The sequence below is a fragment of the Acidovorax sp. LjRoot118 genome (genome assembly GCF_964253575.1).
In the GTDB taxonomy this organism is placed as follows: Bacteria; Pseudomonadota; Gammaproteobacteria; order Burkholderiales; family Burkholderiaceae_C; genus Acidovorax.
This window is the reverse complement of the sequence record NZ_CAXURB020000001.1, coordinates 6,824,559-6,912,500: the sequence shown is the minus strand read 5'-3', so window position 1 is coordinate 6,912,500 and position 87,942 is coordinate 6,824,559. Positions and strand designations below refer to the sequence as shown.

Annotated in this window: 89 protein-coding genes (2 of these 89 running past the window's edge); 49 read left to right on the top strand and 40 right to left on the bottom strand. The window is 66.5% G+C overall.

All coding sequences use genetic code 11. The features are described from left to right. Nucleotides 1-569 carry the end of an ATP-binding cassette domain-containing protein gene (locus ACSQ9E_RS32500; protein ID WP_436220145.1) on the top strand. It extends 1,330 nt beyond the left edge of the window, so only the last 569 of its 1,899 coding nucleotides appear in the window; its start codon lies off the left edge, out of view; it ends in the stop codon at nucleotides 567-569. Nucleotides 570-630: 61 nt separating this feature from the next. Here ACSQ9E_RS32500 and ACSQ9E_RS32495 read toward each other — a convergent pair whose 3' ends face one another. From ACSQ9E_RS32495 to ACSQ9E_RS32465, 7 genes are all read right to left on the bottom strand, one after another. Then, nucleotides 631-1,734, bottom strand: a complete 1,104-nt coding sequence (locus tag ACSQ9E_RS32495) for a protein-glutamate methylesterase/protein-glutamine glutaminase (protein ID WP_436179881.1) — start codon at nucleotides 1,732-1,734, stop codon at nucleotides 631-633. Between the two features lie 28 nt (nucleotides 1,735-1,762). Continuing rightward, nucleotides 1,763-2,485 carry a chemoreceptor glutamine deamidase CheD gene (gene cheD / locus ACSQ9E_RS32490; RefSeq protein ID WP_082604320.1) on the bottom strand — a complete coding sequence of 241 codons (723 nt, stop codon included), beginning with the start codon at nucleotides 2,483-2,485 and terminating at the stop codon, nucleotides 1,763-1,765. 84 nt (nucleotides 2,486-2,569) lie between these two features. After that, on the bottom strand, nucleotides 2,570-3,469 hold the full coding sequence (locus ACSQ9E_RS32485; protein WP_057204151.1) for a CheR family methyltransferase: 900 nt from the start codon (nucleotides 3,467-3,469) through the stop codon (nucleotides 2,570-2,572). Between the two features lie 103 nt (nucleotides 3,470-3,572). Then, the gene (locus ACSQ9E_RS32480; protein ID WP_057204119.1) at nucleotides 3,573-4,061 is read right to left on the bottom strand and encodes a chemotaxis protein CheW; all 489 of its coding nucleotides are present in this window, start codon (nucleotides 4,059-4,061) and stop codon (nucleotides 3,573-3,575) included. A gap of 56 nt (nucleotides 4,062-4,117) precedes the next feature. Beyond that, the gene (locus tag ACSQ9E_RS32475) at nucleotides 4,118-6,244 is read right to left on the bottom strand and encodes a chemotaxis protein CheW (protein ID WP_057204118.1); all 2,127 of its coding nucleotides are present in this window, start codon (nucleotides 6,242-6,244) and stop codon (nucleotides 4,118-4,120) included. A gap of 40 nt (nucleotides 6,245-6,284) precedes the next feature. After that, nucleotides 6,285-6,647 carry a response regulator gene (locus tag ACSQ9E_RS32470; RefSeq protein WP_007853722.1) on the bottom strand — a complete coding sequence of 121 codons (363 nt, stop codon included), beginning with the start codon at nucleotides 6,645-6,647 and terminating at the stop codon, nucleotides 6,285-6,287. 49 nt (nucleotides 6,648-6,696) lie between these two features. Further along, entirely contained in the window at nucleotides 6,697-7,143 is a 447-nt protein-coding gene (locus ACSQ9E_RS32465) for a hypothetical protein (protein WP_057204117.1), read from the bottom strand. Between the two features lie 185 nt (nucleotides 7,144-7,328). Here ACSQ9E_RS32465 and ACSQ9E_RS32460 point away from each other — a divergent pair, with 185 nt between their 5' ends. Beyond that, complete coding sequence (locus ACSQ9E_RS32460; protein ID WP_428003374.1) at nucleotides 7,329-8,444, top strand: ATP-binding protein; 1,116 nt, start codon at nucleotides 7,329-7,331, stop codon at nucleotides 8,442-8,444. Further along, nucleotides 8,441-9,070 carry a response regulator gene (locus ACSQ9E_RS32455; RefSeq protein ID WP_436220144.1) on the top strand — a complete coding sequence of 210 codons (630 nt, stop codon included), beginning with the start codon at nucleotides 8,441-8,443 and terminating at the stop codon, nucleotides 9,068-9,070. Before ACSQ9E_RS32460 ends, ACSQ9E_RS32455 begins: the two co-directional genes overlap by 4 nt. 127 nt (nucleotides 9,071-9,197) lie before the next feature. Here the strand turns inward: ACSQ9E_RS32455 and fliR are convergent, their stop codons facing one another. The 13 genes from fliR to fliF form a co-directional block, all read right to left on the bottom strand. After that, nucleotides 9,198-9,968, bottom strand: a complete 771-nt coding sequence (gene fliR / locus ACSQ9E_RS32450; protein WP_057204114.1) for a flagellar biosynthetic protein FliR — start codon at nucleotides 9,966-9,968, stop codon at nucleotides 9,198-9,200. Between the two features lie 19 nt (nucleotides 9,969-9,987). Then, nucleotides 9,988-10,257, bottom strand: coding sequence for a flagellar biosynthesis protein FliQ (gene fliQ / locus ACSQ9E_RS32445; protein WP_007853732.1), 270 nt, complete (start codon nucleotides 10,255-10,257; stop codon nucleotides 9,988-9,990). Nucleotides 10,258-10,269: 12 nt separating this feature from the next. Beyond that, complete coding sequence (fliP, locus tag ACSQ9E_RS32440) at nucleotides 10,270-11,070, bottom strand: flagellar type III secretion system pore protein FliP (protein WP_057204113.1); 801 nt, start codon at nucleotides 11,068-11,070, stop codon at nucleotides 10,270-10,272. Continuing rightward, entirely contained in the window at nucleotides 11,063-11,428 is a 366-nt protein-coding gene (locus ACSQ9E_RS32435) for a FliO/MopB family protein (RefSeq protein ID WP_436220287.1), read from the bottom strand. Before ACSQ9E_RS32435 ends, fliP begins: the two co-directional genes overlap by 8 nt. 19 nt (nucleotides 11,429-11,447) lie before the next feature. Then, a complete protein-coding gene (gene fliN, locus ACSQ9E_RS32430; RefSeq protein WP_057204111.1) occupies nucleotides 11,448-11,888 on the bottom strand; it encodes a flagellar motor switch protein FliN in 441 nt (146 codons plus the stop codon). Next, nucleotides 11,878-12,882, bottom strand: a complete 1,005-nt coding sequence (fliM, locus tag ACSQ9E_RS32425) for a flagellar motor switch protein FliM (protein ID WP_007853747.1) — start codon at nucleotides 12,880-12,882, stop codon at nucleotides 11,878-11,880. Before fliM ends, fliN begins: the two co-directional genes overlap by 11 nt. An 18-nt stretch (nucleotides 12,883-12,900) precedes the next feature. After that, on the bottom strand, nucleotides 12,901-13,488 hold the full coding sequence (locus tag ACSQ9E_RS32420; RefSeq protein WP_436220143.1) for a flagellar basal body-associated FliL family protein: 588 nt from the start codon (nucleotides 13,486-13,488) through the stop codon (nucleotides 12,901-12,903). Nucleotides 13,489-13,678: 190 nt separating this feature from the next. Continuing rightward, nucleotides 13,679-15,076: a flagellar hook-length control protein FliK gene (gene fliK / locus ACSQ9E_RS32415; protein WP_436220142.1), complete on the bottom strand. Its 1,398-nt coding sequence runs from the start codon at nucleotides 15,074-15,076 to the stop codon at nucleotides 13,679-13,681. Nucleotides 15,077-15,092: 16 nt separating this feature from the next. Further along, a complete protein-coding gene (gene fliJ / locus ACSQ9E_RS32410; RefSeq protein WP_057204110.1) occupies nucleotides 15,093-15,542 on the bottom strand; it encodes a flagellar export protein FliJ in 450 nt (149 codons plus the stop codon). An 18-nt stretch (nucleotides 15,543-15,560) separates the two neighbouring features. Further along, entirely contained in the window at nucleotides 15,561-16,961 is a 1,401-nt protein-coding gene (gene fliI, locus ACSQ9E_RS32405; protein WP_436220141.1) for a flagellar protein export ATPase FliI, read from the bottom strand. Beyond that, nucleotides 16,951-17,676: a flagellar assembly protein FliH gene (locus tag ACSQ9E_RS32400; RefSeq protein ID WP_057204108.1), complete on the bottom strand. Its 726-nt coding sequence runs from the start codon at nucleotides 17,674-17,676 to the stop codon at nucleotides 16,951-16,953. The genes fliI and ACSQ9E_RS32400 overlap by 11 nt, the downstream gene beginning before the upstream one ends. After that, nucleotides 17,663-18,658 carry a flagellar motor switch protein FliG gene (gene fliG, locus ACSQ9E_RS32395; protein ID WP_057204107.1) on the bottom strand — a complete coding sequence of 332 codons (996 nt, stop codon included), beginning with the start codon at nucleotides 18,656-18,658 and terminating at the stop codon, nucleotides 17,663-17,665. The genes ACSQ9E_RS32400 and fliG overlap by 14 nt, the downstream gene beginning before the upstream one ends. Before the next feature lie 32 nt (nucleotides 18,659-18,690). Further along, nucleotides 18,691-20,385 (bottom strand): flagellar basal-body MS-ring/collar protein FliF, encoded by a 1,695-nt coding sequence (gene fliF, locus ACSQ9E_RS32390; protein ID WP_057204106.1) that lies wholly within the window; start codon nucleotides 20,383-20,385, stop codon nucleotides 18,691-18,693. 175 nt (nucleotides 20,386-20,560) lie between these two features. On the opposite strand from fliF, the gene fliE reads away from it, so the two are divergent. Continuing rightward, on the top strand, nucleotides 20,561-20,872 hold the full coding sequence (gene fliE, locus ACSQ9E_RS32385) for a flagellar hook-basal body complex protein FliE (RefSeq protein WP_057204148.1): 312 nt from the start codon (nucleotides 20,561-20,563) through the stop codon (nucleotides 20,870-20,872). Nucleotides 20,873-21,207: 335 nt separating this feature from the next. Here the strand turns inward: fliE and ACSQ9E_RS32380 are convergent, their stop codons facing one another. The 4 genes from ACSQ9E_RS32380 to ACSQ9E_RS32365 form a co-directional block, all read right to left on the bottom strand. After that, nucleotides 21,208-21,507: a flagellar protein FliT gene (locus tag ACSQ9E_RS32380; RefSeq protein WP_007860919.1), complete on the bottom strand. Its 300-nt coding sequence runs from the start codon at nucleotides 21,505-21,507 to the stop codon at nucleotides 21,208-21,210. A gap of 3 nt (nucleotides 21,508-21,510) precedes the next feature. Next, nucleotides 21,511-21,969: a flagellar export chaperone FliS gene (gene fliS / locus ACSQ9E_RS32375; RefSeq protein WP_057204105.1), complete on the bottom strand. Its 459-nt coding sequence runs from the start codon at nucleotides 21,967-21,969 to the stop codon at nucleotides 21,511-21,513. Nucleotides 21,970-22,034: 65 nt separating this feature from the next. After that, nucleotides 22,035-23,465, bottom strand: a complete 1,431-nt coding sequence (gene fliD, locus ACSQ9E_RS32370) for a flagellar filament capping protein FliD (RefSeq protein WP_057204104.1) — start codon at nucleotides 23,463-23,465, stop codon at nucleotides 22,035-22,037. 192 nt (nucleotides 23,466-23,657) lie between these two features. After that, nucleotides 23,658-25,172, bottom strand: a complete 1,515-nt coding sequence (locus tag ACSQ9E_RS32365; protein WP_436220140.1) for a flagellin — start codon at nucleotides 25,170-25,172, stop codon at nucleotides 23,658-23,660. A 324-nt stretch (nucleotides 25,173-25,496) separates the two neighbouring features. On the opposite strand from ACSQ9E_RS32365, the gene ACSQ9E_RS32360 reads away from it, so the two are divergent. Both ACSQ9E_RS32360 and ACSQ9E_RS32355 read left to right on the top strand, forming a co-directional pair. Beyond that, nucleotides 25,497-27,008, top strand: coding sequence for a flagellin (locus ACSQ9E_RS32360; RefSeq protein ID WP_436220139.1), 1,512 nt, complete (start codon nucleotides 25,497-25,499; stop codon nucleotides 27,006-27,008). 191 nt (nucleotides 27,009-27,199) lie between these two features. Next, nucleotides 27,200-29,290, top strand: a complete 2,091-nt coding sequence (locus tag ACSQ9E_RS32355) for an O-linked N-acetylglucosamine transferase family protein (RefSeq protein WP_436220138.1) — start codon at nucleotides 27,200-27,202, stop codon at nucleotides 29,288-29,290. Between the two features lie 14 nt (nucleotides 29,291-29,304). Here the strand turns inward: ACSQ9E_RS32355 and ACSQ9E_RS32350 are convergent, their stop codons facing one another. From ACSQ9E_RS32350 to rfbF, 7 genes are read right to left on the bottom strand one after another with little or no spacing between them, the layout of a single operon-like run. After that, nucleotides 29,305-30,108 (bottom strand): cephalosporin hydroxylase family protein, encoded by an 804-nt coding sequence (locus ACSQ9E_RS32350; RefSeq protein WP_157412613.1) that lies wholly within the window; start codon nucleotides 30,106-30,108, stop codon nucleotides 29,305-29,307. 47 nt (nucleotides 30,109-30,155) lie between these two features. Then, on the bottom strand, nucleotides 30,156-30,845 hold the full coding sequence (locus tag ACSQ9E_RS32345; protein WP_057204101.1) for a NeuD/PglB/VioB family sugar acetyltransferase: 690 nt from the start codon (nucleotides 30,843-30,845) through the stop codon (nucleotides 30,156-30,158). Further along, nucleotides 30,835-31,953: a DegT/DnrJ/EryC1/StrS family aminotransferase gene (locus ACSQ9E_RS32340; protein WP_057204100.1), complete on the bottom strand. Its 1,119-nt coding sequence runs from the start codon at nucleotides 31,951-31,953 to the stop codon at nucleotides 30,835-30,837. The genes ACSQ9E_RS32345 and ACSQ9E_RS32340 overlap by 11 nt, the downstream gene beginning before the upstream one ends. Beyond that, the gene (locus ACSQ9E_RS32335; protein WP_057204099.1) at nucleotides 31,950-33,176 is read right to left on the bottom strand and encodes a class I SAM-dependent methyltransferase; all 1,227 of its coding nucleotides are present in this window, start codon (nucleotides 33,174-33,176) and stop codon (nucleotides 31,950-31,952) included. The genes ACSQ9E_RS32340 and ACSQ9E_RS32335 overlap by 4 nt, the downstream gene beginning before the upstream one ends. Nucleotides 33,177-33,189: 13 nt before the next feature. Continuing rightward, entirely contained in the window at nucleotides 33,190-33,753 is a 564-nt protein-coding gene (locus ACSQ9E_RS32330; RefSeq protein ID WP_057204098.1) for a dTDP-4-dehydrorhamnose 3,5-epimerase family protein, read from the bottom strand. Further along, nucleotides 33,750-34,835 (bottom strand): CDP-glucose 4,6-dehydratase, encoded by a 1,086-nt coding sequence (gene rfbG, locus ACSQ9E_RS32325; protein WP_436220137.1) that lies wholly within the window; start codon nucleotides 34,833-34,835, stop codon nucleotides 33,750-33,752. The genes ACSQ9E_RS32330 and rfbG overlap by 4 nt, the downstream gene beginning before the upstream one ends. Nucleotides 34,836-34,840: 5 nt before the next feature. Beyond that, nucleotides 34,841-35,623: a glucose-1-phosphate cytidylyltransferase gene (gene rfbF, locus ACSQ9E_RS32320; RefSeq protein WP_057204097.1), complete on the bottom strand. Its 783-nt coding sequence runs from the start codon at nucleotides 35,621-35,623 to the stop codon at nucleotides 34,841-34,843. 330 nt (nucleotides 35,624-35,953) lie between these two features. Between rfbF and motA the strand changes: the two genes are divergently transcribed. The 9 genes from motA to ACSQ9E_RS32275 all read left to right on the top strand — a co-directional run bounded on the left by motA (nucleotide 35,954) and on the right by ACSQ9E_RS32275 (nucleotide 45,330). After that, nucleotides 35,954-36,814, top strand: a complete 861-nt coding sequence (motA, locus tag ACSQ9E_RS32315) for a flagellar motor stator protein MotA (RefSeq protein ID WP_057204096.1) — start codon at nucleotides 35,954-35,956, stop codon at nucleotides 36,812-36,814. 12 nt (nucleotides 36,815-36,826) lie between these two features. Then, the gene (gene motB / locus ACSQ9E_RS32310; RefSeq protein ID WP_057268659.1) at nucleotides 36,827-37,765 is read left to right on the top strand and encodes a flagellar motor protein MotB; all 939 of its coding nucleotides are present in this window, start codon (nucleotides 36,827-36,829) and stop codon (nucleotides 37,763-37,765) included. 72 nt (nucleotides 37,766-37,837) lie between these two features. After that, nucleotides 37,838-38,224: a chemotaxis response regulator CheY gene (gene cheY, locus ACSQ9E_RS32305; RefSeq protein WP_057204094.1), complete on the top strand. Its 387-nt coding sequence runs from the start codon at nucleotides 37,838-37,840 to the stop codon at nucleotides 38,222-38,224. A 4-nt stretch (nucleotides 38,225-38,228) separates the two neighbouring features. After that, nucleotides 38,229-38,858, top strand: a complete 630-nt coding sequence (locus ACSQ9E_RS32300) for a protein phosphatase CheZ (protein ID WP_057204093.1) — start codon at nucleotides 38,229-38,231, stop codon at nucleotides 38,856-38,858. A gap of 196 nt (nucleotides 38,859-39,054) precedes the next feature. Beyond that, nucleotides 39,055-40,215, top strand: coding sequence for an EscU/YscU/HrcU family type III secretion system export apparatus switch protein (locus ACSQ9E_RS32295; RefSeq protein WP_057204092.1), 1,161 nt, complete (start codon nucleotides 39,055-39,057; stop codon nucleotides 40,213-40,215). Then, nucleotides 40,212-42,290: a flagellar biosynthesis protein FlhA gene (gene flhA / locus ACSQ9E_RS32290; protein WP_057204091.1), complete on the top strand. Its 2,079-nt coding sequence runs from the start codon at nucleotides 40,212-40,214 to the stop codon at nucleotides 42,288-42,290. The genes ACSQ9E_RS32295 and flhA overlap by 4 nt, the downstream gene beginning before the upstream one ends. Beyond that, nucleotides 42,287-43,810 (top strand): flagellar biosynthesis protein FlhF, encoded by a 1,524-nt coding sequence (gene flhF, locus ACSQ9E_RS32285; RefSeq protein ID WP_436220136.1) that lies wholly within the window; start codon nucleotides 42,287-42,289, stop codon nucleotides 43,808-43,810. The genes flhA and flhF overlap by 4 nt, the downstream gene beginning before the upstream one ends. Further along, nucleotides 43,803-44,609, top strand: a complete 807-nt coding sequence (locus tag ACSQ9E_RS32280) for a hypothetical protein (protein WP_057204089.1) — start codon at nucleotides 43,803-43,805, stop codon at nucleotides 44,607-44,609. Before flhF ends, ACSQ9E_RS32280 begins: the two co-directional genes overlap by 8 nt. A 4-nt stretch (nucleotides 44,610-44,613) precedes the next feature. After that, on the top strand, nucleotides 44,614-45,330 hold the full coding sequence (locus tag ACSQ9E_RS32275) for an RNA polymerase sigma factor FliA (protein ID WP_057204145.1): 717 nt from the start codon (nucleotides 44,614-44,616) through the stop codon (nucleotides 45,328-45,330). A 499-nt stretch (nucleotides 45,331-45,829) separates the two neighbouring features. Here the strand turns inward: ACSQ9E_RS32275 and ACSQ9E_RS32270 are convergent, their stop codons facing one another. The 3 genes from ACSQ9E_RS32270 to flgA all read right to left on the bottom strand — a co-directional run bounded on the left by ACSQ9E_RS32270 (nucleotide 45,830) and on the right by flgA (nucleotide 47,430). After that, nucleotides 45,830-46,216, bottom strand: coding sequence for a hypothetical protein (locus tag ACSQ9E_RS32270; RefSeq protein ID WP_082604314.1), 387 nt, complete (start codon nucleotides 46,214-46,216; stop codon nucleotides 45,830-45,832). 51 nt (nucleotides 46,217-46,267) lie between these two features. Next, nucleotides 46,268-46,597, bottom strand: coding sequence for a flagellar biosynthesis anti-sigma factor FlgM (gene flgM / locus ACSQ9E_RS32265; protein WP_436220135.1), 330 nt, complete (start codon nucleotides 46,595-46,597; stop codon nucleotides 46,268-46,270). 92 nt (nucleotides 46,598-46,689) lie between these two features. After that, a complete protein-coding gene (gene flgA / locus ACSQ9E_RS32260) occupies nucleotides 46,690-47,430 on the bottom strand; it encodes a flagellar basal body P-ring formation chaperone FlgA (RefSeq protein WP_057204087.1) in 741 nt (246 codons plus the stop codon). Nucleotides 47,431-47,645: 215 nt separating this feature from the next. Here flgA and flgB point away from each other — a divergent pair, with 215 nt between their 5' ends. The 13 genes from flgB to ACSQ9E_RS32195 all read left to right on the top strand — a co-directional run bounded on the left by flgB (nucleotide 47,646) and on the right by ACSQ9E_RS32195 (nucleotide 60,388). Further along, nucleotides 47,646-48,137 carry a flagellar basal body rod protein FlgB gene (gene flgB / locus ACSQ9E_RS32255; protein WP_057204086.1) on the top strand — a complete coding sequence of 164 codons (492 nt, stop codon included), beginning with the start codon at nucleotides 47,646-47,648 and terminating at the stop codon, nucleotides 48,135-48,137. A gap of 30 nt (nucleotides 48,138-48,167) precedes the next feature. After that, nucleotides 48,168-48,572, top strand: a complete 405-nt coding sequence (gene flgC, locus ACSQ9E_RS32250; RefSeq protein ID WP_057204085.1) for a flagellar basal body rod protein FlgC — start codon at nucleotides 48,168-48,170, stop codon at nucleotides 48,570-48,572. Between the two features lie 18 nt (nucleotides 48,573-48,590). Then, nucleotides 48,591-49,244 carry a flagellar hook assembly protein FlgD gene (locus tag ACSQ9E_RS32245; protein WP_436220134.1) on the top strand — a complete coding sequence of 218 codons (654 nt, stop codon included), beginning with the start codon at nucleotides 48,591-48,593 and terminating at the stop codon, nucleotides 49,242-49,244. A 51-nt stretch (nucleotides 49,245-49,295) separates the two neighbouring features. Beyond that, the gene (gene flgE, locus ACSQ9E_RS32240) at nucleotides 49,296-50,576 is read left to right on the top strand and encodes a flagellar hook protein FlgE (protein ID WP_057204083.1); all 1,281 of its coding nucleotides are present in this window, start codon (nucleotides 49,296-49,298) and stop codon (nucleotides 50,574-50,576) included. Between the two features lie 35 nt (nucleotides 50,577-50,611). Beyond that, nucleotides 50,612-51,352 (top strand): flagellar basal body rod protein FlgF, encoded by a 741-nt coding sequence (locus tag ACSQ9E_RS32235; protein WP_057204082.1) that lies wholly within the window; start codon nucleotides 50,612-50,614, stop codon nucleotides 51,350-51,352. Between the two features lie 27 nt (nucleotides 51,353-51,379). Then, the gene (gene flgG / locus ACSQ9E_RS32230; protein ID WP_057204081.1) at nucleotides 51,380-52,162 is read left to right on the top strand and encodes a flagellar basal-body rod protein FlgG; all 783 of its coding nucleotides are present in this window, start codon (nucleotides 51,380-51,382) and stop codon (nucleotides 52,160-52,162) included. A gap of 38 nt (nucleotides 52,163-52,200) precedes the next feature. Next, nucleotides 52,201-52,914: a flagellar basal body L-ring protein FlgH gene (locus ACSQ9E_RS32225; protein ID WP_057204080.1), complete on the top strand. Its 714-nt coding sequence runs from the start codon at nucleotides 52,201-52,203 to the stop codon at nucleotides 52,912-52,914. Between the two features lie 86 nt (nucleotides 52,915-53,000). Then, nucleotides 53,001-53,630 carry a hypothetical protein gene (locus ACSQ9E_RS32220; protein ID WP_436220133.1) on the top strand — a complete coding sequence of 210 codons (630 nt, stop codon included), beginning with the start codon at nucleotides 53,001-53,003 and terminating at the stop codon, nucleotides 53,628-53,630. 128 nt (nucleotides 53,631-53,758) lie between these two features. After that, the gene (locus ACSQ9E_RS32215) at nucleotides 53,759-54,913 is read left to right on the top strand and encodes a flagellar basal body P-ring protein FlgI (RefSeq protein WP_428003357.1); all 1,155 of its coding nucleotides are present in this window, start codon (nucleotides 53,759-53,761) and stop codon (nucleotides 54,911-54,913) included. Between the two features lie 2 nt (nucleotides 54,914-54,915). Then, on the top strand, nucleotides 54,916-55,842 hold the full coding sequence (gene flgJ / locus ACSQ9E_RS32210; protein WP_057204077.1) for a flagellar assembly peptidoglycan hydrolase FlgJ: 927 nt from the start codon (nucleotides 54,916-54,918) through the stop codon (nucleotides 55,840-55,842). A 16-nt stretch (nucleotides 55,843-55,858) separates the two neighbouring features. Next, nucleotides 55,859-57,790: a flagellar hook-associated protein FlgK gene (gene flgK, locus ACSQ9E_RS32205; protein ID WP_057204076.1), complete on the top strand. Its 1,932-nt coding sequence runs from the start codon at nucleotides 55,859-55,861 to the stop codon at nucleotides 57,788-57,790. A gap of 28 nt (nucleotides 57,791-57,818) precedes the next feature. Then, nucleotides 57,819-59,078 (top strand): flagellar hook-associated protein FlgL, encoded by a 1,260-nt coding sequence (flgL, locus tag ACSQ9E_RS32200; RefSeq protein WP_057204075.1) that lies wholly within the window; start codon nucleotides 57,819-57,821, stop codon nucleotides 59,076-59,078. Nucleotides 59,079-59,155: 77 nt separating this feature from the next. Beyond that, nucleotides 59,156-60,388, top strand: coding sequence for an HDOD domain-containing protein (locus ACSQ9E_RS32195; RefSeq protein ID WP_436220132.1), 1,233 nt, complete (start codon nucleotides 59,156-59,158; stop codon nucleotides 60,386-60,388). 16 nt (nucleotides 60,389-60,404) lie between these two features. On the opposite strand, the gene cls is transcribed toward ACSQ9E_RS32195, so the two are convergent. Both cls and ACSQ9E_RS32185 read right to left on the bottom strand, forming a co-directional pair. Beyond that, nucleotides 60,405-61,856 (bottom strand): cardiolipin synthase, encoded by a 1,452-nt coding sequence (gene cls / locus ACSQ9E_RS32190; RefSeq protein ID WP_436220286.1) that lies wholly within the window; start codon nucleotides 61,854-61,856, stop codon nucleotides 60,405-60,407. A 110-nt stretch (nucleotides 61,857-61,966) separates the two neighbouring features. Next, nucleotides 61,967-63,433, bottom strand: coding sequence for a PLP-dependent aminotransferase family protein (locus ACSQ9E_RS32185; RefSeq protein WP_436220131.1), 1,467 nt, complete (start codon nucleotides 63,431-63,433; stop codon nucleotides 61,967-61,969). 148 nt (nucleotides 63,434-63,581) lie between these two features. Here ACSQ9E_RS32185 and ACSQ9E_RS32180 point away from each other — a divergent pair, with 148 nt between their 5' ends. The 11 genes from ACSQ9E_RS32180 (at nucleotide 63,582) to ACSQ9E_RS32130 (ending at nucleotide 72,439) form a co-directional block, all read left to right on the top strand. After that, on the top strand, nucleotides 63,582-64,196 hold the full coding sequence (locus ACSQ9E_RS32180) for a LysE family translocator (protein ID WP_057204071.1): 615 nt from the start codon (nucleotides 63,582-63,584) through the stop codon (nucleotides 64,194-64,196). Nucleotides 64,197-64,198: 2 nt separating this feature from the next. Then, nucleotides 64,199-65,155: a DMT family transporter gene (locus ACSQ9E_RS32175; RefSeq protein ID WP_057204143.1), complete on the top strand. Its 957-nt coding sequence runs from the start codon at nucleotides 64,199-64,201 to the stop codon at nucleotides 65,153-65,155. Between the two features lie 5 nt (nucleotides 65,156-65,160). After that, nucleotides 65,161-65,490 (top strand): DHCW motif cupin fold protein, encoded by a 330-nt coding sequence (locus tag ACSQ9E_RS32170; protein WP_057268645.1) that lies wholly within the window; start codon nucleotides 65,161-65,163, stop codon nucleotides 65,488-65,490. Between the two features lie 79 nt (nucleotides 65,491-65,569). Further along, complete coding sequence (locus ACSQ9E_RS32165; protein ID WP_200963986.1) at nucleotides 65,570-66,781, top strand: PLP-dependent aminotransferase family protein; 1,212 nt, start codon at nucleotides 65,570-65,572, stop codon at nucleotides 66,779-66,781. A gap of 5 nt (nucleotides 66,782-66,786) precedes the next feature. After that, nucleotides 66,787-67,413 (top strand): glutathione S-transferase, encoded by a 627-nt coding sequence (locus ACSQ9E_RS32160; RefSeq protein WP_436220130.1) that lies wholly within the window; start codon nucleotides 66,787-66,789, stop codon nucleotides 67,411-67,413. Nucleotides 67,414-67,441: 28 nt separating this feature from the next. Beyond that, nucleotides 67,442-68,302, top strand: coding sequence for a PhzF family phenazine biosynthesis protein (locus tag ACSQ9E_RS32155; RefSeq protein WP_057268643.1), 861 nt, complete (start codon nucleotides 67,442-67,444; stop codon nucleotides 68,300-68,302). Nucleotides 68,303-68,441: 139 nt separating this feature from the next. After that, the gene (locus ACSQ9E_RS32150; protein ID WP_436220129.1) at nucleotides 68,442-69,320 is read left to right on the top strand and encodes a PhzF family phenazine biosynthesis protein; all 879 of its coding nucleotides are present in this window, start codon (nucleotides 68,442-68,444) and stop codon (nucleotides 69,318-69,320) included. Further along, nucleotides 69,317-70,042 carry a VOC family protein gene (locus ACSQ9E_RS32145; protein ID WP_436220128.1) on the top strand — a complete coding sequence of 242 codons (726 nt, stop codon included), beginning with the start codon at nucleotides 69,317-69,319 and terminating at the stop codon, nucleotides 70,040-70,042. Before ACSQ9E_RS32150 ends, ACSQ9E_RS32145 begins: the two co-directional genes overlap by 4 nt. Nucleotides 70,043-70,048: 6 nt before the next feature. After that, on the top strand, nucleotides 70,049-70,687 hold the full coding sequence (locus ACSQ9E_RS32140) for a LysE family translocator (RefSeq protein WP_057268640.1): 639 nt from the start codon (nucleotides 70,049-70,051) through the stop codon (nucleotides 70,685-70,687). Next, complete coding sequence (locus ACSQ9E_RS32135) at nucleotides 70,684-71,670, top strand: threonine dehydratase (protein WP_436220127.1); 987 nt, start codon at nucleotides 70,684-70,686, stop codon at nucleotides 71,668-71,670. Before ACSQ9E_RS32140 ends, ACSQ9E_RS32135 begins: the two co-directional genes overlap by 4 nt. A 97-nt stretch (nucleotides 71,671-71,767) precedes the next feature. Then, complete coding sequence (locus ACSQ9E_RS32130; protein ID WP_057204064.1) at nucleotides 71,768-72,439, top strand: histidine phosphatase family protein; 672 nt, start codon at nucleotides 71,768-71,770, stop codon at nucleotides 72,437-72,439. 24 nt (nucleotides 72,440-72,463) lie between these two features. Here ACSQ9E_RS32130 and ACSQ9E_RS32125 read toward each other — a convergent pair whose 3' ends face one another. From ACSQ9E_RS32125 to ACSQ9E_RS32115, 3 genes are read right to left on the bottom strand one after another with little or no spacing between them, the layout of a single operon-like run. Continuing rightward, nucleotides 72,464-72,928, bottom strand: coding sequence for a GNAT family N-acetyltransferase (locus ACSQ9E_RS32125; protein WP_436220126.1), 465 nt, complete (start codon nucleotides 72,926-72,928; stop codon nucleotides 72,464-72,466). Nucleotides 72,929-72,969: 41 nt separating this feature from the next. Further along, a complete protein-coding gene (locus ACSQ9E_RS32120) occupies nucleotides 72,970-73,836 on the bottom strand; it encodes a creatininase family protein (protein ID WP_436220125.1) in 867 nt (288 codons plus the stop codon). Nucleotides 73,837-73,854: 18 nt separating this feature from the next. Then, nucleotides 73,855-74,367 carry a DUF1569 domain-containing protein gene (locus ACSQ9E_RS32115; RefSeq protein WP_057204061.1) on the bottom strand — a complete coding sequence of 171 codons (513 nt, stop codon included), beginning with the start codon at nucleotides 74,365-74,367 and terminating at the stop codon, nucleotides 73,855-73,857. A gap of 52 nt (nucleotides 74,368-74,419) precedes the next feature. On the opposite strand from ACSQ9E_RS32115, the gene ACSQ9E_RS32110 reads away from it, so the two are divergent. From ACSQ9E_RS32110 to ACSQ9E_RS32085, 6 genes are all read left to right on the top strand, one after another. Next, on the top strand, nucleotides 74,420-75,172 hold the full coding sequence (locus tag ACSQ9E_RS32110) for an alanyl-tRNA editing protein (RefSeq protein ID WP_436220124.1): 753 nt from the start codon (nucleotides 74,420-74,422) through the stop codon (nucleotides 75,170-75,172). A gap of 124 nt (nucleotides 75,173-75,296) precedes the next feature. Beyond that, a complete protein-coding gene (locus tag ACSQ9E_RS32105; protein WP_436220123.1) occupies nucleotides 75,297-79,043 on the top strand; it encodes a DUF748 domain-containing protein in 3,747 nt (1,248 codons plus the stop codon). A gap of 57 nt (nucleotides 79,044-79,100) precedes the next feature. Continuing rightward, nucleotides 79,101-81,302, top strand: coding sequence for a protein-disulfide reductase DsbD family protein (locus ACSQ9E_RS32100; RefSeq protein ID WP_436220122.1), 2,202 nt, complete (start codon nucleotides 79,101-79,103; stop codon nucleotides 81,300-81,302). A gap of 91 nt (nucleotides 81,303-81,393) precedes the next feature. Continuing rightward, nucleotides 81,394-82,008, top strand: coding sequence for a thioredoxin family protein (locus ACSQ9E_RS32095; protein ID WP_436179916.1), 615 nt, complete (start codon nucleotides 81,394-81,396; stop codon nucleotides 82,006-82,008). A 25-nt stretch (nucleotides 82,009-82,033) separates the two neighbouring features. After that, nucleotides 82,034-82,510 (top strand): CoA-binding protein, encoded by a 477-nt coding sequence (locus ACSQ9E_RS32090; protein ID WP_436179917.1) that lies wholly within the window; start codon nucleotides 82,034-82,036, stop codon nucleotides 82,508-82,510. Nucleotides 82,511-82,538: 28 nt separating this feature from the next. Next, nucleotides 82,539-83,837: an O-acetylhomoserine aminocarboxypropyltransferase/cysteine synthase family protein gene (locus tag ACSQ9E_RS32085; RefSeq protein WP_436179918.1), complete on the top strand. Its 1,299-nt coding sequence runs from the start codon at nucleotides 82,539-82,541 to the stop codon at nucleotides 83,835-83,837. Here ACSQ9E_RS32085 and ACSQ9E_RS32080 read toward each other — a convergent pair. Next, nucleotides 83,834-84,640, bottom strand: a complete 807-nt coding sequence (locus tag ACSQ9E_RS32080) for an IclR family transcriptional regulator (protein WP_436220285.1) — start codon at nucleotides 84,638-84,640, stop codon at nucleotides 83,834-83,836. The genes ACSQ9E_RS32085 and ACSQ9E_RS32080 overlap by 4 nt on opposite strands. 153 nt (nucleotides 84,641-84,793) lie before the next feature. Here ACSQ9E_RS32080 and ACSQ9E_RS32075 point away from each other — a divergent pair, with 153 nt between their 5' ends. From ACSQ9E_RS32075 to ACSQ9E_RS32060, 4 genes are all read left to right on the top strand, one after another. Beyond that, nucleotides 84,794-85,750: an MBL fold metallo-hydrolase gene (locus ACSQ9E_RS32075; protein WP_436220121.1), complete on the top strand. Its 957-nt coding sequence runs from the start codon at nucleotides 84,794-84,796 to the stop codon at nucleotides 85,748-85,750. Between the two features lie 21 nt (nucleotides 85,751-85,771). Further along, on the top strand, nucleotides 85,772-87,463 hold the full coding sequence (locus tag ACSQ9E_RS32070) for an FAD-dependent oxidoreductase (protein WP_436220120.1): 1,692 nt from the start codon (nucleotides 85,772-85,774) through the stop codon (nucleotides 87,461-87,463). Between the two features lie 16 nt (nucleotides 87,464-87,479). Then, on the top strand, nucleotides 87,480-87,731 hold the full coding sequence (locus ACSQ9E_RS32065) for a DUF2783 domain-containing protein (protein ID WP_200963985.1): 252 nt from the start codon (nucleotides 87,480-87,482) through the stop codon (nucleotides 87,729-87,731). Between the two features lie 121 nt (nucleotides 87,732-87,852). Then, nucleotides 87,853-87,942, top strand: the start of a protein-coding gene (locus ACSQ9E_RS32060) for a Bug family tripartite tricarboxylate transporter substrate binding protein (protein WP_057268625.1). The gene runs 876 nt beyond the window's last position; the window shows 90 of its 966 coding nt (coding positions 1-90); it begins with the start codon at nucleotides 87,853-87,855; its stop codon lies off the right edge, out of view.

The window sequence follows — 87,942 nt, the reverse complement described above, 5'->3', positions numbered from 1 at the left end:
TGGCGCGCCTGTTCGCACGCCCGGCCAATGTGCTGGTGCTCGACGAGCCTACCAACGACCTGGACATCGACACGCTGGACCTGCTGGAAGAATTGCTCGAAAACTACGATGGCACGGTGTTCCTGGTGAGCCATGACCGCACCTTCCTCGACAACGTGGTGACCAGCACCATTGCGTCTGAAGGCAATGGCCTGTGGCGCGAGTACGAGGGTGGCGTGCAGGATTGGCTGCTGCAATCGCGCCGCAGCCGTGCGGCCGCCGCGGCCGCTGCCCCGGCGGCAGGCACCAAGCCGTCGGCTGCCAAAGACGCAGCCCCTGCAGCGGCCCCCTCCAAGACCGAGCAGACCTCGCGCAAGAAACTGTCGTACAAGGAACAGCGCGAGCTGGATGCCCTGCCCGATCGCATCGGCGCCCTGGAAAAGGAGCAGGCCGAGGTACAGGCCGTGCTGGCCGATGGCAGCGTTTACGCCACCGACGGTGCCAAGGCGGCCAAGCTCACGGCACGCGCCAGCGAGATCGACGAGGAACTGATGGCAGCGCTGGAGCGCTGGACGGCGCTGTCGGCCTGACCGACCAGAAGGAATCGGTGGGGGCGCGCCCCCACTGATCGGCGCGAAGGCCGCGCCCAGGTCAGATGCGGTGATGGAGCCGGTCGGTCGCTCCACGCAAGCGCGCCACCAGGGCCGGGGCAATCTGGCCGAGCGGCAGCACTTCATCGGCCGCGCCGTGGGCGATGGCCTCGCGCGGCATGCCGAAGACGATGCAGGTGGCTTCGTCCTGCACGTAGTTGTAGCTGCCTGCGTCCTTCATCTCGCGCATGGCAGCCGCACCATCGTTGCCCATGCCGGTGAGCATGATGCCGAAGGCATTGCGTCCGACCACGGCGGCGGCCGACTTGAACAGCACCTCCACCGAGGGCTTGTGCCGATTCACCGGCGGGCCATCGTCGACCACGGCCACATAGTTCGCACCGCTGCGCGCCACATGGAATTGCGTGCCCCCGGGAGCGATGTAGGCATGGCCTGGCAGGATGCGCTCGCCATTGGAAGCCTCCTTGACCGTGATCTGGCACAGGCCGTTGAGCCGTGCCGCAAAGCTGGTGGTGAAGCCCGGAGGCATGTGCTGGGTGATCACGATGCCTGGCGAATCGGCCGGCATGTGCACCAGCACCTCCTTGATGGCTTCCGTGCCCCCGGTCGAGGCGCCGATGCAGATCAGCTTCTCGGTGGACAGCCGTCCCAGCAAGGTGGTGGGTGCCGTTGGGGCCGCCGTGCCCGCGCCGGATGCGGAATGCGCAGCCGATGCTTCGCGGGGCGCGGCCCGGCGCACCTGGGCCACGGCCGCCACGCGGATCTTGTCCACGATCTGGGTCGCCAGGTCGTTGAGGCCGCTGGCCAGGCCCACCCGGGGCTTGGCCACGAAATCGATGGCACCGAGCTCCAGCGCCTTCATGGTCACCTCGGCCCCGCGCTCGGTCAGCGTGGAGATCATCACCACCGGCATGGGCCGCAGGCGCATCAGCCGGCCCAGGAAGTCGATGCCATCCATGCGCGGCATTTCGACGTCCAGGGTGATCACGTCCGGGTTCATTTCCCGGATCATCTCGCGCGCCACCAAGGGGTCGTTGGCCGTGCCAATGCACTCCATGTCCCGTTGCCGGTTGATGATCTCCGACAGCAGACTGCGCACCAGCGCCGAATCGTCCACCACGATCACCCGGATTTTCCTGCTCATTGTTCTCTCAGGCTTTCTTCGTCTTCAATCAAAACAGATCCACGGAGCCACCCGAGGTGGTCTTTGCCACGGTCGCAGCATTCCCGCGCCTTTCCTGCTCCACCAGGGTCTCGGGATGGGCGTGCGCCAGGCGCTTGACCATGGCCTTGCCCGTCACCGGGAAGAACACCACCTTGCGGGGATAGATGTCCAGCACGTCTTCCGAGACGATGGGGATGCGCTCCGTGTGCAGGTAGTTCAGCACGAAGGTGGTGTTGCGTTCGCCCACATTCATGGTGGTGAAATTGTGCATCACCTGCGCACCGCCAAAGATCTTGGCCTGCATGGTTTCGCGCCGGGCACCGAGCTTGAGCATCTCGTTGATGAGCAACTCCATCGCGTACGAACCATAGCGCCCCGAGGCATCTGCCAGGTCGCCGTCGGGCAGCATGAAATGGTTCATGCCCCCGATGTGCGCACGGCTGTCCCACAGGCAGGCGGCGATGCACGAGCCCAGCACCGTCATGATGACCATGCTTTCGTCGGCCACGAAATACTCGCCGGGCAGCACCTTCACAGCGTTGTGCTGGAAGTGGTGGTCCAGATAGAAGAAGGATGCCTCGCCCGGCTTTCTGGCCCGGGCCTTGAGCTCATTGAGCGAGGATTCGCGCGGCGCCGAGCTGGACGAGTAGATGTCTGCACTCAGCGGTGCGATGCGCGGAGCGCGCCGGCGCTCCGACGCTCCCGGCGTCGCAGGGGCAGCACCAGGCATGAACGTGTTTGGCGCAGGGCCGGATTGGTTGTGGGTCATGGGAGCTGCTTGGAACATGTTCCTACGGGCGAACAGAGGGGCGGGTCAGCGGCGTTCATAGACCGTCTTGCCGCGCAGGGTGAAGAGATCACGGGACTCGCTGAAATTTTCAGCATGGCCCACAAACAGCATGCCACCGGGTTTGAGCACGCGGTGAATGCGCTCCAGCACCTTGCGCTGCGTGGGCGCATCAAAATAAATCATCACGTTGCGGCAGAACACCACGTCAAAAGGCTCCTTGAAGGGCCAATCGTCGCGGATGAGGTTCACGCTCATGAAGTCGATGGCACGGCGCAATTCGGGCTTGACCCGCACCATGCCATCATTGCCGCCCTTGCCCTTGAGAAAGAACTTTTGCAGCCGCTCCGGGCCCAGGCCCTTGAGGTTGTCGAGCCGATACACCCCCTGGCCGGCGGTGGCCAGCACCTTCGAGTCGATGTCACTGGCCGTGAGCTTGAAGGAGGCGTTGGCCCCCAGCGACTCGAAGGCCGTCATGACGATGGAGTACGGTTCTTCGCCGGTGGAGGCCGCGTTGCACCACACCTTCCAGGCGGTGTTGGCCGGCTTGCTGCGCAGCAGCGTTGCGAAGATCTCGAAGTGGTGCTGCTCGCGAAAGAACGCCGTGAGGTTGGTGGTGAGCGCGTTCACGAACTCCTGCCACTCGGGGCCATCGTGCGTTTCCAGCCAGCCCAGGTATTCATGGAAGCTGTTGTGCCCCGTATCGCGCAGCCGGCGCGAGAGCCGGCTGTAGACCATGGCATGCTTGCCGTCGTGCAGGCTGATGCCGGCGCGCTGGTAGATCAGCGCCTGCACCCGGGCAAAGTCGGCGTTGGTCCATACGAACTCACGCCCCTGCGCCAGCGGGCCCGACGGTGCCGGGGCACTGGCAGCGGCTGCGGCGGCAGCACGCGCGCCGGCCGAGGAAATACTGGTGGTCTGGGGCATCATTTTGATCATCCGCTCGGAAGTCCATTTCGCTCCAAAAGGCCTGCAGACCCTTGCCTGCAGTTTGGCTTGCGGCCACCCACCTGACCGACTATGGCGTTCGTTACTCCGCCGTCGTCACCAATCCCATGTCCACACTCGACATCAGCTTTTCGATGTCGAGCAGGATCAGCATGCGCTCACCCACCGACCCCAGCCCCAGAATGCAGCTGTTGTCGATGGCGCTCTCGATGTCGGGCGCCACGCGGATGCTCTCGGGCGTGAGCTCCATCACGTCGCTGACCGAGTCCACCACGATGCCGACCACGCGGTTGCGCAGGTTCAGGATGATGACCACCGTGAAGCTGTTGTAGTCCGCCTGCGCGCAGTTGAACTTCAGGCGCATGTCCACGATGGGGACGATGGTGCCGCGCAGGTTTACCACGCCCTTGATGAATTCGGGGGCGTTGGCAATGCGCGTCGGCGGCTCGTAGCCCCTGATTTCCTGGACCTTCAGGATGTCGATGCCGTACTCTTCCTGGTCCAATCGGAACGTCAGATACTCGCGCGCACCGGTCGGCGCGTTGTCGGCAGTTTTACCCATCACACTCATGGTGCGTTCTCCTTGTTAGCAGTGCTGGTGCATTCCATGAACACATCGCACCCGAATCAGTGGCGGGCCCGGCGCACCAGGCCACCCGTGTCCAGAATCAGTGCCACCGTGCCGTCACCGAGGATGGTGGCGCCCGAGACATTGGGCACCTTGCGGTAGTTGGTCTCCAGGTTCTTCACCACCACCTGGTGCTGGCCCAGGAGCTCGTCGACCAGCAGCGCCACACGGCTGCCGTCGGCCTCCACCACCACCATGATGTTGCTCGACTTGTTCAGGTCGAAGCGCGGCACCTGGAAGATCTTTTCCAGTGCAATCACCGGCATGTACTCGTCGCGCACCTTGACCAATTGCGAGCCCTGGGCCACGGTGCTGACGTCGTCGGAGTTGACCTGGAAGGACTCCACCACCGAGGACAGCGGCAGGATGTAGACCTCTTCGCCCACGCCCACCGACATGCCGTCCATGATGGCCAGCGTGAGCGGCAGGCGCACCGACACCTTCATGCCATAGCCTTCGGCGGAGTCCACCTCGACCGAGCCGTTCAGGGCGGCAATGTTGCGCTTGACCACGTCCATGCCCACGCCACGGCCCGACACGTCGGTGACCTCATCGGCGGTGGAGAAACCAGGCGCGAAGATCAGTTGCCACACGTCGGCATCGCTCATCTGGTCGGACACATCCAGGCCCCGCTCCTGCGCCTTGCGCAGGATCTTCTCGCGCGACAGGCCGCGGCCGTCGTCGCGCACCTCGATGACGATGGAGCCCCCCTGGTGCGACGCCGACAGGGTGATGGTGCCCAGCTCGGGCTTGCCCTTGGCCAGGCGCTCTGCCGGCATCTCGATACCGTGGTCGCAGCTGTTGCGCACCAGGTGGGTGAGCGGGTCGGTGATCTTCTCGACCAGGCCCTTGTCCAGTTCGGTGGCTTCGCCCAGGGTGACCAGCTCGACCTTCTTGCCCAGCTTGTTGGCCAGGTCGCGCAGCATGCGCGGGAAGCGGCTGAAGACGATGGACATGGGGATCATCCGGATCGACATCACCGATTCCTGCAGGTCTCGGGTGTTGCGGTCCAGGTCGGCTAGGCCGGCCAGCAGTTGCTGGTAGGCGCCGGCGTCCAGCCCGCGGCTGTTCTGCGCCAGCATGGCCTGGGTGATCACCAGCTCGCCCACCAGGTTGATGAGCTGGTCGACCTTGTTCACGGCCACGCGGATGGTCGTGGATTCCATCTGCGCCTGGGCTGCAGCCTTGGGCTCGGCAGCGGCCACGACCTTGGACGCCAAGGGCTTGGCGGCCGCACCGTTGGCTGGCACTGTGCTCGGGGCGCCAGGCGCGTCCGAGAAAAAGCCGTAGGACACGTCGGCGCCACCCGAAGGGGGCTCGATCTCGTGCACCGCGTGGTCGGGATCGACTTCGGCGGCTGCAGCGGGTTCTTCGTCCCCGTCGCTGAAGCGCACCTGCTCTTTGGACACATGGAAGGCGAACAGGTCCAGCAGGTCATCGGTGGACGAGGTGGTTTCCACCGCGAACACGCGCACGCCCGCCTGCACGCTGGGCAGATCGCTGATGGAGCCCAGGCCCGGAATGTCGCGGAACAGTTCCTTGATGGTGTCGGCCTGCTCGGTCTTTTCCAGCGGCCCGATGTGGATCTGCAGCTTGCGCAATTGCCCGGGCACGTGCGCCTTGATGGCAGGCGCAGGAGCGGCGGCCACCGGTGCCGGGGCGGGCGCTGGGGCCGCGGCAGGAGCGCCGTCCGGGACCACGCCTGCCGCCAGTTCGCTGATGCGCTTGACCAGGGAGGTGGTGGACACGGCCTCGCCCTGCCCGCCTGCCTGGTGGCGTGCCAGCAGGCTGCGCGAGGCATCGGCGGATTCCAGCAGCACATCGACCATGGGTGGAATGGGCTGCAGCTCGTGGCGGCGCAGCCGGTCGAGCAGGGACTCCATCTGGTGCGTCAGCTCGGCCACATCGGAGAAGCCGAACGTGGCGGCCCCACCCTTGATCGAATGCGCGCAGCGGAAGATGCCATTGAGCTCTTCGTCGTTGGCAGCGCTCAGGTCCAGGTCCAGCAGCATCTGCTCCATCTGGTCCAGGTTCTCGCCAGCCTCTTCAAAAAAGATCTGGTAGAACTGGCTCAGGTCAAAGTCAGCACCGCCGGCCCCTGATCCCTCTTGATAGCTTTCAGCCATAGTCGGCTCCTTTATACGTGGTGGCGCCCGTGCATCCGTTTCAACGGATCACCTTCTGGATGACTTCGATCAAGCGGTTGGGATCGAACGGCTTGACCAGCCAACCGGTGGCACCGGCCGACCGCCCCGCCTGCTTCATCTGGTCACTCGATTCCGTGGTCAGGATCAGGATGGGGATGGTCTTGAATTTGGGGTGCTCGCGCAGCTTGCGCGTGAGGCCTATGCCATCGAGCCGGGGCATGTTCTGGTCGGCCAGCACCAGGTGGATGTCGTGGCTCTCGGCCTTTTCCAGGGCATCTTGCCCATCCACCGCCTCCACCACGTGGTATCCGGCACCTGTGAGGGTGAAAGACACCATTTTTCGCATGGATGGTGAATCATCTACGGCAAGTATCGATTGCATTTAGGACTCCAACTGACTTGAATATATAGGTGAACCAGCGATGCCGACTTCAGAATAGATCAATAGACCCGGCATCCATCTCGCTTTGCGTGACGGGATTGGGCCGATCCGGCGCCATTTCGGCAAACGGCGCCGCCTCCTCGCCCTCATCGTGCCCCATGGCCTCGGACGCCAGCCGGAACGCGCAGCCCTGCAGGACCTTGGTGGTATGCCAGATGAGCTGCGAAGCCATGTCCTGGAACTGCAGCTCGGTGACGGCACTGCGCAAGGCCGTACGGGCGGCCGCCAACTCGGGCGAATCCGCGACGAAGGCATCGTTCAGCACGGCATTGGCCTCGCCAAAGCGCTCCAGCAGATTGTCCGTGGCATGGTTCAACAAGCCTTCCAGGCGGTGCAGGTCGTGCATGACGACCAGCAGCGAATCCTGCAGTTCTGCTGCCACCATGACCGGAACCTGAACTGCCGGCCCAGTTGACGTTGATAGCGTAGATTGCATTGTTTCTCCATAGCAACAAGCAGACCAGGGTCCTCAAGCCCCCAACTGGCGGCCCGCGCTGGCAGACCCCGCCAACCCTTGCAAAAACCCCGACATTGCGTTCTATTGGACGATAGCCTTCTCACCCACTCCACCGGGACAAACACCCTTGTTTGTTCCAATTTGTATCCTATGATAGCGCTCATATGGTCATGACAGTAGCAGGCCAGCCCTTACGCCTCCTGCACCTGGAGGATTCTCTGGCAGACCATGTTCTGGCCAAGCTCACTTTGCAGCGTGCCAAGCTGCATTGCAACGTCCAGCAGGTAGACACCCTGCAGGATTTCTGTGATCTCACCAGCAACCAACCCTTTGATTTGATCCTTGCAGACTACAGACTGCAAGGATTCACTGCGCTCGATGCATGGGAGCATGTGGCTAAATTAGCAACACCTGTGCCATTTGTGTTGCTGTCAGGGGCGATTGGCGAGGCGGCGGCGGTGGACGCCATGCGCCTGGGCTTCTCGGATTACCTGCTCAAGGACGATATTTCCCGCCTGCCGCACGTGGTCACGCGGGCCATCGAGGTGCACCAGGCCCGCCAGGACCGCGAACTTGCCGTGACCGAGCTGGCGGCCTCCCAGCAGCGCCTGGCGGAGCTCACCGAGCACCTGCAGACCTCCATCGAACAGGAGCGCGCCTCCATCGCGCGCGAGATCCATGACGATATCGGCGGTTCGCTGACCGCCGTGCGGGTAGACCTCGCCTGGATCGGCCGGCATGCGCAGGACCCGGGGACACAGGACCACCTTGCCAGCGCGTCGGACATGTTGCAACACGCCATCGGCGCCAGCCAGCGCATCATGATGAACCTGCGGCCACCCATCCTGGAGCAGGGGCTGGTGGCCGCCATCCAGTGGCTGGCGGCGGGCTTTGAGCGCCGCAGCGCGGTGCGCACGCAGGTGGTGGCCAGTGGCGAGGCGATCGATGTGCCCAGCGATATCCAGCTGGTGGCCTACCGCACGGCGCAGGAGGCGCTGACCAACATCGCCAAATACGCCCAGGCCGGCAAGGTGCATATCGACCTGTCCGACCATGAAGGGGTGCTGACCGTGGAGATCGCCGACGACGGCTGCGGCTTTGACGTGGCCCGGCTGGCCGACAAGCCCAAGGCCTTTGGGATCAAGGGCCTGCACGAGCGGGCGCGCACCGTGGGCGGCTGGCTCGATGTCAGCACGCAGCCGGGCAAAGGGACTTGCCTCACACTGTCGATACCGCTGGCCACCTCGGACCAGCCCCCCATCACAGGAGATGTCTGGTGATCAACGTCGTTTTGTGCGATGACCATGCCGTGCTCAGGCGCGGCATCCGCGATACCCTCACCGAGGCCACCGACATCAAGGTGACCGGGGAGGCCGGCGGCTACGCCGAATTGCGCGAGGTGCTGCGCAGCGCCCCCTGCGACGTGCTGCTGCTCGACCTGAACATGCCCGGGCGCGGCGGCCTGGAGGTGCTGGCCACCCTGCGCGAAACGCATTCGACCATCAAGGTGGTGGTGGTATCGATGTACCCCGAGGACCAGTACGCGCTGCGCTGCCTGAAGGCTGGCGCCCAGGGCTATGCCAACAAGGCCTCCGACCCGGCGGAATTGATCAACGCGGTGCGGGTGGTGATGCAGGGCCGCAAGTACCTGACGGCCGAGGTGGCCCAGATGCTGGCCGAGAGCCTGGCCCAGCCGGTGCTGGAAAGCCCGCATGCCACGCTGTCCGAGCGCGAACTGCAGACCTTGATCAAGATCGCCTCGGGCCGCCGGCTGGCCGACATTGCCGAAGAGCTGATGCTCAGCCCCAAGACGGTGAGCGTGTACCGCTCACGCGTGCTCGAAAAGCTCAAGCTCTCCAACAATGCCGAGCTCACCGTCTACGCCATCCGCAATGAGTTGGTATGACCCCCTGAGTCGCTTCGCGCCATCCCCCTGAAGGGGAACGCCACCCCTGGCCTGGCAAAGCCAGTTCCACGGTGGCACTGGCTTGTGCCTTGCCTGCGTTACCGGCGGAGCCTCTTAGCAGCGGCCGCTACCGCTGGCTGGAGAACAGGTCGATGGATTGCTGCATCAGCGTGAGGATGGGCTGCTCCAGCATGGGCAGGGTGGCCGTGATGCCCAGCAAGCCCACGGTGAGCGTGACCGGAAAGCCGACCGCGTAGATGTTCATCTGCGGCGCCACGCGCGAGATGATGCCCATGGCCAGGTTGACGAACAGCAGCAGCGCGATCATGGGCAGGGCGATCCACAACGCGCTGGAAAACAGGGAGGAGCCCAGCTCGTACAACCGCATCTGCCCGATGGCCTGCAGAAAGTTGCCGTCCACGGGAAAGCGGTCGAAGCTCTTGACCACGGCCATGATGACCATCAGGTGGCCGTTGATGACAATGAACAGCAGCGTGGCCATGTGCCCGAAGAAGCGCGCCACGGCGCTCACCTGGCCGTTGCTGGCGGGGTCGAAGAAGGAGGCGAAGTTCAGGCCCATCTGCAAGCCGATCATTTCACCGGCCAGCTCCACCGAGGCAAACACCAGCCGCACCGAAAAGCCGATGGCCAGGCCCACGGCCACCTGCTGGACCACGGCGCCCAGCGCCTCTCGGCCATTGATGTCGATCACCGGCTGGTTCACCAGCACGCCCTGCGCGCACAGGGCCACGAAGAAGGCCAGGCCGATCTTCACCCGCATGGGAATGGTGCGCATGGAGAACACCGGCGCCACGGAAAACATGGCCAGCACCCGGATGAACGGCCACAGGATGGGCGAGATCCAGGCCACCAGTTGGGCCTCGGTGAACGTGATCACGGGAACACGGGGCCGTGCGCTAGCCGACGACCGAGGGAATCGACTCGATGGTCCGGCGGATGTAGTCAACCAGGGTGCTGATCATCCAGGGCCCCGCGATCGCGAACACCACCATCGCAGCAATCAGCTTGGGCACGAAGGCCAGGGTGGCTTCGTGGATCTGCGTGACCGCCTGGAAGATGCTCACCACCAGGCCCACCGCCATCACCACCCCCAGCACGGGCATGGCGATCATCAGCAGCAGCGTGAGGGCGTCGCGCCCCATGGTCAGTACCATCTGTGAAGTCATGGGGTCGGTCCTCTACGTGACGAAACTGGCGGCGAGCGAGCCGATCAGCAGGTTCCAGCCATCGGCCAACACGAACAGCATGAGCTTGAACGGCAGCGCCACCAGCACCGGTGACAGCATCATCATGCCCAGGGACATGAGGATGCTGGAGACCACCATGTCGATCACCAGGAAGGGGATGAAGATCATGAAGCCGATCTGGAACGCCGACTTGAGCTCGCTGGTCACGAATGCCGGCACCAGCACGCGAAACGGTGCGGTCTCTGCGGTCACCTCGGGCGCCAGTCGGGCCAGGCGTGCGAACAGCGCAAAGTCCGACTGCCGGGTCTGCTTGAGCATGAACTCGCGCATCGGCACCTCGGCCCGCTCCACGGCCTGTTCGAAGGTGATGGCATTGGTGGTGTAGGGCACGTAGGCATCCTTGTGCACCCGGTCGAAGGTCGGTCCCATGACGAAGAAGGTCAGGAACAGCGACAGGCCGATGATCACCTGGTTGGGTGGTGCCGACTGCGTACCGATGGCCTGGCGCAACAGCGACAGGACGATGACGATGCGCGTGAACCCCGTCATCAGCAGCAGGATGGCGGGCAGGAACGACAGCGCCGTGAAGAACAGCAGCGTCTGGATCGGCACGGAATAGCTCGTGCCGCCACTGCCAGCGCCCACCAGCACGGGCAGTGTTCCCGGCGCTGCGGGAGTGGCCCCCGTCTGCGCCAATGCAGGCACCTGCCAGACCAGGAGGCCCAGCGCGGCCAGGGCCGCCACCCACGCGGCGCGGGGCAGCGATGATGCAGGTCGTGCCGAATCAGACATGCGGTTCCTTGCGCGCCTCGGCCGCCGCCATTTCGCGGGCAAAGGCGGAGTTGTCCGCCACCACCACCGGCAATGCAGCCGGTGCCGCAGGGATGGCGGATGGAGCCGCCAGCACGTGCAGGCAACTGACCTGCTGCGCCGTGACACCGAGCACCAGCCAGGTGCGTGCTCCCTCGGGGCCCACCTCCACGGTGACCACCCGCTGCTGCGGGCCCACGGCCACTGCCGACAGCACGCGCGATGCGGCCCCGGCCGGCAGGCCACCTGCGGCATGGCGCTGCTGCAGGCGCTTGATGAGCCAGGGCAGGCAGGCCATGGCTCCCACGAACAGGACGACGACGATCAGCGTCTGGGTCATCCCCATGGCAGTGCCCCCATCACCCACGGCTCACGCGCCGCAACCGCTCCGAAGGCGTCACCACGTCGGTCAGGCGGATACCGAACTTGTCGTTCACCACCACCACCTCGCCCTGGGCGATCAGGTAGCCGTTGACGAGCACGTCCATGGGTTCGCCGGCCAGCGCATCGAGTTCGACGACCGAGCCCTGCGCCAGTTGCAGGATGTACTTGATCGGCACCCGAGTGCGGCCCAGCTCCACGGACAGCTGGACGGGGATGTCCAGCACCATGTTGATGTCGTTGACCGTGCCATCGCCATTGACCGACGCAGACGGCCGCACCGAATCGCCGGACAGGGGGCCGCCCTGCTCGGCATCACCGGGCTTGTCGTCCGAGCTTTTTTGCTCTTCGAGTGCTTCGGCCCAGCCCGCAAACGGATCCTCGGCGGCGCCGTCCTTGTTGTCGTCTTCAGTTGACATCTTTTTCTCCCAGCCAGCTCATGTCCGAGTTGCGCAGGCACTCTTCGATGCGGATGGCATATTTCGAATTGTGGGTCCCATACTGGCACTCGAAGATGGGAACACCGCCGATAGACGCGCGGATGCGCGGCTCCCGGTCGAGCTCGATGAAATCGCCGGGCTTCATGGCCAGCAGCTGCTCCACCGTGGCATCGGCCTTGGCCAGCTCGGCCACCAGGACCACCTCGGCCGCCTGGATCTCGCGCGTGAGCACGCGCACCCAGCGCCGGTCCACCTCGATGGAGTCGCCCTGCGTCGAGGAGTACAGCACGTCGCGGATGGGCTCCAGCGTGGCGTAGGGCATGCAGATGTGGATGGCGCCCGACAGGTCGCCGATTTCCAGCTGGAACGCGGTGGACACCACGATCTCGCTGGGCGTTGCGATGTTGGCGAACTGCGGCTGCATTTCCGAGCGCTGGTAGTCGAGCTCCAGCGGGTAGATGCCCTGCCAGGCCTTCTTGTATTCGGCGCAGATCACATCGACCAGCCGGTTGATCACGCGCTGCTCGGTGGGCGAGAAGTCACGCCCCTCGATGCGGGTCTGGAACTTGCCCACCCCACCGTACAGCGTGTCGATGATGCCGAACACCAGGGACGGCTCGCACACGATCAGGCCACTGCCACGCAGCGGACGGATGGCCACGATGTTGAAGTTGGTAGGGACTGCGAGTTCGCGCAGGAAGGCGCTGTAGCGCTGCACCGATACGGTGCCGACCGAAATCTCGGGGCTGCGGCGGATGAAGTTGAACAGGCCGATGCGGAAGTTGCGCGCAAACCGCTCGTTGACGATTTCCATCGTCGGCATGCGGCCACGAACGATGCGCTCCTGGCTGGAGATGTCGTAGTTGCGTACGGACCCCGACTCGGCCACTTCCTCGACGGACTTCTGGCTCTCGCCAGTGACGCCTTCCAGAAGGGCATCAACCTCTTCCTGCGATAGGAATGAATCACTCATGGCAGGATTGTCCTCGCGTCACTGGATGATGAAGCTGGAGAAAAGAATGCCTTGCACCGGATTCTTCGGTGCCTTGCGCGGCGGCGGCTGCTCCTCATCGTCCTCGCCGACGGGCACCGACGCGGGTTTGGGCCGCTCGCGCGCCACGGTGAAACCCAGTGGACGGGAGACTTCGCGCAAAATGTCTTTGGCCAGTTTTTCCTTGCCTTCGCGCACCAGCAGCTCGCCGGAGGTGCGCTGGGATACCAGCAGCAGCACACTGCTGCGGATGGAGGGCAGGTAGAGCTTGATCTGCTCGGCCGTCTTGGCGTCGGCCACCTCGACTGTGATGCCGATCTGCGCAAACCGGTCGCCGCCCGGATCGGCGAGATTGACCACCATGTTCTCCAAGGGCAGGAAGGTCGGCGGTGTTTTGGCCGTCTCGTGGGCCGGCGCCGCAGCGGCCGCGCCCCCCTCCTCGTCGTCGGCGTGCTTTTTCTTGCCCAGGAAGAAAAAGGCCGCAGCGCCCGCGATGCCCAGCACGAGCACCAGAGCGACCACGATGATCAGCATCTTCTTGCTTTTGGGCTTCTCCTTGGCCGGAGCGGCAGCAGCATTGGCAGACACGTGACAGGTTCCTTAGGTGGGATTCGATGGTGGCATCTCGCCGGGAACGGCATCGGGCCGGCAGACGCTTCCCATTGTGGCGCAGCTGCCGGTCCAATAATAGCCAGAATACACCCCTTAACAGCGTGTTAACGCTGGCAATCGCTGTGCCACCGTAGTGCGGCATGCTGCGGCAGCACTGCCAGCCGCGTTACACGAAGACGTCCACGGCACTGTTGTTGCGCGTGCCGCTCCCCGCCAGCCGCTGGCTGACATCCGTGGGGCCCGTGACCAGCACCTGGCCCTGCTGCCCATCGCCAGAACGGTTGCGCTGCTGCTCGGCATCGCCCGCCATGGCGCCCTGGCCTGCCGAGGTGCCCACGGTCATGCCCGACAGGACCAGGCCCTCGCTGCGCAGCAGCTCGCTGAGCTGCGCCATGCTCTGGTCGAGCATCTCGCGGGTGTGCTCCTGGTCGCTGCGGAAGGTGACATGGGCCTCGTTGCCGGACAGGGCCACCGTCACGGCCAGGGGCTGGCCGTCGCGGTTCAGGGTGACCTCCGCACTCTGGGTTTTCTGGTTGGCCCAGTAGGTGACCTGCTCGGCCAGCAATTCTTCGGCCCCGGTCTGTGCCAGTTCTTCAAAGCCCGAGGTGCCCGACGCACCATCCACCGAGAAGGAGGGCTCGGCCCCGCCTTCGCCCAGGGCACCCGAGCCTCCGTGACGGGACGATTCGCTGCCGCCGCCCGCATCGGCGCCCCGCGCACCGGGAGCAGCCACTGCAGCCGTTGGATCCAGGTTGGCCAGCAAGGCGGCGTCCACCCCGGTGGCGCCGCTCTCGCCCGAAACACGGTGCAGGCCCGGGCCGAGCTCGCGCACGGTGGCGGCCACTGCGGTGGACATGGTCGACAGATCGCCCGTGGAGGCAGCCACCTGCTGGGCATCGCCGCCCGCAGCGCGCGCCGACACGGCGCCCACGCTACCGGCGCCGCCCAGGCCGGAATCACTGGCGCCGCGCTGCAGGGCTGCACTGTGCATGCGCGAGAACTGGCGCCCGAAGCCCAGCGTGGCCGTAGCCGGCTGCGATGCATCCGGCAAACCGCCATCCAGTGCCACGGTTTGCGACACCAGACCATCGGCGGCCGGCAGGCCCTGGCCCGCCAGAAGCTGTCCGGCAAGGGCCGGAGCACCGCCAGCAGGATCTGACAGCATATTGGCCATGGCTCCACGCGCCACTCCAGTCTGCCCCAACAGGCCGACGGCGCCCATGCCCTCCGCACCCGGCGTATTACCGCCCTGCCCCGCCACACCTCTGAGTTGCTGGGCAGCACTGTCGCCTGCGACCAGCGCCTGCCAACCGACCAGGGTGGACGGATCGACAGCGGCCAGGGTGCTGGAAGCATCCGCAGCACCCGGGACGGCGGCCAGCGGATCCCCCCCCTCGGCAAACTCCGGGTCCTGGGCGGCCAGCAGTGCCAGAAAACTGTCGGGCTGCGCGGCAGCCCCGGCGCCATCGTCCGTGATGCCCTTTTGCTGGGCGTGCGCGCGCGTGCGCGCGGCCTGCTGGGGAGACTGCGTCCCCTGGGGGGTGGATATGCGTGCCTGTTCCATGGTCAATTCTCCTGCCCTATCGATCCTGAACCCTGCGGCTGTATTGCATCGCCGCACGTTCATCGGTTTGTTTCTGTTCCATGCGGGCCTGGGCCTGCTCCAGCTCGCGCCGCCGCTGCTCGACCACCTTGCGCAGGCTGGCCAGGCGCTGCTCCGCCTCCATCAGGCCGCGCCGTGCGTTCTCGACCCGCGCCTCCTGGTCGCCCACCACGCTGGTCTGCAGGCCTGCGGCATGCCCCAGTCGGTCCATGAACTGGTAGTGGTGGTACATCACCTCGGGTTGCACGCGCGTGTCCGCCTGCATGCCCCAGCGCTGCTCGGTCTCGCGGGCATAGTCCTGCAGCTGGTGCAGCTGCGCCTGGGCCGCCTGCTGCACGGCCAGGGCCTCCTGCAGCACGCGGCGCGCCTCGTCGCGCTTGCGCGCGGCAATCTCCACGGCGACGATGAGGGCACTGAGGACGGACATGGTGGGGCCTTCCTGTCCTTACTGGTCGAGCACGGCCGCCATGGCGTTCACGCTCTGGTCCATGGTGGACGCCTCGAACATGTCCTGCTGCAGAAAGGCCGCCATCTGCGGCTGCAGGTGGATGGCTTCGTCCAGCGCGGGGTCGGATCCGCTCATGTAGGCCCCCACCTGCACCAGGTCGCGGCTCTTCTGGTAGCGCGAATACACTGCGCGAAAGCGCCGCGCCACGTCGAAATGTCCGCGCGAGACCACGTTGTGCATCACGCGCGAAGCCGATTGCTCGATGTCGATGGCCGGGAAGTGCCCCGACTCGGCCAGCGAGCGCGACAGCACGATATGCCCGTCCAGGATGGCGCGCGCAGCGTCGGCGATCGGGTCCTGCTGGTCGTCGCCCTCCGACAGCACGGTGTAGAACGCGGTGATGGAGCCCACGCCATGCAGGCCGTTGCCGCTGCGCTCGACCAGGGCGGGCAGCTTGGCAAAGCACGAGGGCGGGTAGCCCTTGGTGGCCGGTGGCTCGCCGATGGCCAGCGCGATCTCGCGCTGCGCCATGGCGTAGCGGGTCAGCGAGTCCATCAGCAGCAGCACATGCTTGCCCTTGTCACGGAAATGCTCGGCCACGGCGGTGGCATAGGCCGCCCCCTGCATGCGCAGCAGCGGGGGGGCATCGGCCGGCGCGGCCACCACGACCGAACGCGCCCGGCCGTCGTCGCCCAGGATGTCTTCCACGAATTCCTTGACCTCGCGGCCGCGCTCGCCGATAAGGCCCACCACGATCACGTCGGCCCGGGTGTAGCGGGCCATCATGCCCAGCAGCACGCTCTTGCCCACGCCCGAGCCGGCAAACAGGCCCAGGCGCTGCCCACGCCCCACGGTCAGCAGGGCATTGATGGCGCGCACGCCGGTGTCCAACGGCAGACGCACGGGGTCGCGGTCCATGGCGTTGATCTGGCGGCGGTCCATGGGCTCGGAGACCACGTCCTGCACCGGACCGCCATGGTCCAGGGGCTGGCCCTGCGGATCCACCACCCGCCCGAGCAGGCCGTCCCCCATGGGCAGGCGGAGCACGCCGGCCTTCGGGGATGGTCGGGAAGGCTCACCCAACCGCGGGCTGGCCACATAGGGCGCTGCGGGCACCACGCTGGCGCCACTGGACAGGCCGTGGATGTCGCCTGCGGGCATCAAAAAGGCGCGGTCGGCCGAAAAGCCCACCACCTCGGCCAGCACCGGCGCATGCCCCGGCATCTGCACCATGCACTGCGACCCCACCGGCACACGGATGCCCACGGCTTCCAGCACCAGGCCGGTCAGCCGGGTGAGGGTGCCGCGCGTCTCCAGCGGCGCACGCTGGCGCACGCGCTCGCGCGCATCGTCCATGAACTGCGTCCAGGCGCTGGAGGCAGGTGCATCAACGCTCATCGCCGCTCTCCTGCCAGGGCGACTCCAGCCCCAGCGAGGCGATGGCACGCTCCCAGCGCTTGGCCACGCTGCCATCGACCACGGTGCCGCCGGACTCGACCAGGCAACCCCCTGCAGGCACGGCCGCATCGGCCACCCACTGGATGCCTGCGCCCATCTCATCGCGCAAGGGTTGCTCCACCGCCCCCATGTCCGCAGGGTTCAGGCGCACCATCGCGGGGCGCCCCTCAGCCACCAGCATGCCCACGGCCTCGCGCACCACCGGCTCCAGCACATCGGGACTGACCGAGAGCTCCCGGCGCACGACTTCGCGGGCGATGTCGCAGGCCAGCGCCAGCACGTCCTGGGCCATGCGCTGCTGCATGGCGGCGAGGGACTCCTGCAAAGACTGCACCACGCCGGCAATGCTCTGGGACATTTCCAGCGCCTGGCCCGACACATAGTCGTCCATGCGCTGCTGCCACTCGAGGGCCGTGTCGGCCTGGCCCTGTGCCAGCCCTTGGGAAAAAGCCGCATCGCAGGCCTGCTGCACCAGTGCCAGCTGGGCGGCCTCCACCTCGGCCGGATCGGGCAGGGGCTCGGGCTCGGGCAGCGCCTCGGGTTCGGGCTCCACCGGTTCGGAGCCGTCCACGGCGCCGAACTTCCACTGCGTGACCAGCCCCACCTCTTCGCTGGGGATGAAGCGCGAGTACGAGCGTTGGCTAGACGAAGGCATCGTCACCACCGCCTGCCAGCACTATTTGCCCTTCATCGGACAGGCGCCGGACCGTCTTGAGAATTTCCTTCTGCTGCGCTTCCACTTCGGACAGCCGCATGGGGCCGCGCGACTCGAGGTCTTCGCGCAGCGCTTCGGACGCACGCGAGGACATGTTCGACAGGAATTTTTCGCGCAGCTCGGGCACGGCACCCTTGAGTGCAACGATGAGCGTCTCGGAGGCCACTTCCTTGAGCACGGTCTGGATGGCCTTGTCATCAAGCTTTAGCACGTCTTCAAAGACGAACATCTTGTCCATGATCTTCTGCGCCAGATCGGGGTCGTAGCCGCGGATGGACTCGATCACCACGCTGTCCATGTTGGAGCCCAGCAGGTTGATGATCTCGGCTGCCGCCTTGACGCCGCCCAGAGAGCTCTTGCGGATCTTGTCGCCACCGGCCAGCACCTTGAACAGCACTTCGTTGAGGTCCTTGAGCGCCGTGGGCTGGATGCCTTCCAGCGTGGCAACGCGCAACAGGATTTCACTGCGCTGGCGGTCGGTCAGGTGCATCAGGATGCCCGAGGCCTGCTCGCTGTCCAGGTGCACCAGGATGGCAGCAACGATCTGGGGATGCTCGTTGCGCAGCAACTCAGCCACCGACAGCGGATCCATCCACTTGAGGCTTTCGATGCCGGAGACGTCACCGCCCTGCAGGATACGGTCGATCAGCAGCGAGGCCTTGTCGTCACCCAGGGCCCGCTTGAGCACGGCGCGCACATAGTTGCCGGTGTCGGACACCAGCAGGCTCTGGGCCGCCGCGGCGTCGGCAAAGCGGTTGATGACACTGTCCACCTTGTCGCGCGACACCGATTTCATGCGCGCGATGGTCTCGCCCAGTTTCTGAACCTCTTTGGGCGAGAGGTGCTTGAACACCTCGGCCGCCTCCTCCTCGCCGAGGGACATCAGCATGATGGCGGCGTCGTTGAGACCTTGTTCATCCATGGGCTATCCAAGCAAGTTGAGCGGCGACGGGGTCAGGCATTTTCGCCGTTCACCCAGGATTTGAGAATATTGGCGACGGCCACGGGGTTGGCCTTGGCCAGCACGCGTGCCTCTTCCAGACGCAATTGCTCTGGCGTGGCCACCACATTCTCTTCCTTCCTGGAAGGGGGCGGCAGCGCAGGGCGGTCGGGCTGGTCGGCTTCCAGCGCATCGAGCTGTCCACCGGCCACCGGAATGGCCCGGGGTGCACTGCTGCCTCCCTTGAGCGCGGGACGCACCAAGCCCAGGAGCACCATGGCGCCGAACAGCAGGGCCCCCACCGGCCAGGCAAAGCTCTTGGCCACATCGAGGACCTCGGGCTGCTTCCACAGCGGCACATCGGTCGACACTGCGGCCTCTACCTGGAACGGCGTGTTCATGAGGTTCACCGAGTCACCGCGCTCACCGTTGAAGCCGATGGTTTCACGCACCAGCGCCTTCATCTGTTCCAGCTGCTCGGGGGTGAGCGCCTTGGTAACGGTCTTGCCCTTTTCTTCGGTCGATTGGTAGTTCACCACCACGGCAGCATTCAGGCGCTTGATGGCCCAGTTGTTGCCGCGCGTGACCCGCACGGTCTTGTCCACTTCGTAGTTGGTGGTGGACTCGCGCTTGGTGGACGACTCCTCGGTGCCCTGCTGGGTGCCGGCCTGGGGTGCTGGATTGGCGCCGTTGATGGGTGCAGCCGAAGGTGCGGGCGGTTGATTGGCAACGGCACCGGGCACACCGGTCGCGGTCTTCTGGGCCATGCCAGAGGTCTCCAGCATCTGCTGGCTGCGCACGGCCTTGGCATCGGGGGTCTGGTTGGGGCGGAACTGCTCGGACGTGGACTCGGTGCGGCTGAAGTCCAGCTCGGCCGAGACCTGGGCCTTGACGTTGTTGCGGCCGACCACCGGCTCCAGGATGTCCTGGATGCGGCGTGTGAGCTGCTGCTCGATCTGCTGCACATAGAGCAGTTGCTGTGCATCGACCGCATTGGCCGCCGCGTTGCCGTCAGGCGACTGCGAGAGCAGCTTGCCCGTATCGTCCAGCACGCTCACGGCCGAGGGCGCCAGCTCGGGAACGCTGGAGGCCACCAGGTGGACGATGCCGGCGAGCTGGGCCCGGTCCAGGATGCGCCCGGGGTGCAGGCTGATCAGCACCGAGGCCGAGGGTTTTTGCTGTTCGCGGAAAAAACCGTTCTGGTTGGGCAGCGCCAGGTGCACACGAGCGCTCTGCACGGAAGACAGGGCCTGGATAGAGCGGGTCAGCTCGCCCTCCAGGCCGCGCTGGAAGTTCAGGCGTTCCTGGAACTGGGTCATGCCGAAGCGGTTGGTTTCCATCAGCTCAAAGCCCGTCACGGAGCCGCGTGGCAGGCCCTGGGTGGCCAGGCGCAGGCGCACATCATGCACCTTGTCGGAGGGAATCAGGATCGCACCGCCGCCTTCGGCGTACTTGTAGGGAACGTTCATCGTGGTCAACTGCGCCACGATGGCACCGCCATCCTTGTCGTTCAGGTTGGAAAACAGAACACGGTAGTCGGGCTGGCGGCCCAGCACGATGGCAGCGATCGCGACGGCGACCAGCAGCGCCACGCCCACACCCAGGCGCATGCGCTGGGCCCGGTCGAGGCTGGACAACCGCTGCAGCCAGTTGGGACGGGCTGCGGGAGGTGCAAGCGGAGCGAGTGGGATTTCAGCAACTGCAGACATCGTGCTTTCCAATAGATGGGGCCCGGCAAGGGACCTTGGCGTGGGTTCGATTATTTCGCTCAAGTACCCGCCATGTTCTGCCGATAAGGCGCGCCTTTGGGCATCTATTCCCCATGATGACCCACGGACGCCTGGCTACTATCACCACATCCCCCATCCCCCAATGGACACTGCCATGGACCTCCGCATCACCAGCTCTACCACCCCCATGGCGGGTGCCGGCATGGCGCGCCGCGCCGCCATGCCGCAGGCCGAAGGCAACGATGTGGGCTTTTCGGGCGCACTCAAGGGCGCGCTGCAGTCGGTGAGTGCCGCACAGAACAAGTCGGCCGACCTGCAAAAGGAAGTCCAGCTGGAGAACCCCTCGGTCAGCCTGGAAGAGACCATGGTGGCGATCCAGAAGGCCCAGATCGGCTTTCAGGCCACGCTGCACGTGCGCAACCGCATGGTACAGGCCTATACCGACATCATGAACATGCAAGTGTGAAGACCCCCTGAGGCGCTTCGCGCCTTCCCCCTGAAGGGGGACGCCCCCAGCGCGGCGGGGCGGCCCTTGCGCGGGGGCGCTGGCCTGCGGTCGCGCCAGTTTCACTGGCAGTGGATTCAAATTTCGATTCAATCCAACCATCGAAACATCATTCACCGCATTGACAGCACCACGGGTCCTTGCGCAGCATTCCCCTTCGAGCGCCACCTGCAACGCCAGCAGGCAGCAAAAAGCCACCGGCCGTCTTGCGACGTGCGGTGGCTTTTTTCTTCCCGGAGGGAAGCAGGACAGACGAAAGGAGGTCGCCGGCAGCGCCCTCCTTGCCTATACCCCGTTCAATGCATCATCTGCGGCTGGCCTTCGAACAGGTGCTCGAACTGCGCCAGCCAGGGCTCGGCCAGGCAGCGGATCTGGGCATCGTTGCGCAGGATGCGCTGCATGATGCGCGTCTTTTCGCGGCGGTGCTCGGGCAGGAGTTCATGCTCCTGGGACTTGAAGCGCAGTTGCTCGATCAGCACGGCGCAGGCACCCTCATAACGCACCACACCATCCCAATCCTTGAGCTTGGCGGCCTCCAGCATCTTGGCGCTGCTGTCTTCAATGGCTTTGTAGTAATCAATCAGCATGTGGGACATGGTTCATGCCTCCACCAGCACAGGCTGGCCCGAAGCGGTGGCGTCAGCTGGAGTGGCTGCACCGTTGTTGTTTTTCTTGATCTCGTTCCAACCGAGCGCGACCGGCTCGATCAGGCGCATGACTTCCTGCATCATGGCGTCGTCATTGCGGGCATTGGCCAGGATCAGGCGGCGGATACAGTAGTCGTACAGCGCACCCAGATTCTCCGCCAATTCACCCCCATCGACCTTGTCAAGGGCTGTGCTCAGCCCTTCCTCGATGATGCGCACCGCCTTGGAGATGGCATTGCATTTGCCAACGATGTCACCGCGCGCCATGGCGCCTCGTGCGGTTGCTATGGCACCCAGCGCACCTTCATACAGCAGACTGACCAATTGGTGCTGGTCAATCGTGTGCATGCTGGTTTCCACATTGATGCGCTGGTAGGCGTTGGCTGCACGGGGATTGTGGGCGCTGAACATGGGGTGGTCCTTACGGTGTGATGCTTTATTTATCGGCTGGCGCCCATAAAACTGAAGGCTTTCCGTCAGGTCGACTTGTTCCAGGTGGTCACCTGCTGCGCGATGTAGGCATTGAGGGCATTCAGGGAGCTCATTTGCGTATCCAATGCGTTGTAGCGTGCCGTGGTGCGCTTTTCGAAGGAGTCGATTTTCGCCTGGGCGGTCACCTGGTCCTTGGAATTGCGCTTGAGCGACAGCTGCAGGGTGTCGTCCTTGGACTTGAAGAAACCGTCGGTGGACAGCAGGTTCGCCGCCAATTCCTTGACGCGCACGGCAACCCCCTTGGCCGCGCCGGCATCGGGATTGCGGAACAGGTTCTTCACGTCGTCGATGTTCTCGTTCATGGCCTTGCTGAACTTGGTGGCGTCCACTGCCAGATCGCCCGAACGCTGCAACGTGATGCCCACATCTGCCAGGCGCTGGAAGCCGGCCTTGCCGCCCGTCATCGACTGGATGGCTGAGCGAAGGGAGTTCTGCAGAGCGATGGCGGTCGAGTCCCCCTGCAACAAGCCCGCCGATTTGTTGGCGGGGTCGTACTTGGTTGCCTCGTTGAGGATCGAATTCACCTCGTTGTAGGCCTTCACGAAATCATCCACGTTCTTCTGGATGACGCTGTTGTCCTTGGCCACGCCGATCTCGATCGGCGCCGTGGTGACCTGCTCCGCCTTGAAGGTGACGCCCGAAACCGTTTCAGCGAAGGTGTTGGTGGCCGAGGTCACGGGAATGCCGTTGATGGTCGCCTTGGCATCGGACGCGACCTGTGTCACGGTGCTGCCCGCCACCAGGCGGGACAGGCCGGTGGCGTCGGTGTTGCCGGCACTGGCGATGTCCGTGTCCCCGCCTTCCATCACGCTCAGGCGAAAGCCCGATTCCAGGCCCGTGCTCTTGCTGCGCAGCATCAGGCGCTCACCGGAGGCATCCTTGAGCACCGAGGCCGTGACGCCCGCATTGGAACCGTTGATCTTGCTGGCGACGTCGTTCACGGTGTCGCTCGCCGAAATGCTGATGTCTACCGGGGTACCCGCCCCTGGGGTGAAAGAGGACGGCGACACACTCCACTGGCCCAGCTCCAGGCGCAAGGTGCCGGCGCCCAGGGCACCACCGACAGGCAGCAGGGCAGCCGATGCCGTGGCCTGCGCCTTGGCAAGCCCCTGCACTTCCACGCTGAAGCTGGTCGGAAGGGTTCCGCCGATGGCGGTGGCGCTCACGTACTTGCTGTCGGAAGACGTGGTGGAAACCGCGTTCCAGCTGGTCAGGCTGCTGAGTTTGCTCGCGGCATCGGACAGGGTGGACACCAGCGATTTGATCTGGCCAAACGCTGAAATCTTGGTGCTGACTGTGGCGGCCTGGACCTTGAGCGTGTCCAGGGGCTTCTGCTCAAGGGCAACCAACTGAGAAATGATGCTCTTGACATCCAGGCCATTGGTGGCAAGGCCGGGTGAAGAAATGGTAGCCATGAGAACCTCCTGAACTGGTCAACGGAAATTATGGCGCCGATTGGGCTCCAATAACGTCCTTATTCACACCAGGAAACCAGCCAATTCCAGCGCTCCCGGCACGCGCCGTTCAAAGGTGAAAAGGCGGCGACAGCAAAACTGTCGCCGCCGAGGCACCCAGGGCCCTCTCAGGCCCTGCCCGCCAAGCTGCGTTTAACGCAGCAGGGCCAGCACACCTTGTGGCAACTGGTTGGCCTGGGCCACCATCGCCGTACCAGCCTGCTGCAGGATCTGCGAGCGCGACAGGTTGGCCGTTTCTGCCGCGAAGTCAGCGTCCAGAATGCGCGAACGGGAAGAAGACAGATTCTCTGACGTCACTTGCAGGTTGGAAATGGACGTTTCAAAACGCGATTGCAGAGCACCGAGCTTGGCACGCTCACCGTTGATGTAGGCCAGGCCGGAATCCACTGTCTTCAGGGCTTCCGTCGCCTTCTTGAACGTGGTCACGTCCAAGTTCCCGACTTCCTTCAGGTCGGAGGCGCTGTCCGTCGCTGCCGTGGTGTTGAAGGCGTTCGTGGTGGTAGCCACTGTGGAGAAGGACTTGTCGGAGTCCAGCACCACGTAGCCGCTGACGGTGGATTCATCCGCACCCGATGCCGCGGCCAGGGTATCGACGGCACCAATGGCCGTGCCATCTGCCTGCAGCTTCTGGATGTTGATGGCACCCGAGTTCACGCCGGCAGCGGCTCCCTTGTACAGGCCGATGTCCTGGCCAGTGGCGCTGGTCAGAATCACACCGTCGTTGGTGGAGTTGAGCGATGCCGTCACGCCGGTCTTGGACGATTGCTCGTTGATGGCCGACACGGCGTTCGACAGGCCATCCGCCGTGTTCAGGGCGGTGACGTTGAACGAAATGGACTGGCCGACCGCGGTGGTTCCCGATGGCGTGTTGTCCGAACGCAGCTCGAAGGTGTAGGCACCGGTCGATTCGAACTTGATCTCGGCTTCGGTGCGCGCAGAAGCGGTGACACCCGTGTTGCCGGTCTGCAGGTTGATGTTGTCCGCCATGGCCTTGGCCGTGTCGTTGGCACCAATGGTGATTTCCTTGGAGCCCAACGCGCCATTCACGGCCAGGGTACCGGCGGTCACGCCGTTGGAGCCCCAGGCGGCTGCGCTCGCACCGCTGCCGGCGCCGTTGGCCGACGTGTTCTGGTTGTTGCCGTACACGCTGGTGCGCAGGTTGGCCGTGGCGGCCACGATGGTCTGGTTGGCGTTGGCGCCGACCTGGAACTGTTGCGTACCGAAGGAGCCATTGAGCAACTTGGCACCATTGAACTCGGTGGTTTGCGAAATGCGGTCCAGTTCGCTGACCAGTTGACCCACTTCCTGTTGCAGGGCTTGGCGATCACCAGCGCTGTTGGAGGCATTGGCCGATTGCACGGCCAGTTCACGCACCCGTTGCAGGATGTCGCCGGAGGCCTTCAGGGCGCCTTCAGCCGTTTGCGCCAGGGAGATACCGTCGTTCGCATTGCGAACAGCCTGATTCAGGCCGCGGATCTGGCTGGTAAAGCGCTCGGAAATGGCCAGGCCGGCGGCGTCGTCCTTGGCGCTGTTGATGCGCAGGCCCGACGACAGGCGTTGGATGGAGGTGTTGAGCGAGGTTTGGCTCATGCCCAGGTTGCGCTGGGCCGTCAACGAGGCGACGTTGGTGTTGATGGTGGATGCCATGGCAAATCTCCTGAAAAGAACTGACTGAAATGGCGTTGCCGCCAACCTGGTGCCAGGCAAGGCACCCGGCTATACGGTCCACAGTGCCCACATGGCCTTCTGGTGAACGGCGGAGTGCATTTGCCTTCCGTTGTGAGTCTTTTCGACGCCTGCTGGGGAAACTTTAGGGTCAAACGTGCAAGTTGGCAGGCTTTTCCGCTCTTTATCGGGCCAACGCCATGGGGGGGTCATTGCCACAATTCCCCATCGTTCCCGTATCGCCTGCCGGACGGTTGTAGTCCCCCATCAGGCACAAATGTCCATTCAGCCTCAAGGAGCATTCCCATGGCAGCCACGATCAACACCAACGTCGCCTCGTTGACGGCCCAGCGCAACCTGGGCATGAGCCAAACCTCGCTCAACACCTCCATCCAACGCCTGTCGTCGGGCCTGCGCATCAACAGCGCCAAGGACGACGCCGCCGGCCTGGCCATTTCCGAGCGCTTCACCAGCCAGATCCGCGGCCTGAACCAGGCAGCGCGCAATGCCAACGATGGTATCTCGCTGGCGCAGGTCACGGAAGGTGCCATGAAGGCGGCAGGCGACATTCTGCAGCGGGTGCGTGAACTGGCGGTGCAATCGGCCAATGCCTCCAACAGCCCCAGCGACCGCCAGGCGCTGAATCAGGAAGTGGGCCAACTGGTCAGCGAACTGGACCGCATCTCGCAGACCACCGAGTTCAACGGCGCCAAGCTGCTCAATGGCACATTTGGTACGCAACAGTTCCAGGTGGGCGCCAACGCCAACCAGACCATCGTGGCCGCCACGGCCAACCTGCGCACCACCGTGTACGGCAACAACCAGAACACATCGGCCAATGGTGCCGGCAGCGGTGCCAATGCCGCCGACTGGGGCTCCAACGGCGTGACCGCCGGTACCCTGGCAGTGAATGGCGCCCTGGGCTCCAAGGAAATCGTCATTGCAGACAATGACACGGCCAAGTCCATGGCGGACAAGGTCAATCTCCAGACGGCGAACACGGGTGTCACCGCCTCCGCGCGCACCGAAGTCGAGCTCAAATTCGAATCGGTCGGCTCCTATACCTTCGAGCTGCGCGGCGACAATACGCCAACCGCACCCGCGCTGGGCCAGTCCATTTCGTTCAACGTTTCCGCATTGAACACGTCGGATGGCCTGTCGAATGCCGTGTCGGCCATCAACGAGCAATCGTCCAAGACCGGCGTGACGGCATCGCTCAACTCCACCAGCGACGGCGTGATCCTGACCAGCGCCACCGGCCAGGACATCGGCCTGTACAAGGGGGCCACTTCGGGTGTGAACAGCGGTGGCGTCAATATCCAGAAGCTGCAGGCCGATGGCTCCGTCATTGGTGCCGTCGACACCCTGGCCGCGGCGGCTGGCGCAGACGCGTCCACCGTGAGTGGCTATGTGGTGCTGGATTCGGAAAAATCGTTTTCGACCAATGCCACCACGACCAACGCATTCAACACCACATCGGCTACCGACAGCGCCTCGGACCTGCAGGAGGTCGCCAACCTGGACGTGACCACCTTCAAGAAAGCGACCGAAGCCCTGAAGACCGTCGATTCCGCACTGGCCTATATCAACGGCGAGCGGGCCAAGCTCGGCGCCTTGCAAGCCAGGTTCGAAACCGCCATTTCCTCACTGAACATCACGTCCGAGAACCTGTCGGCATCGCGTTCGCGCATTCTTGACGCCGACTTTGCCGCAGAAACGGCCAACCTGTCGCGCTCGCAGATCCTGCAGCAGGCAGGCACGGCCATGGTGGCCCAGGCCAACCAGATCCCGCAGGGCGTCCTGAAGCTGCTGCAGTAAACAGCGCGGTTCATGGCAACGGCGCCGGCCGCTCCAGGGATGGCGGATAGACTGCCTGTGGCGTAAGTCAACAAGGACATATGGTGCAAGGCAGAAACCACGGCAAAAACAAATCCCCGGTCGATGGCCGCATCAGAACGGCCCTCGAAAGCAAGGACTGGACCTTGTTGACCCGGTTGTGCAAGCAGATCTTGCGCAAGGACTCCCGTGACCTGAATGCCACCCGCCTGCTGGGCCATTCACTCGAATCCCAGGGCAAGATCGAAGAGTCGCTCGAGGTGTACCAGCGCGGTGCCCGGATGTGGCCCGACGACGCCGAACTCCTGATCAACTATGCCAACGTCCTGCTCAGGCAGGTGCGCAATGCAGAGGCGCTGCCCCTTTTCGAGAGGGTCTGTGCGCTGCGGCCCGAGAAAGCCGTCTGCTGGCTCATGCTGTCGCAGTGCTGCTACCTGATCACCAAGAATGAACAGGGTTTCAGGGCGGCCGAAAAAGCGGCGGAGTTGGCCACGGACGTCTACGAGAAATCCGCTGCGCTCACCCAAAAGGCCATCCACCGGCGTGAAATGGGCCAGGTGAAGCAGGCCGTGCAGGACTCCATCGACGCGATTGCGCTGACGCCCAGGGAACCCTCCAACCACACCAACCGGCTACTGTTCATGCTGGCGGACCCTGATGCGGACGCTACCAGCCTGGCCACAGCCGCGCGCGAATACGCCGCGGTGTTCGAACCCCCGCTGAAACCCTCGTGGCCGAGTTTTTCCGAACGCAACCGTGATCCGTGGCGAAAGCTGCGCATAGGCTTCCTGTCGCCCGATTTTCGCGTGCACTCGGTGATGTACTTCATGGAGGGCGTGCTCGCACAGCTCGACCGCCGCCAGTTCGAGGTCTACGCGTTTTACCTATTTCCCAAGAGCGACTACATCACCACGCGCGTGGAGCGGCACGCGGACCATTTCATCCGCATCGCCGGGCTCAACGCCAAAAAGCAGGCGCAGACCATTCAAGACCACGGGATCGACATCCTGATCGACCTGGCCGGGCACACAGGCCACAACGGCTTGATGGCCATGGCCCACAAGGCAGCCCCGATACAAGCCACCTGGATCGGATTCCCGGGAACCACCGGCCTGTCGGCCATGGACTACCTGATCACCGACGACATGACGGACCCGCCAGGGGTGGAGTGGCAATACAGCGAACGCCTGTTCCGCATGCCCACCCGCCTTTGCGTGTACCGGCCGATGAGCCGCAACCCTCTGTGGCGCTATCAACCTATCTACCTGGTTCGTCCCAGCCCGGCGGTGGGAAATGGGTACATCACCTTTGGCTCGTGCAACAACCTGGGCAAGATCACCGACACCGTGTTGTCCACCTGGGCCGAAATACTGCGCCGGGTACCTGGCTCGAAGCTCCTCATCGAAGGCAAGAACCTTGACAACCCGGACTTCGCGCGCGCCTACATGGCGCGTTGCAACAGCCTGGGGCTGGATGCCGATCGGGTCGAATTGGTGGCGCTAAGCTCCAGCAACCAGTACCTGACCTACCACCGCATCGATATTGCGCTGGATCCGTTTCCCCTGAACGGGGGCACGACCTCGATGGACGTCCTCTGGATGGGTGTTCCCCTGGTGGCCCTGGCGGGAAGCAGCTTCAAGAGCCGCCTGACCGCGGGAATCCTGCTCCACCTGGGACGGCCCGAGTGGCTTGCGCAAACGCAGCGAGCCTACGTCGACATTGCGGTCCATCTTGCCCAAGACGCGAACAGCCTGAACGCAACACGCATGAACCTGCGCCAGGAACTGGAAGAATCCGTTCTCATGCGGGAAGACGTGTTCTGCAGCGCCTTTGGCGAGGGCTTGCGCACCATGTGGCTGCAATGGCTGGCCCAGGAGGTACACCCCGGTGATACCGAAGAGCAACACGCGGCGCAGATAGAGGTCATGCAGGAGTACCTGGGCAGCATGCCGCCGGAATGGGAAGCTCCACCCGTTCCGGGAGTGGGGCTGGGCCCCGGGAACCGGGTAACCCTCCACGAAGCCCACGCCCGCCTGGAGGCGTCCCTGGCCAGGGCCAAGGAGGTTCCCACGGACACCGTGACGGAAACGGGCCAGATCGAGAACAGGCGCTGGTACAACGTGACGGAGCTGGCTGAAATGGTGCTGTGCGCCGTTCCGCACGACCCCGTTGCGCTCACCTGCCTGGCAGAGGTGGAGCTGGCCCATGGCCACACCGATTTCGCGGTGACCTACCTGCGCTACGCGACGCAGGCCATGCGCTGAGCATCCGCGGCCGGCTATGGGGCCGTTTTTCGACGCAAGAAGCCCTCGGGCGCCACGGTCACCATCAGCTTGCGCGGCCAGGTGGCATCCACTTCGAACTCGGAATGGCTGGCCAGCCACTCGCGCACCGCTGTCTTTGGGTTGTTTCCGACGTCCCAGGGGCGGTCTGCAAAGAATTTCGGCGGCATGTCTTCTACGAAGGTGTCGAAGACCACGCAATAGCTGCCCTCCGACACCAGGGGCGCATAGGCCTCGAGTTCTGCAAGCACGTGCGCGTGGGTGTGCATGGAATCCAGGCACACCATGACCCGCTGGTAGCCCTTGGCAAACGCCTGCACCTGCGCGATGACGTCGGGTGCGATGGAAGACCCCTGGACCATCGCAATGCGGCTGGCCATCGGGTGGCGCTTGATCGCCTCGCGGTTGTGTGGCCGGATGTCGATGTCGATACCCAGAACCTTGCGCCGGGATTGCCGCGGGTCCAGCATGCCTCCCGCCTCGATGGCATCGCACATGTCCAGCAAGGCCAGCAGCGACGCGCTGAGCACCAGAGAGCCACCGTGGGCGATGCCGGTTTCGATGATCAGGTCCGGCCGCACACGCCAGACCAGCTCCTGCATGGCCACCATGTCCTGCGGGTACTGGATTATGGGCCGCCCCAGCCAGTCGAAGTTGTACACGTACTGGCGCTGCATGGACGCCTGCAGCCAGTCCTGGGACAGGGTCTGGAAGTGCGCATCCGTCCCGTATTGCTGCAGCCGGTCTTCACGCTCCTGCTGAAATACCTCGACGGGACCTGGGGTCTGTTTGTGCGGCATGAAATGCTCCTGCTGGACTGTTGAAACAGTGATTGAAAAGGGCCGCGTCAGCGGTGTGGCGGCGCCTGGACCACCCGGGCCGGGTTGCCGACGACCACGGCGCCCGCCGGCACGTCGCGGGTCACCACGGCCCCCGCGCCCACCATCGCTCCGGCACCGATGGACACACGCGGCAATACAGTGGCGCCAGCGCCGATGAAGACGTCACGCCCCACGTGGACGCCGCCGCACAGGGTGGCACCAGGCGCCACCGTCACGCTGTCGGCCAGCTGGCACTCATGGTCCACCGAAGCCCGGTGGTTGACGATGCAGACATCGCCAAGCACCGCACCGGCGGCAACCACCGCCTGGGCCAGCACCTGCGAGCCCTGCCCCAGCACCGCTGAAGGGCTCACGCTGGCAGTGGCGTGCACGAGCACCGGCAACGCCACGCCAGCCGAGGCGAACCGGCCCACAACGTGAAGGCGGTCCGGACCCTGCCGGCCAATGGCAATCACCCCGCATGCCTTGGAGACGTCGCCCGCCAAGGCGCCCGCCCACTCGGCAAAACCGGCGTGGCCCAGCAGCACGGGCACGCCGGCAAGCAGGGTGGGCACCGGCCGCGCATCGACGAACGCAACCACGTTCCCTCCCTGCGCGGCAATCAGGTCCAGCAGCACCCGGGCATGGCCCGAGCACCCCCACACCACGCAGGGGCGCCCACCCAGGGATTGCAGGTGCTGCCCGTCACGCGGCATGCAGCGCCTCGCGGATCACGCCGACCACCCTTGCGATGTCCGCGTCGGTCATGTCGTGGAAGCTGGGCAGATTGACCGCACGCTCGGCAATGTGCCGCGCATGGTGCCCACCGCCAGCACCCTGCATCCAGGGCAAGGTGGAGAGCGGAGAAAAGAATGGCCGCGCATCGATGTTGCTACCCACAAAACGTTGCAGCAGGGTGTCGGCTGTCAATGCAGCATCAGCCGACAGCACCACCGTAGGCATCCACGCGCCAATTTCCGTGCCGGGCAACTCGGGATTCATGCGCACGGCAGGCTCTTCGGCCAGTGCCACCTGGTAGGCATGGAAGATCGCACGCTTTCGCGCGATCAGGTCCTCGATGCGCTGCAGCTGCGCACACCCGATCGCCGCCTGCACATTGGACATCTTGTATTTGAAACCCAGTTCGTCGGGCCAGAACTGCCGCACCTGCCCCCGCGCCCGGCCATGATTGGACAAGGTAAGAACTTTTTCATAAAGGGCCGGATCGTCGGTCACGAACATTCCCCCCTCTCCGGTGGTCATCGTCTTGGATCCATGGAACGAAAATCCCCCGAACAGCCCCATGGACCCGGCCCTGCGCCCTCGGTGGCGCGAACCAATGGCCTCTGCCGCATCCTCGATGACCGGGATGCCGTGCTCGGAACCGATGGCCAGCAGCGCGCCCATGTCGCAGACGTTGCCGTACAGGTGCACCGCGAAAATGGCGCGGGTGCGGGGCGTGATGGCAGCAAGCACGGCCTCGGGATCCAGGCACCAGGTGTCCTCCAGAATATCCACCAGCACGGGCTTGGCGCCCAGGTACATCACTGGTGCAACGGTGGCGACCCAATTGGTGTCGGCCAGGATGACTTCGTCACCCTCTCCGATGCCCAATGCAGCCAGTCCCATGTGCAATGCCCCGGTACAGCTGGAAGTGGCAATGGCATGCCGCACGCCGACATGGGCGGCAAATGCTTCTTCGAACTGGCGGATGTAGTCATAGCAATGCTCGCCCCAGCCATTGCGCGCGGCGTCCTCCGCCAATGACACCTCAAGATCGGTGATCGACGGGCGGGACAACAGGATTCGGGAAGGCTTAGTCATTTGAAAGTCTCCATCCGGGGAACGGCCACGGCAAACTGGGCGCCCCAGCCGCGAGCGTATGCGAGTTGTGAAGCGATCTCCTCACGCAGGTTCCAGGGCAGGATCAGCACGCGGTCGGGCTGGTGCGCGCGCAGGTGCTCCTCGTCCACCACCGGGATGCGGCTACCTGGCAAGAACTGACCCTGCTTGGCAGGGTTGCGGTCAACCACGTAGGGCAGCAGATCCGCCCGCACGCCGGCGAAGTTGAGAAGGGTGTTGCCCTTGGCCGCTGCGCCATAGGCGCCCACCTTGAGCCCGCGCGCATGGCAGTCAAGCAGAAAGGCCAGCAATTCGCGCTTGATGCGCAGCGCCTCGCCTTGCAGCCCCCCGTAAAACGCGGCTGAGGACACACAGGCCGCCGTTTCACGAGCCAACAGTTCGCTCACCCGGCTGTGCACGATGGGCGGGGCGTCACTGCGCTGCGCGAACACGCGCAGGCTGCCGCCGTGGGTGGGCAACTCCTGCACATCGGTCACGGTGAGGCCGTTGGCGGCAAAAATGCGCTGCACTGCGGTGAGCGAAAGGTACGAGAAATGCTCGTGGTACAGGGTGTCGAACTGGCACTGTTGAACCAGCTGCAGCAGGTGCGGAAACTCGAAGGTGGCCACCCCCTGCGGCTTGAGCAGCACGGCAAAACCCGCAACGAAGTCGTTGATGTCGGGCACATGGGCCAGCACGTTGTTGGCCACCGTGAGATCGGCGGCGCGCCCGCCGGCCACCAGCGTGCGGGCCAGCGCCACACCGAAGAACTGCTCCACGACCTCGATGCCGCGCGCCCGTGCTGCAGCTGCAGTGCTGGCCGTGGGCTCCACGCCCAGGCAGGGGATGCCGCGCCCGGCCACGTACTGCAGCAGGTAGCCATCGTTGGCGGCCACTTCCACCACCTGGCTGTGGGCGCCCAGCGACAGGCGCTGGGCCATGTCCTCCACATAGGCCTGGGCATGGGCCAGCCAGCTACTGGAGAACGAGCTGAAGTACGCGTAGTCGGCATCGAACAAGGCGTCAGCGGCCGCGAAGTCTTCGGTCTGCACCAGCCAGCAGTTCTCGCAGACCAGCACCCTGAGGGGGTACCAGCGCTCGGGCGCATGCAGCGCGGGTTCGCGCAGGTAGGCGTTGGAAGGGGGCGCGGTACCCAGGTCTGCCAGAGGCAGGGTAACGGGGGCGGCGCAGTGGCGGCATTTCATCGGCAGAACTCGGTCAGGGCAGCGCCAGCCCGGTGAAGGCCGGCGCCAGGGAGGGATGTTGGGCGTCGCGCGGCGAGCGGCCTGCCAGGGGCAGCGGCCAGGCAATGGCCAAGCGCGGGTCGAGCGCGTCGAGCCCGCCTTCCGAGGCGGGCGCATAGGGTGCCGAGTGCAGGTAGAGCATCTCGCAATCATCGGCCAGCGCCTGGAAACCATGGGCGAAGCCGGGCGGGATGAGCATGGCCCAGTGGTTGGCAGCCGACAGCTCGCGTCCGAACCATTGCAGGAAGGTCGGGGAGCCGGCCCTCAGGTCCACCGCCACATCCCATACAGCGCCGCGCAGGCAGCTGACCAGCTTGGCCTCAGCCGCCGGGGGGTGCTGGAAATGCAGCCCCCGCACGGTGCCGCGCTGGGCCGTCTGGGTATGGTTGATCTGCGCGATCGGCCAGGTCCAGCCCGCAGGGGCCAGGTCAGCCGCGCAGAACATGCGCGCCAGAAAGCCCCGGCTGTCCGCCAGCGGCTGGCGCTGCACGGTCATCAGGCCCGCCAGCGGCGTGGGCTCCACGGTGAAGCGGCTCACAGGGCGGTCTCCTGCACGGCGCCGCAGGCCTGCTCATAGGCGTCCAGGTCGGCCAGGCACAAGGCGCGCGCATCGGCGCCAGCGTGGTAGCCGCGGTACCAGGCCATGGTGCGGCCCACGGCCTCGGGCAGGGCCCAGCACGGGGTGATGCCCAGCAGGCTGCGCGCGCGCGCCGTGTCCAGGGCCAGCAGCCCCGCTTCGTGCGGATGCTTCGCGTCGCTCTCGTAACGCACAGGCGCGGTGGGGTAGGCTGACCGTGCCATCTCGACCACACACCCCACCGTGGCGGCCTCCTGTGGGGCCGGTCCGAAGTTGTATGCGCCCGCGCTCCCTGGCCGCTCCCATAGCACCTGGGCCAGGCGCAGGTAGGCGGCCAGCGGCTCCAGCACATGCTGCCAGGGCCGTGTGGCATGGGGATTGCGCAGCACCAGGGTCTGGCCAGCAGACCAGGCAGCCGCAGCGTCCGGCAAAAGGCGCTCGGGCGCCCAGTCTCCGCCGCCGATCACATTGCCGGCGCGGGCAGTGGCCACGGCCACACCCTGTGCGGACAGGAAGGCATCGCGGTAGCTGGCGGTCACAATCTCGGCGGCGGCCTTGCTGGCGCTGTAGGGGTCATGCCCTCCCAACGCATCGTCTTCGCGATAGGGGTAGACCCATTCTAGGTTGCGGTAGACCTTGTCGGTCGTCACGACCAGCGCCACGCGCACGCCAGGCAGGCCGCGCAGCGCATCGAGCACATGGGCCGTGCCCATGACGTTGGTGGCATAGGTTTCGAGCGGCGCGGCATAGCTGGCGCGCACCAGGGCCTGGGCCGCCAGGTGCAGCAAGATGTCAGGCCGTGCTGCCTGGATAAGGGCCGCCGTGGCACCCGCATCGCGCACGTCGCAGGCATGGCTGTCCATGCCGCTCGCCACGCCGGCCAGTGCAAACAGGCTGGGCTCGATGGCCGGCGGCAGGGCAATGCCGGTGACCTGCGCCCCCAGACGCTGCAGCCACAGGGCCAGCCAGCTGCCCTTGAAGCCCGTGTGCCCCGTGAGCACCACGCGCTTGCCGCGCCAGAAATGGGGATCGGGCAAGGCCATGCCGCTCACCAGCACTTCCACGGCGCCTGGCCGCTCTGCCAGAGTTCTTCGAGCAGGTTTTTCTCGCGCAGCGTGTCCATGGGCTGCCAGAAGCCATGGTGCTCGAACGCCATCAACTCGCCATCGCGCGCCAGGCTCTCCATGGGCGCTGCCTCCCAGGGCGTGGCATCACCATCGATGCGGTCCAGCACCTGGGCCGACAGCACGAAGAACCCGCCGTTGATCCAGCCACCGTCGCCGCGTGGCTTCTCGACAAAGCCGCGCACGCCCTCCCCCTTGCCATCGCCATCGCGCACCAGCGCGCCATAGCGGCCGGGCGGCAGCACCGCGGTCACCGTGGCCAGCTTGCCGTGGGCGGCATGGAAGGCGAACTGCGCGGCCATGTCGAGATCGGCCACCCCATCGCCGTAGGTGAAGCAAAAGGGTTCGCCCTGCGGCAGGTACTCGCGCACGCGCTTGAGGCGCCCCCCGGTCAGCGTGGACTCGCCGGTGTCCACCAGCGTCACGCGCCAGGGCTCGGCATGGCGGTGGTGCACCTCCATGCGGTTCTCGGCCATGTCGAAGGTCACATCCGACATGTGCAGGAAGTAATTGGCGAAATACTCCTTGATGATGTAGCCCTTGTAGCCCAGGCAGATGATGAAATCATTGACCCCATGGGCGGCATAGGTCTTCATGATGTGCCACAGGATGGGGCGCCCGCCGATCTCGATCATGGGCTTGGGGCGCAGGTGCGACTCTTCGGAAATGCGGGTGCCCAGGCCACCGGCCAGCAACACGGCTTTCATGGGTGACACGCCCCTGCTGTGCGGGCATCCTCAAACCGGCCTGTCTTCATATATAGATCACCTGTGTCCATGGGGTCTTGCCAAATCTGGCGTCCTAAAGCCGTACTATTGCGCAGCATAAACACTGCGGGCGTTTCCGAAATCGGGAAAACCGACGGAAAAACCACGCAACCCGCCCAACCGAGCGAAGTGACAGGCGCTTTCCCGCTTGCTCGCAGGACTGGTTCGCGCACAATCAGATACAGTGAAACCAGCGATACGGCCCGGCGCCGTGTTTCCACCGCAACCGCCCAGCCCTGCCTGGCGCCCGCCCAATCAACCTGAATCAGCATGTTCGTCATCATTGGCTACGTCGTCAGCATGGTCTGCATCTTCGGTGTGTACATCGTGCACGGCGGGAATATCCAGGTGATCCTGAAGGCCCTGCCGTTCGAGCTCATCACCATCGGTGGCAGCGCCATGGGCGCCTTCGTGGTGAACAACCAGCCCAAGGTGCTCAAGGCCACGCTCAAGGCCGTTCCTGCCGCGCTCAAGGGATCCAAGTACACCAAGGCGCGCTACATGGAGCTGCTGGCCATGCTCTACGACATCCTGCAAAAGGCCCGCAAGGAAGGCCTGATGGCGATCGAAAAGGATGTGGAAGCCCCCCATGAGTCGGAAATCTTCAAGAAATACCCCACGGTGGGCAGTGACCACCATGTGATCGAGTTCACGACCGACTACCTGCGCATGATGGTTTCGGGCAACCTCAACTCCCACGAGATCGAGGCCCTGATGGACAACGAGATCGACACCCACCACCAGGAGGCCCACGCCCCGGTGGCGGCCATCGCCCGGCTGGCCGGCGCCCTGCCCGCCTTCGGCATCGTGGCCGCCGTGCTGGGGGTGGTGAACACCATGGGCTCGGTGGGGCAACCGCCCTCGGTGCTGGGCGGCATGATCGCCTCCGCGCTGGTGGGCACGTTCCTGGGGATCCTGCTGGCCTATGGCTTCGTGGAGCCCCTGGGCGGCCTGATGGAACAAAAGACCGAAGATGCCGCCAAGGAATTCCTGTGCATCAAGTCCACGCTGCTGGCCAGCATGCAGGGCTACAACCCCGCCACCGCCATCGAATTCGGCCGCAAGGTTTTGTTCTCCACCGACAGGCCGACCTTCGCCGAGCTTGAAGGACATGTGAAAGGCAAGAAGTAAGCCCGCACTACCATGGCAGAAAAGAAGCTCCAGCCCATCATCATCAAGCGCATCAAGAAGGGCGGCCATGCCGTCCATGGCGGCGCCTGGAAGATTGCCTATGCCGACTTCGTGACGGCGATGATGGCGTTCTTCCTGCTGATGTGGCTGCTGGGCTCTACCGCCAAGGGGGAGCTGCAGGGCATTTCTGCCTATTTCAGCTCCCCGCTCAAGGTGGCCATGACCGGTGGTGATGGCGCCGGCAACAGCTCCAGCGTGATCCCGGGCGGCGGCAACGATCTCTCGAAGGTGCACGGCCAGGTGCGCCGCTCGGACTCCGACCCCGACAAGGACCGCCGCGCCAGCATCGACAACGCACGCGCCGAGCGCGCCAAGCAGGACCAGGAGCGCATCAAGGCGCTGCAGGCCAAGATCGACGCCCTGATCACCGAAAACCCGCGCCTGAACGAATACAAGTCCCAGATCCGCATCGATGTCACGCCCGACGGGCTGCAGATCCAGATCGTGGACGACCAGAACCGCCCCATGTTCGACAGTGGCAGTGCGCTGGTGAAACCCTATATGCGCGACATCCTGCGTGAAATCGGGGCCGCGCTGGGCGGGGTGGAAAACCGCATCAGCCTGGCTGGCCACACCGATGCCGTGCCCTATGGCAACAGCGAGCGCGGCTACAGCAACTGGGAGCTTTCGGCCGACCGGGCCAATGCCTCGCGCCGCGAGCTGGTGTCTGCCGGCATGCCCGACGGCAGGTTGGGCCGCGTGGTGGGATTGGCCGCCAGCGATCTGCTCGAACCCACGAATCCGCGCGCACCCGCCAATCGCCGTATTACCATCACGGTGCTGACCCGCGAGGCCGAAGAACGCCTCATGGGCAAGGGGACTCCTGCGGCGGCAAGCCCTCCTGCAGAGCTGCCGACGGAAAAGCGCGAAAATCCAACGCCTGGCGGGTGATCGTTACGACTTGTCACCAAACCTGCCACACTTGACAATACAACCAGCCTATTTCGACCGAAAGGGTCCCACGTGACCACAGCCCTTCGCTTCTTGATCGTTGACGACTTCTCCACCATGCGGCGCATCGTCCGCAATCTGCTCAAGGAGAGCGGATTTGCCGATGCAGACGAGGCCGAAGATGGCGTCGCCGCACTGAACAAACTGCGCAACAGCAAGTTTGACTTCGTGGTGACGGACATCAACATGCCCAACATGAACGGTTTCCAGCTCCTGGCGGAAATCAAGAAAGACGACAAGCTCAAACACCTTCCGGTGCTGATGGTGACCGCCGAAGCCCGCAAGGAGGACATCGTCGCGGCCGCCCAGGGCGGGGCAGCCGGTTACATCGTCAAGCCCTTCACCAAGGCCACTCTGGAAGAAAAGGTCCTGCTGATTCTCAAGAAGATGGGGCTGTGACGCCATGGAAACCCCTGACACCCCCCCTGGTGAGCCCACGGCCGAGGTCCACCACAAGATCGGCCTGCTGACCCGCCAGCTGCACGATTCGCTCAACGAACTGGGCTACGCAGACAAGCTGCGCGGCTCCATGGGCGAGTTGCCCGACGCCCAGAGCCGCCTGTCCTACATCGCCCGCCTGACGGGCGAGGCCGCAGAAAAAGTGCTCACCCGGGTCGAACAGGCCAAGGCACAGCATGATTTCATCGCCGCCGAGACACGCCGCGTAGTGGCCTCGCTGGTCAAAGACCCTGTGGCTGCCGTGGCCAAGGGCGAGATCATGAACTTCCTGACCGACGTGGAACGCGTCACCATGGAAGCCGATACGCACCTGACCGAAATCATGATGGCGCAGGACTTCCACGACCTCACGGGCCAGGTGATTGCCCGGGTGGTCAATCTGGCTGCCACCATCGAGGAGCAACTGGTCCAGCTGCTGATCCAGACTGCCCCGCCCACCGCCAACGTGCCCGCCGCGCTGGTGGAGGTTCCGCGCGAGCACCTCGCCGGCCCCGTGGTGGACCCGGAAAACACTGCGGACATCGTGACCGACCAGTCCCAAGTGGACGACCTGCTGGCCAGCCTGGGTTTCTGACCCTCCCCTCGACTGGCGTGGCACCGCCCGGCGGCGCATCAGCGCCCGCCATGCAGCGCATGGCATGCGCTCGCGCTCTACACAGTGCGGCCCTGTAGCAAGGTACGAGGGAAAAGGGCCCCGCAGCCGCCCTTTATCCGTCTTTAGATTTCCGGGTCGCTCACGACAATGGCAGGACACAAGTTGTCACGCCATCATGGAATCCAGCCAAGAAAAAAGCCTACCGGCGTCCGAGCGAAAGCTGCAGAAGGCACGCACGGACGGACAGGGTGCGCGTTCACGCGACCTGTCCCACCTGGCCATTCTGGGTGCGGGCGGCGCCGCCATGCTGGTCCTGGCTCCAACGCTCATGGAGCACCTGCAGCAGGCGCTGGCCCACCAACTGGTGTTCAACGCCAGCATCGTGATGGCGCCCGCCACCATGGTCGATCGCATGCAGACCATGGTCATCGTGGGCCTGGTAGCCAGCACGGTGTTCGCGCTGCTCACCAGCGGCGCCGCGCTGCTCAGCGCCATCGGTGCCGGCGGCTGGATCTTCAGCATGAAGCCCATCAGCCCCCAGTTCAACCGCCTGAACCCCATCTCCGGGGTGGCGAACCTGTTTTCCAAGCAGCAGATGGCCAACGTGGCGAAGATGGTGCTGATGACGGCCATCATCTCCGCCGTGGCCTGGCACTACATGTCGGGCAGCATCGAGCGCGTGGCCATGCTGGTGCTGCAGCCCTCGCCCATGGCGATCCGCCACATGTCCGAGTGGCTCACCTCCGGCGTCAGCCTGATGCTGCTGGTGGTTTTTCTGGCAGCACTGATCGACGTGCCGCTGCAGTCTTACTTCTTCAAGGCGCGCCTGAAGATGTCGCACGAGGAAGTCAAGCAGGAACACAAGGAATCCGACGGTGACCCGCATACCAAGGGCCGCATCCGCCAGAAGCAGCGCGAGATGGCGGACGGCGCCAGCGTGGCGGCGGTTCCCAAGGCGGATTTCGTGGTGATGAACCCCACCCACTATGCCGTGGCCCTGAAGTACGACGACAAGACCATGGCCGCCCCGCAGGTGATCTCGCGCGGCACCGACCTCACGGCCATGCGCATCCGTGACCTGGCCCGCGCCCACGACGTGCCGGTGCTGCAGTCCCCCATGCTGGCCCGCGCGCTCTACGCGCATGCCGAGATCGACCAGGCCATCCCCGCCACCCTGTACGCCGCTGTGGCCCAGGTACTGGCCTATGTGTACCGCCTCAAGGCCGCTCTGCGCGGCGAAGGGCAGATGCCCGACGCGCTGGTTGAGCCTTTCGTTCCCCCTGAGCTTGATCCGCTGAACAAGACGTCTTCCACCGTGCAAGGCACCGCCCCATGAACAATTCCGTGAATTACCTTCGGCTGTGGGCGGGCAAGAACACATCGGCCCTCCAGGGCATGTCGGCACCGCTGCTGGTGGTGGCCATTCTGGCGCTGATGGTGCTGCCCATCCCGCCGTGGCTGCTGGACACCTTCTTCACGCTGAACATCGCCGTCGCCCTGATGGTGATGATGGTCTCGGCCTACATGATCCGGCCGCTGGACTTTGCCGCCTTTCCCTCGGTGCTGCTGCTTACCACGCTGATGCGCCTGTCGCTGAACGTGGCCTCCACCCGGGTCGTGTTGCTGGAAGGCCACACCGGCCCCGGTGCCGCTGGCGCCGTGATCGAGGCCTTCGGCCACTTCCTGATCGGCGGCAACTTTGCCGTGGGCCTGATCGTGTTTGCCATCCTGGTGGTGATCAACTTCGTGGTGATCACCAAGGGCGCCGAGCGCATTGCCGAAGTGTCGGCCCGCTTCACGCTGGATGCCATGCCCGGCAAGCAGATGGCGGTGGACGCCGACCTCAACGCCGGCCTGATCGACGAGAAGGAAGCCAAGCGCCGCCGCGCCGAAGTTGGCGAGGAAGCAAACTTCTTCGGCTCCATGGACGGTGCCTCCAAGTTCGTGCGCGGCGATGCCGTCGCCGGCATCCTGATCCTCTTGATCAACATCATCGGCGGCTTCGCCATCGGCGTTCTGCAGCACGACCTCACCGCCAAGCAGGCCGCCGACAGCTACATCCTGCTGGCCATCGGTGATGCGCTGGTCGCCCAGATCCCCGGCCTCTTGATCTCGGTGGCCGCTGCCATGGTGATCTCGCGCGTCGGCAAGGAACAGGACATGGGCCGCCAGATCGTGCAGCAGCTGTTCATGTCGCCCCGCGTGCTGGGCGTCACGGCCGGCATCCTGATCCTGCTCGGCCTCATCCCCGGCATGCCGCACCTGGTGTTCCTGATCACCGGAGCGCTGCTCGGCTACTGGGCGTGGACGCTCTACGAGCGCCAGCAGGTGCCCGAGGAAGTGGCCCCGCCGCCCCCCGTGGCCGCCGATGGCGAAGCCACCTGGGACGACCTGCAGCCCGTGGACCTGCTCGGCCTGGAACTGGGCTACCGCCTGATCACGCTGGTGGACAAGAGCCGCCAGGGCGACCTGCTGACCCGCATCAAGGGCGTACGCCGCAAGTTTGCGCAGGAAGTGGGCTTCCTGCCCCCTGCCGTGCATGTGCGCGACAACCTCGAACTCAAGCCCAGCGGCTACCGCATCACGCTGCGTGGCGTGGTGGTGGGCGAAGGCGAGGCCTTCCCCGGCATGTTCCTGGCCATCAACCCCGGCGGCATCACCACGCCGCTGATCGGTACCCCGACCACCGACCCGGCCTTCGGTCTGCCCGCGCACTGGATCGATGATCGCCAGAAGGAAGCGGCGCAAATGGCCGGCTTTACGGTCGTTGATTCGGAAACCGTGATGGCGACGCATTTGTCACACTTGATGCAAGTGCAGGCAGCCAAGCTGTTGAGCCGCACCGAAACGCAGCAACTCGTGGAACACGTCGCCAAACTGGCCCCCAAGCTCATCGAAGAAGTCGTCCCGAAAATGGTCTCCATCGCCACGTTCCAGAAAGTCCTCCAGTTGCTGCTGGAGGAGTCTGTGCACATCCGCGATATCCGCACCATCATCGAGACCCTGGCCGAGCACGCCGGTGGCATCTCCGACCCCGTGGAACTGGCGCGCCGCGTACGCATCGCCCTGTCGCCCGCCATCGTCCAGCAGATCTACGGCCCGACGCGCGAGCTCAACGTCATCGCCATCGAACCCGGCCTGGAGCGCCTCTTGGTGCAGGCCCTGGGCAACACCGCCAGCCCGGCGCTGGACCCTGGCGTGGCCGACATCCTGACGCAGAAGGCCGCCGAAGTGGCCCTGCGCCAGGAGGAGATGGGCCTGCCCGCCTGCCTGCTTGTTCCCGACCAGATCCGCACTGCGATCTCCCGCCTGGTGCGCCGCGTGGCGCCCCGCCTGCAGGTCCTTGCGCACAGCGAAATCCCTGAGACCCACACCATCCGCATTGGGCCCATCCTCAAAGGTGCATCATGAACATCAAACGCTTTCACGCTGCTACGTCCCGTGAAGCACTGGCCAAAGCACGCATGGCCTTTGGCGAGGGCACACTGATCCTGTCCAACCGCCCCACCGCCAACGGCGTGGAGGTGATGGCCACCGCCGAGGACACGCTCTCGTCGCTGGACAGCGCCGCGGCGGCCAGGCAATCGAGCGCGCCCTCCCCCCTGGCACAGGCCAGCCAGCGCCAGCAGCTGCAACAGCAGCCGCCCCGCGCTGCGCAGCAGCCGGCCGCTGCGGCCCACCGCAACCCGGTGGAGGAAGACACCGAGCAGTTGGCCATGAGCACCCTGTCCTTCCAGGACTATGTGCGCGAGCGCATGCTGCGCCGCCGCCACGAGGCCATCAGCGGCCCGTCCGACCCGGTTCCCATGATGGAGCGCAGCCGCGACCGTGCCGCTGAGCTGGCCCGTGAGCGCCCCGCCGCCCAGGTGGCGCGCCACAACCCGCTGCGCTCGATCCCCATGGACCTTGCAGAGCCCGCGCCCCGCAAGCAGCAGCAGCAGCGCCAGGAAGCCCCCTCGCTGTCGAACGCACAGGTGAACAACCAGCAGAACCTGATGAGCGAGCTGCACTCGATGAAGGAGCTGATCGAGGACCGCTTCAACACGCTGGCCTGGCTGGGCCAGGCGCGCCAGAATCCGATCCAGTCCAACCTGATGCTGAAGATGATCCGCGCCGGCTACTCGCCCGCCCTGGCCCGCGCCGTGCTCGAGCGCATGCCCGAGGAACTCTCGGCCGGCGAATCCGTGCGCTGGCTCATGGAGGTGCTGGAACGCAACCTCAAGACCGACACGGATGCCGCGCCCCTGTACGAGCAGGGTGGCATCTTCGCCATGGTGGGCTCCACCGGCGTCGGCAAGACCACCACCACTGCCAAGCTGGCCGCCTTGTGCGCGCGCATCCATGGCCCCGGCAGCGTGGGCCTGATCACCCTGGACACCTACCGCGTGGGCGCCCATGAACAGCTGCGCACCTATGGCCGCATGCTGGGCATCGTGGCCCACCTGGCCCACGACCGTGCAGCACTGCAGGACCTGCTGGGCCTGCTCAGCGGCAAGAAGATGGTCCTGATCGACACCACCGGCGTCGCCCCACGCGATCCACGCAAGCGCGACATGCTCGACGTGCTGGACCTGCCCCACGTCAACCGCCTGCTGGTGCTCAATGCCGGCTGCCACGGCGACACGCTGGACGATGTGCTGACCGCCTTCAGGACCAAGGGCTCGCAGCAGGCCATCCTGTCCAAGGTGGACGAGGCCGTGAAGCTGGGCCCCTCCATCGACGCCCTGATCCGCCACCAGATGGTGCTGCGCGGCGTGACCAATGGCCAGCGCGTGCCCGAGGACTGGGAAGCGGCCGATGCCCACCAGCTCATCAGCACCTCGATGCGCGCGCCGGTCAAGTCGCCGTTCGACCCCAAAGCCAGCGACCTGAATTTCTTCTTCTCGCATTCACCCGAATTGGTAACCGACAGGGGGTTGGTCGATGCTTGATACCGGCTTTCACCAGGCTGCGGGGCTGCAAAGCCTCACCCCGCAGACCGAACTGCGCGTGCTGGCCGTGGCCAGCCAGGAACAGGCCGGCAGCGGCCTCGAGACCCTGTGGCAGATCTGCGCCAGCCTGCAGCGGATGGGCTACCCGGTTGTGGTGCTCGACGCCACGGGCTACGAGACCGACGAGTCCCCGGGCCTGTACCACCTGCTGCGCCGGGCACCCTGGCACGACGGCATGGACCAGGGCGCCGCAGCCTCCTCCCTGGCGGTGATCCCCGCCGCTCGGGGCCTGTGGCAGATCAGCCGGGCCGACCGCCCGGCGCATGTCTCGCCGCTGCAGGACATCCAGCCCTACGTGCGCGCCTACAGCATCCTGGTGCTGCACGCCCCACCGCCCCTGCTGGGCCAGTTGCTCACCCACACCCGGACCATGCCGCTGATGGTGATGGAGGGCGCCGCCGCAGGCGTGCTCACCACCTACAAGAGCTTGAAGCAGATGGCCCAGCACACCGGCCTGTCCTGCACCGTGGCGGCACTGTTGCGCGGCTCGGGCACGGCCGAGCGCCGCAAGACCCTTGCCGCATTGCAGACATTGCAGGACTGCGCCGAGCGCCACCTGGGCGGTCAGGTGCACACTACCGCCGTCTCCACCCAGAATCCCCAGGACCTGCAGCGCCTGGCCTTGCAACTGCTGGAAAACGCGGGCACCATCAATGGAACGATGGCGGCTGCAGCTGCAATTGCATCCAGCAATTTTGCTGGTATACCTGCAGCTGCACATCTTCTCCGGAGCCACTGATCTGATGTACACCGCCAAAGGCCAGCTCGATCGTGATGCGATGATTCGCCAGCACGTGCCCCTGGTACGGCGGATCGCACACCACATGATCGCCAAGCTGCCTCCCAATGTAGAGCTGGACGATCTGATCCAGGTCGGCATGATGGGCCTGGCGGAAGCACTTTCGCGCTACGAGGCCGCACAGGGCGTGCAGTTCGAGACCTTTGCCACCCAGCGCATCCGCGGCGCCATGCTCGATGAGCTGCGCGAGGGCGACTGGATGTCGCGCAGTTCGCGCAAGAGCCAGAAGGACATCGAGCAGGCCGTCAACCGGCTGGAGCAGCGCCTGGGCCGCAGCCCGCTCGAATCGGAGATCGCCAGCGAGATGGGCATGGCCCTGCCCGAATACCAGAGCCTGCTGGGCCGGGTGCGGGGCACGCAGCTCGTGTACTTGGAGGACATGACCCACAGCAATGACGACGATGATGGTTTCCTCGACCGCCATGTGGGCGACGAGGCAGCCAACCCGCTCGAAATGCTGCGCGACCACCGCCTGCGCTCGGCGCTGGTCACGGCCATCGAGTCACTGCCCGAGCGCGAACAGCACATCATGGGCATGTACTACGAGCACGACATGAATCTCAAGGAGATAGCGGCCGTGCTCGGGGTCACCGAATCCCGTGTGTGCCAGCTGCACAGCCAGTCGATCGCTCGCTTGCGGGCGAAGATGCGCAGTCACTAGGGCCTGTTCACACTGATTTCGGGGTCGCGAAGGCCCTTGCCGGCGTGCCAATCTAGGCGCGCGACGCAGCGTGTGCCCTTGCACACGCAAGGAGCGCAACGACGAGTGGCGCGCCGGCAAGGGCCTTCCCTTCGGGTTGCCCGGCCTGGGGGCCGTCTGCGGCGTTGCCCGCGCTTGCAAGGTGCACCCCTTGCTGCGCACGGGCGCCTTGCATCCAGCCCCCAGGCCGGGCAACGCGATCCCCGAAATCAGTGTGAACAGGCCCTAGTACATCCCCCTGAGGCGCTGACGCGCCTTCACCCCTTCTCTCGAATTACTGCGTAATTCGGGAAGGGGGACGCAGCCAGTGCGGCGGGGCGGCCCTTGCACGGCTGCCCTGGTATGGGGCAGCGCGCTATCCACGGGTTTGCCCTGGCGCTTGCGCGCCATTCAGGGCAGCGCCTATGTACTAGTACAAAAAAGAATCGTGGCCATACAGCGCGACTTTGCCGCGCGCCGATCAGCCGGCCGAGCGGTAGATCTTGGCGATGCCGGCGGCTTGTTGCTTGCCGCCCAGGCCGTTGCCGTAGGTGGCATTGGCAGAGCTGTCCTGGGACGGGACGAGCACGGCGGTCTGGCGGTCGGTGATGGCAGCCAGGCGGGCCAGGCTTTCGCGGTGCACCACCAGGGTGGCGGCGATGGCGTCCATGCGGGCCTTGAGGGCGGGGGTGATGCTGCTCACCTGCTGGCGCGACAGGTCCAGCGCATACGAAAAACGGGCTGCAGTGTCGCGCAGCCCGGTGCTTGCTTGTTCGAGGGTGGGGGCATCGGCCTTGAGCAGGGCGGCAGACACCATCTCGATGTGCTGCTCGACGGCCTGCAAGGCGTCTTCCAGAGGCGTGGTCACGGCTTGTCCTGGTGAATGCGGACCGGTGACGCCTGGAAGAAAGGGGTCACGCTAGCCGCGCGAGCGGGAAAAAATCTCTTGGGCGTTGGCCAGCAGCTTGTCGGCAATCGCGCCGGCGCTGACCGTGAACGTGCCCTTTTCAATGGCTGCACGCACCGCCGCCACCTTCTTGGTGTCGAAATCGCCCGAGGCACGGCCCGTCTGGTCCAGGGCACGTGCTGCGGTGGAAACCGTTACAGGCACGCCAGGGGCCGGGGCAGCCGCAGTGCCCGTTGCCACTCCTTGGGGCGTAGCAGGGGCTGCAGCGGGGGCCTTGGCCTGCTTGGCCTGCCCCGTTTGCGACAGTGCGCCCGGAAGTTCCGGTTGTTGACCTATCTTCATCGCCTTCTCCAGCGCTCCGATGACACGGAGCTCGTAGCAATGTTTTCGACCCTTTGGCGCTGGACTTTAGCTATTTATGCAGGCGGGATGAATCAAAGGGTAACGTCAACCGTCCCATTTTCACCCACAATACCAGAGATGGTACGGCCATTGTCCATGCGTACACGCACAGTCTGCCCTACGGCGCCCGCAGAGAGTGCCTGCCCTGCCGAGGTTACCGCATAACCCGGCCCTTGCGCCACCACCCGCACCTGGGCGCCGGCCTTGAAAATGCTCGGTGCACGCACCATCGGCTGGCGCAAGGCCTGCCCTGCCACCAGGGGGCGTGAGGCGATCTGGCCGACCCACTGGTCGGGATTGGCCACGATGGCGGCCGCATCGGCCGCCCAGTCCACCTCGGCCTCGGTGGCGTCATTGGCGCTCAACACGGCACCGGAGGACACATTGCCCGTCAGCACCCACGCCGGACCCCAGGCCTTGACCGTGACGGGCAGGAACACGTTCCAGGCGGTCTGCCCTTCCACGCAGCGCAGGCCCAGCCGGGTGCGGCCCCACAGGCGCGAACCTGCCGGCAGATAGGGTTCGACCCGGGCGCAGGGGGCCAGGCGCAACCGGCTGTCCAGCGCACCAATGCTCACCTCCATGCGCAGCGGCAGGCCGGCAGGCTGGTTGCGCGTGATCGCATCGTCCAGCCAGCGCTGGGTCAGGGCGGGCAGGTCTGCGGCGGGGTCGGCCACTGCCTGGGCCTGGGCCATGCCAGCGGCCAGCACGCAGGCCAGTGCGGCCAGCGCGGTGCGGCCGGCCGTGAACAGGGATGGGAATGCTGATGCCATGGGGCGCCTCCTGGTACGTCAGTGCGGCCCTGCGACACGGTGCAGGGGCCATTTCACGACCATCACTGTAGGCCCCCTGGCCGCCGCCGAACCCCCGAACTGCGGCCCCAAACGCGGGCTCTTCGCGCTTTAGAAAATCCGGGCGGTTTTCATAATCGAGCCACGCCAGAAAACCGTTTTTGCTGGCGCTTTCGCAACCTGGACGTGAGGCAGACATGCTTGACAAGATGACCAACCGGCTGGACTTCCACGGCAACGCACTGATCCTGCGTGCCGAGCGCCAGCGCGCCATCGCCAGCAATATTGCGAATGCCGATACCCCCGGCTACGTCGCACGCGACTTCAAATTCTCCGACGCGCTGAGCAACGCCACGGGCGAGCGCTCCTCGTTCACCGAATCGCCACACCGCCTGTCCACAACCACGCTGGGCAGCTCCGGCTACACCAGCGAGCGGCCCACGGTCACCATCGGCACCGATCCGCGGCACATCGCCGCCTCCTCTGCCGACCCGGGCACTTCGGCCGAGCTGGGGAGCAAGGGCAAGTTGGCCTATTCCGTGCAGACCCAGCCCAGCCTGGACAACAACTCGGTGGACCTGGACCGCGAACGCGCCGCCTTCGTGGACAACGCCGTGCGCTACGAAGCCACGCTGCGCTTCATCAACGGCAACGCCAAGACCATGCTCAGCGCCATCCAGGGCCAGTAAGCCCCATAGCGATAGAAGAGGCACCCCACCATGTCCATGTTCTCCATCTTCAACGTTTCGGGCAGCGCCATCAGTGCGCAGTCCCAGCGCCTGAACGTCGTGGCCAGCAACCTGGCCAACGTCGATGCAGTGGCCGGCCCCGACGGCAAGGCCTACCAGGCCCGCCAGGTGGTCTTTCGCACCACCAACATGGGACAGGAAGGCTCAGACGGCGTGCGCGTGAGCGCCATCACCGAAAGCAATGTGCCCGGCCGCAAGATCCACGACCCCAGCCATCCTTCTGCCGATGAGCAAGGCTACGTGACCCACTCCAACGTGAACGCCGTGGAGGAGATGGTGAACATGATTTCAGCGTCGCGCTCGTACCAGAACAACGTCGAGGTGATGAACACGGCCAAGTCACTTCTGCTCAAGACCCTGCAGATGGGCCAGTAACCCCGGGAGACCCTCGCCATGATCCTCAGCGCCACCAATGCCGCCCCCACCGCCGACACCGCCAATGCCAAGGCGACCGCGGCCAACGACCCTGCGGCCTCGCAGGACCGGTTCCTCAAGCTGCTGGTTGCGCAGCTGAACAACCAGGACCCGATGAACCCGCTGGACAACGCCCAGATGACCTCGCAGATCGCACAGATCAACACCGTCACCGGCATCCAGCAGCTCAACACCACCATGCAGAGCATGGCCGCGCAGTTCAACTCGCTGCAGGTCATGCAGGGCACGACCCTGGTCGGGCGCAACGTGCTGACCGAAGGCACGGGCATGACCGTGGCCGATGGCGTGGGCAAGGCCGGTTTCGAGATTCCGTACGCCGCCACCAAGGTGCAGGTGGAAGTCGTGACGCCCGGCGGCCAGGTGGTCGATACCCTGGACCTGGGCCCCAAGGACCAGGGGCGCCACAACTTCGAATGGGATGCGAGTGCCTACAAGGGCAGCACTGCGGGCCTGCAGTTCCGCGTCAAGGCGGTCAATGGCGCCACCACGCTCGAATCCACGGCCCTCACCCTGTCCAAAGTCACGGCGGCAGGCGCCACCGACGGCCAACTGGTGCTCACGCTGGCCAACGGCAAGAACATCAACTACAGCCAGATCAAGTCGCTGGTCTGACGCCCCAACCGCCCACTCTTCACTGAACACGCCCCCTCCAAGGAGAACACCATGAGTTTCCAGCAAGGCCTCTCCGGCCTGAACGCCGCCAGCAAAAACCTCGATGTGATCGGCCACAACATCGCCAACTCCAACACCGTGGGTTTCAAGGCATCGCGTGCTGAGTTTGCCGAAATGGTGGCCAATGCCATCGGCTCGGCCGGGGGCTCCAACGCCGGCATCGGGGTGGAAACCGCCAACGTGGCGCAGCAGTTCACCCAGGGCAACCTGACCATCACCGGCAACAGCCTGGATGTGGCGATCAACGGCAACGGCTTCTTCACGCTGCAGCTGCCCGACGGCTCCTCGGCCTATACCCGCGCCGGCAATTTCAAGCTGGACAAGGTGGGCAACATGGTCACCAACGACAACGCCAAGGTGATGGGTTACCCCATTGATCCGGCCACGGGCCTGCGCACGGGCACCGACCCGATTCCCATGGTGTTCCCCACGTCCGAACCCATCCCCGCCAAGCAGACCACGAAGATCACTGCGGCCTTCAATCTGGACGCGCGCGCCACCGACGCCGCTGGCGACCCGGCCGCCACACCACCCGTGCCAGCCACCCCGCGCGCCACCTACGGCACCTCGATCAACGTGTTCGACAGCCAGGGCGTGGCCAAGCCGGTCAACCTGTACTTCCAGAAGACCGCCACGGACAACACCTGGGACGTGTACGACACCCTTGACGATCCCACGGCTGTGCCGCCCGTGGTGGGCACGGCCATCGGCCAGATCACCTTCGACAACAACGGCGTGATCACCGGCCCGGCCGCCACGCCGCCGGCCACCGGCTTCTCGCTGGCGCTCAGCGTGAACCCCACACCGCCCAACCCGAACAACCTGCCCGCCTACAACGTGGACGTGAACCTGGACGACGTCACGCAGTTCGGCCGCAAGTTCGCCGTGTCCGACCTGTCCCAGGACGGCTACACCGCAGGCGACCTGACGGGCATCAACGTCGAGAACAACGGCATGATCATGACGCGCTACTCCAACGGCGTCACCCGCGCCGAGGGCCAGATCGCGCTGTCGAGCTTTCGCAACACCCAGGGCCTGGCCTCGGTGGGCGGCAACAACTGGGTCGCCACCTTCGAATCGGGCCAGCCGGTCACCGGCACGGCCACCGACGGCAACTTCGGCGCCCTGCGCTCGGGTGCGCTGGAGGACTCCAACGTGGACCTCACGGCCGAGCTCGTGAACATGATGACCGCGCAGCGCAGCTACCAGGCCAACGCGCAGACCATCAAGACACAGGACCAGATCATGTCCACCCTGGTGAACCTGCGCTGATCCAGCGCATGACCTCCTGACCGCAGAGAAACGCCATGGACCGCATCATCTACACCTCCATGACCGGGGCCAACGCCGCTGCCCACCGGCAGGCGGTTCTGGCCAACAACCTGGCCAACGTGTCCACCAACGGCTTTCGCGCGGAGATGTCCACCTTCCGCTCCGTACCGCTGCAAGGCGACGGCTCCACCACGCGCGTGTTCGCGCTGGAGGCCACCTCGGGCCACGTGGACACGCCCGGTCCCGTGCAACGCACGGGCCGCGCCCTGGATGCCATGCCCATCGGCAAGTCCTGGTTTGCCGTGCAGGGCCTGGATGGCGTGGAGGCCTACACCCGCAACGGCGGCCTGGAGGTCTCGCCCACGGGTGCCCTGCTCACCAACACCGGCCTGCCCGTGCTGTCCGACGGCGGCGGCCCCATTGATGTGCCGCCAGGCTCGGAGGTCTCGCTGGGTTCGGACGGCACGCTCACCGCCAAGACAGCAGGGCAGCCCCCCGCTGCCATCGGCCGCCTGAAACTGGCCACGCCCACCCCCGAAGACCCGCTCAAGCGCGGCGATGACGGGCTGTTTCGCACCACCTCTGGCGACCCGCTCCCCAACGACGCCAATGCGCGCCTGCTGGCAGGGGCCATCGAGGGCTCCAACGTGAACGCGGTGGAGACCATGGTCGGCATGATCGCCGCCTCGCGCCAGTTCGAGCAGCAGATCAAGATGCTGCAGACCGCCGAAACCAATGACAAGGCCGCCAGCCAGCTGCTGAGCATCAACGGCTGACCATCCCCATAAGCGCAAGGAAACGCCATGATCAACTCCCTGTGGATTGCCAAGACCGGCATGGAAGCCCAGCAGACCCAGCTGGACGTCATCTCCCACAACCTGGCCAATGTGTCCACCACCGGGTACAAGCGCGCCAATGCGGTGTTCGAGGACCTGATCTACCAGAACCTGCGCCAGGTGGGCGCCCAGACCACCGAGCAGAACCAGTTGCCCACCGGCCTGCACCTGGGCCTGGGGGTGCGCACCGTGGCCACCGCCCGCAACTTCATGCAGGGCAGCATGCAGCAGTCCAACAACAACCTGGACGTGGCCATCAAGGGCAACGGCTTCTTCGAGGTCACGCAGCCCGACGGAACCATCGGCTACACCCGCGACGGCTCGTTCCAGCTCGACTCGCAGGGCCGCCTGGTGAACTCCAGCGGACTGCCGATTGCCAATGGCATCACCGTGCCACCGAATGCCACCAGCGTGACCATCAGCGCCGAAGGCGCCGTGTCCGCCACGGTACCGGGCAACACCGCACCGCAGCCCCTGGGCAACCTCGCCATGTCCACCTTCGTGAACCCAGGTGGCCTGGAGCCGCGCGGGCAGAACCTGTTCATCGAAACCGCCGCATCCGGCCAGCCCCAGCAGGGAACGCCCGGCACCAACGGCCTGGGCACCGTCATGCAGGGCTACCTCGAAACCTCCAACGTGAACGTGGTGCAGGAGCTGGTGACCATGATCCAGACCCAGCGCGCCTACGAAATGAATTCCAAGGCCATCCAGACCTCGGACCAGATGCTGGCCAAGCTGAGCCAGATGTAAGCAGACAGGCCACAAGCCCTTGCGCCAGGACCCTCGCCATGACATTCCTCTCCACCTTGCACCACAGCGCCCGCACCCGTCTCCTTGCATGGCCGGCCCTGGCCGCCGCCGTGCTGAGCGCAGGCTGCGCCAGCATGTCCCCGCCCCCCCCCGTGGACATCCTGCCCACCGCGCCGCCGCCCCTGGCCATGGCGCCGCGCACGCCACCGCCAGTCACCGGCGGCCTGTTCCACACCGCCAGCTACCGCCCCTCGTTCGAGGACCGGCGCGCACGCCTGGTGGGCGACAACGTCACCATCCAGATCGTGGAGAACGTGACGGCCAGCCAGAAATCCTCGTCCACCGTGGACCGCACCTCCAAGGTCAGCAGCGGCGTGACGGCACTGCCGTTCACCGGCCAGAAGTTCACCGACAAGCTGGGCGTGGGGGCCAACTCGGAAAATGCTTTTGAAGGCAAGGGCGGCACGGAGAGCGCCAACACCTTCCAGGGCTCGATCACGGCGATCGTCATCGACGTGCTGCCCAATGGCCATCTGGTCGTGGCCGGCGAAAAGCAGATCGGCGTGAACCAGAACGTGGATGTGCTGCGCTTCTCCGGCACGGTGGATCCGCGTGCCCTGCAGCCCGGCTCCATCGTGGCTTCCACCCAGGTGGCCAATGTGCGCGTGGAATCGCGCGGGCGCGGCGCCCAGGGCGAGGCCCAGGTCACCGGCTGGCTGGGCCGCTTCTTCAACACCGTGACACCGTTCTGATACAAAATGTGACCAAGCGCAGGCGACCTGCCCCGACCAGGGCAGGCGGCGCAGCGCCCCTTTCGCATTCAGACCCGAGGTTCACGATGTCTTTTTTCCGCAGCTCCCTGGCGTGCGGCCTCACGGCCCTGGCCGCTGCATTCGCGCCAGTTGCCCAGGCGCAGCCGACCACCTATGCCTACTCCGTGGCGCTGACACTGGCCGCGCCCAAGGGCTCGGCTGCCGAGGCCGCCTCCAAGAACAAGACCCTCCCTGCAGGCATCAAGTTCTCGCCCTGCGACGCCACGGCACTGGACCAGTTCGCATTCACCATCAAATACGACGCCGGCAAGGCCGCGGTGGGCACCACCCCGGGCACGCTGCAGAACGTGTATGTGATCTTCCACCGGGACGGCAGCTTCGTCTTTCCCCTGGTGCGCTCGCCGCTGATCACCACCGGCGCCATCTTCAAGGTGTACGTGGCACCCGGCAACATCCAGACGACGGACGCCTACACCGCCGTGTCCGACAACCTGGGCGGGGCGCAGACCGAGGTGATCCTGGGTGGCAACCTCACGCTGCACGGGCTGGACTCCGGCGTCTGGCTGGTCACGGCCATCATCGCGCCGGCCGCCACGGTGAACTTCGACGATCCGCGCACCTGGAGCGCCTGGGACACCCTGCCATTCATGCTGCGCAAGCCCTGGAAGGGCTTCACGAACAGCTATTGCGAGTGATTCGCAGGGGCCTGCCAAAGCCAGGCAGCGCAGGCGGACGGGTGCGAAAAATGTAACCAGGCCCCTCTTCCAAAAGGCGGGTGAATGCGCCTCTTTTTGGCCATTCCCCTGGGCGGCAGCAGCCCACAATGGAGGCCATGAAAGCCTTGCCCTCCCCCTTCCTGGCACACCCCCTGCGCGCGCTGTGGCTCTGTGCCATCGCCCTGGCGCTGGTGTGCGCGGCCTGGCCGGCCCATGCGCTGCGCATCAAGGAAATCGCGGCGGTGCAGGGCGTGCGAAGCAACCAGCTGACCGGCTATGGCCTGGTCGTGGGCCTGGACGGCACGGGTGACCAGACCACGCAGATGCCCTACACCACGCAGGCCATGTCCAACTACCTGCAGCAGATGGGCATCAGCCTGCCGCCCGGCACAGCCTCGCAGCTGCAGCTCAAGAACGTGGCCGCCGTGATCGTCACGGCCCAGTTGCCGGCCTTTGCGCAGCCCGGCCAGCAGATCGACGTCAACGTCTCGTCCATGGGCAATTCCAAGTCGCTCAAGGGCGGCCTGCTGATGGTCACACCGCTGCGCGGCGCCGACGGTGAAATCTACGCCCTGGCCCAGGGCAACCTGGTGGTGGGCGGTGCCGGCGCATCGTCCGGTGGCAGCAAGGTGCAGATCAACCACCTGGCCGCCGGCCGCATCCCCCTGGGCGCCCAGGTGGAGCGCTCTGTGCCCACGCCCCTCAACGAGGGCGACACCATCAGCCTGGGCCTCAACGCCTCCGATTTCCAGACCGCACGCCGCGTGGCCCAGGTCATCAACAGCCGCTTGGGCAATGGCCTGGCTACGGCACTCGACGGCCGTACGGTGCAGGTGCGCGCGCCCAGCGACCCTGGCGCCCGCGTAGGCTTCATCGCCGACCTGGAAGAGTTGCCGTTCGAGCTGTCCGCCCCCGCCGCCAAGGTGGTGATCAATGCCCGCACCGGCTCCATCGTGCTCAACCAGGCGGTGACCCTAGGTTCGTGTGCCATCGCGCACGGCAACCTGTCCATCACCATCAGTTCGCGCCCCGTCATCAGCCAGCCCAACCCGCTGTCGCAGGGGCAGACCGTGGTCGCGCAGCAAAGCGACATCAAGATCAACCAGGAGCCCGGCAACATCATCCAGATGCCGCCCTCGCCCCAGTTGGCCGACGTGGTGCGCGCGCTCAACTCGCTGGGCGCCACGCCCGGCGACCTGCTGGCCATTCTGCAGGCCATTAAGGCCGCCGGCGCACTGAACGCCGAGCTTGAAGTGATCTGACCATGTCCCTCACGCTGCCTTCGTCCTCCACCACCAGCACGTCCAATGCGCTGGCGGCAGACGTTCGCTCGTTGAACGCGCTCAAGTACGAGGCCGGCAACAACAACCCCCAGGCCACCAAGGAAGCGGCCAAACAGTTCGAATCGCTGTTCATGCGCGAACTGATCAAGAGCATGCGCGAGGCCACGATGAAATCCGGGCTCATGGATGGCGCCCAGGGCGACCTGGGCACCGACCTGCTCGACCAGCAGTTGTCGGTGCAGATGGCCGGCCAGTCGGGCGGCCTGTCCGAAGCCATTGCGCGCCAGCTCTCGCGCCAGATGGGTGGGCCAGACCCGTCCTTTTCCACACCCTCCACGGTGAGCCTGTCGCAGGTGCAGCGTCCGGCAGCCGCCAAGGTGAGCGCCAGCCCTGCCAGCACCGAGGCGGTAGGCCAGGCGCCCAAGGGCCGCGACGGCTTCGTGCAGCACCTGAGCGGCACGGCCGAGAAGGTGGCGCAGGAGAGTGGCATCCCCGCGAGCTTCATGCTCGGCCAGGCCGGCCACGAGACCGGCTGGGGCAAGAGCGAGATCAAGAACGCCGACGGCAGCAACTCCTTCAACCTGTTCGGCATCAAGGCCGGCAAGGGCTGGACGGGCAAGGTCGCCGAGATCACGACCACCGAATACATCAACGGCACGCCGCGCAAGGTGGTGGCCAAATTCCGGGCCTACGACTCGTACGAGGATTCGTTTCGCGACTACGCGCGCCTCATCAAGGAAAGCCCTCGCTATGAAAAGGCGCAGTCCGTGGCGCAGTCCGGCTCGGCCATGGCCTATGCCTCCGCATTGCAGAAGGCGGGCTATGCCACCGACCCCGAGTACGCCAAAAAGCTCAGCGGCGCCATCAACAGCGTGCAGCGTGCGCAGCAGCAGCGTGCGCAGGCTTGAGAACACGAGGTAAGCCATGAGTCTGCTCAACGTCGGCGCCCGCGCCCTGCTTGCCAACCAGGTGGCCCTGCAGACTGCAGGCAACAACATTGCCAATGTGAACACGCCCGGCTACTCGCGCCAGAGCGTGGTGCTGCAGACCGTGCAGGGCCAGTTCACGGGTGGCGGCTACATCGGCCAGGGTGTGGACGTGCAGACCATCCTGCGCAACCAGAGCGAGCTGCTCACGCGCCAGTCGGCAAGCGCCGGATCCGTGCAGGCCGGCGACATCGTGCGCGCCGAGCGCCTGCGCCAGCTGCAGGACGTGTTCAGCGGCGGGGCCACGGGCCTTGGCGCCGCCATCAACGACATGATGAACGCCTTCTCGGACGTGGTGAGCTCACCCACCGACATCACGGCCCGCACGCTGGCGCTCACGCGCATGGACGAGACGGCGTCCCGCATGCGCTCGGCTGGCGAGCGTGTCGACGAGATCCAGTACACGGTGAACGAGCAGCTGCAAAGCAGCATCACCGCCATCAACAGCCTGGCCGGCCAGATCGCCGCCGTGAACGAGCAGATCGCACGCGCCAAGGGCAACGGCCAGACCCCCAACGACCTGCTCGACAACCGCGACCAGTTGATCCGCGAGATGAACCAGTACGTGCAGACCACGCAGATTCCTGCGGACGACGGCACGATCGGCCTGTTCGTGGGCGGCAGCCAGCCGCTGGTGCTGGGCACCACGCCGTCGCAGGTGTCCGTGGACGATGCCACGCAGTTCCCTGGCAGCGGCCAGCTCAAGCTGTTCTTCAATCGCCCGGGATCGCCGGCCATCGAAGTGGACGAGAACACCATGGGCGGCGGGTCGGTCTCGGGGCTGCTGCGCTTCAACAACACCGACCTCGCCGAAAGCCGCAACCTGCTCGGGCGCATGGCCATGGCCATCGGCATGACCATGAACGAGCAGCACAAGCTCGGCCTCACGCTGGACGGCCAGATGGGCAAGGACCTGTTCTCTGTGCCGGCCAGCATGCCCGGCCTGACCAATGGCGTGGGCGTCGGTACGGTGGGCTTCACGGATCCGACCAAGTTCGCCGCCTCCGACTACGAGATTCGCTTCACCACCGGCACGGCCGGCCAGGTGGTGCGCCTGTCCGACGGCAAGGCCACGGCCTTCACCGACGCCGCCAACCTGGCGACGCTCACCATCGACGGCCTGCAGTTCAACCTCACCACGCCAGGCGCGCCGGGCGAGCGCATGCTGTTCCAGCCCTTCAGCACGGCGGGCTCCAACATCAAGGCGCTGGTGTACTCGCCACGCGACCTGGCGGCGGCCAACCCCATCAATGCGGCCATGGGCACCACCAATGGGGGCACGCTGCAGCTGGCAGGCCTGAAGGCCACGGCCAATGGCCTGGTGGCGCCGCCCATTCCCGGCGGCGTGACGCTGACCTTTGCCGCCGGCCCGCCCACCACCTACACCGTGACGGGATCGACCACGCCACCTTCGGGCACGGCCGGCCTGCCCTACACCTCGGGCACGCCCATCACCATCGACGGCTGGGAGATCAAGCTGCAGGGCACGCCCAAGTCCGGCGACACCGTGAAGGTGGGCAACTCCCTGGACCCCCAGTACGGCGACAACTACACGCGCAACGCCGGCAACGCCACATCGCTCATGAACCTGCGCGACGTGAAGATGTTCGACGAATCCACGCTCAGCGACGGCTATGCCGGCCTGATGGCCCAGGTGGGCACGCGCACCCAGAGCGCCACGTTCGCCGCCGAGCTGTCCACCACCATCGCCGGCAACCTGGAACGCGACCGAACGGCGGTCTCGGGCGTGAACCTCGACGAAGAAGCGGCCAAGCTGATCCAGTACCAGCAGGCCTACCAGGCATCCGCCAAAATGCTGCAGATTGCACAAAGCGTCTTCGACACCCTGATGCAGGGTCTGACGCGATGATGTTTGAGAACAGGTCCAGGAGTTCGACATGAGCAATACCCTTTACCGCCTTGGCACCGCCAACATGTACGACAACGCGCTGCGCAACCTGGGCGCGCGCCAGACCAACCTGTCCAACCTGCAGGAGAATTTGACCTCTGGCAAGCGCGTCGTGCGCGCCAGCGACGATCCGGTTTCGGCCGCGCAGGCCGAACGCGCACTCACCCGCATCACCCGCATCCAGACCGAGCAGCGCGCCCTGGAAACCCAGCGCAATGCCATCGCGCAGGCCGAGTCCTCGCTGGGCGATGCCATCGGGCTGGTGCAGAGTGCCCGCGAACTGATGGTCAGTGCCGGCAGTCCGGCCCTCACCAGCAGCGACCGCGCCACCATCGCCAACCAGTTGCAGGGCATCCGCGAGCAGCTGCAGGAAGTGGCCAATCGCAAGGACACCAACGGCATCCCCCTGCTGGGCGCACTGGGCAGCGCACTGGCGCCTTTCCTGGGCCCACAGTCCACCTCGCCGGACTATCTGTTCAACGGGCAGCCCGGACAGTCGGGCAGCACCGGTGTGTCGATCCCGAACACGCTGGACGGTGAATTCGCCTTCATGTTTGAGCCCCAGCGCGACGGGGCCTACAACGTGCAGGTGAACCCGGCAACCGTCAACAACAACCAGCAGTTGACCACCACCGGCGTCAAGCCGACCAACCTGAGCCTGGTGACCGGAGACAACTACTCCATCGCCTTCAGCGCGGTGGGCCCGGGCGCCACGGTCGGCACCAGCACGGCTACCTACACCATCACCAACACCACCACTGGCGTGGTGTCGGCCCCCGTCGTGGTGCCCGACTATCCGACCGACAAGCCCGTGACCATCTCGGTGACGGGTGTGCCGGGTCTGACCTTCGACATCACCGGTGCGCCAGCCAATGGCGACGCCATCACGCTGCAGCCCACCGCCAGCGTGTTCAGTACACTGGACAGTGCGATCCGCGACATCCGGGCAGCGCCCAACAGCAACGCCGCGACCCAGGCTGTCGGACAGGCCTTGACCAACATCGACATCGGCCTGGACCGCATCAGCAACATGCGCAGTTACTCGGGCGAGTTGCTCAACCGCGCCGACCGCATCACGGGCGACCAGGAAAAGCGCTCGGTCCAGCTCGAAGGCGACCGCTCCCGGGCAGAGGATCTGGATATGATCAAGGGCATTTCGGACTTCCAGAACCAGCAGGTGGGCTACGAGGCAGCACTCAAGTCCTATGCCACGGTCCAGAAGCTGTCCCTGTTCAATTTCATCAGTTAAAGCGGGCCTGCCCACGCCGCAATGTCCTTGCCGGACCGGGGGGGGACAGGCCCCTACGAGACAACGCCTGAGAGCCCATGGTCCAATCCGTCCTCGGCAGCCTGATCCTGGGGTACCGCCCCCTGTGGAATCGCGCCCGCAAGCTTGCAGCCATAGAGCTGTACGTCCAGAACGAATCTCCCGCCAGCATGGTGGACACCGGCCACCTGCTGCGCACGCTGCAGGAGCTGTGGTCGGCCAGCTCGCCCCCCCTGCTGCTGTCGCCCCAGACCCACCAGGTGCTGGCCGACATGCTTGAACATGCGCCCCGGGGCGCCCCGTGGATCGAGGTGCGGGGTGACTGGCTGCAGGATTCGGGCATCTATGCCCTCGTGAAAGCCGCGCACCAGCGCGGCTTGAAGCTGGTGTGGCGCGGCGACATCGGCAAGCTGCCCGAGCCTGCCGTGGCCCAGTGTTTCGACAACAGCCTGCTGAGCCTGACGCCGGCCGACGCGGTAGCCGCCCTGCAGGCCAACCCGCGGCCCGGCAGCCCGGCGGGCAAGGCGCCTGCCCGTGCCGTGAGCCCCATCCTGGCCGGCCAGATGTACGAGAACATCCCCAGCCGTGCCCTCATGGAGCACTGCCTGGACAAGCACAACGCCCTGGCCCTGGCCGGCTGGCCCACGGAAGACGTGCTCTACACCCTGCGGCACACGCCGCAGCAGCCCTCGCACGCGGTGATCGCCAAGCTGCAGAAAGCCATCGACGCCGAGCAGTCGCTGGAGACCTTCGAGGACATCATGGGCGAGGACCCGCTGCTGGCCTACCGCTTCATGGTCTACACCAACTCGGCGGCCCTCGGCCTGCGCACCGGCATCGACTCGCTGCGCCGGGGGCTGGTGATGATGGGCTATGGCTCCATCAAGCGCTGGCTGTCCGACCAGTTGCCCCACGCCAACACCGACCCCAACATGCTGCCCGTGCGCGAATCCATGGTGCTGCGCGCCAAGCTCATGACGCAGCTGCTCAACGCCGGTGTGGAGAACGACCTGCGCCGCGAGATCTACCTGTGCGGCCTGCTGTCGCAGATCGACGAGCTGATGCAGGAGCCCCTGGGCACCATCCTGCACCGCATCCCGCTGTCCGAGCGCATCTACGATGCCACCGTGCTGCGCACGGGCCCCTATGCCGTCAGCCTGCAGATGGCCTGCGCACTGGAGACGGGCGATGCGAGCGCCATCCGCCACCTGTGCGAGACGCAGGAGATGGACCTCGAAGAAGTCAACCGCGGCCTGCTGCGCGTGCTCTCCGACATCGAAGTACAACGCTAGGAGCCCCCTCGAGCCGCTACAGCAGCGGCGAGAACAGACGGGCTGCGGCATCGCCCAGGCGCGGCACGAAGGCCTGGCGGCGGCGCGCCTGCACGGCACTGGAGCTGCGCAGGTCCATCTCGAATTGCCGGGCCAGGGGCAGCGCCAGTGCCGGCCCGTACACCACGGCGCAGACCTCGAAATTGAGCCGGAAGCTGCGGTTGTCGAAATTGGCGGTGCCGATGAAGGCGCATTGGTCGTCCACCAGCATGGTCTTGGAGTGCAGCATGCCGGCCGTGTACTCCCAGACCTTGACGCCCGCAGCAATCAGCTCGTCGAAGTAGGAGCGCGCCGCCGCACTCACCACGAAGGAATCGCTGCGCCGGGGCACGAGAATGCGCACGTCCACCCCGCGCAGCGCCGCGCTGGTCAGTGCCATGAGCGCGGGCTCGCCGGGCACGAAATACGGCGTGGTGAGCCAGACCCGGTCTGCCGCCATGTGGATGGCCGCCACGTACATGCGGTGGATGGCCTCGTTGGCATTGTCCGGGCCCGAGGTGAGGATCTGCACCGGATGGTCGCCCGGCTCGGTGGCGGGCAGCAGTTGCCGGCTCTCGCGCGCCACGGCACCGGGGCCCTCGCCCGTGGTGTAGACCCAGTCTTCCATGAAGGTCATCTGCAGCAGGCGCACGGCCCCGCCCTCGATGCGCAGGTGCACGTCGTGGTAGGCATCGCGCCGGGCGCGCTGGTCCTCCTCGTCGGTGATGTTGATGCCGCCCGTGAAGCCCACGACGCCGTCGCAGACCACGATCTTGCGGTGGGTGCGGAAGTTGATCACCGGCCGCAATCGGCGCCCGATGCGTGATGCATGGAAGAAGGCCACCTGCACGCCAGCCTCCTGCAGCGGTGCCAGGAAGCGCCGATCCAGCCGCTTGGAGCCCAGCGCATCGACCAGCAGCCGCACGATCACGCCCTCTCGCGCCTTGTCCACCAGCAGGTCGCGCAGGGCCGTGCCAATGCCGTCGGGCTCGAAGATGTAGTACTCCAGGTGCACATGGTGGCGCGCGGCACGGATGGCGTCGAAGATAGCGCCAAAGGTCTCGACCCCGTCGACCAGCAGGTCCACCTGGGTGGCGGTGGAGACGCGCAGGTCACAGCTGGCCTCGCCCAGCAGCACCAGTTGCCGCAGGGCCTGGGGTGCGGCGGCCGCCGTGCCGCGCAGGCTGGCAAAGTCGGCATGGGCATACAGCGCCGACTGGCTGCGCATGCGCTTCAGACGCTGCTTGCGCAGCCGCTGCGGGCCGAAGAAGTAATAGACCACGTAGCCCGCGAAGGGCAGCAGCGCCATCGACAGGATCCAGCTCAGCGTGGAGACCGGGGCGCGCTTTTGCAGAATGATCCACACCGCCAGCACGGCGATGTACAGGCTCCAGGCCACGGAGATGGTGGTCAGCAGCCCCTCATGCCCACCGGGAAAGAACTGCACCATGGACTGCAGGCCATCGGTCATTGCGGCCCAGCGTCCTTGTAGGTCCATGGTTCCCTTGCGATCAGATCAAAAGGCCATTGTAGGCAGCGAAGGTGACGGCGCCCGCGCGGTCAGCGGGTTTGCCGGACGATGCGCTCGAAGGTGCGCCAGAACGTGGCGTCCTGCGTGGTCGCGAAGTTGATGCGCATGAGCGTGCTGGGCTTGCGCTCGGCGTGGAACAACGCGCCCGGTGCCAGCAGATAGCCCTCGTCCAGCATGCGCTGCGACAGCGCATCGGTGTCCACCCCGGTATCCACCCAGCCGAACAGGCCCGCCGGGTCGGCCGCGAAGGTGCAACCTGCACTGAGCGCCAGCTTGACACTGCGCGAGCGCGCGGCATCGAGCCGGGTGCGGATGCGCTCGGCATGGCGGCGCAGTTGCCCCTGCTCGATGCACAGCGCCAGGGCCTTCTCCAGCAGCGCGGGCGTGGTCAGGGTGGCCAGCAGCTTGGTATCGAGCAGTTGCTCGACCAGGGCCGGCGGCGCGGCCAGGAAGCCGATGCGCCAGTTGGGCGCAAGAATCTTGGCAAAGCCGCTCACGTAGATGGTGCGCTGCAGGCCGTCGAGCGCCGTCAGGCGCGTGGCATGTTCGGGCGCGATATGGCTGTAGGTGTCGTCCTCGACGATGTGGAAATTGTGCTGGTTGGCCAGCTGCAGGATGCGGTGCGCGCTGCCCGGCGAGAGGCAGTAGCCCGTGGGGTTGTGGAACACGCTCACGCTCACGTAGAGCTTGGGCTTGTGCACCTCGCAGTAGCGGGCCATCACCTCCAGGTCGGGCCCGTCGGCGCGGCGCGGCACCGGCAGGATGTGCATGCCCAGGGCCGCCAGGCGCGCGAACTCCACGGCCCAGCCGGGCTCCTCCACCATCACTGGATCGCCCGGGCGCAGCAGCGTGCGGCTCACGATGTCGAGCGCATGCGTGGCACCCACGGTGGTGATGATGTTCTCGGGCGCGGTGTGCACGCTCAGCTGGGCCAGCTTCTTGACGAGTTGGCGACGCAGCCCGCTGTCGCCCAGCGGCTCGCCGTACTGCAGCGAGTATTCCTGCAGCGCCCGGGTGCTGGTGACCTTGCGCACCGCCGCGGGCATGAAGGTGGATTCGAGCCACTGCGGCGGCAGCACCCCCATGCCGGGCTGGGGCTTGTCGCTGATCTTGTGGAACATGCCCCGGATCAGCGCCGTGGCGTTCACCGGCGGCGAACCACGCCCCGCGCCCCGCGCCGCAAACCAGTGGGCCGTGGTCCAGTTGCCACCCGCAGCCTCCATGGCCACCGCATCCACGGTGGCCGGCGCATCGGCCCCCACGGGGGCCAGCTCGCGCACGAAGAAGCCCCGGTTCTTGCGCGCCTCCACCAGACCCTGGGCCAGCAACTGGTCGTAGGCGGCCACCACGGTGGAGGGGCTCACGCTGTGCTGCAGCGCGCACTGGCGCACCGAGGGCAGGCGCGCGCCCGGCGCCAGCAGCCGGTTGCGGATGCGCTCACCAAAGCGCGCCGAAAGCTGCTCAGTGAGCGACTGGGTGGTGGTCTTCATCAGCATGCGGGAATCCTCACAGGGCCTGTGTACTGCCATAACAACCAATACAGATCACCAACTGCGCTGCTGTACTGTACTGGTTGTGTATTGGTGCAGAAGATTACAGTGAAGGCCAGACGCTGACAAGCCCACGATTCCAAAGCCCCCACCCATGACCGCCGCCGAACTCACTGCCCTGCTGGTCTTCTGCACCGCGATGAGTTTTTCGCCGGGGCCCAACACCACCCTGTCCACCGCGCTGGCGGCCAATCTGGGTCTGCGCCGGGCACTCAACTTCTGCCTGGCCGTGCCCACGGGCTGGACCTTGCTGATGCTGGTGAGCGGCCTGGGCCTGGGCGCCCTGATCACCGGCGTGCCGGCCCTGCGCATGGCCGTGACCTTGCTCGGCGTGGCATACATGCTCTGGCTGGCCTGGAAGCTCAGCCGCGCCGGCCAGCTCTCGGACGTGGACAGCTCCCGCCTGTCCGTCACCTTCTGGCAGGGCGTGGGCCTGCAGTTCGTGAACATCAAGGCCTGGATGCTGGCGCTCACGCTCAGCGCGGGCTGGGTGGTGAATGCCGCCGGCCAGCCCTCGGCCAACCCCGGTGAGCGCCTGGCCATCATCTGCGGGGTGATGATGGTGTTCGCCTTCACGAGCAATTTCGTCTATGCCCTGGTCGGCTCGCTGCTGCGCCAGTGGCTGGCGCAGGGTTCGCGCCTGCTCTGGTTCAACCGCGCGCTGGCCGGGGTGCTGGTGGCCACGGCTGCCTGGATGGTGACGCTATGACCATGAACCACGCTCAGGAACGCGAAGCCCTGGTCTGGGGCCTGGTGGGCGTCACCTTGTTCGCCGCCACGCTGCCGATGACGCGCCTGGCCGTCGGCCCGGTCGATGCACCGCAGCTGTCGCCCTGGTTCGTCACCTTCGGCCGTGCGGCCGTGGCGGGGCTGCTGTCGTTGGCCTACCTGGGCTGGCAGCACGCCCAGGGGCGCCTGCGGGTTCCCGTGCGGTCGCAGTGGCCCGTGCTGGGCGTCACTGCGTTCGGTGTCATCGTCGGCTTTCCGCTGTTCCTCGCGCTGGCGCTGCGGCATGTGCCCAGCACGCACGGGGCCGTGGTCACCGCGCTGCTGCCGCTGTCCACGGCCGTGCTCGGTGCCCTGTGGTTCCGGCAACGCCCGTCGGCCGGCTTCTGGGCCTGCGCCGTGCTGGGCAGCGGCCTGGTGCTGGCTTTCATGGCCTGGCGCGCCGGCGGCTTCTACCTGGGCGCAGCCAACATCTACCTGATCATCGCCATGACCACCGGCGCCCTGGGCTACATCGGTGGCGCGCGCTTGACCCCCAGTCTGGGCGCCGAGCAGGTGATCTGCTGGGTGCTGGCCTGCGCCCTGCCGCTGACCTTGCCCGTGACCTGGTGGTTCGCACCCGCCGTGCCATCGTCCATCGGCACCATGAGCTGGGTCGGGTTTGCCTATGTGGCCCTGTTCTCGATGTGGATCGGCTTTTTCGCCTGGTACCGCGCGCTGGCGCTGGGTGCCGTGCGGGTGAGCCAGATCCAGCTGATCCAGCCGTTTCTGAGCCTGCTGTTCGCGGTGCCGCTGCTGGGCGAGCACCTGGACCTCACCACGGTCGGGTTTGCCCTGGCCGTGATCGCCACGGTGTTCCTGGGCAAGCGCATGCCCGTGCACCAGGCGGCACCGCACGCCCCCGCGACACCGCCCGGCCCCCTTGCGCCCGTGAAGGACTGAGCCCAATGCAGATGAACGACATCCCCTTCGCCGCCACCGACTGGAGCCAGGTCGAGCGCGTCGAGAAGAGCGCCCAGGCCGGCCAGGCCTTCTGGCAGACGCTGCAGTACGGCGAGTTGCGCGTGCGCAAGGTGGAGTACACGCCCGGCTATGTGTCCGACCACTGGTGCACCAAAGGCCATGTGCTGCTGTGCCTGGCCGGCGAGCTGCACACCGAGTTGCAGGACGGCCGACAGTTCACGTTGACTCCCGGCATGAGCTACCAGGTGGCGGACAATGCGGAACCGCACCGCTCCACCGCCCCTTTGGGTGCCACGCTGTTCATCGTGGACTGAAAGTACCAGGGCGCCGTGAAATACCCTTTTTTCTGATGACTTTGCAACAGGTTCTTAGGACCACCGCAGGAGACCGAGAGTGAAACTGAACGACCTTCCCCACACCAGCCCCTGGACCCTGGCGCGCCGCGCCGAGCGCATGAACCCCTCGGTCATCCGCGAAATCCTCAAGGTCACGGAAAAGCCCGGCATCATCAGCCTGGCCGGCGGCCTGCCCTCGCCCAAGACCTTCCCGGTCGAAGCCTTCGCGGCCGCCTCGGCCGCCGTGCTGGCCAACGACGGCCCTTCGGCGCTGCAGTACGCGTCGAGCGAGGGCTTTGCCCCGCTGCGCGAAGCCATCGCCGCCTTCCTGCCCTGGGATGTGGACCCGGAGCAAGTGCTGATCACCACCGGCTCGCAGCAGGGGCTGGACCTGATCGCCAAAGTGCTGATCGACACCGACAGCCGCGTGCTGGTGGAAACGCCGACCTACCTGGGTGCCATCCAGGCCTTCACGCCCATGGAACCCAAGGTGGTGGCGGTGGCCAGCGACGAGCAGGGTGTGCGCATCGATGACCTGGTGGCCAAGGTCGGCACGGGCGCCGACAAGGCACGTTTCCTGTACGTGCTGCCCAACTTCCAGAACCCCACGGGCCGCACCATGAGCGATGCGCGCCGCGCCGAGCTGGTGGCCAAGGCCGCCGAGCTGAACCTGCCGCTGGTGGAAGACAACCCCTATGGCGACCTGTGGTTCGACGGCCCGCCGCCCGCACCACTGACCGCGCGCAACCCCGATGGCTGCATCTACATGGGCTCGTTCTCCAAGGTGCTGGCCCCGGGCCTGCGCCTGGGTTACCTGGTGGCGCCCAAAGCGGTCTACCCCAAGCTGCTGCAGGCCAAGCAGGCAGCCGACCTGCACACCCCCGGCTACAACCAGCGCATGGTAGCCGAGGTGATGAAGGGCGGCTTTCTGGAGCGCCATGTGCCCACCATCCGCGCGCTCTACAAACAGCAGCGCGACGCGATGCTGACCGCGCTGGACAAGGAGATGCAGGGCCTGTCCGTCGAATGGAACAAGCCCGACGGCGGCATGTTTCTGTGGGTGCGCCTGCCCGAAGGCATGAGCGCCATCGAACTGCTGCCCAAGGCCGTGGAGCGCAATGTGGCCTTCGTGCCCGGCGCCGCCTTCTACGCCGACGATGCCGACCACCGCACGCTGCGCCTGTCGTTCGTGACTTCCACAGCCGAGCAGATCGCCACCGGCATTGCGGCGCTGGCAGCGGCCATCCGCGACCACCGGGCACAGGGCTGAGCACCGTGCTGCGCCTGTGGGGACGGCTGTCGTCCATCAACGTCCGCAAGGTGGTCTGGGCCGCGCAGGAGCTCGGCATCAGCCTGCAGCGCACCGATGCGGGTGGGCAGTTCGGCATCGTGCGCGAAGCGCACTACCTGTCCCTGAACCCCAACGGCCTGGTGCCGCTGATCGAGGACGAGGACACGGGCGTCGTGCTGTGGGAGTCGAACCCCATCGTGCGCTATCTGTGCGCCCGGCACGCGCCGGGCGAGCTCTACCCCGAGGACATCGCCACGCGCTTTGCGGCCGAGCAGTGGATGGACTGGCAGCAGACCACGCTGAACCCTGCGGGGCGCGATGCCTTCATCCAGTGGATACGCACGCCGGCCGCGCAGCGCAATGACGCGCTGATCGCCGCATCGGTGGCGGCCACCGAGCCGCTGCTGGACCTGCTGGATGCGCGCCTGGCGCGCCAACCCTTCCTGGCAGGCGAGCGCTTCACCATGGCCGACATCCCGGTGGGCTGCGAGATCCACCGCTGGTGGGGCCTGCCCCAGGAGAGGGCGGCCCGGCCGCACCTGGAGCGCTGGTACCAGGCGGTGAGTTCACGCACCGGTGCGCGCGGCGTGCTCGACCAGGCGTTATCCTGACGGGACCATCCGCCCGCAAGACCGCACCATGCATCCACGCCCCTTCAAGCAGATTGATGTCTTCAGCGACCACCCCGGCGACGGCAACCCCGTGGCCGTGGTGCTGGAGGCCGAGGACCTGAGCGATGCGGACATGCGCCGCTTTGCTGCGTGGATGAACCTGTCGGAAACCACCTTCCTGCTGCCGCCCACCGAGGCCGGCCGCGCGCAGGGCGCCGACTACCGGCTGCGCATCTTCAGCCCCCAGGGCGAGCTGCCGTTTGCCGGCCACCCCACGCTGGGCACCTGCCACGCCTGGCTGCAGGCAGGCAACGCACCGCGCCAGGAGGGCCTGGTGGTGCAGGAATGCGCGCTGGGGATGGTGCGCATCCGGCGCGAGGACCACACCCTGGCCTTTGCCGCGCCGCCGCTCAAGCGCAGCGCGCCCAGCCCGGCGCTGGTGCCGCTGATCGCCAGCGCCCTCGGTGTGCGCCCGGCGCAGATCCTGGGCACGCAGCTGCTGGACAACGGCCCGGTGTGGCTGGGCATGCTGCTCGACAGCGCCGACACCGTGCTCGGCCTGCAACCCGACCATGCGCGCCTGATGGACCTGGGCCAATCGGTCGGGGTGGTGCACGTGGGCACCGGCGCCAGCGACACCAGCCGGCCTGGAGTCGTCGTGCGCGCCTTTGCCGCCCCCATGGGCAACCGTGAGGACCCGGTGACCGGCAGCCTCAACGCCAGCCTGGCCGAATGGCTGATCGCCGAAGGCCTGGCACCGCACCACTACCAGGTGGCCCAGGGCGAATGCCTGGGCCGCGCAGGACGGGTGCACATCCGCCAGGACGGGCACCAGGTGTGGGTGGGCGGGCGCTCCGTCACCTGCATCGAAGGCACGGTGCTGCTGTGAAACCGCCCCGCATCCCGATCCACGCCAGCGGCTGAACCCCGCTCGGTGCCCCCGCTTTGGCTCCCAGGGCCGCCCCCGGCGTGCCCGCTCCCCGAAAAGCCCCATTTCCACCCCATCCACCTACCTGACAGGCTTTCCCATGAAACTGCGCCCCTTCCAGCAAGTCGACGTCTTCACCGACCAGGCCTACCGCGGCAACCCGCTGGCCGTGGTGCTCGACGGCGAAGGCATCACCACCGAGGCCATGCAGGAGTTCACCAACTGGACCAACCTGTCCGAAGCCACCTTTGTGCTGCCGCCCACGCCCGAAGGCAGGGCGGCGGGTGCCGACTACCGCGTGCGCATCTTCTGCCCCGGGCGCGAGTTGCCCTTTGCCGGCCACCCCACGCTGGGCAGCTGCCACGCCTGGCTGGGCGCGGGCGGCAAGCCACAGACGCCGGGGCGGGTGGTGCAGGAATGCGGCGCGGGCCTCGTACCCCTGCGCCAGGACGGCGCACGCCTGGCCTTTGCCGCCCCGCCCCGCCTGCAAAGCGGCCCGCTGGACGAAGCGGACGTGGCGCTCATCGCGCGCGGCCTGGGGGTGGAGCGCGCGGACATCCTGCACCACTCCTGGTGCGACAACGGCCCCAAGTGGCGCGGCGTGATGCTCCAATCGGCCGAGCAGGTGCTGGCACTGCGGCCCGATGCTGCCATCCTGGCGGGCCTCGATATCGGCGTGGTGGGCCCGCGCGGCAAGGTCGGCGTGATCGGTGCCGACACCGCGCGCGAGGACATCGCCTTCGAAGTGCGCGCCTTCTTCCCGGGCAACAACGGCCTGGCCGAAGACCCGGTGACCGGCAGCCTGAACGCGGCGCTGGCGCAGTGGCTCATCGGCGCAGGCCTGGCCCCTGCGCACTATGTGGCCAGCCAGGGCACGGCCCTGGCGCGCGCCGGCCGCGTGCACGTGGACCAGGAAGGCAGCGAGATCTGGATCGGCGGCCATTCGGTCACCTGCGTGCAGGGCGAGGTGCTGCTGTGACGGGCCAGGCCCCGGCCTGCATCGACCACCTGGTGGTGCTGGCCCGCGACCTGGCGACGGGCGTGGAGTGGTGCGAGCGCACGCTCGGCGTCACCCCCGCTGCGGGCGGCGAGCACCCGTTGATGGGCACGCACAACCGCTTGCTGAATGTCTCCAGTCCAGCCCATCCGCGCGCTTACCTGGAGATCATCGCGATCAACCCTGCAGGCAAGAAGACCATCCCCGATGGCGACCGGCGCTGGTTCGACATGGACGACGTTGCGCTGCAGCAGCAGGTGGCCGAGTACGGCCCTCAACTCATCCACTGGGTGGCCTCGGTGCCCGACGTGGCCACCAGCCTGGCCGCGCTCGACAGCCTGGGCGTGGACCGGGGCCGCGCCATCACCGCCAGCCGCCCCACGCCGCAGGGCATGCTGCAGTGGCAGATCACCGTGCGGCCCGATGGCCAGCGCCTGTGGGACGGCTGCCTGCCCACGCTGATCGAATGGGGCGCCGTGCACCCCTGCGACCACCTGCCCGCCAGCGGCGTGCAATTGCAATCCCTGCAACTGCAGCACCCCGACGCCGGCGCCCTGCGCGCGGCCTGCGATGCCGCGGGCCTGCGCGACGTGGCCATGCCCACGGAGGGCCCCTTGGCCCAGCTGCACGCGCAGTTGCTCACCCCGCGCGGCGCTCTGGCCCTGCAGTCGCGCGCCCTGCCACCCCCGCCCTCACCGGAGTAACCCACCATGCTCACCCCCCAGGAACTGCTGATCTTCGCGTTCGCCTCCCTCTTGCTTGTGCTCACGCCCGGGCCCAACATGGTCTATTGCATCTCGCGCAGCCTCACCCAGGGCCCGCGTGCCGGGCTGCTATCGCTCGGTGGCGTGATCGCCGGTTTCGGCGTGCACCTGCTGGCAGCATCGCTCGGCCTCACCGCCCTGCTGGCCGCCGTGCCCATGGCCTTCGACGCGATCCGCATCGCGGGCGCCGCCTACCTGCTGTGGCTGGCCTGGCAGGCCGTGAAGCCCGGCGGCACCGCCCCGTTCGAGGCGCGCGACTTGCCGCACGACACGCCGCGCAAGCTGTTCCTCATGGGCTTCATGACCAATTTGCTCAACCCCAAGGTGGCCATGTTCTACCTGTCGTTCTTCCCGCAGTTTCTGCACCCCGAGCGCGGCAACTGGCTATTGCAGAGCCTGACCCTGGGCGCCGTGCAGATCAGCACCAGTGCGCTGGTGAATGCACTGCTGGTGCTGTTCGCCGCCCGCGTGGCCCTGTTCATGAACCGCAGCCAAGGCTGGATGCGCGCCCAGCGCTATGTGATGGGCACGGTGCTGGGCCTGCTGGCCGTGCGCCTGCTGACCGAAAAGAGGCCTGCCGCATGAGCGCCCTGCCTGCCACCACCCTCCCCTGGCTGCCGGGCCTGGCCGACATCGAGGCTGCGGCCCAAGTCGTGTACCGCGACTTCCCACCCACGCCGCAGTACCGCTGGGCCCTGCTCAGCGAACGCCTGGGCACGGACTGCTGGCTCAAGCACGAGAATCACACGCCCGTGGGGGCCTTCAAGATCCGCGGCGGGCTCACCTATTTCGACCAGCTCGCTAAGCGAGGCGCACTGCCGCGCGAAGTGGTCAGCGCCACGCGCGGCAACCACGGCCAGAGCATGGGCTGGGCTGCGCGCAACCACGGCGTGGCCTGCACCATCGTTGTGCCCCGGGGCAACTCGGTGGAGAAGAACGCCGCCATGCGCGCTCTGGGCGTCACGCTGATCGAGCACGGCAGCGACTTCCAGGAAGCGCGCGAGCATGCCATGCAACTGGCCGCCGAGCGCGGCGCGCACATGGTGCCCAGCTTCCACGCCGACCTGCTGCGCGGCGTGAGCACCTACTGGTGGGAGTTCCTCTGCGCCGTGCCACAGCTGGCCGTGGTCTATGTGCCCATCGGCCAGGGATCGGGCGCGTGCTCGGCCATTGCGGCCAAGCTGGCGCTGGGGCACGGCGTGCGCATCGTCGGTGTGGTGAGTGCCCATGCCACCACCTATGCCGATTCCCTGGCGGCGGGCCGCGTGGTCGAGGCACCCGTGACCACCGAACTGGCCGACGGCATGGCCTGCCGCGTGGCCGATGCGAATGCGCTGGCCTTGCTTGCACCGCACATCGACCACATCGTGCAGGTCAGCGACGCAGAGGTGGCTGCCGCCATGCATGCAATCTACACCGACACCCACAACGTGGCCGAGGGCGCGGGCGCCGCCGCACTGGCGGCTGCGATGCAGGAACGCGACAGTTTGAGTGGCCTCGCTGTGGGCCTGGCACTCACGGGCGGCAACGTCGACGCACCGGTGTTCAGCCGCGTCCTGGCAGGCTGACCGGCCGGGCGGAGCGTGTCCCCGAGGCTACTGGCTGGGTGGCTCTGGTCGCTTGGGCGACAAACGACCGGGCCCGCCCCTGCCCACAATCCGGCGCATGGGAACCCTTTACCTCGTGCGCCACGGCCAGGCCTCGTTTGGCGCTGACGACTACGACCAGCTGAGCGCGCGCGGACGCGAACAGGCGGTGCGCCTGGGCGAATTCTGGCGCGAGCGCGGGCAGGCCTTCGATGCCGTGATCACCGGCACCTTGCGCCGCCACACGCAGACGCTGGAAGGCATCGCCGAGGGCCTGCAGGTCACGCCCGAGGTGCTGCAGATGCCCGGCCTCAACGAGTACGACAGCCATGCGCTGATCACCGCCATCCACCCCCAGCCGCTGCCCAAGCCGGATACGCCCGAGCTGTACCGCCACCACTTTCGCCTGCTGTGCGATGCACTCGCGCAGTGGATGGCGGGCGTCATCAGCCCGCAGGGCATGCCGACGTGGAACGAGTTCAGTGCCGGCGTGCGCGCCGCGCTCGACCATGTGCGCCAGCGCCACACCGGCCAGAACGTGCTGCTGGTGAGCAGCGGTGGGCCCATCTCCACCGCCGTGGGCCAGGTGCTGGGCACCGCGCCCGAGGTGACGATTGCGCTGAACATGCGCATCCGCAACAGCGCGCTGACGGAGTTCAGCATCAGCCCCAAGCGCCTGATGCTGCAGACCTTCAACACGCTGCCGCACTTGAACGAAGCGCCGCACCTGGACTGGATCACCCACGCCTGACCGGCGGCAGGCCAGCGGGCTCGCCTACAGATCGAGTGCGAGAAACCGGGTTCCCGGAACCGGGTTGAAGCTCACGGGCTCTGCAGGCACAAACCCCAGCGATTCGTACAGCCTTTGGGCCGCGACGAATTCCGACAGCACATCCAGGCACATGCGCCGATAGCCCGCTTCTTTTGCGGCGTGCAGCATCTGCTGCACCAATTGACGCCCCAGGTCCATCCCCCGGGCTGCGGGCCGCACGTACACGCGCTTGAGTTCACAGGCGCTTTCATCGACCCGGCGAAGGGCGGCGCACCCCACCACTTGGCCCTCGATGACGGCCAGAAGAATGCACCCGTCGGGCTCGGCATACTTTCCCGGCAGTTGTGCGAACTCTCGCTCGTAGTCCTGAAAATCGAGATTGGCCACCGGGCTTTTGACGTACTCGCGAAAAATCGCGATGACTTCAGGAAGATCGCCGGGGAACGTGGCAGGTCTGATCATGGTCATTCAATGAACGCAAAAGGCCGTGCAAAGCGTGGCGACCGGCCTCAACAATCGGGCTGGTCACGCAAGGTGCTCAGCGGCAATGCCGCCATTTCCTGCAGCAGTGCCACGAGCTGGGTGGCCGCCGCCTCCACCACGGTGCGGCCTTTGTCGGCGCTGGCGGCTGCGGCATTGCCCACGGCACCGGCCGGGTGGTAGTCCTGCATCTGCCAGCCGAGCTTGGCGCTCTTGCCATTGCCCAGGATGGCGTACTGCTCCGAGCGGTCCTGCGAGGTGGAACGAAAGTCCTGCGCATGCGCCATCTGCACCGTGGCTGGCGCCAGGTGCAGCATCATCGAGGTCTCGATTTCGCCCGCGTGGATGCCGAAGCGGTGCTCTGCCGCACTGAACTGGCCGGCCACCGCATCTGGCAGGGGCAGGCTGAACCAGCTGGCGCTGTACACCAGCAGGTCGTAGCGTGTGCGCAGCTCGCGCGCCACGATGTCCATCACGCTGACCTGGCCGCCATGGCCGTTGAACAGCAGCAGTTTCTTCACACCCGCGCGTGCGACGCACTCACCAAGCTCGGTCCACAGCGCGATGATGGTGGCAGGCGACAGCGTGAGCGTGCCGGGGTAGCGGATGTGCTCGGGGCTCAGGCCCACGTTCTGGGGCGGCAAAAACAGCACCGGCAGCTCGGCCGGCAGCAGCGGCAGCGCCGCGTCGATCACACCCTGCAGCAAGGTGGCGTCCACCGACAGCGGCAGGTGCGGCCCATGCTGCTCGATGGCGGCCACGGGCAGCACGGCGACCGTCTGCGCCGCCAGGCCCGAAGCCTTGCGCTGTGCGAAATCGCGCGTGCCGAGATCGGCCCACCAGCGCGCAGGCGTGGTGGCAGATGGGGAAGAAGAAGGCACCGGTGGCTGGGTCATGCCGCCATGGTAGCGGCCTCAGCCCAGAATGATCTCGTCCTGGTGGTTGGCGATGTGAAAGGTGTGGGCACGTGCGAACTCGACTTTGTCCAGCGCGCCATACGCAAAGTGGTGGCGCAGCACCCCCGAATGGGCGTTGAAGCGTGCAATCGCGGCCCGCAGGCGCTGGGCTGCTGGCTTCCACTCGCCCGACATGGTGAGCGCTGGCGCCGCGGGAATGGGCTCGGCAAGGCCGTGCGACATGCGCCCGCGCCAGCCGAAGAAGCTGAACGCGGCAGCGCCCAGCGTGCGCTGGAACAGGGCGCTGTTCTCCTTCGGAAAGCCGTCGATGCTCATCTCGATGCTCTGCGACAGGTGTTCGAGCACCGCCACCAGGGGCCAGGCACCATTGGTGCGGGCCTGGGGTGCCGCCTCCATCCGGTCGAGCCAGCGCAGCGCGCCGGACAGGTCGGCCACCTTGGGCTCATCGGCCCAGCCGAAGGCGGGGACCAGGACCAAGGGGGCGGCGATCAAGGCGGTGCGGCGTTTCATGCCTCGATGGTAGCGCTCTGCAGCCGCACCCCGCTGCAGCTACCATGCAGGGATGACCCACGATCTGTTCCGAGAAGATGGCTACCTGCGCGAGTGCAGCGCCCACATCACCGCCATCACCGACGCCGGCATCGTGCTCGACCGCACGGTGTTCTACCCCCTGGGCGGCGGCCAGGCCGGCGACAGCGGCCACCTGCTGCTGGCCGACGGCACGGCCATCGCCATGGCCGACACGCGCAAGGGCAAGGATGCCGAAGGCCAGCCCACGGCCGACATCGTGCACGTGCCGGCCCCAGGCCAGGAAGCGCAGCTGGCCGCGCTCACCGCTGGCACGCCCGTCACCGCCCGCATCGACTGGGAGCGCCGCCACCGCCTGATGCGCCTGCATACCACCACCCACCTGCTGTGCCACCTGGTGCCGCAACTGGTCAATGGCTGCTCCATCACGCCCGAGTACGCGCGCCTGGATTTTTCCATGACCGACCCGCTCGACAAGGAGGTGCTGACCGCCGGCATCGCCGCGCTGGTCGCTGCGGCCCACCCGCTCACCGTGGCCTCGATCAGCGACGAGGAACTCGACGCCAACCCGGCCCTGGTCAAGAGCATGAGCGTGCAGCCCCCGCGCGGTTCGGGGCGCATCCGCACCATCCGCATCGGCGGCGAGGGCGATGCCCCGTTGATCGACCTGCAGCCCTGCGGCGGCACGCACGTGGCCAACACTGCGGAGATCGGGGCCATCGTGGTGACCAAGATCGAGAAGAAGAGCGCCACCACGCGGCGGGTGGTGCTGGGCTTCGCTGCCTGAACGTCAACAAACATCAACCACACCTCTGGATACACCGCGCGACACTGCGCGGTGGTACCTTGGGCGGCCTGCCGCCCGTTTGCGGCGTCGCTCCCCTGACCGCCCGACGTTTTCAGCTGCCTCCATGCCTCTTCCCAAGCGCCTTTCCCTGACCCGCCCCTCCCTGGCAGCCCTGCGCCAGCACCGCTGGGCGCGCCGTGCCGCCGTGGCCCTGGCGGCTTTGCTGGCCCTGTGGCTGCTGGCCTGGCTGGCTGTGCCGCCCCTGCTCAAGGGGCCGATGGAGCGTGCGGCCAGCGAACAACTGGGCCGGGCCGTGACGGTGGGCGCCATCGATTTCAAGCCCTGGTCGCTGGAACTCACGCTGCGCGACATCGCAGTGGCAGGCGCCGAGGGCAGCGACAAGCCCCAGCTCACCATAGCCCGCGTGCATGTGGATGGCGAGCTGCAATCGCTGCTGCGCCTGGCACCGGTGGTGGACGAGTTCACGGTGGAGTCACCCGTGCTGCACATCGCCCACCTGGGCGAGGGCCGCTACGACGTGGACGACATCATCGCCAAGGTCACGGCACCACCCGCCGAACCCAAGCCGGGCACGGGCCCCGCCCGCCTGGCGCTGTACAACCTGGCGCTGGTTGGCGGCAGCATCGACTACGACGACCGCAGCGTGGGCAAAAAGCACAGCCTGCGCGACCTGGCGCTCAAGGTGCCCTTCATCAGCACCCTGCCCTCGCAGCGCGAGGTGAAGGTGGAGCCGCACCTGGCCTTTGTGCTCAACGGCAGCCGCTTCGACTCTTCCGCACAGGGCACGCCTTTCGCCCAGACCGGCAAGACCGACGCCAGCGTGCGCTGGGACGGCGTGGACCTGGCCCCCTACCTGGCCTACCTGCCCGCCAGCCTGCCCGTGAAGGTGCAGGGTGCCACGCTGGACGTGGACCTGAAGGTGGCCTTCGAGCAGGCCCCGAAGATGGCCGTGAAGCTCACCGGCAGCGTGCAGGCGCGCGGCGTGCGCCTGGCGGACCGCCAGGGGCAGGACCTGGTGAGCTACGAGCGCCTGAAGATCGATCTGGCCGACGTGCGCCCGCTCGACCAGGTGGTGCGCCTGTCGCAGGTGGAGCTCACGGCCCCGGTGCTCAACGCCACGCGCAATGCGGCGGGCCAGATCAACCTGGCGCAACTGGCGCCTGAGAGCCCGCCCGCTGCGACGGCACCTGCCGCCAGCGCTGCCAGCACCGCGTCTCGCCCAGCCTCGGCCGCTGCGGGCAAGCCCGCGGCCGCCAGGCCCTGGGCGGTGGAGATCGCCCACACCCTGGTGCGCGGCGGCACGCTGCGCTGGGGCGACCAGACCACCCGCCCCGCCGCCGCATTGGAGGCGCGCGAATTCACGCTGGATGCCAGGGACCTGGCCCTGCCGTGGGCCCATCCCGTGGCCTTCGAGGGCGGCTTCAAGCTGCAGGATGGCAGCCTGGGCTTCAAGGGCGAGGCCACGGACCAGAAGGCGCAGGTGCAGGCGACTGTGACCGCACTGGCGCTGCAGGTGGCCACCCCTTACCTCGCGCAAGCACTGGAGCCCGCCGTGTCGGGCCAGCTCACCGGCGACATCGGCGTGCAGTGGGCAGCGCCCGATGCATCGTCCGTGAAGCCCGGTGCTGCGGCGCCCACCGGCATCACCCTCACCGCCGGCGCGCTGGCACTGGAGCAACTGGCCCTGCGCCAGGGCAAGACCGTGCTGGCCAGCCTGGGCCGGCTGGAAGTGAAGGGCATGCAGGTCCCATTGGACTCCCGCACCGCCACGCTGGAGAGCCTGGCCCTGACCCAGCCCAAGGCCACGGTGGACCGCAGCGCGGACGGGCGCTGGATGTTCGAGCGTTGGATGAAGGCGCCGGCCACCACGCCCCCGGCACAAGAAAATGCCCCAGCACCGAACGCCCCCGCCGCCGCGCCGTGGGTGCTGCGCGTGGCGGATTTCAGCCTGCAAGGCGGCGCTGTCTCGCTGGCCGACAACGCCCAGGCCCGCCCCGTGGCGCTGGAGCTGTCGGCCCTGGGCATCAGCGCCAAAAACCTCGCCACCGACGGCAGCAAGCCCGAGGCGCTCAAGATTTCGGCCCAGGTGGCTGCGGGCAAGGGCGCGCCTGGCAAGCTCGACTACCAGGGCACGCTGGCGCTGCAGCCGCTGGCCACGCAGGGCAGGCTCGAGGCCACGCGCCTGCCGCTGCACGCGCTCGACGGCTACCTGGCGAGCCAGCTGTCCATCGAGCTGCTGCGCGCCGACGTGGGATTCAAGGGCCAGGTGGCTTTCTCGCAGGGTGACAAGGGCGCCAGCCTGCGCCTGTCGGGCGACGCTGCCGTGGACGACCTGCAGGCCAACAGCACCTCGGCTTCCACCCCCAAGACCGAGGCCCAGGTGGGCGAAGAACTGCTGGCCTGGAAGAGCCTGAACCTGCGCGGCCTGGACCTGGCCACCGCACCCGGCACGGCGCCGCGGCTCGAAGTGAAAGAGACCAGCCTGGCCGACTTCTTCGCGCGCATCACCATCAACGAAGCCGGCCGCATCAACCTGGGCGATATCGCCAAGACCCCGGCCGAGGCCCAGGCGGCCAATGCCGCCAGTGCCGCGAAGTCGGTGCCACCCGCGACGGCGCCTGCCGCGTCCGCAGCGTCCGCCGCCGTGGCAACAGCGCTGGCCGACCCGCTGGCACCGGTGGTGCAGTTCGGCCCGGTGAGCCTGGTCAACGGCAAGGTGCTGTTCTCCGACTTCTTCATCAAGCCCAACTACTCGGCCGACCTGTCGGAGCTCACCGGCAAGCTCAGTGCCTTCTCGTCCGAGGCGCCAGGCGGCGCGCCCGTGCTGGCCGATCTGGAGATGCGCGGCAAGGCCGAGGGCACGGCGTCGCTGGAGATCACGGGCAAACTCAACCCACTGGCCAAGCCGCTGGCACTCGACATCGCAGGCAAGGTGCGCGACCTGGAGCTGCCGCCGCTGTCGCCCTATGCGGTGAAATATGCCGGGCATGGCATCGAGCGCGGCAAGCTCAGCGTGGACGTGGCCTACAAGGTGCTGCCGAGCGGCCAGCTCACGGCCAGCAACCGGTTGGTGCTCAACCAGCTGACCTTTGGCGAACCCGTGGCCGGCGCGCCCAACAGCCTGCCCGTGAAGCTGGCCGTGGCGCTGCTGGCCGACCGCAATGGCGTGATCGACCTGGACCTGCCGCTCAGCGGCTCGCTCAACGACCCCGAGTTCCGCGTGGGCCCGGTGATCTGGAAGATCATCGTCAACCTGATCGGCAAGGCCCTGATCTCGCCCTTCAGCCTGCTGGCCAGCGCCATGGGGGGCGGCGACGAACTGGGCAGCGTGCCCTTCGCCCCCGGCAGCGCCAGCCTGAGCCCCGAGGCCCAGCAGAACCTTGCCAAGGTGGTCAAGGCGCTGACCGACCGGCCCAACCTGCGCATCACCGTGACCGGCCAGGCCAGCCTGCAGGCCGAGCGCGAGGGCCTGCAGCGCGAGCACCTGCAGCAACTGGTGCTGGCCGAAAAGCGCCGCGCCAGCCCGGCCGACACCGCAGCGGTGCAGGCCGCCGAGTACCCCGCGCTGCTCAAGGAGGTGTACCGCCGCGCCGACATCCCCAAGCCGCGCAACCTGGTGGGCCTGGCGCGCGAGCTGACCCCAGCCGAAATGGAGGCCCTGCTGCTGGCCAACCAGCCCGCCACCGAGGCCATGGCGCAGGAGCTGGCCTCCCAGCGCGGCCAGGCAGTGCGCAGCTACCTGCTGGCGCAGAAGCTGCCGGTGGAACGGCTCTTTCTGGCGGCGCCGCGCGCGGGAACCCAGCCCGAAAAATGGTCTCCCCAGGCGCAACTGACCCTGGCGACACAATAAGGGGCCTTTTCCCCGCCCAGGAACCAAACGGTCTTCTGCGCGCTCACACCTTGCAACATGCACTACCGCCCGACCTCCCTGCTCGCCAAAGCTATCTTTCTCATAGCAGTCATGCTTGCTGGCGCGGGCAGTTGGGCCCAGTTGCAGGCCAAGGGTGGCGCGGCCACCAGCGCCGTGGTGACCACCCCCCATGTGCGGGCGGAGCTGATCGCCCATGCGCCGCAGGGCGTCGAGCCCGGCCAGCCGCTGTGGCTGGGCCTGCAGATCACCCACCAGCCCGAGTGGCATACCTACTGGAAGAACCCCGGCGATTCGGGCCTGCCCATCGAGATGGCCTGGACCCTGCCCGCCGGGCTGGATGCGGGCGAGATCGCCTGGCCCCTGCCCAAGAAGATCCCCATCGGCACCCTCGCCAACTACGGCTACGAGGGCACGGTGCTGCTGCCCGTGCCCGTCACCGTGGCCAGCACCTTCGCGCCCAAGGCACTGTCGAACGATGCCACGGTGCGCCTGCACGCCACCTGGCTGGTATGCCGCAAGGAATGCATCCCTGAAGAGGGCGACTTCACGCTGACCATCCCGGCACGCAGCACCACGGCCATGCATGGTGCGGCGTTCGATGCCGCCCTGGCGGCCCAGCCCCGCCCGGTGATGGGCAGCGTGCAGGGCGTGCGGCCCGACAGCAATGCCCGCATCGAGGGCAACACCCTGCAGCTGAGCGTGCAGGGCCTGCCCGTGGAACTGCGCGGCAAGACACTGGAGCTGTTCCCCGAGACGCCCGAGGTCATCGAGAACGCCGCCGCCTGGACCCAGGCCTGGAAGGGTGCCGTCTGGACCGCCGAGGTGCCGCTGTCGGCCCAGCGCAGCAACAGCCCTGACCCGATGCCCGTGGTGCTGGCCGCCGATGGCCAGGGATACCGCGCCGAGCTCAAGGTGCTGGGTGCCTGGCCCACGGTGGCCGCAGCGGCCACGGTGTCGCCCGCGCTGGAGGCCGCGCTCAAGGCCAATGCGGCGGGTGTCCCCGCTTCCACCTCGTCGGCCCCGCCGCTCACGCTGCTGGCGGCCTTGCTGGGCGCGCTGCTCGGCGGACTGATCCTGAACCTCATGCCCTGCGTCTTCCCGGTGCTGGCCATCAAGGTCGTGGGCTTTGCCCAGCATGCCCAGGACCGGCGCGCGCACCGGCTCAGCGGCATTGCCTACACCTCAGGCGTGGTGCTCTCCTTCGTGGCACTGGGCGCGCTGATGCTCGGCCTGCGCGCTGCGGGCGAGGCCATCGGCTGGGGCTTTCAGCTGCAGTCGCCGGCCGTGGTGGCGGGGCTGGCGGCACTGTTCACGCTGATCGCGCTGAACCTGGCGGGAGTGTTCGAGTTCGGGCACTTCCTGCCGTCCTCGGTGGCCAGCCTGCAGGCGCGCCACCCGGTGGCCGATTCGTTCCTGACGGGCGTGCTCGCCGTGGCCGTGGCCTCGCCCTGCACCGCGCCGTTCATGGGGGCCTCGCTGGGCCTCACGGCCACGCTGCCGGGCCCACAGGCGCTGGCCGTGTTCGCGGCGCTGGGCCTGGGCCTGGCCCTGCCCTACCTGGCCGCCGCCTTCGTGCCCGCCGTGGCGCGCGCCCTGCCGCGACCCGGCGCGTGGATGGACACGCTGCGCAAGTTCATGGCCTTCCCCATGCTGGCCACCGTGGTCTGGCTGGTCTGGGTGCTGGGCCAGCAAAGCGGCATCGATGGTGCGGGCGCGCTGCTGATCCTGCTGGTGGCGCTCGGGATGGTGGCCTGGGCGCTGTCGCTCGCAGGCTCGGCGCGCCGTTTCATGGCCCCGGTCTCCATCCTGGCGCTGGCGCTGCTGGCCTGGACCTTCGCTCCGCACGTCACCAACGTGGCTGCCGCACCGTCAGCACAGGCGTCCACGGGCAACGCCACCCAGCAGTGGCAGGCGTGGACCCCGGGCGCCGCCGAGCAGCTCGTCGCCAGCGGTCGGCCAGTGTTCGTGGACTTCACGGCCGCCTGGTGCGTGACCTGCCAGTACAACAAGAAGACCACGCTGGCCGACGCTGGCGTGCAGGCCGACTTCACCGCCAAGAACGTGGCCCTGCTGCGCGCCGACTGGACGCGCCGCGACCCGGCCATTACCGCCGCCCTGGCCCAGTTGGGCCGCAGCGGCGTGCCGGTGTACGTGCTGCACGCCCCCGGCAAGGCGCCCGTGGTGTTCTCCGAGATCCTGGGCGAAGCGGAACTGCGCGCCGCAGTGGCGGCGCTGTAAGACCAGCCGGTCGGCAGGGGCTCCGCCTGGAAATCCGGGGCCGCATCGCCCATACTGCCCCACCACCGTCCCACCTGGAGATTTTTCATCCATGCTGCTTCGACGTACCCTCTTCGCCCTGCCTCTCGTGCTGGCTGCCGCCGGTGCGCAGGCCGCCGCCACCGTGGGCCAGCCGGCTCCCGACATCACCCTGAAGGACACCACGGGCAAGACCGTGCGCCTGTCGGACTTCAAGGGCAAGCACGTGGTGCTCGAATGGACCAACCCCGGCTGCCCGTTCGTGCGCAAGCACTACGACAGCGGCAACATGCCCGCGACGCAGAAGGACGCGGCGGGCAAGGACGTGGTGTGGCTCGCGGTCAACTCCACCGAGAAAGCCAGCGGCGACTACCTGGAGCCGGCCAAGCTGACCAGTTGGCTAAAGCAGCGCCAGTCGGTGCCCACCGCCATCCTCATGGACGAGGAAGGCACGGCCGGCCGCGCCTACGGCGCACGCACCACGCCGCACATGTACATCGTGAACCCGCAGGGCCAGCTGATCTATGCCGGCGGCATCGACAGCATCGCCTCGGCCAAGGTTGACGACATCCCGCGCGCCACCAACTATGTGAAGACCGGGCTGGCGGAGGCGCTGGCGGGCAAGCCGCTGACGGCATCCACCACACGCCCGTACGGCTGCTCCATCAAATACAAGGACCCTGCATAGGTCTCTACAGTTTTACACTGGTGGTATGAGCACCATCAGCGAACTGCGCCATATTCTCGGAACCTGCCGCACCATCGCGGTCGTGGGCCTGTCGCCACAATGGCACAGGCCCAGTTTCTTTGCGGCCAAGTACATGCAGGCCCATGGCTACCGCATCGTGCCGGTGAACCCCATGGCACCCGAAATCTTGGGCGAGCGCAGCTATCCCAGCCTCACGGCGGCGGCGGCAGACCACCGCATCGACATGGTGGACTGTTTTCGCAAGAGCGAGGACATCCCGCCGCTGGCCGAGGAAGCCATTGCCATCGGCGCGCAGTGCCTGTGGCTGCAACTCGGTGTGGTGAACGAGAACGCGGCGGCGCGGGCCCGTGCAGCGGGCCTGGCGGTGGTGATGGACCGCTGCGTGAAGATCGAGCATGCGCGCCTGTTCGGCGGGCTCAACTGGGCCGGTGTCAACACGCGCGTGATCTCGGCCAAGCGCCCGCAGCAACTGCCTTACTGAACAGAAGAACAAAGAGAGACATCCGCCCATGGAAAAGGACAGAGACTACGGCTTCGGCACGCGCGCCATCCACGCGGGCGCCATTCCCGACCCGGTGACCGGCGCGCGCGCCACGCCCATCCACCAGACGACGAGCTTCGTCTTCGACAGTGCCGAGCACGCCAGCAGCCTGTTCAACCTGCAGACCTTCGGCAACGTCTACAGCCGCATCAGCAACCCCACGGTGGCGGTGTTCGAGGAGCGCATCGCCAGCCTGGAAAACGGGCGCGCCGCGCTGGCCTGTGCCAGCGGCATGGCCGCGCAGATGGCGGCGCTGCTGGCTATTTTGAAGACGGGCGACCACATCGTGGCGGCCAGCACGCTGTATGGCGGCACGGTGGGGCAGCTCGGCGTGGGATTTGCGCGCCTGGGCATCGAGACCACGTTCGTGGACCCGGCAGACCCCGAGAACTTCGCGCGCGCCATGCGCCCCAACACCCGCGCCGTGTACGGTGAGACGATCGGCAACCCGCTGGTCAATGTGCTCGATATCGCCGCCGTGGCCGGGGTGGCGCACACCCACGGCGTGCCTCTGGTCATCGACAACACGGTGGCCAGCCCCTACCTGTGCAACCCGCTGGCCTTTGGCGCCGACATCGTGGTGCACAGCGCCACCAAGTACATAGGCGGCCATGGCACGACCATGGGCGGCGTGGTGGTCGAGGGCGGCAAGTTCCCCTGGGACAACGGCAAATTCCCCGAGATGGTGGAGCCCAGCCGGGCCTACCATGGGGTGAAGTTCTACGAGACCTTCGGCGACTTCGGCTACACCATGAAGGCGCGCATGGAGATCAACCGCACCTTCGGCGGCGTGCTCTCGCCCATGAATGCCTGGCAACTGCTGCAGGGCGCGGAAACGCTGCACCTGCGCATGCGTGAGCACTGCCGCAACACGCTGGCGGTGGCGAAGTTCCTGCAGGGCCATGCCAAGGTGGCCTGGGTCAACTACCCGGGCCTGGCCGATTCACCGTATTACGCGCTCGCGCAAAAGCAGTTCCGCGTGGTGGATGGCACTCCGGGCGCGTCGGGCATCCTGACCTTCGGCATCCAGGGCGGCGCCGCGGCGGGCGAGAAGTTCATCGACGCCTGCGGGTTCCTGAGCCACCTGGCCAACATCGGCGACGCCAAGACCCTGGTGATCCACCCGGCGTCGACCACGCACCGGCAATTGAGCGACGAGGAATTGGCACGTGCCGGCGTGAGCGCGGACATGGTGCGCCTGTCGGTGGGCATCGAGGACCTGGACGACATCCTCTGGGACATCGACCAGGCGCTGTCAAAAACCTAAGCGCTGGTGGGGGCGCCCAGCCTCTGCGACAGGCTGCGCGCCGTGTCGCGCAGATGCCCTGCAGCGGCACTGTCCGGGCCGGTGCGCAAGGTGGCACTCGGGCCGATCACGGCCAGGCACAGCACGAGCTGGCCAAACCCGTCGAAGACCGGTGTGGCCAGGGCACTGATGCCGGGCAGCAACTGGTCGGTGACCTCGGCCACCTGGTGGGTGCGCACGGCGTCCAGCTCTGCGGCAAACGCAGGGTCGTCGAGCGCCCCGGCATGGCCATCGGCGGCCAGCGCCGCCACGGTGCGCTCGCGCGGGCCGAAGGCCGCGAACACCTTGCCCGTGGCCGTGTGCCGCACCGATGCCGTGGTGCCATGGCGCATGGCCACGTAGACGGCCGTGGGCCCTTCTTCGACACGGATGATGGTGGGCCCGCTGTCGCCCCAGACCGATGCCGACACCGTGTAGCCGATGCGCTGCGCCAAAGCCGGCAGCTCGGCGATCGCCAGCCGCACCGGGTCGACCTGCTGCAGGCTGATCAAGCCCAGTTGCATGGCCAGCGGCCCCAGGCCATAGTGGCCGCTCACGGCGTCCTGCTCGATCAGGCCGAGCTTGCCGAAACTCACGAGGTAGGGGTGGGCCTTGGCGGGCGTCATGTCGGCGGCCCGCGCCAGGTCCTTGAGCGCCATGCGGCGGCCAGTGCGGGCCAGCACCTTGAGCAGCTGGCCGCCCACCTCCACGCTCTGGATGCCGCGCGGCGCGCGCGGGCTGTCTTCGTCGTCGGCAGAAGCAAGGTCACGGGAGAGGTCGTCCATGGCGCCATTGTCCACCGAGCCCATGGCGATCCCGGTCACCCTGGGGTTTCCACTTAAACAAATGAATTAGACATTAACAAATTTATTGCCTATGATCAAAAAATTCCGTTTAGGCAAATGCATTCCACTAAAACAAATCAACCAGTACCACCCATGACCACCAAGACCTTCGCCTCCGCCGCCGACCTGGAAGTCAAGCAGGTCAGCTTCGACAAGCTGTCCGAGCACGCCTACGCCTACACCGCCGAGGGCGACCCCAACACCGGCATCATCATTGGCGACGACGCCGTGATGGTCATCGACACCCAGGCCACCCCCGTCATGGCGCAGGACGTGATCCGCCGCATCCGCGAAGTGACGGACAAGCCCATCAAGTACGTGCTGCTGTCCCACTACCACGCGGTGCGCGTGCTGGGCGCCAGCGCCTACGGGGCCGAGCACATCATTGCCAGCGAAGACACGCGCGATTTGATCGTCGAGCGCGGCCAGTTCGACAAGGACAGCGAGATCGGCCGCTTTCCGCGCCTGTTCCAGAATGTGGAAAGCGTGCCGGACGGCCTGACCTGGCCGACCATGACCTTCCACAAGAAGATGACGCTGTGGCTGGGCAAGCTGGAAGTGCAGATCCTGCAATTGGGCCGGGGCCACACCAAGGGCGATACCGTGGCCTGGCTGCCGGCAGAGAAGATCCTGTTCAGCGGCGACCTGGTGGAATTCGGTGCCACGCCGTATGCGGGCGATGCCTACTTCAAGGACTGGCCACAGACCCTGGATAACCTGGCGGCCCTGAAGCCCGAGAAGCTGGTGCCCGGACGCGGCGCCGCGCTGCAGACCCCGGCGCAGGTGCAGGAAGGCTTGGCGGGCACGCGCGCTTTCATCAGCGACCTGTACGAGAGCGTCAAGGCCAGCGCCGCCAAGGGCGAAGACCTGCGCAAGGTGTACGAAGCCACCTTCGCCAAATTGCAGCCCAAGTACGGCCACTGGGTGATCTTCAACCACTGCATGCCGTTCGACGTGACGCGGGCCTATGACGAAGCCACGCAGTACCCGGACCCGCGCATCTGGACGGCGGAGCGCGACGTGCAGATGTGGAAGTCGCTGGAAGGCTGAGCCGCCCCGGAGGAGACAAGCATGACAACAACAACGTCCGCGCCACCCGCATTCGACGGAACAGGCGCCCAGGTACAGGCCATCGAATTCGCCTACCGGCGCTCCCCCGACCAGGATGCCCCGGCACCCGTGCAGCACCCCGTCGTGGTGGTGGGTGCCGGGCCTGTGGGCCTGTCCCTGGCCATCGACCTGGCCCAGCGCGGCCAGCGCGTGGTGGTGCTGGACAATGACTGCAAGCTGTCCACCGGCTCGCGCGCCATCTGCTTTGCCAAGCGCACCCTGGAGATCTGGGACCGCCTTGGCGTCGGCCAGCGCATGGTGGACAAGGGCGTGTCGTGGAACGTGGGCAAGGTGTTCTTCCACGACGCGCCGCTGTACGAGTTCAACCTGCTGCCCGAGGAAGGCCACGAGCGCCCGGCCTTCATCAACCTGCAGCAGTACTACGCCGAGGCCTACCTCGTCGAGCGGGCGCTGCAGTTGCCCAACATCGAGCTGCGCTGGCACAACAAGGTGGCGGGCATTGCGCCGCACGATGGCGGCGCGCTGCTCACCATCGCAACGCCCGAGGGCGACTACCGCATCGACGCACAATGGGTCGCCGCCTGCGATGGCTCGCGCTCGCCGCTGCGCCAGATGATGGGCCTGGAAAGCAAGGGCCGCACCTTCCAGGACCGCTTTTTGATCGCCGACGTGAAGATGGCCGGCAGCACCGACTTCCCGACGGAGCGCTGGTTCTGGTTCGACCCGCCCTTTCACCCCAACCAGAGCGTGCTGCTGCACAGCCAGCCCGACAATGTCTGGCGCATCGACTTCCAGCTGGGCTGGAACGCCGACCCCGAGGAAGAGAAAAAGCCCGAGAACATCCTGCCGCGCGTGCGCGCGTTGCTGGGCCCCGATGCGCAGTTCGAGCTTGAATGGGCCAGCGTCTACACCTTTGCCTGCCTGCGCATGGACCGTTTCGTGCACGGCCGCGTGGTGTTCGCGGGCGACAGCGCGCACGGTGTGTCGCCCTTTGGCGCACGGGGTGCCAACAGCGGCGTGCAGGACGCCGAGAACCTGGCCTGGAAGCTCGACTGGGTGCTGCGCGGCCGGGCCGGCGAAGAACTGCTGGTCACCTACGGCCCCGAGCGCGAGTACGCGGCCGACGAGAACATCGCCAACTCGACCCGCGCCACCGACTTCATCACGCCCAAGAGCGAGATCAGCCGCCTGTTCCGCGACGCAGCGCTGGAGCTGGCGCGCGAGCACCCCTTTGCGCGCCGCATCGTCAACAGCGGACGCCTGTCGGTGCCGGCCACGCTGCGCGGTTCGCAGCTCAACACGCCCGACGTGGACACCTTTGCCGGCACCCAGGTGCCCGGCGCCGTGCTGCTCGACGCACCGGTGCTGCAGGGCGGCCAGAGTACCTGGATGCTGCGCACGCTGGGGGCGGACTTCACCTTGCTGGTGTTCGGCACGGCCCCGGCCTGGGCCACCGCACTGCCCCAGGTGAAGCTGCTGCGGGTGGGCACCGACCTGCAGGACCCCCAGGGCCTGCTGGCTCAGCGCCTGGATGCACAGCCCGGCACGACCTACCTAGTGCGGCCCGACCAGCATGTGTGCGCGCGCTGGCGCAGCCTGGATGAAGCCGCCGTGCGCGCCGCGCTGGCGCGTGCCACGGCGTCGCTCCGCAGCCAGCCTGCAGCCGCGCCTGCCGACCTCGCAACCGCCTGAACCAGGAGCCATGAGCATGCTCGATACCCAGCCCCATATGCAGGACTGCGACGACTTCTACGAGTCCCTGATCGCCAGCCACAACGGCCTTACCCCGCCCGAGAGCCACGCGATGAATGCCCGACTCATCCTGCTGCTGGCCAACCACATCGGCGACCAGGCCACGCTGCTGCAGGCGCTGCAGCTGGCGCGCGGCACCACGGTGCCCACCGGCGCTGCGGACATGGCGCCCGTGACTCCGGTCGCCCCGGTACACGCTGCGGCCTGACGCCACCCACAACCGCCCACCCACCATTCAGCCACCGCGCAAGCCCTGCAAAGACAGGGCCTGCGGCGCCGCTGTGCCCGACCCAAGCCATCCATCCTTTGACCACCGGAGACAAACCACCATGCTGCGCAAACACTTCCTCGCCACCCTCGCGGGCCTGGCACTCACGCCCCTCGCCCTGCATGCACAGGACAACAGCAAGCCCCTGGAA

Coding starts and splice junctions, on each gene's coding strand:
- ACSQ9E_RS32495 (WP_436179881.1), bottom strand. CDS start 1,734: ATGAGCAGGAAAATCCGGGTGATCGTGGTGGACGATTCGGCGCTGGTG.
- cheD (WP_082604320.1), bottom strand. CDS start 2,485: ATGCCTGGTGCTGCCCCTGCGACGCCGGGAGCGTCGGAGCGCCGGCGC.
- ACSQ9E_RS32485 (WP_057204151.1), bottom strand. CDS start 3,469: ATGCCCCAGACCACCAGTATTTCCTCGGCCGGCGCGCGTGCTGCCGCC.
- ACSQ9E_RS32480 (WP_057204119.1), bottom strand. CDS start 4,061: ATGAGTGTGATGGGTAAAACTGCCGACAACGCGCCGACCGGTGCGCGC.
- ACSQ9E_RS32475 (WP_057204118.1), bottom strand. CDS start 6,244: ATGGCTGAAAGCTATCAAGAGGGATCAGGGGCCGGCGGTGCTGACTTT.
- ACSQ9E_RS32470 (WP_007853722.1), bottom strand. CDS start 6,647: ATGCAATCGATACTTGCCGTAGATGATTCACCATCCATGCGAAAAATG.
- ACSQ9E_RS32465 (WP_057204117.1), bottom strand. CDS start 7,143: ATGCAATCTACGCTATCAACGTCAACTGGGCCGGCAGTTCAGGTTCCG.
- ACSQ9E_RS32460 (WP_428003374.1), top strand. CDS start 7,329: ATGGTCATGACAGTAGCAGGCCAGCCCTTACGCCTCCTGCACCTGGAG.
- fliQ (WP_007853732.1), bottom strand. CDS start 10,257: ATGACTTCACAGATGGTACTGACCATGGGGCGCGACGCCCTCACGCTG.
- fliP (WP_057204113.1), bottom strand. CDS start 11,070: ATGTCTGATTCGGCACGACCTGCATCATCGCTGCCCCGCGCCGCGTGG.
- ACSQ9E_RS32435 (WP_436220287.1), bottom strand. CDS start 11,428: ATGACCCAGACGCTGATCGTCGTCGTCCTGTTCGTGGGAGCCATGGCC.
- fliN (WP_057204111.1), bottom strand. CDS start 11,888: ATGTCAACTGAAGACGACAACAAGGACGGCGCCGCCGAGGATCCGTTT.
- fliM (WP_007853747.1), bottom strand. CDS start 12,882: ATGAGTGATTCATTCCTATCGCAGGAAGAGGTTGATGCCCTTCTGGAA.
- fliK (WP_436220142.1), bottom strand. CDS start 15,076: ATGGAACAGGCACGCATATCCACCCCCCAGGGGACGCAGTCTCCCCAG.
- fliJ (WP_057204110.1), bottom strand. CDS start 15,542: ATGTCCGTCCTCAGTGCCCTCATCGTCGCCGTGGAGATTGCCGCGCGC.
- fliI (WP_436220141.1), bottom strand. CDS start 16,961: ATGAGCGTTGATGCACCTGCCTCCAGCGCCTGGACGCAGTTCATGGAC.
- ACSQ9E_RS32400 (WP_057204108.1), bottom strand. CDS start 17,676: ATGCCTTCGTCTAGCCAACGCTCGTACTCGCGCTTCATCCCCAGCGAA.
- fliG (WP_057204107.1), bottom strand. CDS start 18,658: ATGGATGAACAAGGTCTCAACGACGCCGCCATCATGCTGATGTCCCTC.
- fliF (WP_057204106.1), bottom strand. CDS start 20,385: ATGTCTGCAGTTGCTGAAATCCCACTCGCTCCGCTTGCACCTCCCGCA.
- fliE (WP_057204148.1), top strand. CDS start 20,561: ATGGACCTCCGCATCACCAGCTCTACCACCCCCATGGCGGGTGCCGGC.
- ACSQ9E_RS32380 (WP_007860919.1), bottom strand. CDS start 21,507: ATGTCCCACATGCTGATTGATTACTACAAAGCCATTGAAGACAGCAGC.
- fliS (WP_057204105.1), bottom strand. CDS start 21,969: ATGTTCAGCGCCCACAATCCCCGTGCAGCCAACGCCTACCAGCGCATC.
- fliD (WP_057204104.1), bottom strand. CDS start 23,465: ATGGCTACCATTTCTTCACCCGGCCTTGCCACCAATGGCCTGGATGTC.
- ACSQ9E_RS32365 (WP_436220140.1), bottom strand. CDS start 25,172: ATGGCATCCACCATCAACACCAACGTCGCCTCGTTGACGGCCCAGCGC.
- ACSQ9E_RS32360 (WP_436220139.1), top strand. CDS start 25,497: ATGGCAGCCACGATCAACACCAACGTCGCCTCGTTGACGGCCCAGCGC.
- ACSQ9E_RS32350 (WP_157412613.1), bottom strand. CDS start 30,108: ATGCCGCACAAACAGACCCCAGGTCCCGTCGAGGTATTTCAGCAGGAG.
- ACSQ9E_RS32345 (WP_057204101.1), bottom strand. CDS start 30,845: ATGCCGCGTGACGGGCAGCACCTGCAATCCCTGGGTGGGCGCCCCTGC.
- ACSQ9E_RS32340 (WP_057204100.1), bottom strand. CDS start 31,953: ATGACTAAGCCTTCCCGAATCCTGTTGTCCCGCCCGTCGATCACCGAT.
- ACSQ9E_RS32335 (WP_057204099.1), bottom strand. CDS start 33,176: ATGAAATGCCGCCACTGCGCCGCCCCCGTTACCCTGCCTCTGGCAGAC.
- rfbG (WP_436220137.1), bottom strand. CDS start 34,835: ATGGCCTTGCCCGATCCCCATTTCTGGCGCGGCAAGCGCGTGGTGCTC.
- rfbF (WP_057204097.1), bottom strand. CDS start 35,623: ATGAAAGCCGTGTTGCTGGCCGGTGGCCTGGGCACCCGCATTTCCGAA.
- motA (WP_057204096.1), top strand. CDS start 35,954: ATGTTCGTCATCATTGGCTACGTCGTCAGCATGGTCTGCATCTTCGGT.
- motB (WP_057268659.1), top strand. CDS start 36,827: ATGGCAGAAAAGAAGCTCCAGCCCATCATCATCAAGCGCATCAAGAAG.
- ACSQ9E_RS32300 (WP_057204093.1), top strand. CDS start 38,229: ATGGAAACCCCTGACACCCCCCCTGGTGAGCCCACGGCCGAGGTCCAC.
- ACSQ9E_RS32295 (WP_057204092.1), top strand. CDS start 39,055: ATGGAATCCAGCCAAGAAAAAAGCCTACCGGCGTCCGAGCGAAAGCTG.
- flhA (WP_057204091.1), top strand. CDS start 40,212: ATGAACAATTCCGTGAATTACCTTCGGCTGTGGGCGGGCAAGAACACA.
- flhF (WP_436220136.1), top strand. CDS start 42,287: ATGAACATCAAACGCTTTCACGCTGCTACGTCCCGTGAAGCACTGGCC.
- ACSQ9E_RS32280 (WP_057204089.1), top strand. CDS start 43,803: ATGCTTGATACCGGCTTTCACCAGGCTGCGGGGCTGCAAAGCCTCACC.
- ACSQ9E_RS32275 (WP_057204145.1), top strand. CDS start 44,614: ATGTACACCGCCAAAGGCCAGCTCGATCGTGATGCGATGATTCGCCAG.
- flgM (WP_436220135.1), bottom strand. CDS start 46,597: ATGAAGATAGGTCAACAACCGGAACTTCCGGGCGCACTGTCGCAAACG.
- flgA (WP_057204087.1), bottom strand. CDS start 47,430: ATGGCATCAGCATTCCCATCCCTGTTCACGGCCGGCCGCACCGCGCTG.
- flgB (WP_057204086.1), top strand. CDS start 47,646: ATGCTTGACAAGATGACCAACCGGCTGGACTTCCACGGCAACGCACTG.
- flgC (WP_057204085.1), top strand. CDS start 48,168: ATGTCCATGTTCTCCATCTTCAACGTTTCGGGCAGCGCCATCAGTGCG.
- ACSQ9E_RS32245 (WP_436220134.1), top strand. CDS start 48,591: ATGATCCTCAGCGCCACCAATGCCGCCCCCACCGCCGACACCGCCAAT.
- flgE (WP_057204083.1), top strand. CDS start 49,296: ATGAGTTTCCAGCAAGGCCTCTCCGGCCTGAACGCCGCCAGCAAAAAC.
- ACSQ9E_RS32235 (WP_057204082.1), top strand. CDS start 50,612: ATGGACCGCATCATCTACACCTCCATGACCGGGGCCAACGCCGCTGCC.
- flgG (WP_057204081.1), top strand. CDS start 51,380: ATGATCAACTCCCTGTGGATTGCCAAGACCGGCATGGAAGCCCAGCAG.
- ACSQ9E_RS32225 (WP_057204080.1), top strand. CDS start 52,201: ATGACATTCCTCTCCACCTTGCACCACAGCGCCCGCACCCGTCTCCTT.
- ACSQ9E_RS32220 (WP_436220133.1), top strand. CDS start 53,001: ATGTCTTTTTTCCGCAGCTCCCTGGCGTGCGGCCTCACGGCCCTGGCC.
- ACSQ9E_RS32215 (WP_428003357.1), top strand. CDS start 53,759: ATGGAGGCCATGAAAGCCTTGCCCTCCCCCTTCCTGGCACACCCCCTG.
- flgJ (WP_057204077.1), top strand. CDS start 54,916: ATGTCCCTCACGCTGCCTTCGTCCTCCACCACCAGCACGTCCAATGCG.
- flgK (WP_057204076.1), top strand. CDS start 55,859: ATGAGTCTGCTCAACGTCGGCGCCCGCGCCCTGCTTGCCAACCAGGTG.
- flgL (WP_057204075.1), top strand. CDS start 57,819: ATGAGCAATACCCTTTACCGCCTTGGCACCGCCAACATGTACGACAAC.
- ACSQ9E_RS32195 (WP_436220132.1), top strand. CDS start 59,156: ATGGTCCAATCCGTCCTCGGCAGCCTGATCCTGGGGTACCGCCCCCTG.
- cls (WP_436220286.1), bottom strand. CDS start 61,856: ATGGTGCAGTTCTTTCCCGGTGGGCATGAGGGGCTGCTGACCACCATC.
- ACSQ9E_RS32185 (WP_436220131.1), bottom strand. CDS start 63,433: ATGCTGATGAAGACCACCACCCAGTCGCTCACTGAGCAGCTTTCGGCG.
- ACSQ9E_RS32180 (WP_057204071.1), top strand. CDS start 63,582: ATGACCGCCGCCGAACTCACTGCCCTGCTGGTCTTCTGCACCGCGATG.
- ACSQ9E_RS32175 (WP_057204143.1), top strand. CDS start 64,199: ATGAACCACGCTCAGGAACGCGAAGCCCTGGTCTGGGGCCTGGTGGGC.
- ACSQ9E_RS32170 (WP_057268645.1), top strand. CDS start 65,161: ATGCAGATGAACGACATCCCCTTCGCCGCCACCGACTGGAGCCAGGTC.
- ACSQ9E_RS32155 (WP_057268643.1), top strand. CDS start 67,442: ATGCATCCACGCCCCTTCAAGCAGATTGATGTCTTCAGCGACCACCCC.
- ACSQ9E_RS32150 (WP_436220129.1), top strand. CDS start 68,442: ATGAAACTGCGCCCCTTCCAGCAAGTCGACGTCTTCACCGACCAGGCC.
- ACSQ9E_RS32140 (WP_057268640.1), top strand. CDS start 70,049: ATGCTCACCCCCCAGGAACTGCTGATCTTCGCGTTCGCCTCCCTCTTG.
- ACSQ9E_RS32135 (WP_436220127.1), top strand. CDS start 70,684: ATGAGCGCCCTGCCTGCCACCACCCTCCCCTGGCTGCCGGGCCTGGCC.
- ACSQ9E_RS32130 (WP_057204064.1), top strand. CDS start 71,768: ATGGGAACCCTTTACCTCGTGCGCCACGGCCAGGCCTCGTTTGGCGCT.
- ACSQ9E_RS32125 (WP_436220126.1), bottom strand. CDS start 72,928: ATGACCATGATCAGACCTGCCACGTTCCCCGGCGATCTTCCTGAAGTC.
- ACSQ9E_RS32120 (WP_436220125.1), bottom strand. CDS start 73,836: ATGACCCAGCCACCGGTGCCTTCTTCTTCCCCATCTGCCACCACGCCT.
- ACSQ9E_RS32115 (WP_057204061.1), bottom strand. CDS start 74,367: ATGAAACGCCGCACCGCCTTGATCGCCGCCCCCTTGGTCCTGGTCCCC.
- ACSQ9E_RS32110 (WP_436220124.1), top strand. CDS start 74,420: ATGACCCACGATCTGTTCCGAGAAGATGGCTACCTGCGCGAGTGCAGC.
- ACSQ9E_RS32105 (WP_436220123.1), top strand. CDS start 75,297: ATGCCTCTTCCCAAGCGCCTTTCCCTGACCCGCCCCTCCCTGGCAGCC.
- ACSQ9E_RS32100 (WP_436220122.1), top strand. CDS start 79,101: ATGCACTACCGCCCGACCTCCCTGCTCGCCAAAGCTATCTTTCTCATA.
- ACSQ9E_RS32095 (WP_436179916.1), top strand. CDS start 81,394: ATGCTGCTTCGACGTACCCTCTTCGCCCTGCCTCTCGTGCTGGCTGCC.
- ACSQ9E_RS32090 (WP_436179917.1), top strand. CDS start 82,034: ATGAGCACCATCAGCGAACTGCGCCATATTCTCGGAACCTGCCGCACC.
- ACSQ9E_RS32085 (WP_436179918.1), top strand. CDS start 82,539: ATGGAAAAGGACAGAGACTACGGCTTCGGCACGCGCGCCATCCACGCG.
- ACSQ9E_RS32080 (WP_436220285.1), bottom strand. CDS start 84,640: ATGGACGACCTCTCCCGTGACCTTGCTTCTGCCGACGACGAAGACAGC.
- ACSQ9E_RS32075 (WP_436220121.1), top strand. CDS start 84,794: ATGACCACCAAGACCTTCGCCTCCGCCGCCGACCTGGAAGTCAAGCAG.
- ACSQ9E_RS32070 (WP_436220120.1), top strand. CDS start 85,772: ATGACAACAACAACGTCCGCGCCACCCGCATTCGACGGAACAGGCGCC.
- ACSQ9E_RS32065 (WP_200963985.1), top strand. CDS start 87,480: ATGCTCGATACCCAGCCCCATATGCAGGACTGCGACGACTTCTACGAG.